The sequence below is a fragment of the Exiguobacterium sp. s39 genome (assembly GCF_018618925.1).
Lineage (GTDB): Bacteria > Bacillota > Bacilli > Exiguobacteriales > Exiguobacteriaceae > Exiguobacterium_A > Exiguobacterium_A abrahamii.
In genome coordinates this window covers 1-113911 of record NZ_JACSNA010000003.1, presented here as the reverse complement: position 1 = coordinate 113911, position 113911 = coordinate 1, and the positions used below count along the sequence as shown (strand labels likewise).

116 protein-coding genes, 8 tRNA genes, 1 riboswitch and 1 other annotated feature (1 of these 126 cut by a window edge) are annotated in these 113911 nt (G+C 47.6%); of the genes, 60 read left to right on the top strand and 64 right to left on the bottom strand.

Annotation, left to right across the window (positions count from 1 at the left end; genetic code table 11):
- Positions 1-1193: the 5' portion of a purine/pyrimidine permease gene (locus KNQ11_RS13770; protein ID WP_023469734.1), read on the bottom strand. Its footprint begins 79 nt before the window's first position; only the first 1193 of its 1272 coding nucleotides appear in the window; the start codon lies at positions 1191-1193; the stop codon falls past the left edge of the window.
- A 158-nt stretch (positions 1194-1351) separates the two neighbouring features.
- Between KNQ11_RS13770 and KNQ11_RS13765 the strand changes: the two genes are divergently transcribed.
- Positions 1352-2047, top strand: coding sequence for an alpha/beta hydrolase (locus KNQ11_RS13765; RefSeq protein ID WP_214772266.1), 696 nt, complete (start codon positions 1352-1354; stop codon positions 2045-2047).
- A gap of 106 nt (positions 2048-2153) precedes the next feature.
- Here KNQ11_RS13765 and KNQ11_RS13760 read toward each other — a convergent pair whose 3' ends face one another.
- From KNQ11_RS13760 to KNQ11_RS13740, 5 genes are all read right to left on the bottom strand, one after another.
- Positions 2154-3089 (bottom strand): carbohydrate kinase family protein, encoded by a 936-nt coding sequence (locus KNQ11_RS13760; RefSeq protein ID WP_214772264.1) that lies wholly within the window; start codon positions 3087-3089, stop codon positions 2154-2156.
- Complete coding sequence (locus tag KNQ11_RS13755; protein WP_231681717.1) at positions 3076-3918, bottom strand: PRD domain-containing protein; 843 nt, start codon at positions 3916-3918, stop codon at positions 3076-3078. The genes KNQ11_RS13760 and KNQ11_RS13755 overlap by 14 nt, the downstream gene beginning before the upstream one ends.
- Positions 3919-4045: 127 nt before the next feature.
- The gene (locus tag KNQ11_RS13750; protein WP_023469730.1) at positions 4046-5458 is read right to left on the bottom strand and encodes a sucrose-specific PTS transporter subunit IIBC; all 1413 of its coding nucleotides are present in this window, start codon (positions 5456-5458) and stop codon (positions 4046-4048) included.
- Positions 5459-5627: 169 nt separating this feature from the next.
- Positions 5628-6431 carry an endonuclease/exonuclease/phosphatase family protein gene (locus KNQ11_RS13745; RefSeq protein WP_023469729.1) on the bottom strand — a complete coding sequence of 268 codons (804 nt, stop codon included), beginning with the start codon at positions 6429-6431 and terminating at the stop codon, positions 5628-5630.
- A gap of 86 nt (positions 6432-6517) precedes the next feature.
- A complete protein-coding gene (locus KNQ11_RS13740) occupies positions 6518-8185 on the bottom strand; it encodes a PTS transporter subunit IIBC (protein WP_023469728.1) in 1668 nt (555 codons plus the stop codon).
- Positions 8186-8442: 257 nt separating this feature from the next.
- Between KNQ11_RS13740 and KNQ11_RS13735 the strand changes: the two genes are divergently transcribed.
- Positions 8443-8724, top strand: coding sequence for a helix-turn-helix domain-containing protein (locus KNQ11_RS13735; RefSeq protein WP_023469727.1), 282 nt, complete (start codon positions 8443-8445; stop codon positions 8722-8724).
- A 435-nt stretch (positions 8725-9159) separates the two neighbouring features.
- Here KNQ11_RS13735 and queF read toward each other — a convergent pair whose 3' ends face one another.
- The 9 genes from queF to KNQ11_RS13690 form a co-directional block, all read right to left on the bottom strand.
- The gene (gene queF, locus KNQ11_RS13730; protein ID WP_023469726.1) at positions 9160-9648 is read right to left on the bottom strand and encodes a preQ(1) synthase; all 489 of its coding nucleotides are present in this window, start codon (positions 9646-9648) and stop codon (positions 9160-9162) included.
- Between the two features lie 13 nt (positions 9649-9661).
- Positions 9662-10378 (bottom strand): 7-carboxy-7-deazaguanine synthase QueE, encoded by a 717-nt coding sequence (gene queE / locus KNQ11_RS13725; protein WP_023469725.1) that lies wholly within the window; start codon positions 10376-10378, stop codon positions 9662-9664.
- Positions 10375-10830, bottom strand: coding sequence for a 6-carboxytetrahydropterin synthase QueD (queD, locus tag KNQ11_RS13720; RefSeq protein WP_023469724.1), 456 nt, complete (start codon positions 10828-10830; stop codon positions 10375-10377). Before queD ends, queE begins: the two co-directional genes overlap by 4 nt.
- Positions 10827-11483, bottom strand: coding sequence for a 7-cyano-7-deazaguanine synthase QueC (gene queC / locus KNQ11_RS13715; protein ID WP_023469723.1), 657 nt, complete (start codon positions 11481-11483; stop codon positions 10827-10829). Before queC ends, queD begins: the two co-directional genes overlap by 4 nt.
- Before the next feature lie 171 nt (positions 11484-11654).
- The gene (gene bshB2, locus KNQ11_RS13710) at positions 11655-12305 is read right to left on the bottom strand and encodes a bacillithiol biosynthesis deacetylase BshB2 (RefSeq protein ID WP_149428016.1); all 651 of its coding nucleotides are present in this window, start codon (positions 12303-12305) and stop codon (positions 11655-11657) included.
- Entirely contained in the window at positions 12302-12670 is a 369-nt protein-coding gene (locus KNQ11_RS13705) for a YojF family protein (RefSeq protein ID WP_029342921.1), read from the bottom strand. The genes bshB2 and KNQ11_RS13705 overlap by 4 nt, the downstream gene beginning before the upstream one ends.
- 61 nt (positions 12671-12731) lie before the next feature.
- Positions 12732-13547, bottom strand: a complete 816-nt coding sequence (pdxK, locus tag KNQ11_RS13700) for a pyridoxine/pyridoxal/pyridoxamine kinase (protein ID WP_023469720.1) — start codon at positions 13545-13547, stop codon at positions 12732-12734.
- 131 nt (positions 13548-13678) lie between these two features.
- Positions 13679-14683 (bottom strand): inorganic phosphate transporter, encoded by a 1005-nt coding sequence (locus KNQ11_RS13695; RefSeq protein ID WP_023469719.1) that lies wholly within the window; start codon positions 14681-14683, stop codon positions 13679-13681.
- Positions 14684-14699: 16 nt separating this feature from the next.
- Positions 14700-15317 carry a DUF47 domain-containing protein gene (locus KNQ11_RS13690; protein WP_023469718.1) on the bottom strand — a complete coding sequence of 206 codons (618 nt, stop codon included), beginning with the start codon at positions 15315-15317 and terminating at the stop codon, positions 14700-14702.
- Positions 15318-15658: 341 nt separating this feature from the next.
- Here KNQ11_RS13690 and cbpA point away from each other — a divergent pair, with 341 nt between their 5' ends.
- The 5 genes from cbpA to KNQ11_RS13665 all read left to right on the top strand — a co-directional run bounded on the left by cbpA (position 15659) and on the right by KNQ11_RS13665 (position 21979).
- Complete coding sequence (gene cbpA, locus KNQ11_RS13685) at positions 15659-16297, top strand: cyclic di-AMP binding protein CbpA (protein ID WP_149428015.1); 639 nt, start codon at positions 15659-15661, stop codon at positions 16295-16297.
- 60 nt (positions 16298-16357) lie between these two features.
- Positions 16358-17128, top strand: coding sequence for a pyrroline-5-carboxylate reductase family protein (locus KNQ11_RS13680; protein WP_214772262.1), 771 nt, complete (start codon positions 16358-16360; stop codon positions 17126-17128).
- Between the two features lie 208 nt (positions 17129-17336).
- The gene (locus tag KNQ11_RS13675) at positions 17337-17894 is read left to right on the top strand and encodes a TetR/AcrR family transcriptional regulator (protein WP_087681646.1); all 558 of its coding nucleotides are present in this window, start codon (positions 17337-17339) and stop codon (positions 17892-17894) included.
- A gap of 14 nt (positions 17895-17908) precedes the next feature.
- Positions 17909-21106 carry an efflux RND transporter permease subunit gene (locus KNQ11_RS13670; RefSeq protein WP_214772260.1) on the top strand — a complete coding sequence of 1066 codons (3198 nt, stop codon included), beginning with the start codon at positions 17909-17911 and terminating at the stop codon, positions 21104-21106.
- Positions 21107-21325: 219 nt separating this feature from the next.
- Positions 21326-21979 (top strand): C40 family peptidase, encoded by a 654-nt coding sequence (locus KNQ11_RS13665; RefSeq protein ID WP_050678422.1) that lies wholly within the window; start codon positions 21326-21328, stop codon positions 21977-21979.
- Between the two features lie 54 nt (positions 21980-22033).
- Here KNQ11_RS13665 and KNQ11_RS13660 read toward each other — a convergent pair whose 3' ends face one another.
- Both KNQ11_RS13660 and KNQ11_RS13655 read right to left on the bottom strand, forming a co-directional pair.
- Positions 22034-22987: a LacI family DNA-binding transcriptional regulator gene (locus tag KNQ11_RS13660; RefSeq protein ID WP_149428013.1), complete on the bottom strand. Its 954-nt coding sequence runs from the start codon at positions 22985-22987 to the stop codon at positions 22034-22036.
- Positions 22988-23004: 17 nt separating this feature from the next.
- Complete coding sequence (locus KNQ11_RS13655; protein WP_023469711.1) at positions 23005-23265, bottom strand: hypothetical protein; 261 nt, start codon at positions 23263-23265, stop codon at positions 23005-23007.
- A 171-nt stretch (positions 23266-23436) separates the two neighbouring features.
- On the opposite strand from KNQ11_RS13655, the gene KNQ11_RS13650 reads away from it, so the two are divergent.
- Together KNQ11_RS13650 and KNQ11_RS13645 are read left to right on the top strand one after the other, a co-directional pair.
- Positions 23437-23895, top strand: coding sequence for a MarR family winged helix-turn-helix transcriptional regulator (locus tag KNQ11_RS13650; protein WP_029342913.1), 459 nt, complete (start codon positions 23437-23439; stop codon positions 23893-23895).
- Positions 23896-24040: 145 nt separating this feature from the next.
- Positions 24041-24673, top strand: a complete 633-nt coding sequence (locus KNQ11_RS13645; RefSeq protein ID WP_023469709.1) for an NAD(P)H-dependent oxidoreductase — start codon at positions 24041-24043, stop codon at positions 24671-24673.
- Between the two features lie 50 nt (positions 24674-24723).
- Here KNQ11_RS13645 and KNQ11_RS13640 read toward each other — a convergent pair whose 3' ends face one another.
- On the bottom strand, positions 24724-25449 hold the full coding sequence (locus KNQ11_RS13640) for a WecB/TagA/CpsF family glycosyltransferase (RefSeq protein WP_149428012.1): 726 nt from the start codon (positions 25447-25449) through the stop codon (positions 24724-24726).
- Between the two features lie 80 nt (positions 25450-25529).
- Here KNQ11_RS13640 and KNQ11_RS13635 point away from each other — a divergent pair, with 80 nt between their 5' ends.
- Complete coding sequence (locus KNQ11_RS13635) at positions 25530-26189, top strand: uracil-DNA glycosylase (RefSeq protein ID WP_208796370.1); 660 nt, start codon at positions 25530-25532, stop codon at positions 26187-26189.
- 378 nt (positions 26190-26567) lie between these two features.
- Here KNQ11_RS13635 and KNQ11_RS13630 read toward each other — a convergent pair whose 3' ends face one another.
- Entirely contained in the window at positions 26568-27398 is an 831-nt protein-coding gene (locus KNQ11_RS13630) for a Cof-type HAD-IIB family hydrolase (protein WP_149428011.1), read from the bottom strand.
- A gap of 139 nt (positions 27399-27537) precedes the next feature.
- On the opposite strand from KNQ11_RS13630, the gene KNQ11_RS13625 reads away from it, so the two are divergent.
- The 6 genes from KNQ11_RS13625 to KNQ11_RS13600 all read left to right on the top strand — a co-directional run bounded on the left by KNQ11_RS13625 (position 27538) and on the right by KNQ11_RS13600 (position 33309).
- Positions 27538-28782, top strand: a complete 1245-nt coding sequence (locus KNQ11_RS13625; protein WP_244290073.1) for a hypothetical protein — start codon at positions 27538-27540, stop codon at positions 28780-28782.
- A gap of 20 nt (positions 28783-28802) precedes the next feature.
- Complete coding sequence (locus KNQ11_RS13620; RefSeq protein WP_023469704.1) at positions 28803-29495, top strand: response regulator transcription factor; 693 nt, start codon at positions 28803-28805, stop codon at positions 29493-29495.
- A gap of 23 nt (positions 29496-29518) precedes the next feature.
- Positions 29519-30877 carry a sensor histidine kinase gene (locus KNQ11_RS13615; protein ID WP_251139705.1) on the top strand — a complete coding sequence of 453 codons (1359 nt, stop codon included), beginning with the start codon at positions 29519-29521 and terminating at the stop codon, positions 30875-30877.
- Positions 30878-30970: 93 nt separating this feature from the next.
- Positions 30971-31348 (top strand): DUF1499 domain-containing protein, encoded by a 378-nt coding sequence (locus KNQ11_RS13610; protein ID WP_149428008.1) that lies wholly within the window; start codon positions 30971-30973, stop codon positions 31346-31348.
- Positions 31345-32772 (top strand): dihydrolipoyl dehydrogenase family protein, encoded by a 1428-nt coding sequence (locus KNQ11_RS13605; RefSeq protein ID WP_029342906.1) that lies wholly within the window; start codon positions 31345-31347, stop codon positions 32770-32772. The genes KNQ11_RS13610 and KNQ11_RS13605 overlap by 4 nt, the downstream gene beginning before the upstream one ends.
- 3 nt (positions 32773-32775) lie before the next feature.
- Positions 32776-33309, top strand: coding sequence for a DUF420 domain-containing protein (locus KNQ11_RS13600; protein WP_029342905.1), 534 nt, complete (start codon positions 32776-32778; stop codon positions 33307-33309).
- Positions 33310-33351: 42 nt separating this feature from the next.
- Here KNQ11_RS13600 and motB read toward each other — a convergent pair whose 3' ends face one another.
- The 3 genes from motB to KNQ11_RS13585 form a co-directional block, all read right to left on the bottom strand.
- Positions 33352-34119, bottom strand: coding sequence for a flagellar motor protein MotB (motB, locus tag KNQ11_RS13595; RefSeq protein ID WP_029342904.1), 768 nt, complete (start codon positions 34117-34119; stop codon positions 33352-33354).
- Positions 34094-34879: a flagellar motor stator protein MotA gene (gene motA, locus KNQ11_RS13590; RefSeq protein ID WP_023469698.1), complete on the bottom strand. Its 786-nt coding sequence runs from the start codon at positions 34877-34879 to the stop codon at positions 34094-34096. Before motA ends, motB begins: the two co-directional genes overlap by 26 nt.
- Before the next feature lie 98 nt (positions 34880-34977).
- The gene (locus KNQ11_RS13585; protein ID WP_023469697.1) at positions 34978-35217 is read right to left on the bottom strand and encodes a hypothetical protein; all 240 of its coding nucleotides are present in this window, start codon (positions 35215-35217) and stop codon (positions 34978-34980) included.
- A gap of 160 nt (positions 35218-35377) precedes the next feature.
- Between KNQ11_RS13585 and KNQ11_RS13580 the strand changes: the two genes are divergently transcribed.
- Positions 35378-36769 carry a TrkH family potassium uptake protein gene (locus KNQ11_RS13580; RefSeq protein ID WP_035395598.1) on the top strand — a complete coding sequence of 464 codons (1392 nt, stop codon included), beginning with the start codon at positions 35378-35380 and terminating at the stop codon, positions 36767-36769.
- A gap of 51 nt (positions 36770-36820) precedes the next feature.
- Here KNQ11_RS13580 and KNQ11_RS13575 read toward each other — a convergent pair whose 3' ends face one another.
- Together KNQ11_RS13575 and KNQ11_RS13570 are read right to left on the bottom strand one after the other, a co-directional pair.
- Positions 36821-37870, bottom strand: coding sequence for an SDR family oxidoreductase (locus KNQ11_RS13575; RefSeq protein WP_244290071.1), 1050 nt, complete (start codon positions 37868-37870; stop codon positions 36821-36823).
- A 14-nt stretch (positions 37871-37884) separates the two neighbouring features.
- Positions 37885-40020 (bottom strand): ATP-binding protein, encoded by a 2136-nt coding sequence (locus KNQ11_RS13570; RefSeq protein ID WP_214772256.1) that lies wholly within the window; start codon positions 40018-40020, stop codon positions 37885-37887.
- 303 nt (positions 40021-40323) lie between these two features.
- Here KNQ11_RS13570 and KNQ11_RS13565 point away from each other — a divergent pair, with 303 nt between their 5' ends.
- Together KNQ11_RS13565 and KNQ11_RS13560 are read left to right on the top strand one after the other, a co-directional pair.
- Positions 40324-40710: a restriction endonuclease gene (locus KNQ11_RS13565; RefSeq protein WP_230088865.1), complete on the top strand. Its 387-nt coding sequence runs from the start codon at positions 40324-40326 to the stop codon at positions 40708-40710.
- A 171-nt stretch (positions 40711-40881) separates the two neighbouring features.
- Positions 40882-41358 carry an LURP-one-related family protein gene (locus tag KNQ11_RS13560; RefSeq protein ID WP_023469691.1) on the top strand — a complete coding sequence of 159 codons (477 nt, stop codon included), beginning with the start codon at positions 40882-40884 and terminating at the stop codon, positions 41356-41358.
- 45 nt (positions 41359-41403) lie between these two features.
- On the opposite strand, the gene KNQ11_RS13555 is transcribed toward KNQ11_RS13560, so the two are convergent.
- On the bottom strand, positions 41404-42027 hold the full coding sequence (locus KNQ11_RS13555; protein WP_149428005.1) for a DUF1836 domain-containing protein: 624 nt from the start codon (positions 42025-42027) through the stop codon (positions 41404-41406).
- 115 nt (positions 42028-42142) lie between these two features.
- On the opposite strand from KNQ11_RS13555, the gene KNQ11_RS13550 reads away from it, so the two are divergent.
- Positions 42143-42790, top strand: coding sequence for a diacylglycerol/polyprenol kinase family protein (locus KNQ11_RS13550; protein WP_064300682.1), 648 nt, complete (start codon positions 42143-42145; stop codon positions 42788-42790).
- Positions 42791-42793: 3 nt separating this feature from the next.
- Here KNQ11_RS13550 and KNQ11_RS13545 read toward each other — a convergent pair whose 3' ends face one another.
- The 3 genes from KNQ11_RS13545 to KNQ11_RS13535 form a co-directional block, all read right to left on the bottom strand.
- On the bottom strand, positions 42794-43654 hold the full coding sequence (locus KNQ11_RS13545) for a tetratricopeptide repeat protein (protein ID WP_149428003.1): 861 nt from the start codon (positions 43652-43654) through the stop codon (positions 42794-42796).
- Positions 43655-43795: 141 nt separating this feature from the next.
- The gene (gene ald, locus KNQ11_RS13540; RefSeq protein ID WP_029342897.1) at positions 43796-44920 is read right to left on the bottom strand and encodes an alanine dehydrogenase; all 1125 of its coding nucleotides are present in this window, start codon (positions 44918-44920) and stop codon (positions 43796-43798) included.
- 121 nt (positions 44921-45041) lie between these two features.
- Positions 45042-46259 (bottom strand): PucR family transcriptional regulator, encoded by a 1218-nt coding sequence (locus KNQ11_RS13535; RefSeq protein WP_035395605.1) that lies wholly within the window; start codon positions 46257-46259, stop codon positions 45042-45044.
- 144 nt (positions 46260-46403) lie between these two features.
- Here KNQ11_RS13535 and KNQ11_RS13530 point away from each other — a divergent pair, with 144 nt between their 5' ends.
- A complete protein-coding gene (locus tag KNQ11_RS13530) occupies positions 46404-47780 on the top strand; it encodes an alanine/glycine:cation symporter family protein (RefSeq protein WP_214729074.1) in 1377 nt (458 codons plus the stop codon).
- A 55-nt stretch (positions 47781-47835) separates the two neighbouring features.
- Here the strand turns inward: KNQ11_RS13530 and KNQ11_RS13525 are convergent, their stop codons facing one another.
- The 4 genes from KNQ11_RS13525 to KNQ11_RS13510 all read right to left on the bottom strand — a co-directional run bounded on the left by KNQ11_RS13525 (position 47836) and on the right by KNQ11_RS13510 (position 51598).
- Positions 47836-48693 carry a sulfite exporter TauE/SafE family protein gene (locus tag KNQ11_RS13525; RefSeq protein WP_214772254.1) on the bottom strand — a complete coding sequence of 286 codons (858 nt, stop codon included), beginning with the start codon at positions 48691-48693 and terminating at the stop codon, positions 47836-47838.
- A gap of 114 nt (positions 48694-48807) precedes the next feature.
- Complete coding sequence (locus KNQ11_RS13520) at positions 48808-50364, bottom strand: solute symporter family protein (protein WP_149428001.1); 1557 nt, start codon at positions 50362-50364, stop codon at positions 48808-48810.
- Positions 50361-50687: a DUF485 domain-containing protein gene (locus KNQ11_RS13515; RefSeq protein ID WP_023469682.1), complete on the bottom strand. Its 327-nt coding sequence runs from the start codon at positions 50685-50687 to the stop codon at positions 50361-50363. The genes KNQ11_RS13520 and KNQ11_RS13515 overlap by 4 nt, the downstream gene beginning before the upstream one ends.
- Positions 50688-50950: 263 nt before the next feature.
- Positions 50951-51598, bottom strand: a complete 648-nt coding sequence (locus KNQ11_RS13510; RefSeq protein ID WP_023469681.1) for a TVP38/TMEM64 family protein — start codon at positions 51596-51598, stop codon at positions 50951-50953.
- A 238-nt stretch (positions 51599-51836) separates the two neighbouring features.
- Between KNQ11_RS13510 and trhO the strand changes: the two genes are divergently transcribed.
- Positions 51837-52751 carry an oxygen-dependent tRNA uridine(34) hydroxylase TrhO gene (gene trhO, locus KNQ11_RS13505; RefSeq protein WP_082627445.1) on the top strand — a complete coding sequence of 305 codons (915 nt, stop codon included), beginning with the start codon at positions 51837-51839 and terminating at the stop codon, positions 52749-52751.
- A 61-nt stretch (positions 52752-52812) separates the two neighbouring features.
- Here trhO and KNQ11_RS13500 read toward each other — a convergent pair whose 3' ends face one another.
- Positions 52813-53595 (bottom strand): alpha/beta hydrolase, encoded by a 783-nt coding sequence (locus tag KNQ11_RS13500; protein ID WP_058265678.1) that lies wholly within the window; start codon positions 53593-53595, stop codon positions 52813-52815.
- A gap of 15 nt (positions 53596-53610) precedes the next feature.
- The gene (locus KNQ11_RS13495) at positions 53611-55287 is read right to left on the bottom strand and encodes a GGDEF domain-containing protein (RefSeq protein WP_214725105.1); all 1677 of its coding nucleotides are present in this window, start codon (positions 55285-55287) and stop codon (positions 53611-53613) included.
- 129 nt (positions 55288-55416) lie between these two features.
- Positions 55417-55635: a binding site (T-box leader), on the top strand.
- Between the two features lie 60 nt (positions 55636-55695).
- Here KNQ11_RS13495 and argS point away from each other — a divergent pair.
- Together argS and KNQ11_RS13485 are read left to right on the top strand one after the other, a co-directional pair.
- Positions 55696-57378, top strand: coding sequence for an arginine--tRNA ligase (gene argS, locus KNQ11_RS13490; protein ID WP_214725102.1), 1683 nt, complete (start codon positions 55696-55698; stop codon positions 57376-57378).
- Between the two features lie 30 nt (positions 57379-57408).
- Positions 57409-58014 carry a hypothetical protein gene (locus KNQ11_RS13485; RefSeq protein WP_214725101.1) on the top strand — a complete coding sequence of 202 codons (606 nt, stop codon included), beginning with the start codon at positions 57409-57411 and terminating at the stop codon, positions 58012-58014.
- 62 nt (positions 58015-58076) lie between these two features.
- Here KNQ11_RS13485 and KNQ11_RS13480 read toward each other — a convergent pair whose 3' ends face one another.
- The 3 genes from KNQ11_RS13480 to KNQ11_RS13470 form a co-directional block, all read right to left on the bottom strand.
- On the bottom strand, positions 58077-58670 hold the full coding sequence (locus KNQ11_RS13480) for a metallophosphoesterase family protein (protein WP_214725099.1): 594 nt from the start codon (positions 58668-58670) through the stop codon (positions 58077-58079).
- Positions 58671-58746: 76 nt separating this feature from the next.
- Positions 58747-59160 (bottom strand): carboxymuconolactone decarboxylase family protein, encoded by a 414-nt coding sequence (locus KNQ11_RS13475; RefSeq protein ID WP_023469674.1) that lies wholly within the window; start codon positions 59158-59160, stop codon positions 58747-58749.
- 91 nt (positions 59161-59251) lie between these two features.
- Entirely contained in the window at positions 59252-60130 is an 879-nt protein-coding gene (locus tag KNQ11_RS13470) for a LysR family transcriptional regulator (protein ID WP_050678448.1), read from the bottom strand.
- Positions 60131-60251: 121 nt separating this feature from the next.
- Here KNQ11_RS13470 and KNQ11_RS13465 point away from each other — a divergent pair, with 121 nt between their 5' ends.
- Positions 60252-61037 carry a 3-hydroxybutyrate dehydrogenase gene (locus KNQ11_RS13465; RefSeq protein WP_023469672.1) on the top strand — a complete coding sequence of 262 codons (786 nt, stop codon included), beginning with the start codon at positions 60252-60254 and terminating at the stop codon, positions 61035-61037.
- Between the two features lie 109 nt (positions 61038-61146).
- Here the strand turns inward: KNQ11_RS13465 and KNQ11_RS13460 are convergent, their stop codons facing one another.
- A complete protein-coding gene (locus tag KNQ11_RS13460; RefSeq protein ID WP_023469671.1) occupies positions 61147-61641 on the bottom strand; it encodes a YajQ family cyclic di-GMP-binding protein in 495 nt (164 codons plus the stop codon).
- A gap of 111 nt (positions 61642-61752) precedes the next feature.
- Between KNQ11_RS13460 and pulA the strand changes: the two genes are divergently transcribed.
- Positions 61753-63759, top strand: a complete 2007-nt coding sequence (gene pulA / locus KNQ11_RS13455; RefSeq protein ID WP_251133430.1) for a type I pullulanase — start codon at positions 61753-61755, stop codon at positions 63757-63759.
- A gap of 180 nt (positions 63760-63939) precedes the next feature.
- On the top strand, positions 63940-64422 hold the full coding sequence (locus tag KNQ11_RS13450) for a site-2 protease family protein (protein ID WP_058265683.1): 483 nt from the start codon (positions 63940-63942) through the stop codon (positions 64420-64422).
- 46 nt (positions 64423-64468) lie between these two features.
- Here KNQ11_RS13450 and KNQ11_RS13445 read toward each other — a convergent pair whose 3' ends face one another.
- Complete coding sequence (locus KNQ11_RS13445; protein WP_023469668.1) at positions 64469-64642, bottom strand: YycC family protein; 174 nt, start codon at positions 64640-64642, stop codon at positions 64469-64471.
- Positions 64643-64757: 115 nt separating this feature from the next.
- Here KNQ11_RS13445 and KNQ11_RS13440 point away from each other — a divergent pair, with 115 nt between their 5' ends.
- The 3 genes from KNQ11_RS13440 to KNQ11_RS13430 all read left to right on the top strand — a co-directional run bounded on the left by KNQ11_RS13440 (position 64758) and on the right by KNQ11_RS13430 (position 68920).
- Entirely contained in the window at positions 64758-65552 is a 795-nt protein-coding gene (locus KNQ11_RS13440) for a hypothetical protein (RefSeq protein ID WP_082663182.1), read from the top strand.
- Between the two features lie 69 nt (positions 65553-65621).
- Positions 65622-67712: an MMPL family transporter gene (locus tag KNQ11_RS13435; RefSeq protein ID WP_214725094.1), complete on the top strand. Its 2091-nt coding sequence runs from the start codon at positions 65622-65624 to the stop codon at positions 67710-67712.
- A 92-nt stretch (positions 67713-67804) separates the two neighbouring features.
- Positions 67805-68920, top strand: a complete 1116-nt coding sequence (locus KNQ11_RS13430) for an NADH-dependent flavin oxidoreductase (protein ID WP_058265686.1) — start codon at positions 67805-67807, stop codon at positions 68918-68920.
- 415 nt (positions 68921-69335) lie between these two features.
- Here KNQ11_RS13430 and KNQ11_RS13425 read toward each other — a convergent pair whose 3' ends face one another.
- The 8 genes from KNQ11_RS13425 to KNQ11_RS13390 all read right to left on the bottom strand — a co-directional run bounded on the left by KNQ11_RS13425 (position 69336) and on the right by KNQ11_RS13390 (position 77421).
- Positions 69336-69902 (bottom strand): 3'-5' exonuclease, encoded by a 567-nt coding sequence (locus tag KNQ11_RS13425; protein ID WP_053452136.1) that lies wholly within the window; start codon positions 69900-69902, stop codon positions 69336-69338.
- A gap of 108 nt (positions 69903-70010) precedes the next feature.
- Positions 70011-71399: an MATE family efflux transporter gene (locus KNQ11_RS13420; protein WP_149427994.1), complete on the bottom strand. Its 1389-nt coding sequence runs from the start codon at positions 71397-71399 to the stop codon at positions 70011-70013.
- Between the two features lie 150 nt (positions 71400-71549).
- Entirely contained in the window at positions 71550-72623 is a 1074-nt protein-coding gene (locus KNQ11_RS13415) for a site-2 protease family protein (RefSeq protein ID WP_149427993.1), read from the bottom strand.
- A 67-nt stretch (positions 72624-72690) separates the two neighbouring features.
- Positions 72691-73962, bottom strand: coding sequence for a HAMP domain-containing sensor histidine kinase (locus KNQ11_RS13410; RefSeq protein WP_149427992.1), 1272 nt, complete (start codon positions 73960-73962; stop codon positions 72691-72693).
- Positions 73959-74642, bottom strand: coding sequence for a response regulator transcription factor (locus KNQ11_RS13405; RefSeq protein ID WP_214772252.1), 684 nt, complete (start codon positions 74640-74642; stop codon positions 73959-73961). The genes KNQ11_RS13410 and KNQ11_RS13405 overlap by 4 nt, the downstream gene beginning before the upstream one ends.
- A gap of 19 nt (positions 74643-74661) precedes the next feature.
- A complete protein-coding gene (locus tag KNQ11_RS13400) occupies positions 74662-75546 on the bottom strand; it encodes a hypothetical protein (protein ID WP_251133431.1) in 885 nt (294 codons plus the stop codon).
- Between the two features lie 97 nt (positions 75547-75643).
- Positions 75644-76195, bottom strand: coding sequence for a maltose acetyltransferase domain-containing protein (locus KNQ11_RS13395; RefSeq protein ID WP_035395634.1), 552 nt, complete (start codon positions 76193-76195; stop codon positions 75644-75646).
- A gap of 341 nt (positions 76196-76536) precedes the next feature.
- Positions 76537-77421 (bottom strand): SDR family oxidoreductase, encoded by an 885-nt coding sequence (locus KNQ11_RS13390; protein ID WP_214772250.1) that lies wholly within the window; start codon positions 77419-77421, stop codon positions 76537-76539.
- 131 nt (positions 77422-77552) lie between these two features.
- On the opposite strand from KNQ11_RS13390, the gene KNQ11_RS13385 reads away from it, so the two are divergent.
- On the top strand, positions 77553-78035 hold the full coding sequence (locus tag KNQ11_RS13385) for a VOC family protein (protein WP_214772248.1): 483 nt from the start codon (positions 77553-77555) through the stop codon (positions 78033-78035).
- 287 nt (positions 78036-78322) lie between these two features.
- Here the strand turns inward: KNQ11_RS13385 and KNQ11_RS13380 are convergent, their stop codons facing one another.
- Positions 78323-79672 carry an FAD-dependent oxidoreductase gene (locus tag KNQ11_RS13380; protein ID WP_058713917.1) on the bottom strand — a complete coding sequence of 450 codons (1350 nt, stop codon included), beginning with the start codon at positions 79670-79672 and terminating at the stop codon, positions 78323-78325.
- A gap of 410 nt (positions 79673-80082) precedes the next feature.
- On the opposite strand from KNQ11_RS13380, the gene KNQ11_RS13375 reads away from it, so the two are divergent.
- On the top strand, positions 80083-80700 hold the full coding sequence (locus KNQ11_RS13375) for a YitT family protein (RefSeq protein WP_064300662.1): 618 nt from the start codon (positions 80083-80085) through the stop codon (positions 80698-80700).
- A gap of 98 nt (positions 80701-80798) precedes the next feature.
- The gene (locus KNQ11_RS13370; RefSeq protein ID WP_064300661.1) at positions 80799-81365 is read left to right on the top strand and encodes a GNAT family N-acetyltransferase; all 567 of its coding nucleotides are present in this window, start codon (positions 80799-80801) and stop codon (positions 81363-81365) included.
- Between the two features lie 72 nt (positions 81366-81437).
- On the opposite strand, the gene KNQ11_RS13365 is transcribed toward KNQ11_RS13370, so the two are convergent.
- The 9 genes from KNQ11_RS13365 to KNQ11_RS13325 all read right to left on the bottom strand — a co-directional run bounded on the left by KNQ11_RS13365 (position 81438) and on the right by KNQ11_RS13325 (position 90272).
- On the bottom strand, positions 81438-82874 hold the full coding sequence (locus KNQ11_RS13365; protein WP_251139704.1) for a DUF2079 domain-containing protein: 1437 nt from the start codon (positions 82872-82874) through the stop codon (positions 81438-81440).
- Positions 82811-83728: an FTR1 family iron permease gene (locus tag KNQ11_RS13360; protein ID WP_029342865.1), complete on the bottom strand. Its 918-nt coding sequence runs from the start codon at positions 83726-83728 to the stop codon at positions 82811-82813. The genes KNQ11_RS13365 and KNQ11_RS13360 overlap by 64 nt, the downstream gene beginning before the upstream one ends.
- A gap of 12 nt (positions 83729-83740) precedes the next feature.
- Positions 83741-84475 (bottom strand): hypothetical protein, encoded by a 735-nt coding sequence (locus tag KNQ11_RS13355; protein WP_023469650.1) that lies wholly within the window; start codon positions 84473-84475, stop codon positions 83741-83743.
- Positions 84472-85200 (bottom strand): glycosyltransferase family 2 protein, encoded by a 729-nt coding sequence (locus KNQ11_RS13350; protein WP_050678465.1) that lies wholly within the window; start codon positions 85198-85200, stop codon positions 84472-84474. Before KNQ11_RS13350 ends, KNQ11_RS13355 begins: the two co-directional genes overlap by 4 nt.
- Positions 85197-86633 carry an alkaline phosphatase family protein gene (locus KNQ11_RS13345; protein WP_214725086.1) on the bottom strand — a complete coding sequence of 479 codons (1437 nt, stop codon included), beginning with the start codon at positions 86631-86633 and terminating at the stop codon, positions 85197-85199. Before KNQ11_RS13345 ends, KNQ11_RS13350 begins: the two co-directional genes overlap by 4 nt.
- Positions 86630-87484, bottom strand: a complete 855-nt coding sequence (locus tag KNQ11_RS13340; protein WP_133208393.1) for a lysylphosphatidylglycerol synthase transmembrane domain-containing protein — start codon at positions 87482-87484, stop codon at positions 86630-86632. Before KNQ11_RS13340 ends, KNQ11_RS13345 begins: the two co-directional genes overlap by 4 nt.
- Positions 87466-88377, bottom strand: coding sequence for an NAD-dependent epimerase/dehydratase family protein (locus tag KNQ11_RS13335; RefSeq protein WP_214772246.1), 912 nt, complete (start codon positions 88375-88377; stop codon positions 87466-87468). Before KNQ11_RS13335 ends, KNQ11_RS13340 begins: the two co-directional genes overlap by 19 nt.
- Positions 88378-88403: 26 nt before the next feature.
- On the bottom strand, positions 88404-89588 hold the full coding sequence (locus tag KNQ11_RS13330) for a hypothetical protein (RefSeq protein WP_214772244.1): 1185 nt from the start codon (positions 89586-89588) through the stop codon (positions 88404-88406).
- Between the two features lie 156 nt (positions 89589-89744).
- A complete protein-coding gene (locus KNQ11_RS13325) occupies positions 89745-90272 on the bottom strand; it encodes a type III secretion system chaperone family protein (RefSeq protein ID WP_023469644.1) in 528 nt (175 codons plus the stop codon).
- A gap of 200 nt (positions 90273-90472) precedes the next feature.
- On the opposite strand from KNQ11_RS13325, the gene KNQ11_RS13320 reads away from it, so the two are divergent.
- From KNQ11_RS13320 to KNQ11_RS13310, 3 genes are all read left to right on the top strand, one after another.
- Positions 90473-92926 (top strand): CoA-disulfide reductase, encoded by a 2454-nt coding sequence (locus tag KNQ11_RS13320; RefSeq protein WP_214772242.1) that lies wholly within the window; start codon positions 90473-90475, stop codon positions 92924-92926.
- Positions 92927-93108: 182 nt separating this feature from the next.
- Positions 93109-94554, top strand: a complete 1446-nt coding sequence (locus tag KNQ11_RS13315) for an alanine/glycine:cation symporter family protein (RefSeq protein ID WP_214725078.1) — start codon at positions 93109-93111, stop codon at positions 94552-94554.
- Positions 94555-94640: 86 nt separating this feature from the next.
- Positions 94641-95102, top strand: coding sequence for a hypothetical protein (locus tag KNQ11_RS13310; RefSeq protein WP_029342856.1), 462 nt, complete (start codon positions 94641-94643; stop codon positions 95100-95102).
- Positions 95103-95441: 339 nt separating this feature from the next.
- Here the strand turns inward: KNQ11_RS13310 and KNQ11_RS13305 are convergent, their stop codons facing one another.
- Complete coding sequence (locus tag KNQ11_RS13305; protein WP_029342855.1) at positions 95442-96254, bottom strand: aldo/keto reductase; 813 nt, start codon at positions 96252-96254, stop codon at positions 95442-95444.
- A gap of 157 nt (positions 96255-96411) precedes the next feature.
- On the opposite strand from KNQ11_RS13305, the gene KNQ11_RS13300 reads away from it, so the two are divergent.
- Positions 96412-96615 carry a hypothetical protein gene (locus tag KNQ11_RS13300; RefSeq protein WP_149427980.1) on the top strand — a complete coding sequence of 68 codons (204 nt, stop codon included), beginning with the start codon at positions 96412-96414 and terminating at the stop codon, positions 96613-96615.
- 43 nt (positions 96616-96658) lie between these two features.
- Here the strand turns inward: KNQ11_RS13300 and KNQ11_RS13295 are convergent, their stop codons facing one another.
- The gene (locus tag KNQ11_RS13295; protein ID WP_075642934.1) at positions 96659-97969 is read right to left on the bottom strand and encodes a Na+/H+ antiporter NhaC family protein; all 1311 of its coding nucleotides are present in this window, start codon (positions 97967-97969) and stop codon (positions 96659-96661) included.
- Positions 97970-98050: 81 nt separating this feature from the next.
- Positions 98051-98155, bottom strand: a riboswitch (SAM riboswitch).
- A gap of 69 nt (positions 98156-98224) precedes the next feature.
- On the bottom strand, positions 98225-99238 hold the full coding sequence (locus tag KNQ11_RS13290; protein WP_214772240.1) for a metal ABC transporter solute-binding protein, Zn/Mn family: 1014 nt from the start codon (positions 99236-99238) through the stop codon (positions 98225-98227).
- Positions 99239-99407: 169 nt separating this feature from the next.
- Here KNQ11_RS13290 and KNQ11_RS13285 point away from each other — a divergent pair, with 169 nt between their 5' ends.
- Both KNQ11_RS13285 and KNQ11_RS13280 read left to right on the top strand, forming a co-directional pair.
- Complete coding sequence (locus KNQ11_RS13285) at positions 99408-100397, top strand: alpha/beta hydrolase (RefSeq protein ID WP_214772232.1); 990 nt, start codon at positions 99408-99410, stop codon at positions 100395-100397.
- 17 nt (positions 100398-100414) lie between these two features.
- Positions 100415-101005, top strand: a complete 591-nt coding sequence (locus KNQ11_RS13280) for a histidine phosphatase family protein (protein ID WP_214772230.1) — start codon at positions 100415-100417, stop codon at positions 101003-101005.
- On the opposite strand, the gene KNQ11_RS13275 is transcribed toward KNQ11_RS13280, so the two are convergent.
- Positions 101002-101493 (bottom strand): YwpF family protein, encoded by a 492-nt coding sequence (locus tag KNQ11_RS13275; protein ID WP_023469634.1) that lies wholly within the window; start codon positions 101491-101493, stop codon positions 101002-101004. The genes KNQ11_RS13280 and KNQ11_RS13275 overlap by 4 nt on opposite strands.
- A 142-nt stretch (positions 101494-101635) precedes the next feature.
- Between KNQ11_RS13275 and KNQ11_RS13270 the strand changes: the two genes are divergently transcribed.
- Complete coding sequence (locus KNQ11_RS13270; protein WP_029342848.1) at positions 101636-101962, top strand: hypothetical protein; 327 nt, start codon at positions 101636-101638, stop codon at positions 101960-101962.
- A 50-nt stretch (positions 101963-102012) separates the two neighbouring features.
- Here the strand turns inward: KNQ11_RS13270 and KNQ11_RS13265 are convergent, their stop codons facing one another.
- Together KNQ11_RS13265 and KNQ11_RS13260 are read right to left on the bottom strand one after the other, a co-directional pair.
- Positions 102013-103464 (bottom strand): nicotinate phosphoribosyltransferase, encoded by a 1452-nt coding sequence (locus KNQ11_RS13265; protein WP_029342847.1) that lies wholly within the window; start codon positions 103462-103464, stop codon positions 102013-102015.
- Between the two features lie 17 nt (positions 103465-103481).
- Positions 103482-104015 (bottom strand): cysteine hydrolase family protein, encoded by a 534-nt coding sequence (locus tag KNQ11_RS13260; protein ID WP_050678478.1) that lies wholly within the window; start codon positions 104013-104015, stop codon positions 103482-103484.
- A gap of 163 nt (positions 104016-104178) precedes the next feature.
- On the opposite strand from KNQ11_RS13260, the gene KNQ11_RS13255 reads away from it, so the two are divergent.
- The 3 genes from KNQ11_RS13255 to KNQ11_RS13245 are packed head-to-tail and all read left to right on the top strand — an operon-like array spanning position 104179 to position 105227.
- Positions 104179-104454, top strand: coding sequence for a 4a-hydroxytetrahydrobiopterin dehydratase (locus KNQ11_RS13255; RefSeq protein WP_023469630.1), 276 nt, complete (start codon positions 104179-104181; stop codon positions 104452-104454).
- On the top strand, positions 104444-104944 hold the full coding sequence (locus KNQ11_RS13250; RefSeq protein WP_023469629.1) for a hypothetical protein: 501 nt from the start codon (positions 104444-104446) through the stop codon (positions 104942-104944). Before KNQ11_RS13255 ends, KNQ11_RS13250 begins: the two co-directional genes overlap by 11 nt.
- Positions 104945-104963: 19 nt before the next feature.
- Complete coding sequence (locus KNQ11_RS13245) at positions 104964-105227, top strand: hypothetical protein (RefSeq protein WP_023469628.1); 264 nt, start codon at positions 104964-104966, stop codon at positions 105225-105227.
- Positions 105228-105666: 439 nt separating this feature from the next.
- On the opposite strand, the gene KNQ11_RS13240 is transcribed toward KNQ11_RS13245, so the two are convergent.
- Positions 105667-106407, bottom strand: coding sequence for a rhomboid family intramembrane serine protease (locus tag KNQ11_RS13240; RefSeq protein ID WP_064300646.1), 741 nt, complete (start codon positions 106405-106407; stop codon positions 105667-105669).
- A gap of 68 nt (positions 106408-106475) precedes the next feature.
- Here KNQ11_RS13240 and acpS point away from each other — a divergent pair, with 68 nt between their 5' ends.
- From acpS to KNQ11_RS13155, 17 genes are all read left to right on the top strand, one after another.
- Positions 106476-106856, top strand: coding sequence for a holo-ACP synthase (acpS, locus tag KNQ11_RS13235; RefSeq protein ID WP_050679019.1), 381 nt, complete (start codon positions 106476-106478; stop codon positions 106854-106856).
- The gene (gene alr / locus KNQ11_RS13230; protein WP_214725070.1) at positions 106834-107907 is read left to right on the top strand and encodes an alanine racemase; all 1074 of its coding nucleotides are present in this window, start codon (positions 106834-106836) and stop codon (positions 107905-107907) included. Before acpS ends, alr begins: the two co-directional genes overlap by 23 nt.
- 139 nt (positions 107908-108046) lie before the next feature.
- The gene (locus KNQ11_RS13225) at positions 108047-108271 is read left to right on the top strand and encodes a hypothetical protein (RefSeq protein ID WP_023469624.1); all 225 of its coding nucleotides are present in this window, start codon (positions 108047-108049) and stop codon (positions 108269-108271) included.
- Between the two features lie 3 nt (positions 108272-108274).
- A complete protein-coding gene (locus KNQ11_RS13220; RefSeq protein ID WP_023469623.1) occupies positions 108275-108625 on the top strand; it encodes a type II toxin-antitoxin system PemK/MazF family toxin in 351 nt (116 codons plus the stop codon).
- Positions 108626-108819: 194 nt separating this feature from the next.
- Positions 108820-109146 carry an STAS domain-containing protein gene (locus KNQ11_RS13215; RefSeq protein ID WP_023469622.1) on the top strand — a complete coding sequence of 109 codons (327 nt, stop codon included), beginning with the start codon at positions 108820-108822 and terminating at the stop codon, positions 109144-109146.
- On the top strand, positions 109143-109625 hold the full coding sequence (gene rsbW / locus KNQ11_RS13210) for an anti-sigma B factor RsbW (protein ID WP_023469621.1): 483 nt from the start codon (positions 109143-109145) through the stop codon (positions 109623-109625). The genes KNQ11_RS13215 and rsbW overlap by 4 nt, the downstream gene beginning before the upstream one ends.
- On the top strand, positions 109591-110388 hold the full coding sequence (gene sigB / locus KNQ11_RS13205; RefSeq protein ID WP_023469620.1) for an RNA polymerase sigma factor SigB: 798 nt from the start codon (positions 109591-109593) through the stop codon (positions 110386-110388). Before rsbW ends, sigB begins: the two co-directional genes overlap by 35 nt.
- Positions 110389-110451: 63 nt before the next feature.
- Positions 110452-112572 carry a Tex family protein gene (locus KNQ11_RS13200; protein ID WP_214772228.1) on the top strand — a complete coding sequence of 707 codons (2121 nt, stop codon included), beginning with the start codon at positions 110452-110454 and terminating at the stop codon, positions 112570-112572.
- Positions 112569-113009: a SprT family protein gene (locus KNQ11_RS13195; protein ID WP_195865960.1), complete on the top strand. Its 441-nt coding sequence runs from the start codon at positions 112569-112571 to the stop codon at positions 113007-113009. Before KNQ11_RS13200 ends, KNQ11_RS13195 begins: the two co-directional genes overlap by 4 nt.
- A 149-nt stretch (positions 113010-113158) precedes the next feature.
- Positions 113159-113233 (top strand) — tRNA-Asn (locus tag KNQ11_RS13190).
- Between the two features lie 7 nt (positions 113234-113240).
- A tRNA-Ser gene (locus KNQ11_RS13185) sits at positions 113241-113332 on the top strand.
- 49 nt (positions 113333-113381) lie between these two features.
- A tRNA-Glu gene (locus KNQ11_RS13180) sits at positions 113382-113456 on the top strand.
- A 3-nt stretch (positions 113457-113459) separates the two neighbouring features.
- Positions 113460-113535: transfer RNA gene (locus tag KNQ11_RS13175), tRNA-Val, on the top strand.
- Between the two features lie 36 nt (positions 113536-113571).
- A tRNA-Asp gene (locus tag KNQ11_RS13170) sits at positions 113572-113647 on the top strand.
- A gap of 4 nt (positions 113648-113651) precedes the next feature.
- Positions 113652-113723 (top strand) — tRNA-Gln (locus tag KNQ11_RS13165).
- Positions 113724-113730: 7 nt separating this feature from the next.
- Positions 113731-113806, top strand: a tRNA-Lys gene (locus KNQ11_RS13160).
- Between the two features lie 17 nt (positions 113807-113823).
- Positions 113824-113910 (top strand) — tRNA-Leu (locus tag KNQ11_RS13155).
- Position 113911: the final 1 nt, after the last annotated feature.

The window sequence follows — 113911 nt, the reverse complement described above, 5'->3', positions numbered from 1 at the left end:
AGGGTCGTCACGAGTGGCGGTAAATCGGCCGTTGCTCCTTTTGGTAGTAACAACGCACCGATGCCGACAAGGACCGGGAGACCGACCGTGATCATCGCCGTTTGACGATTCAAGTCGCGGGCTGCTTCCGTGACGCCGATGATTGCCATTCCGGCAACGATCGGTGCGACCATCGCATAACCGACAGCGACGGGGATTTTAGCGATCAATCCGACGAATGGTGTCACGATACTGAGGAAGAGACACGTGATATTCGCATAGACGAACGCTTTGCGGTCCGTGTTATCTGTTGAAGCAATGAACCCAGCCGTTCCGGAAATGGCGACAGGACCCACCGTACCGAACAGACCAGCGAAGAGTTGTCCGATACCAGCCGTGATACCAGCTGTTCCGACTTGTCCTTTGACGGTTTCACCACGCTTGGCACTGATGATCCGTTCGATGACCTTGATGTTCGCTAAGACGTTCGTCATTAACAACAACGAGATGATGAGAGCTGTCGGTAATAAGCTCCAGTCGACATGAATACCGCCGAACGGCAATAAACTCGGTAAAGTGAACAGTGGACCATCGAAACTTGGCATCTCGGCACGACCGATCAATGCAAACATGCTCCAACCGACGAGTAGCGTGATTAATAAAGCGTACTGGCGTAAGCGATCACTTCGTTCTAAATAAAGCGAGATCAAGACCGTCAGAATCGAGATGACGGCAGGTAATACTTGAATTCGTCCATCCTCGATATTGAGCAATCCTTTCATAACGGATCCGGACAGTTGTGCCGACAGCAGTAGCATGTAGACACCGATGACTTGCGGTGTAAAAAGAGGGACTAAGCGCCGTAATACACCCGTCATCGTCAAGACGATACAGATGATACCGCTGAGTAGGAGTAAGAATCCAAGCGACTGTAAAGTGTTTGAATAACTGCCGTACAATGTGACACCAATCGACGAATAGAGGGCAAATACACCCCACCAAATTCCAGCAGGACCTTCCATGATCGGTAGACGGTGTCCGAGCAGGACTTGAAAGAGACTTAAGATGGCAAATACGAATAGACAACGAGATAAGAAGGAAAGCGTCTCGGCACCCGAGAGTTCAAACGATGCTGCGATGGCAAGGGGCGGGGCAATGTTAGTACAGATGATGAATAAAAACCATTGAATCGTAGACACAAGGGTACGCGGCAAAACGTGAATCTCCTTTCGAAAAAACAATATTGGTTTCATCTTAAACCAATTCATGAAAAAGCGATAGGGATGCTTACAATGACTGAAAATTCTAATATTTGTTTTCATATGTGATTTAACACATAATGTGGGGTATAACGGTAACGGGAGGGAATGAAATGAAAAAATGGAGTATAAGAATCATTGGAACGATTGCTGCGCTGTTGGCACTGCTCGTATTTGCATTCATGATCTGGGCGCAGTTCGATTATGATGCATCTCCCCAAGCGATATCTTACGTGGAGACAGCTACACCACGTGAAGTGACATTTGGAAAAAAGACGAGTGACGTCGGATTCATCTTTTATCAAGGGGCAAAAGTCGATGCAGCGGCCTACAGTTATTACGGCAAGCAACTAGCGAAAGACGGGCACTTCGTCGTCATCCCGAAGCTACCGTTTCGGATTGCGTTGCTTGACTCAAGCGAAGGACTCGATGTCATCGAGGAGTATCCGCAGGTCAAAAAGTGGTATCTGATCGGGCATTCGCTCGGTGGAAGCGCAGCTTCGACGATCGTCGAACAACATCCGAAAATTAAAGGAATCGTTTTCCTAGCGTCCTATCCGATTGATTCGATTGATGTACCCTCGTTGACGATTTATGGTGGACGAGATGGTGTCTTACCAGTCGCTGATATCGAAAAAAGTAAACAGGACGTTCGAAAAGATGCCATATTCCATGAAATCAAGCAAGGGAACCATGCGAACTTTGGTATGTACGGTCGACAAAAAGGGGATAACAGCAGCTCATTAACGCCAAAAGAACAACAGGACGAGTCGTTAGATGAAATCAAACGATTTATCGATACACCTTAATCAATTCTCTAGTGAATAAACGACTCATCAATCAAATGAAAAGGATGGAGAGATTCTGGCACTGGGTCCGGAATCTCTCCATCCTTATTTCTACTGAGTCATCGATTCAATTCAAGCGATGAGCGACTTCGTCGAGCGTTGGCAAAGCAGCCATCGCTCCTTTGACGGAAGCAGCAAGTCCGCCTGAAATCGCTGCGAATCGACCGATGTCGCGAAGTTCATCTTCAGACCAATCAAACGAAAAATCGCGTAACGCGCACTGGTAGAGTAAACCGGACATGAAGGCATCTCCAGCTCCTGTCGTATCGATTGCGTCGACCGTAATCGCATCGATGACAGCCATCGCACGATCCGTATAGAGAATCGATCCTTCACTTCCTCGCGTGATGGCAAGAAGACGAATCGGATATTCAGCTAACAATTCAGCAGTCCCGTCATCAAGATTCGTTTGTCCAGTTAGAAACGTCAATTCTTCCTCAGCAAGTTTGACGATTTGTGCATCCGGTAGGACAGACCGGATCGTCGTCCGCGCTTCGTCAAGATTCGGCCATAGCGACTCTCGTAAGTTCGGATCGTAAGAGACTGGTACTTGGTGCGCTTTTGCACGTGCGATGGCTTTTCGTGTCGCGTTGACGGATTCTCCAGTGATCAAAGAGATCGAACCGATGTGTAATAAATCGACGGACGTGAAATCCTCCGGTACATGTGTTTCGTGGAATTGCATATCAGCGCGCTCCGCGTTGATGAACTCGAACGACCGCTCTCCATCCTGACCGTTCGTAACGAGCACAAGTCCTGTTTTTTGCGTCGAATCGTGGACGAGATGATCGGTACGAACACCATAATGATGTAACGTATCTTTCAAGAAGTGTCCCATCGAATCATCACCGACAGCTCCAAGAAAATAACTATCAGCGCCTAATCGAGCGAGTCCGACAGAGACATTGGCAGGAGCACCTCCAGGATTTTTTTGAAACGTCATGTTTTCAGCATCAAGAGGAATCAAATCAATCAATGCTTCCCCTAAACTAAAGATTTTCATACGTAGAACTCCTTTCAAGATCCGGACGAATCCGTTCGATGTGTAAAGCCATATAGCCGATTTCTGATTCAGGTACACGTGTATCGAGTTCGACAGTCAACCAATTGCCCATTTGACTCGCACAGGCATAAGCCTCAGCATAACGTGTTTTGACGGCAGATAAAATCACATCATCCATGTCGTGTAAGGTTTCTCCTTGTTCAATCCGGGCGAGGACCAATTTCATGTGCGTAAAGAAACGATAATACGTCATCGATGAGGTCTCGATCGTTTGTCCAAAAAAGACTTCGATCTGTTCACGTAGTTCATTGAGTAACGTAACCGTCTGCAACGCAGTGGCCATATTCGGATGCGTTTGGCGTGCATTGTATAAGTGAAGCGCGATGTTCGCAGCTTCTTCTTTCGGTAGCGTGACCTGTAAGGCACGCTCGATCTCAAGAACTGCCCATTCTCCAATCGCATACTCCGGTCCATACAAAAGGCGAATCTCTTCTGCCAATCGATTATGCACGACGAGTTGTTCACGTGCTAATCGTACGGCATGAGCAAGGTGGTCCGTCAGACTGACGTGAATATAGTCATGAAACGGCGTTTGGAGCTCACCTTCTGCATGTGAGATGATGCGTTCCGATAAATCAATGATCTCAAGTGGTGTCGTTGTCAGAATCTCTTTGAACTGTTCTGCATTTTCAAATGAAGGGATGAACATTTTTTCGATCTTCGTCGCTTGAATCGGATCTTTTTTCTTTTTTCCAAAAGCAATGCCTGGTCCCATGACGATGCGTTCCTGTCCATTTTCTTTGACGACAACAGCGTTGTTATTGAGGATCTTATGAATAATCAGCCTGACGTCCTCCTTTCCGATCTTTTCTTTTATTATAAAGCGAACTTCAGCGCTTTGCGAACCGACAAATGCGACCACCGAGCCCGAGGACTCGGTTTGGTCGCATGAAGGATTAAGCAGCAACGTCCGTTTCTTTTTGTTTCCGTGCATCGAGACGCATCAAGACGACAGTCGAGATGAAAGCAGTGACGACTGCAATGGCGAACCCGACGAGATAGTTGATCAAGTTTGACGCACCGAGTGGCGCGACGATCGCAATCATCGGAATTCCAGTTAATCCATAAGCGTTCGCAGCGACTTGTGTCAAGACGACATAACCGCCACCGATCGCACCACCAATGGCACCACCGATGAATGGTTTTCCAAGACGTAAGTTGACACCGTAGATGACGGGTTCTGTGATTCCGAGAAATGCTGAGAACGCAGACGGTAGGGCGAGTGCTTTGAGTTTAACGTTCTTCGTCAAGAAGTAAACGGCAAGTCCGGCACCACCTTGAGCGACATTCGCCATCGACCAAATCGGTAAGAGGAAGTTCTTTCCGATACTCTTATCTGCAAGTAATCCTGCTTCAATCGCATGGAAACTATGGTGCATCCCTGTGATGACGATTGTCGAATAAAGTCCACCGAAGAGAAGACCGGCGACGACTGAGAACTGTTCATAGAAGAAGACGAGTACGAATGAAATGCCTTTTCCGAGTAACGTTCCGATCGGACCAATGACGATCAATGCCAGGAATCCAGTGACGAGAACCGTAACGAACGGTGTCACGAGTAAGTCAAGCGTTTCGGGTGTCCGTTTCCGGACTTGTTGTTCAATCTTTGCCATGACCCAAACGGTTAAGAGAACCGGGAAGACCGTTCCTTGATAACCAATCAACTCGATGTTCATTCCGAGGAACTTCATGACTTCCGGATCACTATTACCGAGCGTCCAAGGGTTTAAGAGGGACGGGTGTGTCATGATCCCCCCGATGACGGCACCGAGGTACGGGTTCGCACCGAATTCACGGGCTGCCGAGAAACCGATCAGGATCGGTAGGATGATGAAGGCAGAAGACGAGAACATATCCAGTAGTTGGACGATCGGTGAATCACCGTCAACCCAACCGAAGGCCTTGATCATACCGAGTAATCCCATCAAGAGACCGGCTGCGACGATTGCCGGAATGAGTGGAACGAAGACGTTCGAGAGCGAGCGGGCAAGACGGGCGAACGGATTTAATTTTTGCGATGCAGCCTTTTTAACGTCGAGTGGTTCTTCTCCATCGACCTTTACACCGGCAAGTGGTGCAAACGCAGCAAATACCTTGTTGACGGTACCGGTTCCAAAGATGATTTGGTATTGACCAGAACTTGAGAAGGCGCCGCTGACACCATCTAAGTCTTCAAGTGCTGCTTGATCGACCTTTGATTCATCATGCAAGACAAGACGTAAACGCGTCGCGCAATGAGCAGCAGTGATGATGTTCTCGCGTCCGCCGACGAGTTCGAGCACACGTTTAGCAGTTTGTTGATAATCCATCGGAAAAGTCCTCCTTTTTCATGAAACGTGCTGAATGAGACAAAAAAAGGCAAGACCGAACAACACCTCTCCTAACGAGGTGTCATTTCGGTCTTGCCAGCCGTACTGTCACAATCCGCACTATTGATTTGATTTCATCTTAAAGGAGGAAAGAAAGCGTTGTCAATACTTAATGTTCATTTTTTTGAATCTGAATATCGACCTCAACACCGTAGTGGTCTGAAACGACGGGACCGTGAATCCCATCGAATACGACCCCGACGCGTTCGACGTCAATTTTCCGATTCGATAAGACGAGATCGATCCGCAATCCTTGTTGATTGTCTTCCCATCCATCGATGTTGCCATTGATCGTCTCAATTCCGACCGTTTCCTTAGCTAGCAGGAAGACGTCGTGTAATCCCCGTTGCATCATATAGTCATAACCTGTATTTCGTTCTAAAGCATCGTTGTTGAAATCACCGAGGAAGAATGTCCATTCGAGTGGATCCATCCGGGCCATCAAATGATTGAATTGTTCTTGGAACGGTTCGACTTCATCTGCCCACCAGCCAAGATGGCATGTATTGAACGTAATCGGTGTACCGTCGACTTGGATCGTCGCACGGACGATTTTTCGCGATTTCCAATCGAATGTATCTTGACTGCGGCTGACATAATAACTGTCCGATTTTAAGATTGGGTGTTTCGTCAAAAGAGCGAGTCCTTCTTCATACTTATCATAGCCGATATGAGCAAAATCCCAGACTAGGGAGTAGGTTTGACCTTGTTCTTTTAACGCTTGCTGGATCAAATAGGCAAAGTTATCGTTGCGCACATCGTCATAGACGATGGGTGTATCCATCAATTGACTCACTTCTTGCAGTGCGACGACATCATAATCTTGAGCGAGAATTTGTTGAACGATCTGGTTTAATTTTTCGAGTGGCTGTTCTTCCTGCCACGAATGACAGTTTAGTGTGAGTAGACGCATGAGTGGTCCTCCTGATTTTTCAAATAAGAAAGGTGAAACTCTTATAAAAGAGCTTCACCTTTAGGTAGTTCCCTAATCTCGCAGGTTTATGCGCCGATCCGGTCTTGGATATCTGATTTTAAGATATCGGCTTTTGGACCGTAGATGGCTTGCACGCCATTGTTCTTAAGGATCAGACCAAGTGCACCGTTTGCTTTCCAGTCTGCTTCTTTTGCAACAAGCGCTGGATCTTTGACAGTGACACGAAGACGCGTCATGCAGGCATCGACGTCCTCGATGTTTTGCTGTCCACCAAGCAAATCGATGATTTGTGAAGCTTGCGAACCGTCGGCAGGAGCTGATGTCGCAGCAGCCTCACCTGAAGCTTCAGTTGTAGATACGTTGATATCGTCAAGATAGTTCCCGTTACGACCTGGTGTCGCATAGTTGAACTTCTTGATGACGAAACGGAACGTGAAGAAGTTCAAGAAGAAGAAGAACACACAGACACCGATGAAACGAATTAAATCACCAATTAATCCAGCTTTTGCAATCAATGGAATCCGCGTCAAGAGTTCGATCGCACCGAATGCGTGAATCCGAAGATGCATGACATCTGCTAGTGCGAAAGCAACACCCGTGAGCACAGCATAGATGACGTAAAGAACAGGAGCGATGAACATGAACATGAATTCGATTGGCTCCGTGACACCTGTCAAGAAAACTGCAAGTCCAGCAGATAAGAAGACAGGTTTGTATGCTTTCTTCTTATCTTCATCAACTGACATGTACATTGCGACAGCGATACCGATCAATGAAGCAAGTGATGTGACGACTTGTCCTTCTTTAAAACGAGCAGGAACGACACTGTTGATTAAGTCATTGTATCCTTGTGTGTTACCGGCTTGTTTTAAGTTAACAAGGTCAGTGATCCAAGCTAACCAAAGCGGATCTTGACCAGCAACTGTCGATCCTTGAGCGGCGCCTGTCAGGATTTTGTACGTTCCACCGAGTTCCGTGTAGTTCATCGGGACAGTCAACATGTGATGAAGACCGAACGGAAGTAATAGACGCTCGAGTGTACCGTATACGAACGGTGCAATGATCGGTGCAGAATCACGTGAAGAGGCAATCCAGCGACCGAAGTCATTCAATAAGCCTTGAACGAACGGCCAAACGAGTGATAAGGCGAATGCTGCAACGACTGATCCACCAATGACGACGAATGGTACAAAACGTTTTCCGTTGAAGAATGCAAGCGCATCTGGCAATTTACTGAAGTTATAAAATTTATTAAAGAGAACGGCACCAAGGAAACCAGAGATGATTCCGACGAATACTCCCATGTTGAGAGCAGGTGCCCCTAAAACTGAAGTGAAATAATCTTTTACGATGAGCTCAGAACCAAGCAATGAATCGACCGTTGCTTTTGGGTCCGCGATCATGTCAGCGTTGACACCGAAGATAGCTCCTGTGACACGGTTGATCAAAATGAAGGCGAGTAACGCTGCGAACGCACCACCAGCACGTTCTTTTGCCCATGACCCACCAATCGCGACGGCGAATAAGACATGAAGGTTCGTAATGATAGCCCAACCTAAATCTTCAACGATTCGAGCAATCGTTTGCATTAACGCGATATCGCCTCCATACATGCCGATCAGTTTCCCGACCGAGATCATGATTCCTGCAGCAGGCATAACCGCGATGACGACCATCAAGGCTTTACCGAGTTTTTGCCAAAAATCGAACGAAATAGCATTTTTCAAGATCATTCACTCCTTTTGTATCTCTTTTTCTCTAATATGTGTGTAAGAACAGTGCAATAATGTAAGCGATTAATGCAACCGTTTGCATATAGAATTGTAAGCGATAACTTTTTAAAAAGCTAGTGTTTTACAAGAAAAATATTTGAAATTTTATTTTGATTAGAAATTGATAGTTCGGAAAGGTATTCAGATTTTAAAAAAGTGGGAATAAGACTACAGTGAACGTTGTTTAGTTTTAAAAGAAGAAAGGATGTTTGAAGCGGATGAAAGAAGGGATTCAACCGATCGGACAGTACGGACAGCGGATTCGTACATTACGAGAACGTCATCAGTTAGATCAAAATACATTAGCAGAGTTAACTGAGACGACACCTGAGATGATCCAGCGTATTGAAAGTAGCATTGCCCATCCCTCATTTTCAATGATTGAGCGACTGGCCCGTGTCTTACATGTCCCTTCGGATCACTTAATTCGGCATATCTGGCCACCTGAGGTCATCCGTCAGCATGATAGCCCGTCCTTGATCGACCTTCCATCTAGTTGATGGGCATCAAAAAGGAGGAATAAAGGGATTTCTTCTTGTAGATTGTAGACAAATGGGCTGACTCAAAAAATGACGCGTCTTTTCACGCCCTTTCCTCAGGCGAGACACAAGCCAGTTTTCCCACTCTATTCGAGCAGAAAAACGGGTCTTGTTTGTCTCTGACAGCGCAAAATCGCGCTTTTTCCTGTAGGAGTGGCGTGTAACGCGTCATTTTTTTATATCGAAAGAACAATCAGAGAAGCGCTTTGTTCACTCGGCATCGATTCCTTGGGAAAAACAAGCAAGAGCGACCCTGCAGCGAAGTGAAGCGGCGCGATGCTTGTCCTAGGAAAACGATTCGAGACGAACAAAAAAGCGCAATCCTTCTCGTTAGAGAAAAATTGCACTTTGTCTTCAGTCTCAAAGGGATTTCCCCTTGTCCCTCTTTTAGTCGTCTTAACGATTATCGATTGTTTCAGGATAGAGATCGTGATTGAATAAACGGTGCTCTGCCATTTGTTCGTATTTTGTACCAGGCTTCCCATAATTGTAGTACGGATCAATTGAAATTCCACCGCGTGGCGTGAATTTGCCCCATACTTCAAGATAGCGAGGTTCCATCAATTTCACGAGATCCTTTCCGATAACGTTGATGCAGTTCTCATGAAAATCACCGTGGTTACGGAAGCTGAACAAGTACAACTTCAGTGATTTTGATTCGACGAGTTTTTCGTCCGGGATGTACGAGATGTAAATCGTCGCGAAGTCCGGTTGATTCGTGATCGGGCAAAGACTCGTAAATTCTGGTGCATTGAATTTCACGAAGTAATCATTTTCCGGGTGACGGTTCGGGAATGCTTCGAGTACTTCGGGTTGGTATTCAAAAATGTATGGAACGGCTTTTTGGCCGAGTAACGATAAGTCGTTTAAATCTTCAGGGCGCATAAATCATTTCTCCTTAGACGCCACGATCGTTCGCGAAAACGAGGGCGTGTAGTTGTGGTAGGACGCGCGCATGATTGAAGCGCTCATCACGGGCGACGCGTTCCCAAAGTGTTTTTAAATCGTGTAGCATGCGTGGAGCGATCGTTCCTTCTTCGTGCGGATCAGGATTACCGAGCGATAGATAAAGCGTCTTTAGCGCATATCGTTCTGAAATCATCGCCGCGAAGTCGAGGTCTTCCTCATTAAAGATGACGATTTTAACGGCACGCTGTTGTTCCGGTAAACGTTTAAAAAAGACATCCAAGCGATCGAAATCAATCTTCATCCCACTTGAAGGTGGTTTAGGGCTAAGTGTGACGTCATCGATATCAAGCAACCAATTTTGCCAGTAGGAGCCTTGTGTCTCGACGGACATCGTGATGTTTCGTTCTTTTAGTGCCGCAACCAGTGTGCCGATCGAAGCATGAAGTAACGGGTTCCCACCAGAAATCGTGACATGTCCGTAAGAGCCGAGTGCATCAAGACGTTCTATAATCGTCTCTGCCGTCAAGAGTTCAGGTTTTTCAGAACCATCCCATGTGAAGGCGGAGTCACACCACGAACAGGAGTAGTCGCAACCGCCGGTCCGGACAAACATCGTCTTTTGACCAATCGATCGTCCTTCTCCTTGAAATGTTGGTCCGAAAATCTCGAGAACCGGAATTTTTGGTGTTTTCGTTAAGGCACTCATGCTTCGTTCATCCACTCACGACGGACTTCAGCAAAAGCAGTCGGTGTCTCATAGAGCTTGACGAATTCGACACGAAGTCCACGCTCATCCGGAAGGTGTTGTCCGAGCGTCTCGAAAATCCAAGCCGCCATGTTTTCAGCTGTCGTATTCATGTATGGTAACGATTCATTCAGGTAGCGGTGATCCAATAGTGGTTCGAGATGTGTTTTGAAGATTTTTTTGAGATCACCAAAATCGAGTGTCATACCGCGGTGATCCAGAAAACCACTGATCCCCATATCGACATGGTACGTATGACCGTGAAGGGCACGGCATTTTCCATCATAATCATATAGGTGGTGTGCTGCGTCGAACGTTAATTTTTTTACGATCATAACGCGGGATTTCGTATAGATAAGCGAGTCGCCAGTCGGGCGCTCGACCGTTTCAGGTGCTTCGTAATTGAATGTCATGTGTGTTGAACCTCCTTGATGTATGCATCTAAGCCATTTTTCCGTAATTCACAGGCCGGGCATTCGCCACAACCATCTCCAATGACGCCGTTGTAACACGTCAACGTGCGATTTCGAACGAAATCAAACGCACCGAGCGAATCGGCAAGCGCCCACGTCTCTTTTTTGTCGAGCCACATGAGTGGCGTGTGAAGTACGAATGGATAGTCCATCGCAAGGTTCAATGTCACGTTGAGTGACTTGATGAAGGCATCACGGCAGTCAGGGTAACCGGAAAAGTCCGTTTCACATACGCCAGTGACGATATGACGGATTCCGCGTCCTTTCGCAAGGACGGCTGCGAACGAAAGAAACAGGTGATTTCGTCCATCTACGAAAGTAGAAGGAAGACCATCTTCATTCGTCGTGATGGTTTGGCTGTGGTCAGTCAAGGCGTTACTCGTCAGTTGACTGAGAAGAGAGAGATCAAGCTCATGGTGTTTGACACCGAGCTCAGAGGCGATGTCGCGTGCGACTTCGAGTTCTTGTGCATGACGTTGTCCGTAATTAAACGTCACGACTTCGACTTCTTCGTATTGTTTCAATGCCTGAAACAAACAAGTCGTTGAGTCTTGGCCGCCACTAAAGACGACAAGAGCACGTTCGTTTTTCATAATGTACACTTCCATTCCTAGTTTTTGTAACGGAGGAGGTTACGAACTCCGGAGACATAGTCTCAACTATTCACACTAGCAGAAGCCATTGAAAAAGTCGACGTTTTCTGATGAAGACAAAAAAAGAGATGCGTATCGTCAATCGGACGGTACGCATCTCTTGTAAGAAGATTAAAGCGGATAGTGATAGTAGCGTTCTTTGACGAGTAGATCTCGAATGTTCGAATCTTCCGAGATGACTTTCATCAGACCACCTGTTTGTGAAGCATGCGCTTCTAGTGCCTTGATCTTTTGATCCGTATAGGCACTGACATCATGAATGAACGTTCCTTCCCCGAGCTCTTCTTTCGTATTGTTCGCGAAAGCGACCGCAAGGAACTCTGGACGATCAGTAGGATCCATCATCCGAAGGGCACGAACGACGGCACGAGCTGTCGCTTCATGATCGGGATGGACCGCGTAACCCGGGTAGAACGAAATCAAACGAGTTGGTCGTGTCTGTTGAATCAAGGCAAGAATACGGTCAGCAAGTGCTGCTTCATCCTCGAATTCAACGGTCTTATCACGAAGTCCCCACATTTGGAGATCCGAAATCTTCATTTTTGCAGCAGCATCAATCAACTCGCGTTTACGAATCGTTGCGAGCTGTTCCCGGTTCGTAAAGACAGGACGTCCCATGTTACGTCCCATCTCACCAAGTGTCAGACAAGCGTAAGTGACAGGACCACGGTTTTCAGCGTGTTCGATGATCGTACCGGCAGAACTGAAAGCTTCGTCATCCGGGTGAGGGAAGACGACGAGTAAATGATCTTCGTGTGTCATGCGTCTACCTCCTCTGCACCTTGAGCGAATGGTGTCGGGCTAAGTTCAAAAGCAATCGCAAGACGTCCTTCGATATCGTGACCGGCAATCAACAATTGATCCCCAGCAAATTCGAAGTCAGTCAATCCTTCACCGTATAACCAGCCGTGCGCAAGTTTCAAACCGATCCGGTAAGGTCCGTTTCCTGTGATCAGACCACGTTCGTAAGTGATTTCCGCATTACGGAAAAACATCCCTGCGCTATGGAAAGTTGGATCTTGGTGCGTCGCGTAGGCACCGTTCGTCGTCTCGACGTGTACATATAACGGTGTATTCGCATGTTCGTCGATATAACGCTGTATTTCTTGTAAATCAATGGCTTGCATAAACTTTTCTCCTCTCCTATACAGAAAGAAGTCCGCGGATATCGCGGACTTCTTAAGCGGATCAAGACTGGACTGTACGATGTGCAGCGTGGTCAGTTGGTCCGACGTATTCATTCAAACGGAATGAATGACGAATCGCGGAAGTGATGAAAGATTTTGCTGTACGGACAGCAGCTTCTACCGATGCACCTTTTGCGAGTTCGGCCGTGATTGCTGCAGAGTACGTGCAGCCAGCACCGTGCGTGTACGGTGTCTCGATTCGTTCGTCCTCAATCAGGATAAACTCTTTTCCGTCATAAAGCACGTCAACTGCTTGTGGATGGTCAATCTTGCTGCCACCTTTGACAAGAACGTATTGCGCACCTTTTTCATGAATCCGCGCTGCTGCAAGTTTCATCTCGTCGATCGTTGCTGGTGTTTTACCAAGACCCGACAGTTGTCCGGCTTCGAAGACGTTCGGTGTGACGACCGTCGCAAGTGGTGTCAAGACATCACGAAGTGCGTTTGCCGTATCAGGGTTCAGTACTTCGTCTTCGCCTTTACAGACCATGACAGGATCGATCACGACGTTTTGAACGCCGGATGATTTGATTTTCTCAGCTACGGCTTCAATGATCTCGACAGTCGGGAGCATACCCGTCTTCATCGCATCAACACCAATACCTCCAAGGACCGTGTGGATTTGTGTCCGGACGAGTTCTGTGTCGATTGGGTAAACCGCATGGTGCCAAGAGTGATCAGGGTCTTGGGCGACGATGACCGTCAAAGCATTCATTCCATAGACACCAAGTTCTTGGAATGTTTTCAAATCAGCTTGAATACCAGCTCCACCGCTCGTGTCGGAACCAGCAATCGTTAAGGCTTTACGTTTTGTCATGGGGCATTCCTCCTAAAGAAATAGACAATCCTTCTTGTTCTTCATCATAGCGAATTATGGGAAAAACAACAACTATCGACGCTTCTGACGTACACAAAACCCCACCTCTTTTGAGTAGGCGGGGCAAGTACTTATTTAATGAATAAGAAGTCAAGAATATAGTAGATCAAGGCAGCGAAAGCCATTGAAATCGGCAATGTGATGACCCATGTAATGAGCATGCGTTGTGCTGTTCCCCACTTTACACCTTTCTTACGGTGTGATGTACCTACACCCAAGATGGCAGAAGAGATGACGTGTGTCGTCGAAACCGGAAGATGAATCGCTGTCGCTCCAAAGATGATTGCTGCTGATGTTAAGTCAGCTGCAACCCCGTTGACCGGACGGATTTTCATGATTTGACCACCAACGGTCTTGATGATCCGCCATCCACCGACAGATGTTCCGAGACCCATTGCGATCGCACATGAGAGTTTAACCCAAGTCGCAACTTCGTGATCCGTTTGATAACCAGATGAGATCAAAGCAAGCGTGATGATCCCCATCGCTTTTTGTGCGTCGTTCGTACCGTGTGTATACGACTGCAAAGCAGCGGTTGCAATTTGAACATGACGGAAGCGACGATTCGTCTTCGCCAAGTTTCCTTTTTTGAAGATGACTTTAAAGATTGCATAAACGATGAAACCGAGTGTGAATGCGAGTACTGGTGAAATGAGCAAGGCTTGAACGATTTTCAAGAAGCCTTTTGCTTCGATTCCTCCGAATCCAACAGAGGCAACAGCAGCACCAGCAATCGAACCGATCAGTGTATGCGAAGAACTTGACGGAATACCGAAGTACCAAGTCAAAAGGTTCCAGGCAATGGCTGAAATCAAGGCAGCGATGACGACGTAGCTACCATGTTCAAGTGTTGACGGGTCAACGATGTCACCAGAGATCGTTTTTGCGACTCCAGTGAACGTGATTGCACCTAGGAAGTTCATCGATGCAGCCAAGATGATGGCATGACGTGGTTTCAAAGCACGAGTCGACACCGAAGTCGCGATCGAGTTCGCTGTATCGTGGAAACCGTTGATGAAGTCGAAGCTAAGTGCGAGAATCACGATTATGGCGGTGATGATAAACAGGCTATCCATCTCGTTAGCTCCTCACTTAAGCGTTTTTCATGATGATCGTTTCAATGACGTTAGCTGCATCTTGGCAGTAGTCCGCGATTGATTCGAGCGATTCATAGATTTCTTTATATTGGATGATTTTAATTGGATCTGTTTCTGTTGCGAACAATGCTTTGATCGATTTACGGCGTAGGTTGTCACAAATCGTCTCTTGTTCTTTGATTTTGATGACGTGTTCACGCATCGGTTGCAATTTACGTGCAACAAGAAGATCCATTGACATCGCGAGTTCTGTGACAGCGATGTTGATTTCATCGACGAACTTGATCATGTGCTCGTCTGCTTGAACGATATTGTAGATTTCGAAGATCGCTGAACATTCTTCAAAGCCGTCTAAGACGTCATCAAGTGCGTTAGCAAGTGCGAGTAAGTCTTCACGGTCGATCGGCGTGATGAACGCATTGTTCAAGTCGATGATCAACTGGTGCATCAAATCGTCCCCAGCTGTTTCGAAGTCTTTTACTTTATGTGCAAATTCTTTTACATCCGCGATGCCGTTGATTTTAAAGTCAACGAAGAATTGCGAAGTCGTTTTTAAGTGTCCTGCGATTTCGGATAATTTCACTGCGAATGGATCTTGTTTTTTACTAAACATTTCTTCTGCCTCCATATTAAGAACAAGAATAGAATAGTGAAGTAACTTCACGAGTTCGATTGTAGCAGACGGTATTGTAAAAGAATACATTTATGAAGCGTCTTTACGAAATCTTAATAAATCTTAATATGAAGGTGATTGTAGATTTAATAAATTGTCTGACAATGGTAAAAGCGAAGTGTACTTGATTGAAATGAGTTGGATTATGTTGTAATTGCAAGAGATTGTCTTGTGATTGTAAGAATAAAAGCGCATCAGAAGTGGGAAAAGAGGATATGGCGCATGAAAATCGAATGATATGATTAAGTCTGCGTAATCAGGTAAAAGAGGAGGATTTTATTATGCTCGTACAAAGTTTATGTATTCCGAAGCATCAATGTGTCACGATTTCCGAGACAGCGACGATTCGTGAAGCACTCGACACACTTGAAAAAACCGGATACCGCTGTGTCCCGGTCCTTGACCAATCAGGACAGGACTTCAAGGGCAACATCTATAAGATGCACATCTATCGGCATGGGATGAATGGTGGCAGCTTAGACGACAACGTCATGTCGCTGATTAAGAATACATCCAAATACATCTATACAGGAAGTAATTTCTTTGAAGTCTTCTTCTCGATCAAGGAATTACCGTATATCGCGGTCTTAAATGACGATGGTCATTTCTTCGGTATTCTACCTCACGGAAAAATGCTTGAAATGCTTGAAGAAGCGTGGAACCGTGATTCTGGAAGTTACGTCCTGACTGTAGCCCTTAGTGAACAAAAAGGGGCACTTGAGAAGATCTCGAAGATCGTCAACAAATATTCAACGGTCGCGAGTCTGATGACACTCGATGCGAAGAGTAGCGTCATGCGTCGTGTATTGATTACATTACCGACGGATTGTGACGAGAAGACGAAGAAAAAAATCGTCAAGAAACTTGACGATAAGGGACTTCGAGTCGTTGCTGTCGAAGATTTAGCCGTTCGTGTATAATGGACCCGCACAAGACCAGTTCATGACTGGTCTTTTTTTGAGGGAAAGGAAGGATAGATGATGAAACTATTAATAGTAGGAGCTGGTGCGATGAGTGAGGCACTCGTTCAAGGATGGGTCGCTTCTGGATTTGCACGAGAAGATATCACGATGACAAATCGGAGTGGTGGGGCACGCTTGACAGAAGTCGCAGCACGACACGGTGTTCAGACGGTCGAGCAGGAAGATGTCTCCTTATACGATATCGTCATGCTGGGCATGCAACCCGATGGTGTACTCAACTATGTAGCGAATCAACAATGGACGAATCAGACGATCGTTTCGATTGCTGCACATATTACACCATATGAAATCGAACAGTTGGCAAAACGTCCGACAGTTGCTGCCATGCCAAATACCCCAGTCTCACACCGTTTAGGAATGACTGGACTATGGTTCGGCTCACGCGTGAATGAAGAGATCCGAAGTGTAGTCGAGGCATTATTTGGACGTGTCGGAGAAATTGCGGAAGCAAATGAATCGACGATGCCTGCATTCATGGCGGCAGCTGGATGTAGTCCTGCTTTCTTCTATGAAATCGTAGCTGGCATGGTGCCGGTTTTGACGGATGCTGGTTTTGAAGAAGAAAATGCACGCCGAATCGTTGCTCAAGCGATGAAAGGTTCGGCTGAAATTCTCATGCGCTCCGACGCAAGTACGGATCGTCTGATTGCTGATGTTGCGGCACCTGGTGGACCAACGGATCGTGGCGTCCAAGTGCTACGGGAGCATCACTTATTCGATACGATGCAAGCGGCACTACGAGAGAGTGCACGCGAAGCAGACGAATAATGGATTCAAAAGAGGCTGACTCAAAAAGAATGACGCGTCTTTTCATGTCCTTATCGTAGAGACTGACATTTGAGTCAGTCTTTTTTTTCGTTCACGAAAGTTTCACGTGAAACATAAACAAAGCGATTGCATCTTGAAATAAGAATTCGTACACTGTAAAAAGAAACCGTCCAGACGGTACAGTAAATATGAGGGAAGGGGGAGACTATTGGCCAGTGCAAAAGCGCAAGAGACACGGCGTCGGATTCTTGAAGCAACGACGACGATCATTTTGCAACAAGGATTCACCCAATTGACGCTTGAAGAAGTAGCGAAACAAGCGAATGTCTCAAAAGGTGGACTATTGTATCATTTCGCTTCGAAAGAAGCTTTATTAATGGGGGTCATCGAGGCGCAAGAAGCACGACAATTTGAACTATATGAACAGCATCAGTTGACGATGGGACCGATGGAAGCGTTCGTGACGTTGCAAATCCAGCAACAAGAGGAGTTCCATCTCGACATGGATGCGCTTCTTTACTTGTTGTCCTTGTTAAAGGATCATGCGACGTTCGTCGAGGAACGAAAGCGACAAGCGGAGCAGTTCTTTCGCCAACTGACAGAACAGATGGATCCGGTTGAAGTATTGTCGATTCGCTTTACATTAGACGGTTTGAAATTGTCGGAGCATTTTCAGTTCGGCGCACCGTCTCCAGATGTGCGACAACGATTAATTCAGCAATTAATAGAACGTGCACGACGACTAGATAAACAAATTGAAGAGTGAGGGAGAACCATACGATGAAAAAGATCATCCAGTTTTCGGTGAACAATAAGTTTGCCCTCTGGCTCATGACGATCATCATCACGGTTGCCGGTATTTATGCGGGAACATCGATGAAGCTCGAGACATTGCCAGACATCACGACACCGACCGTGTCGGTGACGACGATTTATCCAGGCGCTACACCAGAACAAGTTCTAGATGAAGTCAGTCGAGAACTTGAAAGTAAGGTCGAAAATTTATCAGGAGTCGATACTGTACGTTCGACGTCATTCCAAAATGCATCGAACCTACAAATCGACTATAACTTCAGTACGGATATGGAAGAAGCCGAGCAAAAAGTAAAAGAAGCTCTTTCAAACGTCGAATTACCGGAAGGTGTTCAGGAACCACAAGTATCACGGATTTCCTTTGATGCATTCCCGGTCATCGGTTTTGCCGTTTCGGATAAGGAACGTTCCCTATCTGAATTAACGAAACTCGTTGAAAACGAACTTCAACCGAAGCTTGAAGGAATCGAAGGGGCGCAGACGGTTCAAGTCGCGGGTCAAGAGATTCGCCGGATCGAAATTCGCTTCGATGAGAAAAAACTCGAACGTTACGGTTTAACCGAAGAGAATGCGAAACAATTGATCCAAGCTAATGATTCACGTTTAGCGCTTGGCTTGTACGAGTTAGGAGATAAAGAACAAGCGGTCGTATTAGATGGAAAAGCAACGACGGTCAAGGAATTAAAAGATCTTCGTCTTCCCTATACACCACCAGCATCGGATACTCCTGAAGCAGGACAAGCAGGACAAGCAGGACAAGCAGGACAAGCAGGACAAGCAGGACAAGCTCCATCGTCAGCCCCTGCGGCATCTCAAACGACACCATCGACAGGTGCGGCGTCAGGTCAGGCAACACAGACGGCGCCAACGCAAGTACCAACTGTCACGTTGTCGCAAGTCGCGACGATTGAAGATAAAGGAATCGAGGAATCGATCTCGCGTTCGAATGGTGAACGATCGATCGGTGTTCAAGTGACGAAGTCGCAAGATGCGAATACGGTCGATGTCGTCAATGCAGTGAAGCAGACGATCAAAGACTTTGAAAAAGAAAACGGTTCGGTCAAGGCATCTGTGACACTTGATCAAGGAAAACCAATTGAGGAATCCGTTTCGACGATGATCAGTAAAGCATTGATTGGTGCGTTATTTGCAATCGTCATCATCTTGCTGTTCTTGCGGAACATTAAATCAACGATCATCGCTGTTATTTCGATTCCGTTATCGCTTCTAATGGCAATTCTTGTGCTGAAGCAGATGGATATTTCCTTGAATATCATGACACTCGGAGCCATGACGGTCGCAATTGGTCGAGTCGTTGATGATTCCATCGTCGTCATCGAAAATATTTATCGCCGTTTAACGGATCCGACGGAAAAATTAAAAGGAAAAGAACTGATCATCAGTGCAACACGAGAGGTCTTCATTCCAATCGCTTCGTCGACAGTCGTTACGATCGCGGTCTTCTTGCCACTCGGATTCGTTACGGGATTCGTTGGTGAGCTCTTCTTACCATTCGCTTTGACAGTCGTCTTTGCACTGTTCGCGTCCTTGATCGTTGCGGTTACGGTCGTTCCGATGTTCGCCGATTCGCTCTTTAAGCGTGGTAAAGCACCAAAACCGGAAAAAGAAGAGGGCGGAAAGTTGGCGAACGGATATCGCCGTATGCTGAATTGGTCTCTCAACCATAAACTCATCGTCTTTGGTCTATCAGTCTTGCTGTTGATTGGTAGTTTTGCTCTCGTACCAACGATTGGTGTCAACTTCTTGAATCAAGAAGGAGAAAAGACACTCTACGTCACGTACAATCCAAAACCAGGTCAAACGTTGGATGATTCGTTAAAAGCAGCTGATCAAGCAGAAGATTATTTCAACAAACAAAAAAATATCGATAATCTTCAGTTTACCGTCGGTGGAGAAAATCCATTGAATCCAGGGAATACGAAACAAGGGGTCTTCATCGTCCAATACGATCCAGACACGGAAGATTTCGCAGATGTTAAACAGACAGCCATCAAACAGCTGAATGCTGACATTCCGACAGGAGAATGGAAAGAGCAAGACTTTAGTGGTGGCGCAGCTTCGTCAGGCGTCTCGTACTCGATCTTTGCGAATAATATTGAAGATTTAGAAGCAGTAACACCGAAATTCGTTGATGCGATCGAAGGTGAATCGAAGTATGTTCGAAAAGTAACGACAGATTTAAAAGAAGCGTATACGCAATATACGTTCGAAGTCGATCAGCAAAAAGCGGCTGAATTCGGCGTTTCAACAGCACAACTTGCGCAAGGCATTGCTAATGTCCAAGGAGAAGAAAAACCACTTTCTACTATTAAGATAGATGGGAAGGAACTCGATGTCATCGTTCCAAACGAACAAACGACATACGATTCCGTTCAAGATTTGGAAGAGACGGATGTCGTGACACCGCTTGGCGTTCGCAAATTGTCCGATTTCGTTGAAGTGAAGAAAGGAACGACTCCTGATTCGCTCAACGAACGTGATGGAAAACTCGTCGCTACCGTTACAGCAGAACTAAAAACGGATAAAGCAACAGAGGCTTCTCAAGCGATTGAAAAGTCCGTTAAAAACATTGATCGTCCGACAGGCGTCTCGTATGAGCAAGGTGGAGTCACAGAGCAGATCCAAGAGTCGTTCACACAACTTGGTCTAGCAATGGCAGCAGCTGTAGCGATCGTATATCTTGTCCTCGTCATTACGTTTGGAGGAGCATTGACACCACTCGTCATCTTGTTCTCACTTCCATTCGCAATCATCGGTGGACTGGTTGCCCTGTTGATTACAGGAGAGACGATTTCTGTATCATCCTTGATTGGTGCTTTGATGTTGATCGGAATCGTCGTGACGAATGCGATCGTCTTGATCGACCGTGTCATTCATAAAGAAGCGGAAGGGTTACCGACGCGTGAAGCACTACTCGATGCAGCAGGTACACGTTTACGTCCAATCTTGATGACGGCGCTTGCGACGATTGGCGCACTTGCACCACTTGCGCTTGGACTCGAAGGTGGCGCATTGATTTCAAAAGGGTTAGGTGTGACGGTCATCGGTGGACTCACAAGTTCGACGTTGTTGACACTCCTCATCGTGCCGATCGTCTATGAATTCTTAGCACGTTTCCGTAAAAAGAAGTCAATTGATTCTTAAAAAAACGATTAAATGACTCAAACTGACAGGTATGTAGAAATGGCTATCCTAAGCCGTTCTACATCCTGTTTTTTTATTTTATTACAAAAATATTACGAAAGATAGTCCGCGTTAAAGAACTGTAATATGATGAAAATCTGGAACGTGATAGGATAAAAACAGAAATTATCTGACAATTCAGACGTACAATACATTCATACATAAGAGGAGAATGAATCGATGAAAGCTGTCACTCGTGTTTTGTTAACCTTAACGTTACTAATCAGTAGTTGGACACTCGTCCCAGCATCAACGCAAGCTGCAACAAGTAAAAAAGTAGTGGTGTCAGTGGATGTGCTGAATATTCGTGCAAAAGCTGCTGTATCCAGTAAACGAGTCGGGCAATTGAAACTTGGACAAGCTGTAACCGTCGTAGGTCAGGTCAAAGAATGGTATCAAATCCGTCATCAAGGAAAATCAGCATACATCGCATCTACATACACGAAAGCATATAACGCTAAAGCGACGAAAGGTCTTAGTAAAACAGGATCAACGATCGTCTCGGTAGCAGAAGGTCTCAAAGGACGTCCTTATGTTTTTGGTGCGACGGGTCCAGTTAGCTTTGATTGCTCTGGATTTACACGTTACGTCTATCAAGCACTAGGAAAATCACTCCCACGTACGGCAGCGGCTCAATACTCAGCAACAAAACGTACGGCACCTGGCGCTGGGGATCTCGTCTTCTTTACACATGGAAGTGGAATTCAACACGTTGGAATCGCTGTCGATGGCGGTACGATGATCAATGCGAACTCGTATTATGGAAGAGTCGTCAAAGAATCGTTCCGTGGCGGCTACTGGGGATCACGTTATGTAGCGGCAGGAACTCTGTAAACGAAATGAAGCGACGAATTCAAATCGATGAACTCGTCGCTTTTTTATGTGGATTCAGGTATGAGGAAGAACGGTCGTTCCAGCAATGAACGCCGAAGGTACTTCGATTTGTGGACGAGCACCGAGATCTTCGCGAACGGTTAATTGAAAAGCATGTCGCCCGATCGTAGCATAAGGGATCGCAATCGTCGTCATCGCTAAGACTTCAGCAAGTTCACTTCCATCAAAACCAATGACAGACAGGTCTCCAGGAACCTGATAGCCTTGTTTTCGGAGTTCCAAGATCAGACCTGCTGCCACGTGATCACTTGCGGTCAAGATAGCGGTCGGTCGTTGTTTTTGTTGCATCCAGCGTCTTGCGACGGTCGCACCGTCTTCAATCGTCAAGGTCTGTTCATAGACGAATTCGTCACGTACGACCTCTTGATACGCATGTTTACGCGCCAAGCTATTCGTACTGTCCGGTCGTCCGAGACAGATGCCGATGCTCGTATGTCCTTGTTGTCGCAGATGTGAAAGTCCTTGTTGGAAGGCCGTATAGTGATCGATATAGACGGCAGCGACATCTTCATGATGTTCACAAAAGACGATCGGTCCATAACGTTCATACGATAAAATCGCTGATAAGGGAAGACTGTGCGACACGACGATGAGTGCGTCGATTTCCTGTTGCGCCAGCGCATCCAGTGCCAGTTGTTCATGCGTTTCCACATAATTCGTTTGCCACGTCAAGAACCGATAGCTCGCGTCAAAGGCGGCTTGCGCGATGCCTTGAAGAATGGCAGCGTGATATGGATGATCAACGAACGGAAGCATGACTCCGACCGTTTTTGTCATACCCGTCGATAGATGGACGGCAGTCTGATTACGGATATATCCGAGTTTTTCGATAGCTTCTCGAACAGCTTGTCGCTTCTCGTTCGCAACGTAAGGATGATCATTTAGTACACGGGAGACTGTCGTAACGGACACGTTGGCTTCACGTGCCAAGTCTCGGATGTTCGTCATCGCGCATCCCTCCTGGATTACATCTTACGAGATAATCGTCGTTCAAGTCGGCGCCAATCCTGTCGAGAGACGGGAGCCGAAAATGGAGCTGTCTGCTCAGCCAATTCATTGATCTTTGAAAGCAGTCGTATTTTTTCTTGAGGAGACAAATCAGGGTATTGATCGACCAACGTGTGCTGACACAAATAATAGCCTGCTGGTGTATGCAATTGTTCGATGGCCCACTCAAAAGCAACATTTCGTTTAAACAGTTGTGTTAACCGTGTATGAATCGACATGATGATTACCTCCTTTTTAGTGTATATCAAGACGATAGGCTATGAAACGCGTTTCACGGCAAGAACTATTTTTACGCAGTGGATCGATTGGAAAAATTCAGCAAGAATTGACCAGTTAGACAAAGAAGTCTATGATTGTGACGATACAACACAAAGAGGGGCGAACGTAAAATGGAATCGACAGACTCGAAGCTGGCATTAAAAATGCTCGTTGTTCTATCTCGGACGATGCATGCGGTGACGGAGCAAGTGAAGGCAGACATCAAAACACATCAGTTGAATTTATCGGAATTCGGAGTTCTGGAATTGCTGTACCACAAAGGGGACACGCCTCTACAACAAATTGGCGATAAGATTCTATTAACGAGCGGAAGTGTGACGTATGTCGTGGATAAACTTGAAAAGCGTGGGTTGATTGCACGAAAATCATGTGCGACGGATCGTCGTGTCACGTTTGGGACATTAACGGAAGCTGGACGCGAACTAATGGAAGAGACATTCCCGAAACATGAAGCCTTTTTAGCAGACTTATTTAAGGATTTGTCGGTTTCTGAAAAGGAACAGTTGATTGATCAGTTGAAACGAATCGGTTTACGAGCCGAACATTATACGCCGCTCGAAAATGTGTAAGAATTAGCACTCATAAGATCAAGAAAGCTCAGGTCACGGACTTGAGCTTTTTTTATTCGTTTGGAAGTCAAACTGATTGACAAACGAAAAGGTGGTTGGTATGTTTAGTTACAGAATTTACTTTAAATAAAAGGGAGAAATAATAATGACTAAATTACTTTATGTAACTGTTAACCCAAAAGCTACAGAACACTCTTTCAGCCTTCAAGTCGGTGAAGCATTCCTCGAAAGCTACAAAGCAGCGAATCCTTCAGCTGAGGTAGAAGTTCTTGATCTATATAACGAAACAGTCCAAGAAATCGATACAGATGTTCTTAGCGCATGGGGCAAATTCGCAACAGGCGAAGAGTTAACAGAAGTGGAGATCGCAAAAGTCGGTACGATGACAAAACATCTCGAGCAATACATGGAAGCAGATGAGTATGTCTTCGTCACACCAATGTGGAACTTCTCTTTCCCAGCACGTCTCAAAATGTACATCGACAGCGTTCTTCTTGCAGGTAAAACATTCGCTTATACTGCAGAAGGTCCAAAAGGCTTGATGGAAGGCAAAAAAGCACTCCACATCCAAGCAACAGGTGGCGTCTACACAGGATCTGGTCTCAACTTCGGTGATGACTACCTCCGTCAAGCGCTTGCTTTCACTGGTGTAACAGATTATGATGCACTCTTCATCGAAGGTATGGCAATGAACCCAGAAAAAGCAGAAGAGATCAAAGAAGCAGCAATCGCTAAAGCAAAAGAACTCGGTCGTTCATTCTCGACTGTCAACGCATAAGATAAGCGTAAAAAAGGCTCCCGCCGTGTCGGGAGCCTTTTTGTGTGCGCTTAAGAGAGCGTTGATTTTTTACGAAGCACAAGCGTCAGGAAAAGTAACAAGTCCTTGAGTTTCTCGAATCCACGAGGATGCGTCGAGATACGATAGAGCCACTCTAGCTTGAAGCGGCGGAATAATTTGGGCGCGCGCTTACTGTGTCCGGACCAGACGTCGAACGCACCACCAACACCGATGAAGATGCCGTGATCGACTTGATCATAGATGGAAGCAATCCATTCTTCCTGTTTTGGTGCACCGAGTGCGACGAGAACAAGATCAGCGTCTGCTTCTGTAATGGCTTGCGTTGCTTCTTCTGTCTTTCCAAAACCATGAAACGTTCCAACGAAGTGGATGTTCGGAAAACGAATCGATAACTGACGAATCAACGATTTCATGACTTCCGGACGTCCACCGAGTAAAAAGACGCGCTTCTCGAGTGCGTCTGCCGTCCGCAATAGTTCACGTGCGGTCTCGATTCCCGGCAATGTCGCAGTGAGCGGTGCTCCCATCCGTTTACTGGCAGCCGTCACACCGATCCCGTCTGGTGTAATGAACGTCGCCCGTCGTAAGATGGCATCGTAAGAAGGTTCGCGCAATGCACGCAACACGAGCTCGGGATTCGCCGTGACAAGAAAGGCTTTTCCGCGGTCGTGTAAGATTGTTTTAATATGGGTATACCATTGCGAAGGTGTCGCATCGACGAATGGTAGTCCGAATAATTGTTTTGTCTGAATCATAGTTTTCCACCTCATCATTCATCATAGCAGAATCAAGACGGACGAACAGCGACTTGAGACTGAAAAAGGAGCGGATTCACGTGCATCCATCTTGGCAAACCGTGTTAAAAGAAGAAAAGGAAAAACCCTATTTTCAAGAACTGTGGGCTTTTTTGAAGGAAGCCTATCAAACGACGACTGTCTATCCTCCGAAAGAGCGGATCTTTCATGCGTTTGATGCAGTAGCGCCAGAAGACGTCCGGTGCGTCATCTTAGGGCAAGACCCCTACCATGGTCCGCGTCAGGCGAATGGACTCAGCTTTTCCGTCCACGACGGAGTTCCGATTCCTCCGTCCCTTCGAAACATGTATAAGGAACTCGTCGCGGACATCGGTTGTCCGGCACCGACATCCGGCAATCTCGAAGCATGGTCCCAGCAAGGAGTATTCTTGCTCAATACGTCGCTAACGGTTGAGGAGGGGAAAGCGGGATCCCATGCTAAAAAAGGCTGGGCATCGTTCACGGATCGGGTCATCGAAGTATTAGGAACACAGACACAACCGATCGTGTTCATTCTCTGGGGAAATCATGCGAAAAGTAAAAAAGCGCTGATCGATACGGATCGTCATCTTGTTCTTGAAGCCGTCCATCCGAGTCCCTTATCCGCGAGTCGTGGATTTTTCGGTAGTAAACCGTATTCTCAAACGAATGCTTGGCTGAAAGAGCAGGGAAGAGAGCCGATTGACTGGTGTTTGTCGTAAATCAAAAAAGGCTGACTAAAAAGTCAGCCTGAGACTGAAGACAAAGCGCAGTTTTTCTCTTAACGAGAAGGATTGCGCCTTTTTGTTCGTCTCGAATCGTTTTCCAGGGACAAGCATCGCGCCGCTTCGCTTCGCTGCAGGGTCGCTCTTGCTTGTTTTTCCCCAGGAAGCGATGTCGAGTGAACAAAATGCTTCTCTGATCCTTCTTCCAGGTATAAAAAAAGACGCGTCACACGCAACTCCTACAGGAAAAAGCGCAATTTTGCGCTGTCAGAGACTAACAAGACCCGTTTTCCTGCTTGAATGAAGCAGGAAAATTGGCTTGTGTCTCGCCTGAGGAAAGGGCGTGAAAAGACGCGTCATTCTTTTTTGAGTTACTTAGCGGCTTGAGATAGCCGGCTCCTCATCCATCATGAACTTTTCGACGACGAGAGCAACACCATCTTCATCATTCGAAGCGGTCATATACTGTGCTTTTTCTTTGACGGTATCGGCTGCATTCGCCATCGCGACACCAAGACCTGCCCATTCGATCATCGATAGATCGTTGTTGCCGTCTCCACAAGCAATGACTTCTTCTTGAGCGATTCCTAGTTTTTCAGACAGTAAGGCAAGGCTTGTGCCTTTTGTGACACCATCTTCTGTGAATTCAAGGAAAAATGGCTTCGAGCGAGCCACCGCGAGTTCACCCGCAAGTTCCTGTTGAAGCGTCTGTTCGACGCGCGCGAGGTGCGTCTCTTCTGCCATCATTAAACACTTGACGACAGGTGTTTGAATCGCAGCTTTAAAATCAGTGACAGGAATGACCTCCATGCCTGTCAGTTGTCCTTCGAGCGTCGTATATTCATTCAGTTCCTCTGTCAGGATCTCATGGCCGACATACGTGTGGATGTAGACACCCTCCCGTTTACTCAAATCGTCGAGGCGGTGGACCGTCTCCGGGGAAAGCGTGCTGAGGAAGAGCGATTCGTTCGTTTTACAATCAATGATTGAAGCGCCATTGAAGCTTAGGATGTAACTTCCGTAGCGTGCGAGTTCCAGCTCTTTTGCGAGGTCGAGCATGGCAAATGTCGGACGACCGCTAGCGAGGACGACTTTCTTCCCACGACGCTGCGCAGCGAGTAAAGCTTCTTTCGTACGTGGTGAAATCGTATGGTCACTTGTCAACAAGGTATCATCTAAATCGAGAACAATCATTTTATACGTCATACATTCAAACCCCTTTCAATTATCTGTATATCGTAACAACTTGTCCCCCGTTCGACAATATACTCTCCTCGAAGAGAGTATGATAAAGTGGAAACAGAGCCCGTATGGAAAGGATTCCAACTTTATGAAATATCTCTTCATGATCATATCAAGTCTATTATTAGCGGGATGCAGTACGATGTTTCCGCATCCCGCCTCTCTACTCGAACATCCGTCCCTTCCGGCATGGGAGCAGTCGTTGAAAGAACGGATTGACCGCGATTTGCCGAAACAGGCAGAGATCGTGGCGCCACGAAATCAAGCGGTATCACGCCTATACGAACTCGTCGACTTAGATCGAAACGGTAAAGATGAGGCGATCACCTTCTACCGCAGCGAGCAGGACGGGCGCTTCACGATTCATCTGCTCGTCCATGAGCGACAAGGCGAAAAATGGCGACTCGTGGCGCGACAGACGGTAGCTGACGGTCGAGCCATCGATCGACTCGAAGTCATAACTGACGCACGACATAAACAAAACCACCTGGTCATCGGTATTACCAGTTATGGTGAAAATACGTTATACATCATTGAGCAGTTACTATCGAAGCAACGAGACGTCACGAAAGTCGATCGGTATGATCGTCTGTCGGTAGCTGATTTGAATCAAGATCGAGAGCGGGATATGGTGCTTTTGCAAAAGGGAAGTCCGTCTCGTTTGATCTATTATAAAGACATCCTGTCGAAAGAGCACCAAGAGACGACGCTTTCGACGCAGGATGGCGATTTATTCGCAGAACATGATTTATTTGAAGTCGATACGATCAATGCCGCTCGGAATAAAGGCTTGATCGTATCGTATACACGAGATGCAAAAATGCACATCGCATTATTCCGCTTAGCGAACGATACGTTGGAACAGGTCCGTTTCGGTCAGGTCGATGAGATCGTCGAACCGATGTATACTTTCCCAAAAGACGTCGATCAAGACGGAATCGTCGAGTTTGGTCATCAATACACGCCAGAAGGCAGTAAAGGGCGTGAGGGTGAATCAAAACCACGCATCACGGCATACTACACATGGAATGGATCAGATAATCCACCATTTCTCGAGAGTGGGTTCGAACTGCGAGAAGAGCAGTACATCGATCAAGAATACAATTTCGTCATGCGGTTCCCTGCCAACTGGGCGACGCGTGAAACGATCGAAAAACGCGAAAATCGTGTTCGGTTCATCAATCGAGAAACGAAGCAGATTGATTTCGAATTAGAGGTCATTCCGAAGAATCAATACATTGCGAGTGATCAAAAACGAAAAATCAAAGAAGGTATCGATTATGTCTATGTGATTGATGCGACGAAAGATTATGAAGTGTTCGTCAATCGTGTCACACTCGTGGAATAAAGAATCAGGGGGAGAAAAGAATGACCAAAATACTAGTAGCCGAAGATGAACATGCGATTCGCAGTTTCATCGTCATTAACTTGAAACGGGCAGGCTATGATGTCATCGAGGCGGAAAATGGGAAAGAAGCGCTTGCGCAATTTGATCAACAAACCTTCGATATTCTGTTACTCGATATCATGATGCCGGAAGTCGACGGTTTTGCCGTCTGTGAACAGGCGCGAGCAAAGGATGAAGTCGTCGGGATCATCATGCTGACGGCACGGACACGAGAAGAGGATAAAGTCATGGGACTAAGCGTAGGCGCGGACGATTACATCGCGAAGCCGTTCAGTCCAGCAGAGCTTCTTGCGCGCATCCAGTCACTGTTACGACGGGTAGAGACGTTACGCCGCAGAAAACAGCCACGTGAACTCGTCTCTGGACCGTTCCGGATTGATTTAGGGGCGAAGCGCGTCCAAAAAGAAGGTGTCGACGTCGAAGTGACACCAACTGAATACGATTTACTTTGCCACTTCATCAAAAACGAAGATCAAGTCATGTCGCGAGATGAATTACTCGATGCGGTATGGGGTGAGAATTACTTTGGTGATCGGAAGACGGTCGATGTCAACATTCGCCGTCTTCGTCAAAAAATCGAAGAGAATCCAGCGGAACCGAAGTTCATCGAGACATTGTGGGGACATGGATACAAGTGGCGTAACGAAGAATGAAGCGCCAGATATTGATGCGGTTCATGACGATCATCACGGTGACAGTCTTACTCGTCATCGGGATCCTTTCGTTCGTGACCTATAACTATTACTACGTGACGGCGACAGATGTCTTGAAACGTCATGCGAATGCGAGTGCTGTCTTATTTGCGAATAGCGGCCTTGCTTATGATTACGCCGATTCAGAAGCGACGATTCATGATGTACTCGATTCTTACGCTTATCCGGACGCCGAGATCGAAGTGTTGGATGCGACAGGGATTCCGCGTTACTCTTCGACCGGATTCATCTCGGAACGTAAGTTGACGCGAGCAGCGGTCAATCAAGTAAGGGCGGGACAGACCGTCACGAAACGATATGACGATGAAGCGACGGGAGAACATTTACTGGAAGTAACAGAACCTGTCGTATCGTTCGGTCAGACGAAGGGAGCGCTTCGTTATACAACGTCGCTTGAGCGAATCGATCGACGTGTGATCGAAATTTGTTTAGCGATCATCCTCCTGGGTACAGTTATTTGGGGACTTGCCTTCATCTATTCCTCGCGTCTCGTCTCGTCGATCGTCCGACCGATTCAAGAAGTCATCGGTGCATCGGACCAAATCGCGAAACAGCATTACGACGTCAAGGTGAACGAGGAATACTCGTTCGAGCTTGGAGAACTAGCGCGGACGATCAATTATATGGGGCAACAGATCAAACAGCAGGAAACATTGAAAGATGAATTCATTTCTGGTATTTCCCATGAATTACGGACACCGCTGACATCGATCAAAGGCTGGAGTGAAACGTTACTCGTCGAACAGGATCAGTTGCCGGAAGAGGCGTCGCTTGGGATGGGCATCATTCATTCGGAGACGGAGCGTTTGATTTCGCTCGTTGAGCAGTTACTCGATTTCTCGAAACTCGAGACGAGCCGCCTCGTCTTATACCGTCAGGAAGTCAACTTGACGGAAATCATCGAGACCGTAACGGCGCAACTTCGTCAAAAGCTGGAAGAAAAAAATGTCCAGATCGTACAGAAGTTACCGGCGCAAGTCGTCGGTCTATACGACGAAAACCGATTGAAACAAGTCTTTTTGAACCTGCTTGATAATGCGATCCGCTTTTCTCCAGTCGGTGGCACGATCACCATTCGACTCGTTCGTTCAGAGCGTGTGTTGTTCCTCTCCTTCAGTGATGAAGGACCTGGCATTCCGAAAGAGCACTTACGTCACGTCACAGAAAAGTTCTATCAAGTGCAAAAAGGAAAGGGCGGAACAGGGCTCGGACTATCGATTTGCCGAGAACTCGTCGAAGCACATGAAGGCAAGCTATTCATTGATAATCAGCCGGAAGGCGGCGTCATCGCGACGATTCTGCTACCTGTCACGAAAGCGTAAACACTGAGACGGGCAGAGTGAAACAGAAACTGGTAAAGTTAAGTGGATTATAGTACGAAATGGATCAGATGATAGGAAACGGAGGAATCAGTCATGGCACTTGGTGTTTCAAATGGTACGCTTCAACCGCTCTCTGGAAAACCGAACGCGGTATCTACTCAAACCGATCTACAGGATATGAAAATGCGTCCGCTCCCGTTCAAAGGAACGCTTGCAGATTCAAAGTTTCAATTACTACGTATCCTACAAAGCCTCGACCGCGTCAAAGTCGTCAAGGAGGAAGGGACATACATCCACGCCATCTTCACAAGTAAAGTCTTTCGCTTCAAGGATGACGTCGAATTTTACTTCGATGAAGTTGCACAGGTGATTCATTTCCGTTCGGCATCACGTGTCGGGTACTCCGACTGGGGCGTCAACCGTAAACGAATGGAAGACATTACGCGTCGCTACGAGGAGGGCTTGCGATGAAGACCTATCAATTAGTTGTCATTGGTGGTGGGGCAGCAGGGATGACGATTGCTGCCGGTGCAGCAAGTCTTGGCGCGCACGTCGCCCTGATCGAACGGCATACGCACCTAGGCGGAGATTGTCTCCATTATGGTTGCGTTCCTTCAAAGGCTTTGATCGAAGCGGCGCACGATGTCCATGTCATGAAGCGAACGGCTGAAAAGTACAACGTGACGCTGAACGGGGACGCGGTCTATTCGAAAACGAAAGCAAGCGTCGATCGGGCACGTAACATCATTCAATCACACGATGGCACGAAACGATTCGAAGACCTTGGTGTCGATGTCTATATCGGAGAAGCGACATTCCTCAGTGCTCATGAAGTGGAAGTGGCGGGACAGCTTGTCGTAGGTGAGAAGTTTGCGATCTCGACGGGATCTCAACCCATCATTCCACCGATTGACGGACTCGATACGATTGATTATTTAACGAACGAGACGATTTTCGAATTGACGGAGCGTCCGGAGCGACTGCTCGTCATCGGTGGTGGTGCGATTGGTCTTGAGTTATCGCAAGCGTATGCGCATCTTGGAACAGAAGTCACGGTCATCGAGGGTATGAAGACGTTACTCGGAAAAGAAGATCGCGACATGGTCGAAGTCATTCAACGTCAGCTCGAACAAGAATTGACATTACATCTCGATACGAAGGTCACGCACGTCCGCAAGTCGGCGGGGGGCATCGAAGTGACGGTCGAAGCAAACGGCGAATCACGTGTCATCGAAACGGATGCCGTGCTTGTAGCGGTCGGTCGTAAGCCACGCATCGAAGCACTACGTCTCGATCGAGCCGGTGTACACGTCGAAAAAGGATTCGTCCAGGTCGATGGTTCACTTCGCACAAGTCAACGACACATCTTTGCGGTCGGAGATACGATCAACTCGCTCCCATTTACGCATGTCGCAGGGCTTGAAGGAAAAACGGTCGTCACGAATGCTTTATTCGGTCTACGGACGAAGCCGGATTATCGGGCGGTTCCATGGGTCACATTTACGACGCCTGAATTATTCCATCTCGGATTGACGGAAGACGAGGCACGCAAGAAACATGGGGAGATCAAGGTCTATCAGACCGGTCTCGATGAAGTCGATCGTTTCGTCATCAATGGTCAGACAGAAGGGCGCGTCAAGCTCATCGCCGATAAGCGTGGAAAACTGATTGGAGCACATGCAATCGGAGAACAAGCGGGTGAGTGGATGCAAGAAGTCGTCTATGCGATGGCACGTAAAGATAAGGTCGGTCAATTGTCGCGTGTCGTCCACCCATATCCGATCCGTGGTGCTGCTGTTCAGCGTGCTGCTGATGTCTACTGGCGTGAACGTCTATTCGCTGGTCCGATCCCAAAATGGTTGAAACGTTATTTCGACTGGAAACAAGGAGAATGATTCATGCAACAACCTGCTACTAAACGGAATTTCGTTCCGCTCGTCATCCTGCTGACGCTTGTCATCAATTTGCTCGTGGCCCTTTTATTCTTTGCGCCACCAGTACAAGTTGATTCAGGATTCGATTGGACGTTGCTTCCTTTTTTGAATGCCATCTTTAATAGTTTTACCTTCATGCTGTTGCTCGGCGCTTGGATTTCCATTCGTCGTGGCAATCGGGTGAATCATCGTCGCTTCATTGGTGGTGCGATGATGACGACGACTTTATTCTTAATTTCGTACGTCACGTATCACGCCGTCAGTGAATCGACGAAATTCGGGGGCGAAGGTTTCGTTCGCCCTGTCTATTTCTTTATCCTGATTACGCACATCATCCTAGCTGCAGTCATCGTTCCACTTGTCTTGATGTCACTCGCGCACGCTGTGAATCAAAACTTCGAGAAGCATAAAAAGTGGACACGCTTTACGATGCCGCTTTGGTTATACGTCAGTTTGACCGGTGTCATCGTCTATATCATGATTCGTCCGTATTATTAAAAAAAGCTCCTTCGTGGCAACCACGAAGGAGTTTTTTTACGTTCAGGATTCGACTTTTGTTTCGTCGAGTACATTCGCTTTTAAGTCGATCAATGGTCGAATCAACACTTCGACGCGTCGATTCTGACTGCGACCTGCTTCCGTTTGATTGGACGCGATTGGTTGGAATTCACCGTAACCGCTGACGGTGAAGCGTTTTGGTTCAAGCTTTGGATTCCGTTGTAAGGCACGCATGAAACTGATCGCCCGGTCCGCACTCAGTTCCCAGTTCGACGGATACTGTGCTGTGTTGATTGGAATATTATCTGTATGTCCAGACACTTGAATCTGACGTTGCCCTGCTTTGACGAGTAGTGCACTCATCCCCTCTGCGATTTGAAGCGAGCGTCCTCTTACTTCTGCTTGAGCTGGTGAGAACAACGCGCGGTCGCGAATCGTAAAGACAAGTCCTTCATTCGTGATTTCGACCTTGATGTCTTTTTCAAGTTTTTCATTCTTAATGTATTGATTGGCTTCTTCTTTGATTTTTTCGAGTTCTGCGATTTCATAGCTTTGTGCCTTCGTCCGGGCATCGAGTTTTTTTGAATCCTCTTCTTCTTGAGTAGAGAGTGAGCTATTTGTAATCATCCCTGAACCACCATTGAAGACGGAGCTAAACGACTGGGACATTGCTTTTAGTTTCACAGCATCGACATTACTCGAAGCAAACAGAACGATGAAGAGCGCGAGAAGCAAGGTCAATAAGTCGGCGTAGGGAATTAACCAGCCTTCGGAGATATGTTCGTCATGCGGCTTCTTTTTCCGCTTCATAGTTCGCACGCTCCTTCGGTGTCAGGTACACGAGTAGCTTATCTTCTAAGTTCTTCGGGGATTCACCGTTTTGAATCGAGAGAATCCCTTCAATCATCATTTCATATAACTGAATCTCGCTTGCTGATTTTTGCTTCAGCTTTGTTGCGAACGGGAACCACAGGACATATCCGGTGAAAATCCCGAATAACGTCGCGATGAAGGCACCTGAAATCGCGTGACCTAATTTTTCGATATCCGATAAATCGGATAGGGCGGCAACAAGACCGACAACGGCACCGAGAACCCCAAGGGTCGGAGCATAGGTTCCAGCTTGCGTGAAAATGTTCGCATTGGCATGATGGCGTTCCGTCATGTTTTCGAGGTCACGTGTCATGACGTCCTCGACATATTCGGAGGGCTGCCCATCGATGACCATCATGACGCCACGCTTCATGAAGGCATTATCGACTTCTTCAAGTGCTGACTCGAGAGATAACAGACCTTCTTTACGTGCTTGCGTCGAGAGTGTCAAAAATTGTCCGAGCAACACCTGCTTCGTCATCAGCTTTTGTTCGAATAAGATGACTTTAAACAAGGCAGGTAAGACTTTCAATCGTTCCTTCGGGAAGGAGATCATGATGGCAGCTGCCGTTCCGACGAAGATGATGACAAGGGCTGCAGGGTTGAGTAGAGCGACTGGAGGCGCACCTTTTAAGATCATACCTCCGACTAGTGTGATGAGACCAAGAATGATCCCGATGATCGACACGATATCCATGATTGATGTGTGCCACCTTTCTGTATGTAATCCGTATAGGAACGAAAAATAAAAGAGCAGAAGACACTTCTTCTGCTCGGAAATCCAAAAACCGAGAATCAAGCGCCGTTTTCGTCGATTAGCATTTGAATGCTTTCGTTTCGTTCGTCACGCTCTATATCGGTCAGTACGTCGTATTTTTTTAACACTTGATACAATTCATTTAGAATCGGTTGCTCCAAATGTAATGATAAGAGTTCCTCGAATTGATAATACAATTGCGCAGGCATCCATTGTGATTGTCGTTCCAGCCTTCGCCAGACATCCTCAATCGAATGATCAGCCGTCTTAGGGTCCACTGTTTCCCTCAACCTCCTTTAATGATTACACGTCCACTTTTATCTAGTTTACCAAAAAAATACGAAAACGTTTAGTCGATTGCATATTTCGATAGAACTTCTTAATTCGAGGGAGTATGATAAAGACAATTCTGTCTGAAAACAATCTAGGGGGAGTAAGATGTTCTCGCATAAAAGACGTTCACGACTCGCACGCTTCGGGCGTTTAGGTGAATTGATGTACCATCAGCTATTCGATAAACCGGCACGCTTCATTGCGACTGGCTTTACATTGACGATTTTACTAGGTGGTTTTTTATTGTGGCTTCCGATTTCACAACAAGAGGGGCAAGATGTATCATTCATCGATTGCCTATTCGTTGCGACATCGGCAGGAACCGTCACAGGACTGTCACCGATTAATATTGCCGAATCCTATAATTTACTCGGTCAAATCATCATGATGCTCTTAATTCAGGTCGGTGGACTTGGATTCATGACGATCGCGCTCGTCTTGCTCAGCGTCACGGGACGAAAAATCGGGATTCGTCAGCGGATCATTATCCAAGAGATGTTTAATCTCGATAGTCCGGGCGGAACGATTCGTCTCGTTCGTAATATCATCGTCACGACGGTCCTCGTTGAAATCGTCGGCATGTTTTTGATTGCGCTTGATTTGTTCATTCAATACAAATACAGCTTCGGAAAAGCACTCTATTACGGTTTGTTCCACGCCGTATCTGCCTTCAACAATGCAGGATTCGCACTATGGGGTGATAATCTAATCGGTTTCCAACAAGATACGACATTCATTCTGACGATTGCAGCGCTCTTGATGATTGGTGGTCTTGGTTTTACGGTCATCGCGGATATCGCTGGTAAACGAAACTTCAAGAAAATTTCGCTCCATTCTAAATTGATGGTGCTATCACTACTCGTCATCAATGGACTAGGTGTTTTAGCAATGATGCTCTACGAGTGGGTTTCGAACTTGGGTTCATTAAAAGATGAATCGTTCTTCAGTGCGCTCCATATCGTGTTCTTTCAAGTCGTCACGACACGAACGGCTGGTTTCCAGACGATCGATTTAACGACGATGGTGCCGCTCTCGATCGGTTTGATGATGGTTTTGATGTACATCGGGGCAGGTTCCGCATCAACAGGTTCCGGGATCAAGGTCACGACGGCAGCGGTCATCTTGAAGAATGTCTGGACGTATATACGCGGACAGCGTGAAACGGTTCTGATGCGTCGGACTGTTCAGACGCAAGCGATTCAAAAGGCATATGCGATTGCTGTCTTCAGTTTATTGTTCATCGCTTTGATCACGACGTTCCTGGCGTTGACCCAGCCGAATATTTCCTTTATCGGTCTATTCTTTGAGACGGTCTCGGCATTTGGAACAGTTGGTCTTTCTTTGAACGTAACAGCTGAGCTCAATAGCTTTGGTAAGTTTTTAATCATGTTCATGATGTTACTCGGACGTGTCGGCTCCTTAACGATTCTGTTCACGTTCGCGACGCAACGTGATCGAACGATTCGTTATCCAAAAGAGAATATGTTGATCGGGTAACCGATGAAAAAGTCCAATCGACTTCCCTTGAGGAAGAACGATTGGACTTTTTTAGTGTGTCGCATGTATTTGGTAATACTGGACGAGCCGAGGCATCGTTTCTGCAAGGTCTGGACAAATAATACCAGTGTCCCGTAAGTCACGTAAGGCATGTGTCGTGTCGTATTGAACGGGATGAATGAAATAATCGAGTGTCTGACGTTGCACCTGAAGTCGTTTCGCGACAGCTGGAGTCAATGCCGTGCTAACGAGTCGAAACGGAACGATTCCGCGCGGATAACGTCCATAATAGGCGACGTGTAACATCTCAAAAATCGCGCGTGCGCCATGTGGGAATGGATCCGTCAGATGATAGGTCTTATTTCTTCCGACCGGTGCATGACTGAGATAAGCGGTCGCTTCAATGACGTAATCATAGGGCACGAGATTGACGAGTGCGTTTGCTCGACCGGGATACGGAAGAGGAGCAAAGGATTGCAGGAGACGCATCGCGTTCAAAACGAAATAAACACCATCCCATTTCGGTGTTTCGCCCGTTTCGGAATGGCCGACGACGATCCCAGGACGGATGATCGTATAGGGGATCGTTCCAATTTCTTTACGGAAACGTACTTCAGCGAGGTATTTCGTTTCTTCATAAGCATTTTTAAAGGCACTAGCTTGTAACTCATCTTCTAGAACCATTCCGGAACGAAGACCCGAGACATACGCTGTACTGAAGTAGATGTAACGCTCTAAGGTCCGACACGTATGAGCAAACTGTGTCACGTTCGCGGTACCGATCACATTGATCCGAAAGGCGGGTTCATATGCTGTTGCTAAATCATATAGCGCTGCGAGATGAAAGATGTGTGTGACATCTTGTTGCAAAATCATCCGCGTCTCTGATGATAAAGCAAGCTGTTCGACCGTGATATCCCCCTCATGTAACACGAGTTGATCTGGTCGTAAGGATGTACGTTCTAGAAGGTCCTGGCGTCGCTCAGCGGCCGTATTCCGCTCTGATGATAAATGAAGCAAATGAAAACAAGCGATTTGATCCGGTACACGTGCCAGTTGTTCGATCAGTTTGGTCGCTAAAAAACCGGGGAAACCCGTCATGAAGTAGGTCCGCATCAATTCCATTCCTTTCTTGGATCACATTCGAGTACAACGGTGAACGTCGAACCATCATTGATTTCTGATTCAACGGAAATCGCACCTCCGTGTGATTCGATGATTTCCTTACAGATGGCAAGTCCGAGTCCGGTTCCGCCGATTTTCCGGATGTCTGAGTTATCGACCCGGTAAAATTTCGTAAAGAGCTTTTCAAAAGCATTTTGTGGAATGCCGAGTCCATGATCAGTCACAGAGAACGTTGCTTGTTCCGGGTTTGCTGAAAGAAGGACTCGAATATGATCCGCCTGTGGAGAGTACTTAATGGCGTTCGAAAGCAAGTTCAAGATCACCTGCTTGATTTTGTGCTCGTCCGCAAAAATCAGAACAGGATCCTCTGGTAGTTCTAGATCAATTCGATGCGTCTCGACGGTCTCGCCATAGGCATCGACGGTTGATGCGAGAAGATCGCGCAACGAGAACGACGTGAAGGTATACTCCTGTTTTCCACCTTCTAGACGCTGAATGTCTAAAAACTCATTTAATAGCGTCGTCAATCGTTTCGTCTCTTCGTGGACGATCTCAACATACCGTTCGATTCGATCAGCCGATTGTTTTTTATATCGTAGTAATTCCATATAGCCAAGAATGGAGGACAGTGGCGTGCGCAACTCATGCGATACTGTACTGACGAGTTCGTCCTTTACTTGATCCATCTTCGCTTCCTCTGTCCGATCACGGAAAACAAATAGGAAGCCATGACGAGAAATGCGGCTCTTCTCCTTTTTGATCGCAGTCGCATAAAATTCGAAATAAAGTGGGCTGGACTCATTTGGTCGCTGTAACGTGAAACGAAACGATAGTTCAGAATGTTTTCCGGCGAGTAATTCTTCTACTTGTCGGAGCATCTCGAATCGAGTGTTCAAATCGAGATTCGGAATCAGACTGATTCGTTCTTGAATCTTACTTGGTGCAATGCCTGGGACATCGAGTAATTTGCGTGCTTTGACGTTCATGAAGATGAAACTTCCATCCTCTTCTGTCAGTAGGAACCCTTCATTGGATGCCTGAAGAATCGATTGTGTGATATCACGCTGACGCATGATGGCATTTTTTTCGCGTTCAAGCATTTTCTCAATCTTTTTTCGTTCTGTAATATCACGAACGACGGCGACACGCATCCGGATGTTGTTGTAGATGATTTCACGCGGAAACACTTCGATTTCGACAGAAGTTCCATCGGCACGTTGACCGAGGACTTCGTATGGTTCTTCTCGATGCTCCTCGATGCGTTGTAAGACACGCGCGTGATGATCCGGATGAATCAATTCAAGCGTCGTCTTGCCTTTCATTTTCTCGAGTTTCGTCCGGAAAATGACTTCTGCTGCGCGATTGGCATCGATGATGATGCCGTGGTCATGAAAGATAACGGCTTCAACGACGGATTCCGAGAAGAGTCGGAAGCGGCGTTCGCTTTTCGTCAGATGCCATTCGATTTGTTTTTGCGGTGTGATGTCCTGAATGAGAAGGAAGTACGTATCGTTTGGCAACCGTGTCATATAAAGGCGTCCATGGAACGTTGAGCCATCCAAACGATGATAGGTCCATTCATTTTCGGCTTCCCGTCCATGCAGTAAAAACAGTTGCGCGTCCGATAAGTCTTTTAAGTTCAATTGTTCGAGATGTTGACGGCGGGTAGCGATTTCCTTCGCATCATGTAGAATCGTCGCTTGGAGACCAATGATGTCTTCGGCATGCTCGAAACGGAATAAGGTGCTTGCCACTTCGTTACAAGTTTGAATCCGAAACTCCGAGTCGGTGATGAATAGAGCAGTATCTAGTGTTGAATTGAATAAGTCCTCGATTTTCAGGGGAGCGACATGGACAAGAAAATAGTCCGTCGCTTCAATCGCTGTGACTGTTAATTGATGTGTCGTTGAAATGACGGCTTCCTTCTGTAATGGAAAGAAATCATCCGTGATGGGAAACAGCTCCTGAACGGTTTCGATATTCGGAGTGTTCATGAACTGGTGTTGAAACGCGTCATTATGAAATTGAATCCTTCCATTTGCATCGACAAGAATAACGGGGTCTTTCATAGCACGTAACGTCGCGTGAATGATTCGTAGCGATGAAGGGGATGAATGTTCTGCCATGAGCTACCTCCTGACTGGTCTTCGACCATGGATTTTAAGACAGTCTTTCCTCGTTAGTTTACTTCTGCAAGACGAGTCGTGTTTCCTGTTGAAGGAAGCAACCGACGAAGAATTTTAGTATAGTGAAAAAAAGGTCACGACGAAGTAGAGGGGAAAAGCACGATGAAACGATTAAAACGAAAACGATTGTTACTAGCAGCTTTGTTTGCAATGATAGGAATTTTCGGAACTTATTTTTTTTCGAGTTCTTGGGAACCTTTAATCTTAATCATCAGTATAGTAGGGTGTATCCTTTTTCTTCTTTTGTCCATTTTAACGCCGTCGCTTGAAAAACGACTCGATCGAATGGAAGGACGAGAATTTGAAGAATGGCTTGCCGATTTATTTGAAACAGCAGGATATCGGGTCGAGTTAACACCTGCTTCACGCGACTTCGGAGCAGATTTGTTGATAGAGGATGAACGAGGGTATAAGATTGCCATCCAGGCAAAGCGATATAGTGCGGCTGTAGGGCTCGAAGCGGTTCAACAGGTCGCTGCCTCGGTTCCATTCTACGGGATGGACGAGGGGTGGGTCGTTACGAATTCGACCTTTACGGAAGCTGCGTATCAGCTAGCGGAACCAAATCAGGTTCGCCTCATTGATCGGGAAGAATTGCTCGCATTTGCAAAGGAGATGAACCTGCATTGAACATGTCGAATGATTGTCGACAAAAGGGGGTTGTCAATTTGGAGAAACGGTGCAATAATCATTTTCGTTAACGAAATATCATACAGATAAAGAAAGTTAAACTATACAGGATGTCTAAATAAACTGGGGACGAAAAACCAGCACGTTTTAGCAGTGAGAGGAGAATTTCTGTTGCGCAAAGTTGTCTATGTGCAGGGTTGCGTTTTTTCGCAAGGTCATGCCGCGATTTATGATGAAGCGCACCAAATGATCGGTGCGGTTCAACACGACGAGAATGGTCGTGTTCAAGTAATGAATGGTGAAGGTAGAGGGGTAGCGTTTGGTAAGTTCATTCCGACGTGTAAGAAGTGGGTCGTGATGAACCATGATGGACAAGAGGTAGGTCAAATGCGTGAGAAGTTTTCGCTCTTCTCGAAGAAATGTGAGTACAACGTGTATGAGCGTGGTACATTCACGATTTCCTTCGACCTGACAAAAGGAAAATTCTCCGTACGGAGTGCAGCTGGAGAAGTCGTTGCTGAATTGTTGCAAGACGGTGATGAGTACCGTCTCGTCAAGGATGCGGACAAACTCTCGATGTACGAACTACTCTCTGTCTTGAAAAGTCTGACGAACAACGTCCACTATAAATCACTGACAGCCGTCTAAATAAAAAAAGATGCCTTCCATGACATGGATGGCATCTTTTTTTCATCATGTCGTTTGCAGAACATGATGGAGGCGTTGTTTCGCTTCGTGTGTTAAATGCGATACACGACGGGCATAGAGACACAGTTGGAGAACGTGGACAGTTTCAGGGCGGTAAGCGTTAATGCGCTCGAGCGAGCGTCTGAGACGCTTCTCCGTCAATTCGATCGGACCACTTGTCTCCGCGTGTTGCGTATAGACGAGATAAAAATTAAGCGGACTGATTAAATCATCCTCATCAATATTCGGATTCTTGAAGACGATCGTCAGCAGTTCTCGTGTTTCTTCTAACGAGAAGAGGTGTTTTAAATCATCCAGTAAATAGATGATCGAAGCCTGATTGATCGAGTACTTCTTTCCGCGATGCGGTACGCCGATGATGTCCCGGACTTCACGTTTTGTCCAGTTCTGGATCGTCGTCGCTGACATATGTTCGCCGATCAGGGCATTTGCCAAATGAACGATTTCATTGATGGATAGACCATTTTTTAATGGATCGAATTGCTTCAAGCGATTGATGACCTTCGGCAATTCTATGCCTTCCGTTGCGACGAGGGGTTCGATTCCTTTTCCTTCGTTCAAGCGTTGCAGACAACTTGATAATGTTTGGACTGCTTGAGCATCATACATTTCCAAAACTTCCTCTCTAGGACGTCATTTGACCTTATGTTATCAAATGAAGGTTCAATAGGGCAAATGGCAACTGAAACAACGTACAATAATAGGAAAGAAAGGGGGAATGACGATGGAATGGATAGCTGCTCTTGGCACGATTGGAATCGTCGGGCTAGTTCTCGTCATCCTGGAAGTCATTGGACGCCGTTTCGGCTTTTCTCCCGAGACGGTTCGAAAATGGATTCATATTGCTGTCGGTCACTGGGTATTTCTTGCGCTGCTCTGGCTGGATCACTGGTACGTTGCGATCGTACCGTTGTTATTCTTTGCTGTCGTGAATCTAGTGACACTACGAAAAGGAATCGGTCAGATGCACGACGTCGATCGTCCTTCTTACGGAACGGTCTATTATCCACTCGCTCTAGCGGGACTCGTCCTGTTCTTCTTCGAGCGACAGCCGATGGCGCTCATTGCGGGAAGCATGGTGCTTGCTTGGGGTGACGGTCTCGCGGCTCTCGTCGGAAAACGCTACGGAAAGACGTTTTACGTCCGTGGTGAGACGAAACGATCCTTTGAAGGAAGTATCGCCCTATTTTTGGCGTCATTCCTCGTGTTGACCGTGACGTTCTTGTTTTATGGACAACCGGTTTGGCTCGCTGTCAGTTATGGCTTCTTGCTTGCGAATATCGCAGCCTTGATCGAAGCGATTTCATATCGCGATCTCGACAACTTGATCTTGCCATGGACGATCGCGGCACTCGTCGCGTTTGCTTTTTAACGTTCAGTCGCGTAACAACAATTGTTTGAAATAGAGAAAGCGTAATCGAATATAGTCCGGATACGCACGCCAACCTGCATGACGGATGGTCATATCCCGACACATATCCTGAAAGACATGGCGATAGATCTTTTCTTCGGAATCGTCATAAACAGCTGCGAACAAGCCATGCTCGAGCATGTTGGAAAGGCATTCGTCGAGCTTAGCGTAGAGGGTCTCGTCGCTGTCTTCGCGCAATGTAGCATGCAGCTTCTCATATTGAATACTTTGATTGACAGAAGCTGTCGCATGAAAGACGGTGGTTTTGTCGAGATGAGATACGCCAAGGATTAAGGCATAGAGTGCTTCCAACATGTCGATCGAATGACCGTCTAATTGTTGGATGGAATCAATGGCCATCAGCGTATCGATTCCAGATGCGCCAACCTTCTTTAAATATGTAAACGCATGAACAGCTGACTCCCCATAAAATTGACGATGATTGTAATGGACGGCAAGGAAACGATGTCCTGCTGGCTCTTCAGGGAACCGTGTGATGGCTGAAAGGAAAAACTGTTCTGCTTCGTGCATATATCCTTCATCTTCACTGATGATACCGAGGAGTATGTATCCGTGCACATGCTCACCGAGTTGCTGATGTGTCTCTTCGATCAGCCGGCGCGCTTGAGTGTGTTCGTTCTTGAAGTAAAGGGAATGAGCTGTAGCGATGTTGAGCAATGGATGAGATGGGACGAGAACACGTAAGCGCTCGGTTGCGGCAATACGTACGCTCTCTTCTGTATCGGATGTCAGTGCTTCGAGTAACGCGACTTCAGCGACGTGGCTCTGAAGTTCAAGAGAATGGGCGGTTATGGTTTGTGTCATGTAATGAGATCCCCTCTACTAGTTCAAAATCATAAGTCTTCGTTTCTCATCATATGACAAGCCGAGTGCTGCCTCAAGAAGCAATAAAAAATAGTCGATGGTTCCTCAAAAAGGAATCATCGACTATTTCTACTTTCAAGATCATGCGTGTAGGTGAAGCACATCTTCAACGGATTTGTACGTGTATCCGAGATCGCGTGCGACTGCTTCGTACGTGACGAATCCTTGCGCGACGTTCAATCCTTTTTCAAGAGCATCGTTTTCAGCAAGCGCACGGTGTGTGCCTTTGTTCGCGAGCTCAAGGACATACGGAAGCGTTGCGTTCGTCAATGCTAGTGTAGACGTACGTGGAACGGCACCTGGCATGTTCGCGACAGCGTAATGAACGACACCGAATTTTTCATATGTTGGGTCATCATGCGTCGAGATACGGTCGACCGTCTCGAAGATACCACCTTGGTCGATGGCAACGTCAACGATGACAGCGCCCGGCTTCATGCGTTTGACCATGTCGGCAGTGACGAGTTTCGGTGCTTTTGCACCTGGAATCAAGACAGCACCGATGACGAGATCACTCTCAGCGACCGCTTCAGCAATCGTGTACGGGTTGGAGATCAACGTGTTGATCGAGTTACCGAAGATATCATCGAGCTGACGAAGGCGCTCTGGGCTGACATCGATGATTGTGACATCCGCACCAAGACCAACCGCGAGTTTCGCAGCATTCGTTCCGACGACACCGCCGCCGATGACTGTGACTTTTCCACGACGAACCCCAGGAACACCTGCAAGCAGGATGCCCATACCACCGTGTGGTTTTTCCAAGAACTGTGCACCGATTTGCGATGCCATACGTCCTGCGACTTCACTCATTGGTGTTAACAATGGAAGGGTGCGGTTCTTTTCAACCGTCTCATAAGCGATTGCTGTGATGTTCGAATCAACGAGTGCACGTGTCAGTTCTGGCTCAGCCGCTAAGTGAAGATACGTGAACAATGTCAGATCCGGACGGAAGTATTGGTACTCTGAAGCGATCGGCTCTTTAACTTTTAAAGCGAGTTCGGCTGTTGCCCAGACTTCAGCAGCAGTCGCGATGATTTCAGCACCTGCTTTGACGTACTCTTCGTTCGTGAAGCCACTCCCCATACCTGCCATTGATTCAATGATGACGCGATGTCCTTGTGCATGTAACGCTGCTACCCCGGCAGGTGTTAATGCAACACGGTTTTCGTTGTTTTTGATTTCCTTTAATACTCCAATGATCATGTGAACGCGATCCCCTTTCGCAAATAAACAAATCAATTTCTCTTCATCTTCAGTATACGAGAAATGAAAGCGTTCTACTTTATCGGTGTTTTCAAAAATAACCGATATCCTTTGTGAAAAATCACAAAGGATATCGGTCTGCTTTTAGATACAAATAAAGTAAGGAGCGTTCAGGTAAAGATTCCATTCGAATGCCCGCTTCCTCCTCGATCCGTCGCATCCGATAGAGGATCGTATTCGGATGGACATGGAGATGGGAAGCGACTTGTTTGACGTTTCCATCATAATGAAGGAACCATTCTAGCGTCTCACATAAGGAGGAGGCATGTTTCACATCGTAAGCACGCAGCCGTTCGATTTCTTCCAAGCGAACCGTCCGCCGTCGCAGACGCTCCGAGAAAATCGGTAAGAGCTGGAATAAGCCGAGGCGTTCGTAACGGGTCACGTTCTTCAGCTCAAATGGGAAGGCGTCTTTTAGACGCAAGACAATGCCCGCTTCTTCATAGCGCTCGGGAATCGCTTGGACGCCGGTGAAGACTTCACTACTTGCTGCGACGAAGTCCGTATAATCGAACCGCTCCGCGAGTAATTGTCGAAACGACTGGATGAAGGCGTCAAACTGCAGACGTTCTTGTTCTGCGTCGCGGTCGTTTGTGCTGATCCACAAGATGAAATCCGTCTCATCATACGCATAAAGTAACGGACGAACCGTCTGCTGAATCGTCAATAAATAGCGCAGGCGATCGGCGAGACGCGGTGTGATTGCCTCTGAAAACCGAATGACCGTCAAACGACTGATGCCAGGTGGTGCGACATGGAGTTTAGAGAACATCTTCAGGATTTCCGACTCGGATAATTCTTCATGTAATAACTCGAAGAAAAACTGTTCCGTCTGCTCTTCCTTCCGTTTTTTCTGCATGTCGATCGCCAGTAACTGACGTTGAGCAAGTAGAGCTCCTTTCTTTAAGTCCGCTAGTTCCGAAGGAGTAAACGGCGTGCTTCGGGCAATCGACCAGATATAGCCGAGAATTTCTGAATCTTGCTTGATCGCAATGGCGACACGGTCATTCAGTCCGACATCCGTGCGTGCAGAAATAATGAGTGGATCATCTTGTGTAGCAAGGCTCTGGATGACTTCATCTTTCCAGAGTTGGTCGATGACCGATTCCGGTACCCGGCGACCAATGATCGTTGCGACACGGGCAGGGTCTGTATCGGCCGTATGCGTACTATACGCAAGAAGGCGGTGATTGCGATCTTCAATCGTAATCGGGGCATTCAAGGCAATACCGATCGCTTCCGCTAAGTCGTCTAAGGAATGATATGAAGCTTCTAACATGGGATTTCCCTTCTTTCTCTTTCACTCGATAGTTTTAGTATATCTTCTATTGTGTAAAATCACAAAAAGTATTCTTTTGTATTGTAAGAAAACACAACTACATGCTACGGTAAGCCTCGGAAAAGAGAGAGAGGATGAAATGGCATGGAAGTGTTACGTCTGATATCGGCTTGGGTCTGGGGGATTCCGAGTATGATGTTGTTGGTAGGAACAGGAGTGTACTTTACGATCCGCTTACGTGGTCTTCAGTTTCGGCGTTTAAAACAAGCGTTTCAATTATCTGTTCAAAAATCAGGGCAAGGTGAAGGTGAAATCAGTAGCTTTCAGATGTTGATGACGTCCCTCGCGGCGACGATCGGAAACGGAAACATCGCAGGGATCGCAGTCGCCTTGACGATGGGCGGACCGGGCGCAGTCTTTTGGATGTGGGTCATCGGTTTAATTGGAATGGCGACGAAATATGCAGAAAGCCTCCTTGCCATTCTCTTTAGAAGTCGAAACGAACGCGGCGAAGCCGTCAGTGGACCGATGTATTATATCGAGAAGGGACTAGGACCTAAATTTAAACTACTCGCCATCCTGTTTGCGGTATTTGGTTTGATCGCATCATTTGGTGTTGGGAATACGGTGCAAGCGAATGCGATGGCAACGGTGCTTGAGCAATCGTTCCGTGTGCCGCTGCTAGTGTTCGGCATTCTGCTCGCGATTGCGGTCTACGTATCAATTCGTGGTGGGCTCGAACGCGTCAGTGCGATCTCGACGATCTTCGTTCCGATCATGAGCTTACTCTATATCGGTGCCGCTTGTGTCCTTTTAGTATTGAAGGCAGATCAGATTCTACCAGCCTTTGGTTTAATCTTTGAGTACGCCTTCCAGCCGCTTGCGCCAGCGGGAGCCTTCACCGGTGTATCAATCATGATGGCGATGCAAGTCGGTGTAGCACGTGGTATTTTCACGAACGAAGCAGGACTTGGGACAGCAGCATTGATTGCCGGATCTGCGAAAAGTGAGCGTCCGGTCGAACAAGGATTGATTTCGATGACGAGTACCTTCATCGTGACCTTGATCGTTTGTACGATGACGGCACTCGTCCTTCTGACGACAGGTTTTTGGGATCCGTCAGGTGGGCTGCATTCAGGTATGATGCATGATGCGAATCTTTCCGGGGCAGCACTGACAGCAACCGCCTTTGCGAGTGTTCTTGGATCATTTGGAGAATGGACGGTCGCTTTCTCCGTCTTCTTCTTCGGTTATTCAACGATCATTGGTTGGTATGTCTATGGAGAGAAGTGCTTGGAGTACTTGAGCGGTACGACACGCTTCAACGAAGGATACCGCGTGTTCTTTGCGCTCGCAGCCTGTTATGGTGCGGTCGCGCAATTAGAACCGTTGTGGCTGGTCGCGGATATTGCAAATGGATTAATGATGATTCCGAACTTGATTGGAATGTTGTTCTTGTCGCACTTAGTCATTGAACAAACGAGAGACTATGAACGAGCCGGTCACAAACGAGTGGCTTAACGGAAAAAAGCGGTGATGCCTGATAGGGGCATCACCGCTTTTCTGATGAGACGATTCATCCATTCGTTCGATGACGGCTGTAGATGAGGAGTGTCAGTAAGAAAATCAAACTAAGCGCAACGAGAACGGAGAGTGAAGCGACGTTCCAGCCGATGACCTCGAGTAACACACTGACCGCAACCGTCAAATAGAAGATACCGAGGTACTTTTTGACGAACGGACTTTCGAAATGCGTCAACTGCTTCGCGCCAATCGGTGCTCCGAGCAAGGCGCCGACGATTAGCATGATCCCGACGAGGATATCGATATTCGTGCTCGCGACCGTATAGTTGACGAGTCCCGATAGGACGATCAGTAACGCGGAAGCAATACTCGTTCCGACTGCACGTTTCAACTCATAGCCAACGATCCCGACGAGTAACGGTGTGATGATGAATCCACCGCTGACACCGAGAAGCGAAGAGATGAATCCAGCGAACAGACCAGTGAAGGCAAGAGCGAGATATCGATTTTTCCAACCCGTCTGTTCACCGATCGTTGTTTTCGGACGTAAGAACTTATTCGCGAAGTAGAGTAAGAGTCCGATATAAACGATCGAGATGACGAGATGAGCACCGTTGACTTCTTCTAAACGAAGAACAAGTGGTGTCGCGATCGTCGAACCGATGATTCCAACACCCCCGACGACAAGGCTATCGCGCCAGACGACATTTTTAAGACGTAAGTGAGAGATCGTACCTGAAACCGTTGATCCGAGAGTCAACATGAGACTAGTCGCGATCGCAACGCTTGGAGCATATCCTAAAATGAGTAGTAGGGGCGTCAAGATGATACCGCCACCGATTCCGAAAAAGCCGGAGATGATTCCAATGAAAAATCCGAGGATTAAGAAATAATAAAAAGCGAGATCCATGTACAGTCTTCCTTTCCTTTTCTTCTCTATTATCCACTTAGTATGGCAATGAATGAGAAGAATGTAAAAGGGGACGGCTCCTTCAAGGGGGTTGAAGGAGCCGTTAAGGGGAACTTATTCTTTTGATGCGGCGACTTCCGTGGCTGCATCGATACCGGTATTGGCCTTGACTAAGATACGCTCGAAGTTACCGGCAACTTCGTTCGATTTCGTCAACAATGTCCCGACGATGGCTCCGAGGAAGCCAAGTGGGATGGAGACGATTCCTGGATTCGTCAGCGGGAAGAGGGCTTCCCCGACGAACAAGGCTGAACCGTCGACTGCCCAAATATTTGGACTGAGTGCGACGAGAATCAGTGAAGAGAATAACCCGACGACCATACCTGTGACAGCTCCGCCAGTATTGAAACGGCGCCAGAAGATCGTCAAGAGAATGACTGGCAAGTTGGCACTTGCCGCGACAGCAAAGGCAAGCGAAACGAGGAACGCGACGTTCATCGTTTGTGCGAACAATGCCAGTACCATCGAAATCAAGGCGACGGCGATGGAAGCGAGTCGTGCTGCCGTCATCTGTTCTTTTTCCGTTGCTTGTCCTTTGCGAAGAATATGACTGTAGAAGTCATGGGCAAAGGCGGATGCTGCGGATAAGACGAGTCCCGCAACAACGGCGAGGATCGTCGCAAAGGCGACCGCGGCAACGAACGCAAAGAGTAAATCGCCACCGAGTGCTTGAGCGAGAAGTGGTGCCGCCATGTTACCGGCAGCATTGGCAGCAATGATATCTTCAGAACCGACGAAAGCAGCGGCACCAAAGCCGAGGAAGATCGTCAAGATATAAAAGGCACCGATGATCCACGTCGCATATACGACGGATTTACGAGCAGTCGGAGCATCCTTAACAGTAAAGAAACGAATCAAGATATGTGGTAATCCAGCCGTTCCGAGAACGAGTGCGAGATTCAATGAAATCGTATCGAGCGGTAATTTGAACTTGTTTCCGGGATTCAAGAATGAATCACCGAGCGGTGTCGCTTGTTTGACTTCTGAAAACATCTTGAAGATCGAAAAATCGAACTTGGCGAATACCATGAACGAAATGACAGCTGTTCCTGCCATCAAGAGAATCGCTTTGATGATTTGGACCCATGAGGTCGCTGTCATACCACCGAAGACAACGTAGACTGTCATCAAGATACCGACGATGATGACACTTGTCGTGTAAGGAATTCCTAATAACAGTTCAATCAAGGCACCCGCACCAACGAGTTGCGCAATCATATAGAAAATCGAGATCGCGATGGAGTTCATGGCGGCGACTCCTCGAACTTTTGAAGCATTGAAACGAGCGGCAATCATATCCGCCATCGTGTACTTCCCAAGGTTCCGAAGTGGTTCGGCAACGAGGTACAAGACAACCAGATAGGCAACGAGGAAGCCAATCGAGTAGAAGAATCCGTCAAATCCGGCTAAAGCGATCATCCCAGCAATTCCGAGGAACGAGGCAGCGGACATATAGTCGCCGGCAATCGCCATCCCGTTTTGTGCACCAGTGAGTCCGCCATCCGCTGTATAAAAGTCGTTAGCAGTTTTTGTTTTACGAGCAGCAAAGTATGTAATGACGAGCGTCAAACCGACGATCGCCGCAAATAAGGCAACGGCAGTATAATTCATTTCGACTCCTCCTTGATCTGTTCGACGAGTCGATCAAAGGCACGTGCTTTTTTGCTGTACATCATGCAGAACGTCCACGTCATGATGAACTGAGCAAAAGCGAAGATCCAAGCACCTGTAATATCACCGAACACCGGCTGATTTAAAATCGTGAAGTAGCTTGTTAAAATCGGAAGCGTAAAATAAAAAATAAGACAGAAACTGATGGCTGGAAGAATGAAGCCATTCTTTTGACGCATCAATTGTTGAAAAGTAGCGCTCTCGACGATTGCTGGAGCGGATTGAGTCGCTTCATTTTTTTGAACTTCGGACACTTGATGCATGAGGACGCCTCCTTTAAGGAATGAATGTAAATTCATTATAAGGATGTCGTTTCTGGAAAAGCTATCCTAATTTTTAAGAAGAAAAGCTCATTATTATATTAATATTGGTCATACCAATTTAATGTAAGCGTTTTCAATATTGAACATTGTTTGAACGTTATTTTTATATATTAATTATGTCGGAAAATGATTCAAAAGACCTATTACCCGGAAAATGAGAACAACTTAAAAAGCCTGCCTATGGAATCATAGACAGGCTTGAGTCATTTTTCAGATGGACGTTCGATCTTATCTTCGATTTCCCGTAAATGATCCGCACGTTTTGAGAGCGCACGACGCTTCAGCCATTCTTCCGTACCGCGACTGACTCCCCAGATGGCGAGTAAAATTAAAAATAGAAGGACAAGACGCATCGGACGTTCAAGGAACGTGGACCATTCCTTTCCGATTAGCGAGAAGATGATGACGACGATCAGACGACCGGCACCAGCAGCGATCAAATACGTCCGCAGCGATAGTTGAATCATGGCGGAAATGGACGTGATGATGAACGCAGGCATGAACGGAAGCGAGAAAAAGAATCCGAGTGAGATGGGACTCATGTGACGAACACGTTCGATCCACTGTTGTGCGGCATGGTGTTTTTCAAGCCAACGCGTAACCGGACGACGAAATAGATATCGAATACAAGCGAAGACGACGAGTGATCCAAGCATGCTCCCGACCCATGATACGAGAACACCCATACCAAAACCATAGGTTGCCGCATTCGCGGAAATGATCAGGACGAGTGGCAGGAAAGGAAATAGAGACTCAAGAAACGGGGCAATCAAACCGGTGGCAGCTCCTCCAGGTAAGTCTTGGAGAAAGAAAATCATCTGCTCGATCCAGTCACGAAGTGTATGGAGCATTCGGAATCCTCCTTGCGAGATGTACTACTGTGTTTTATTTTACCTCTTTCTGATTCAGAAAGGGAATGAAATTCCTTGAAAGGGATTCAGGAATTGTAGATTGTACATTCGAAAGGGAGTTGGTATTATACTTAAATGGGTGCGTTTTGCAGGCGTTCCCAGCTAGTCAATAGCTAGACGCTTCGTTTGCCAACGTTCGTTTTACTGCAAAAAACTGACATGGGGGCTAATGAGGAATATGAAACCTTATCGCGTACTATTATTTTATAAGTATGTTCCGATCGAAAATGCGGAACAGCTAACGAAAGAGCATCTTGCTTACTGTAAAGAGCTCGGTATTAAAGGTCGGATTTTGATCGCACCAGAAGGAATCAACGGCACACTCTCTGGAACGGTCGAACAAACGGAACAATACATGAAGGACTTGACGGCGGATCCACGATTCGCTGACATCGAATTCAAAATCGATGAAGTCGAAGGGCACGCCTTCAAAAAGACGTTCGTCCGTTACAAAAAAGAACTCGTCACATGGCGTTTTGAGGATGAATTCAACGTACCAGAAGAACACGCTGCGTATCTTGAACCAGCAGAGTGGAAAGAAATGATGAAACAAGATGATGTCGTCATTCTCGATGTACGCAACAACTATGAATACGACCTCGGACACTTCAAGAATGCTGTAAAAGTGGATGTCGATGCTTCACGGGAATTCCCGGAGTGGCTTGACGAGAACGAGCATTTGTTTGAAGGGAAAAAGGTTCTCACATACTGTACGGGTGGCGTTCGTTGTGAAAAATTCACGGCGTACTTCCGTAAACGGCAACAGAGTGATGATATCTTCCATCTTAAAGGTGGAGTCGTCATGTACGGAAAAGATGAACAGACGCAAGGAGAAGACTGGGAAGGCGAACTGTACGTCTTTGATGAGCGTGTACAAGTTCCTGTTAATGCCGTTAATCCTTCTGTCGTCTCAGAATGTTACTACTGTGGAAAACCGGAGACGCGCTACGTTAATTGTGCAAACCCGGAATGTAATCGACAGCACTTCTGCTGTGAAGAATGCGAACCAAAAGTCATGCGTTCGTGTTCCGATGAATGCCGGGAGCATCCGCGCAACCGTTATGAAAAAGAGCAACAAGAAGAATTAGTATAAGGCACGCGTAAAAAGCCGGAAGATTTCTTTATTAGTAGAAATCGCCCGGCTTTTTGTGTATTCACGAGGAAGGAAACAAGTAACGTAAAATATCCGGTAAACGCTCGGCCCAGGCCGTTTCATGATGAATCGCTTCCGGAATGATCGTATAGCGACTTTGAGTAAGTTTCTGTTCGACCGCTCGCGCTAAGACATCATTTGTGTGTAAATAATCCGTTTCGGTCATCGGACCACTCACTTCTTTTGTCCCAACATCCATATAACAGCGATGGGTAGCAGACAGCGACGGACTGCGCTCGATGAATTCAAGGAGTGAGGAGAAGTTTGCCCATCCGGCCGTCGACAGGGCAGCGACGCGCGTGATGACTTCCGGATATGCGAACAATCCATAGAGCGAAATGACGCCACCCATCGAGCTGCCGATCATCGTCGTATCGTCAGGGCGTGTCGCGTAGTTGGCATCAATGTACGGTTTTAACTCGCGGATGATCCAGTCCATGTAGACCTTACCGTTTCCCCCGATCGACTTCCGGTGCGAAGGATAAGCAGTCCGCATCAATAAAGCTTCATCACTCCAAGGAGCGTAGTCATCGTAACGATCCATTCCGTCTTCTGGACTGTCGATCGCGACGACCATTGCCGGAATCTGTGTCTGTTGTAGCGCAAGATGAATCTCCCAGCCTTTTCCGAACGAGGCGGTCTCTCCACTGAAGACGTTTTGTCCATCGTGCATATAAATCACAGGTAACGCTTCAGAAGGATCTAAATGGGGTGGCCGATGAATCCGAATCGTCCGATGAGTTTGTGATGTCGGTAGCGTCATTTCAATTTCAGTAATCGACAATAGAGTCACGACCTTTCAAAGGTTTGCATAATGCGCGGTACAATTGCGCCCATTGTGTTTTCCGCCGACATAGAGTGCATGATCGGCTTGACGTAACGATTCTTCGAACGTCCGTTGATATCTTTCCTCCACTGTATCAATTCCGAGGCTGACCGTTAAGGACAGTCGGTGACCATCGACGAGGAAGGGACGATCCATGACCGCATGGCGGACCGTCTCGGCAATCTGGATAGCAGCCTCTTGACTACCATTTCGCAACAGAAGTACGAATTCCTCCCCACCATAACGAGCAGCAAAGACATCATCATATTGTAATTGGATCGCCTGGATACGTCGACCGAGTTCACGAAGGACGAGATCGCCTACTTTATGACCGTACGTATCATTGACACGTTTGAAATGATCGATATCGAACAGGATCACGGAGAGCGGATAGCAGTCAGCGGCAAATTCCTGCCGACCGTGTTCATAAAAAGCCCGACTATTCGGTAATTCGGTCAAGGCATCGGTCCGACTTTCCGTATAGAGTTGGACCGTTTCACGTGAGCGTTCTAAGACGCGACAAAAGATACGGAGCAAACGAGATAATTCGTCGGCATTTGTCACATCATAGGCGTCTGCGACTTGATGGAATAGGATGATCGAAACATCGACCTCTCCGCTCGTAATCGAAGGAATCGCTAGCATCGAGTGACGATCGACAGGCAATCCGATTTGAATATCGTTTCCCCAGTCGCAACGCAGCCCATAGATGATCGGGGTATGCAAATCGTCGGCTGACAAGGAATGAAACAGTGGTAACACGTCGATTGGTTGTTTCGTCCGGATGTTATAGATGACTTGTTTCCGCTGTTGTTGAATCGAGATCCAACCTTCAGAAAACGGCAATAGATGCGGTAAATCGAGGAGCAACGAATCGATCGTCTCGCGCTCGAAGCGGGAAATCAACAAGTGTTCCTTCGCATCATCAAATCGCTTGGCATTATCGTTTGCTTCAAGGGAGTCACCACGCTCTTGCAACAGACGTTTGAACAAAAAGAGAATCAATGCGGAAACTGTAGCCGCGACGAGCGGACTTTCATCGTAGAACCAGATTCCAAGTAGAGCACTTAACATGCTAATCCCGTAGACGAGGGACTGAAGTTTTACGAGACGTTGCCAATCGTATTTCAAGTAGAGGAAGCGATTGACGAACAGACATTGGAAATAAGAGACAAGGAAGACGGTGATCAAAAAGCCGATGAAAGGGAGTAAGGCTTTCGTATACGTAAAGTTTGAGCCGATTGGTCCGCCGAGCGCATAATACGCAAAGGCTGGAAGCGAGATGTAGACTAAATCGAACAAGGCGTTGATCGGGTAGAGATAAACGAAACGTTTCCAACGAATCGCTTTTCGGTGAGACATGAATTGAAAGACGAGAATACCGACTTGGCTTAAAATCAAGGCGTACGTTAAACCGTAATTGAGGAATAAAAATAAGATGATGCCTTCTTGGAATGTATAGTAAATGCCACCACGACGGACATTATCGAACTGAAACAGGAGAACGAGTCCGAATAAATAAAGAGTGTTGATGATGGAGACAGAAGGATGGAAGGTTGGTGGATGAACGATGCCGATCACTAATAATGTCAAGGCGACGAGACCGAAGACGATCCAGCTCGTCCGGGCTACATGTTGGTAGTAGCGCATGAAACATCCCTCCCCCTGAGAAGTATCTTTTATTCCTATACCCGAATTGTGGAAATTTTGATGAGCCATTTACCAAAAAAATAAGGTTGAGAGAAAAGAAAGAATTGCGTATAATGTGAAAGATATCGAATACAGTCAATGATGAAGAGAGTAACGGTTGATATTCGTCAACTAGCGAATCAGGGAATGGTGGAAGCCTGAGGACGAACCGGTCGTGAAGCGCACTTCTGAGACGCTGCCCGATTCCAGAAGGAAAAGGCGTAGCCGGGGGAACCCCGTTATCCCCAAACAAGGTGGGTGTCGAAATGACACCAAGAAGAGTGGTACCGCGGTCATTCCGTCTCTTTGCGCGTGGCGCAAGGGGCGTTTTTTATTGCCAAAAAATCAGTGAAGCAGGAGGAAATAAAGATGAGTTATAAAGCGCAGTATGCAGAAGTATTACATCAAGTCATGGAAGGTGCCTTATCAGTTGAACAAATCGAACAACTGATTGAGCAACCGAAACATGAAGATCATGGAGATCTAGCATTCCCATGTTTCATGCTCGCTAAAGCATTCCGTAAAGCACCGAACATGATTGCTTCGGAGCTCGCAGAAAAAATTGACGCGCCGTTGTTCTCGAACGTTCAAGCTGTTGGTCCTTACATCAACGTCTTCTTGAACCGGGATGTCGTCTCGCAAGAAATCGTCAACCAAGTTTTGACGGAAAAAGAGGCGTTCGGATCAAGTGAAGCCAACGGGAAAACGATCGTCACTGATTTTTCATCACCAAACATCGCGAAACCCTTCTCGATGGGTCACTTGCGTTCGACAGTCATCGGGAACGCGCTCAACCAGATTTCGCGTAAAAAAGGGTACGACGTCGTCGGTGTCAACCACTTAGGGGACTGGGGAACTCAGTTCGGGAAATTGATGGTCGCTTACACGATGTGGGGTGAGGAAGAAGCGGTCCGTGCAGAACCAATCAAGGAATTGTTGAAATTATACGTCCGGTTCCACGAAGAAGCGGAAACAAATCCGGCACTTGAGGACGAAGGACGTCTCTGGTTCAAAAAACTCGAACAAGGTGATGAGCAGGCGACAACTCTTTGGACGTGGTTCCGTGAAGTCTCACTCGTTGAGTTCAACCGTGTCTATGAGATGCTTGGTGTTAAATTCGATAGTTTGAACGGAGAAGCCTTCTACAACGATAAGATGCAACACGTCATCGATTTGCTCGAAGAAAAAGATCTCCTCGTCGAATCAGAAGGGGCAATGGTCGTCGACCTCGAAGCAGAAGGTATGCCACCTGCCTTGATTAAAAAGAAAGATGGCGCAACGCTTTATGCGACACGTGACTTAGCAGCTGCCGTCTATCGTCTTGAAACGTACCGCTTTGAGCAAGCGTTCTACGTCGTCGGTGGGGAACAAGCGCTTCACTTCAAGCAATTGTTCGCAGTCTTGAAGAAACTTGGATTCGAAAACGTCGACGGAATGCACCATGTCCCATTCGGTTTGATCATGAAGGACGGAAAGAAAATGTCGACGCGTAAAGGTCGGATCGTCTTGCTTGAAGAAGTACTACAAGAAGCAATCGATGTTGCGAAGCAAAACATCGCGGAAAAAAATCCGAACTTAGCGAATGCCGAAGCCACGGCTCGCCAAGTTGGTGTTGGCGCGGTCATCTTCCATGACTTGAAGAACGAACGGATGAACAACATCGAGTTCGATCTTGAGCAGATGTTGAAATTCGAAGGCGAAACAGGACCGTATGTCCAGTACACGAATGCCCGTGCGCACTCATTGCTCCGTAAAGGTGGCTATGATGGAACACCATTCGCTGGTAGTGCAGATGATCATGCATGGGGTGTCGTCTCGATGCTAAACCAATTCTCGACGGTCATCGATCGCGCGTTCACACGTCGTGAGCCATCAATCATCAGCCGTTACGTCTTAGATCTTGCACAAAGCTTCAATAAATACTACGGACACGTCCGTGTTCTCGAAGATGACGCAGCAAAACAATCGCGTCTTGCACTCGTCAAGTCTGTCACGATCGTCTTGACAGAGGGTCTTCGTTTGCTTGGTGTCGGCGCTCCAGAAGAAATGTAAGACCAATCCACGAATAAGAAGAGGTAGATTATGAAGACTGAGACGAAAGAACGATTACAGCAAGCTGCTTCACAGATGAAGCAGGAGCCTTTGGCAGAAACGGTCGCCTTCATGGCTGAGTTTCACGGGAAAGTCGCTGCTTGGTTACCGGGAGAGTCTGTCGATTTCGTTCACGATTTCGTGACGGCGCCGGAAGCCGATTTGATTGCTCCGATTGAAGGAGACGCATTACGGACGAAAGACAATTTTGAATTCTTCATGCGTAAGAAACAGACACGGAAAAAACTGGGTGAACTGTTGACGCTTTGGAAGTCAGCACGTACGACAGAGACGTTGAGTCAAATCGATGCGATCGGATTGAAAAAATGGCTCGCTCGTAATGAATTCCGTTCGGAAGACAAACCATGGGATTATTTGAACCGTCTGCATGTTCTCCTGTTCCTTGATTTGATGACGACGATCATCGATGATCATCGATTGACGAGTCTGCATGAGCAACTTGTCGGTACGACACCAGTCCCGACGAGCTTCGTACGTCGTCAAGGGGATGTCCGTCAAGTCATCGAAACATTCGCGGAAGAGACGAACTTCACACAAGTGGATGTCGTCAAGGCATCGCTTGTCCGTTATCTCTGATCAATAAGATACACGAACAAAAGCCGTCGAGCCCTGTGCCCGACGGCTTTTGTCGTATCTTCTTACTTCGCCTGATAGAACACGATCGTTTGTTGCTCTGAATCGTAAAGACACCATTCTCGTTCGAACACGACGGGACCTAGATTGACGGCATACCGTCCTCCTTTGATGGATAAAGTTTGACCTAGTGGGCTCGGTTTGGCGATGCCATTTCGAAACAAACCTCTGATATGACTATGACCAAAAAAGAGTAACGGTTCGCGTTGTTGTGACAGGTCGGGTAGAAAATCCCGCGACCAACTGAGTTGGTCTCCATGAATCAACAATGCCCCCTCGATGCGTTGTTTTCGAGGGCAATCGCGTAATACATCGATGACAGGAGATAGATGCGGTGGAACGAGCGACAGGATGCGCTCTTCTTGATTACCAAGTAACGTCTTAAAATCAATCAGCTTTAAAAAATCATCATCGAGCGTCACGACGAGGGAGAGCGATTCGAAAGAATAGCGCTTTGCTCGCTTTTTACCGACATGGCATTCATGAACATCACCGAGACAAAACAAATGCGCATCGGGAGCGAGCCGCCGTATGTCAGCTAGGACAGCCGCTGTGTCGGCTACTGAGCTGTGAAGATCCGCAAAAAGGGCATAACGCATGATCGACCACTCCTTTGTTAAGGAGATACCCGAAAATGCGTCATGCCCATCTTTTTTCAATTAAGTCGTACGGATCTTATTCTGTTTCGACTGTGACGCCACGTTCTGCGAAGACGACTTTTGCGACTTCAAGTGCGTTCAAGACACGTGGGAATCCAGTGTAAGGAACAAGATGCATGATAGCTTCGACGATTTCGTTTCCTGTTAAACCAGCTGTCAATCCAGTATTGATGTGGAGAGCAAGCTGTGGTTCTGTACCTTGTGTGACGAGAGAAGCAATCGTCACGATTGCGCGGTCACGGTTGACGAGACCATCGCGGCTGTAAACTTCACCGTATGCGAAATCCGTGATCCACTCACCGACTGCTGGAGCGATATCTTTCAGGGATTCAGAGATTTTGTCATGCGTCGATTGTGCAGCGTTTGCGTCTGTGAATTCGCTGAGTTTTTTAACGCCTGTTTCGTGACGTGATTCAAAATGAGTTGCCATGGTAAAGGACTTCCTTTCTTTTTTAACGATGTTCTCATCGTAAAGGAAGAATTTCCATTCTACAAATACATGGTTTTTATGAAAAGTATGCTTATTTGGAATACATATCGCTGACGAATTGAATCCATTTCCGCGTCACGTACGATTGGTAGCGACCGGTTGGAACAGCGATTCCTAAGTGCCACGGGACTCGTGTTTCAAGTGGGATCGTTTTGACGCCACGAATCGAAAAGCGATCCGCGATCGAACGCGGCAGGACAGTCACGGCATTTCCTTCTGCGACTAGTAAACATAAGAAGTCCCACTGCGAGCTCACCCGAGACACGTTAGGCGTAAATCCGGCATCTTGGCAGGCGTTCAAGACAACATCGTGTAGCGAGAACGTTTCGTTGAACAAGACGAACGGCATGTCGGAAACTTCTTCTAACGCAATCATCGACCGATCAGCGAGTGGATGATCACTCGGTAAGAATAAATGAAGTTCTTCTTCAATGAAGGGGTGTGTCGTTAAATGCTCATCCGAAGGCAGCACCGTTGCGATCAAATCGACTTCACCGGCGACGACCGCTTTTTCTAACGCATGTCCACCGGCTTCGATTAATTCGATTTGAATCATCGGATACATCTCTTCGAAGCGACGCAGTAGACCCGGGAAAAACAGCGAACCAATTAGTGGGGGTACGCCGAGCCGAATCGTTCCCTTCGTCAGATGCATGACATCATAGAGATGAGAAGGCAGATCAGATAACTGTCGCAGAATCTTTTCACCTTCAATCAATAAGGTCTCGCCGGCATCCGTCAGGACGATTTGTCGTTTGCTCCGGTCGAACAATTCCATCTCAAGTTCTTCTTCTAAGTGACGGACCATTTTACTGAGTGTCGGTTGCGTGACGTGGAGATGTTCAGCGGCACGAGTGAAGCTTTTGAAGCGTGCCACTTCCGTAAAGTATTCCAGTTGGCGGAAATCCATCAGTATTCTCCTATTCTTTTGAGTTATAGATGTCATAACAAGTATTCATTTTTATTATTCTTTCAATCAGCGTACAGTAAAGAGACCGAACACGTAAAGATAAAGAAAGAAGGAATCCATCATGATGAAACAACTCGAAGGAAAAGTCGCGTTAATTACAGGAGCAGCAAGCGGAATCGGTCTTGAGATCGCTGAAGAATTCGCTCAAGAAGGTGCGAAGGTCGTCATCGTCGATCTTCAGGAAGAAGCTGCAAAACGCTCTGCTGAAACGCTTCGTGAAAAAGGCTTCGATGCGTTTGCTGTCGCAGGTGATGTGACAAGTGAAGAGGCAATCAAATCAAGTATCGATCAGACTGTCGCACATTACGGAACGATTGATATCGTCATCAATAACGCGGGAATGCAACACGTCTCACCAATCGAAGAGTTCTCGACTGAGAAATTCGACTTGCTTCAAAGCATCATGCTTCGTGCACCATTCCTTTATACGAAATATGTCTTCCCGATCATGAAAAAACAAGGCTCTGGACGGATCTTGAACATGTCATCGATCAACGGATTGATTGGTTTTGCAGGGAAAGCTGCTTATAACAGTGCGAAACACGGTGTCATCGGTTTAACGAAAGTCGCAGCATTAGAAGGGGCAACTTCGGGTATCACGGTCAACGCGATTTGCCCAGGATATGTCGATACACCACTCGTCCAAAACCAATTGTCTTCGCTCGCTGAAACACGGAATGTACCACTCGAACGTGTATTAGAAGAAGTCATCTATCCACTTGTCCCGCAACAACGGTTACTCCAAGTCAAAGAAATCGCGGATTACGCTATTTTCCTTGCAAGTGACAAAGCAGCAGGTGTCACGGGTCAAGCTGTCGTTCTCGATGGTGGTTACACAGCGCAATAAGCAACAATATAAATGAAGGGAGGTGCTTCTTGGATACGATCCAGAAAGCACCTCCCTTTTTTGTTTGATGGACTGAACAAGAACGTTCAGCCGATTTAACGCGAGTAGATTAACGGAAGTTAATGAATTGAACGTCGACCGATAACGGAAGCTCACGAACGATTTGCATGACTTGTTGCAAGTCGTCACGTGATTTACCTGTGACGCGGATTTGATCATCTTGGATCTGTGTCTTCACTTTTAATTTCGATTCCTTGACGGCATTGTTGATCTTTTTCGCATCGTCACGATCAATCCCGCTCTTAAGGATGACGCGTTGGCGAACCGTATTGCCAGCAGCCTGTTCGACTTTTTCGTACTGCAGGTTTTTGGTCGGGACTTCGCGCTTGATCAATTTTGCTGTTAAGACATCTTTGACTTGATCGAGTTTGAAATCGTCATCTGAGATTAGAATCAAATCCTCTTTTTCGAGCTTCATGTCGCTCTTTGAACCTTTGAAGTCGAAGCGGTTCGTGATTTCTTTTAGTGCGATCTGAACTGCATTCTTGACTTCCTCGATGTTGATTTGTGACACGATATCAAATGAATTATCTTTTGCTGCCATGTTAATCTCCCCTTTCATTCCACTCTCTATTTTAGAGAGGAATACCGGAAGCGTCCACTGCTTTGAAATTTTGTTATAATAAAAACCATGAAATGAAAGGGGTGCTTAGCTTTGAAACAAACAGCAGACATGTTGACGCTCACACCGCAAGAACTGGATGAGCGATTTGCCTATAGTGGAAATGATTTAGGAGCGACCTTCTCAGAGACAGCGATTCGCGTGCGCTTATGGGCGCCGACGGCAGAACGTGTCGTGATTCGTCTCTACAAGACACTACGCGCACGAAAAGTCGAAGAGGTCGAGATGGTGGCAGGCGAACGGGGAACGTACGTCGTTGAACTCGATCGAGCGGCATATGAAGGTTATTTCTATACGTTTCAAGCGAGCATCAACGGACAAAAGGTCGAGGCGGTCGATCCGTATGCGAAAGCCGTCGGAACGAATGGAAAACGCGGTGCGTTGATCGACCCGACAAGTGTGACACCAGAACGATGGATCGAAGAACGCCCACTGTTCCATTCTTCGCAAGACGCAGTTGTGTATGAATTACATGTACGCGATGCAACGAGTCATCCGGCTAGTGGTGTCGTCGCACGTGGTACGTTCGCTGGGCTGACGGAAGCAGGGACACGGACACCAAATGGCGGATTGACAGGACTTGATTATTTAGCGGATCTCGGTGTGACACATGTCCAGTTACTGCCGATCTATGATTTTGGCTCAGTCAATGAGACAGCGCCGAACGACCCGGATAACTATAACTGGGGGTATGACCCGGTGAACTACTTTGCGCCGGAAGGTTCATACTCGTCGAATCCAGATGATCCACGAACGCGGATTCTTGAATTAAAACAATTGGTACAAGCGTTACACGATCGCGGGATCCGTGTCATCATGGACGTCGTCTTCAATCATACGTATGATGTAGCAACGGTTCCGCTCGGTCAGTTCGTTCCTGGATACTTCTATCGTCAAGAGGCGGATGGTAGTCTCTCAAATGGTAGTTTCTGTGGAAATGATACGGCATCTGAACGTCTGATGATGCGAAAGTTCATTCTTGATTGTGTGACGTACTGGGCGAAAGAATACCATCTGGATGGTTTCCGATTCGATTTGATGGGACTGCATGATGTCGAGACAATGAATCAGGTGCGCCATGCACTTGACCGGATTGATCCGTCGATTCTGATCATCGGTGAAGGTTGGGATCTCGATACGCCACTTGATCCAGAAGAAAAAGCGAACTACTTCAATGCACCGAAAATGCCAGGAATCGCTCACTTCAATAACGGTTTACGAGACGGGGTCAAAGGAGATGTTCAAACGCCGGAAGACCGTGGTTTCATCAGCGGGGCATTCGACCGGACGAGTGAAGTCAAACGGGGAATCGCTGGTAACGTCTCTTCACAAGGATTTGCTGATGAGCCGAATCAGGTCGTCTCGTATGTCGAAGCTCACGATGATTTGACGATTTGGGATAAATTAACGGTGTCTCGCCCAGAGGATACGGAAGAGACTCGTCGGAAACGGCAAATGCTCGCGAATGCGATCATCTTGACGGGACAAGGGATTCCGTTCCTTCATGCCGGACAAGAGTTTTTCCGGACGAAGGACGGTATTCGTGACAGCTTCAATGCCGGAGAGGTCGTCAATCGTCTCGATTATGAACGTGCAGAAACAGAGCGCCCGGCCGTCGAGTACGTCAAAGGATTGATTGCCCTTCGTCGTCAGTATCCGATGTTCCGTCTCGCAAACGCATCGATGATCAAAAAGCATCTTCGTTTCCTCGAAGAAGGGGAAGGTGTCATTGCCTTTGAACTGAAGCGAACATATGAAGGATACGTCGAACGGCAGCGTGTCTATCATAATGCGACGGAAGAGGATATCACGATTGAATTGCCAAACGGTGAATTCGAGGTGTTAGTGGAGTCGGGTGCCGTTAAGTTGCACGCACCACGACTGCATGAAGAGAAACAGTTGGTCGTTCCAGCATTGACGACGACGGTCATCGCCGAACGAAAAGCGGACTACAAGAAGTATGCGGTGGCAGGTGGTGCAGCACTGACAATTATCGGATTGTTGTACGCAGCGAACAAACGTCGTAAGAAAACCGATTAAATCAAGAAGGACGAAGCGCTATAAGACTTCGTCCTTTTTTTACGTGGATGACAGTCCGATGTCAGTCTGTCATGCAATTGACTTGCGAAAATCATCGAAACATTGTTTGAAGATACATCTTTCGGGAAAATTATATGTAGTATTTAAGATGTTGTTTTGAAGTGAGAGGGTGTACGTTGTATGTTCGGTTTCGGTGATTTATGGAAATTCTTTTTATCGTTCTTTTTACTGCTACCTATCGTGACATTGATTCATGAGATGGGTCATTACTTTTTTGCCCGATTGTTCGGTGGAAACATGGAAATCAATATTGGTTCAGGCAAATCATTGCTTCGTGTTGGTCCAATTCGACTGAATCGTGTTTATTTTTGGGATGGATGGTGTCAATATGAGGCGCTACGTCACGAAACGAAGTTTGCTAATATCATGGTCTATGCTGGTGGATCGATCGCGAACTTGGTGAGTATCTTAGTCGTAAATGGTCTTATTTATGCCGGCGTGTTCGAGGCGTCGATTTTTACGTACCAATTTGCGTATTTCTCGTTTTATTTCGTCTTTTTCTCCCTCTTCCCGATCGATCATCCGAATGGTTATCCGAGTGACGGAAAAGCAATCATCAATGTCTTCCGTTACGGTAAATCAGACTATCATCCACAATCTTAAACGAAGATTAAAGCCTCCTTCCGTCATTGGAAAAGAGGCTTTTTACTCAGGATTCCGATTCGCTAGACGAATCCGATTCTGTTTTCGCTTGTTCCTGCTCGAGTTCGACGAGCTTTTGAATCAAGATATGGCGCGGCATATGCATCAGTTGTTCAAGTGGTACGTTCAGACGTTTTGCGAGTTCGACAGCCGTCTCTGCTGATAATTGTAAAGGTTTCATCGTGTTCGTCCTCCTTTTTCCATGAAGTTAGTATAACAGGAGGTGCAAGCCGAGCGCATCAATAGTAGCGAGAAACTGAGAAGGTTGATACCGTATGAAGTAGGAAGTGATGCATATGTATAAACCTGCTGCAGAGCTGTTACTCCATGAATCCGTCTCACTGTTTGATCGAATCGGGGAGGATTTGCTTCTTTTTCGAGATCGCCACGGATTTATGAAATGTGATGCGGATTTAAGACCACTATGGGAAACAGCATGTGCGTATGTTCCATTCTCCTGGTACATTGAGCCAGGCGGTGGACGATTGTTCATCGTATTTGAAGAGTCAGCTTATTTTGGTTTACTAGATTTAGAGCAAGGGCATTTAGATTATATCAAGCGACCCGCTGCTTTTTCCGAGGCATGGTTCAGTAATTTATTCTTGTGGCAAGATGATGAGATCTTCCTGTACACGGCAGAAACAGACGTCGTCTGTGTGAACGTTCAAACAGGGGACTGGCGGTACTCAAATTATGAAGAGGCGCCACTGTTCGGGCGCTTAGTGGAGCGAGGATATGATACACGTTTGACGTTCGAACGATTCATCGCACCTACGACGATCATTTCTTATGATGATCTAAAAGAACGGTATGTGATTTGGGACGCTGCGACGAATCAGGAATCGATCATTCCTTTTTCAGATTACGCGGAGTACTCGCTCGTTGATCACCGGCACCAATTGTTTTCGATCACCGATTCATCTCGTTTTTACTTGTATGAGAAGAGTCAGCTGAAATATAAGTTCGAGGGATGTCATTCCTCCGTTTTACTCAAAAGTGTGTTACTCGATGAAGAGGCGCGACGTCTTGCGATCGTATCGACATCGGCGACATTCGGCAACACATGGGTTCAAATTTTTCAAAAGACGTAATGAAACATCCTTTTCGCTTTTCAGCAAGAAGGATGTTTTTTGTACGTTTATACAGAAAGGGGACGCATCATGCAACGGCTTGGTCATCTGATGAGTACGTATTTTCGAGGAGTGTTGATTGTTTGGGCAATCCTGCTCGTCGTGCTTGGATATTTCGCTTATCAACTACCCGATCGGCTAGAAGGAAACGGATTTACGCGTGACGGTGATTTTCAACGCGTCGAGACAGTACTCGATCAAGACTTCGGTCAGGATCCGCATACGATCATCGTTCTATTTGAAAATCAAGAGAATCTACAACAAACGATGGTGGAACATGTCGAGCGCTTCCGTGATATCAAAGGTGTCGGGAACGTCACTGGTCCTGTTGAAAATCCGCGAGCGATTCGGAACGATAAGGGATACGTGACGGTCGGGGTACCGACACTTGATGCGAAATGGGCAGCTGCGGTCACACGTCAACTGGATGATACCGGAACGATTCGACTAACGGGTGAACCAGTCGTCGTCGATGATTTGAATACAGCGTCGAAAAATGATCTCATCCGGGCTGAGTTGATTGGAATTCCAGCAGCGTTGATCGTCTTGCTACTCGTTTTCGGTACTCCGGTTGCCGCCATCCTACCGTTGATCATGGGACTCGTTACTTTTGTCTTTGGTGCCGGTGTTCTTTATTTCGTCGCCGGGCAACAAGAGTTATCAATCTTCGTCTTGAATGCGGTCGCGATGATTTCGCTGGCGCTCGGAATTGATTTTTCGCTGTTATACGTCAATCGATTTCGCGAAGAACGGCAGGACGGACAAGATATTCGGAAGGCGGCGATCCGTTCGGTCGAGACGGCAGGGCGTTCAATTTTATTTTCCGGAATCTGTGTATTCGTCGGACTTGCCGGGCTATTGCTGATTGATGTGGATGTCTTCCGCGCTGTTGCGATCGGGACGCTCGTTTCGGTCCTCGGGGCAGTCGTCAGTGCATTAACGTTACTACCGGCACTATTGATCGTTTTCGGGAAGGTGTTAGAGAAAGGACGACTCTTCCGGCAGCGAGCAGGTCGTAGTGAAGATCGTTGGCGTCGCCTCGCTCGTTTCGTCATGAAGCGCCCGGTCGCAGTCACGATTTTGTCCTTATTGCTGTTGTTACCTTGTTTATTGCCGTTACGTGATTTGACGTTGAACATTCCGCAAGCGACCGCTTTACCGGAATCGTATCCATCGCGTCTCGCCTTTGAGTCGTGGGAAAAAACATTCGGAAACGATGGAACGGACGCCGTCCTCATTTTATCTGCTGATGCTTCCTCAGAGGTGGGACGAGAAAAAATCGAAGACGTGACGATTCGACTCGAGTCGGATCCCGATGTACGTTCCGTCGTATCCGCCGCAACGATTGCCGAACAGCAACAAGTGACGCTCGAGCAGTTAGTCGCTGTTCCGGCCGGGCGCGAAGCTTTGACGGCATTTCTATCAGAGAACGACCAAGCACGAATTGATGTTAACTTAAAAGGAGATCCCGGCGATGCTGCTTCGCAAGACTGGGTGCGAAAGATGCAAGCGGACGGTTATCTTGTCGGGGGACCGGCAGCCTTCAATCAGGAAATTTATGATGCCATTGAATCGAAACTCCCACTAGCAGTCGGTGTCGTCGTTTTGGCGACATTCATCATCCTGCTGATTGCGTTCCGGTCCATCTTGATCCCAATCAAGGCGATTCTGATGAATTTGCTTAGTCTAGGAGCGACATTCGGATTACTCGTCATCTTGTTCGAGTCCGGCGCAGTTCTTCCGCAGGAGACGATCGGCATTCTGACACCGGTCTTCATCTTCTCACTCGTCTTTGGTTTATCGATGGATTATGAAGTGTTCCTCGTCTCGCGAATGGAAGAGTATTATGACGAGACAGGCGATAACGATTACGCGACCGAGATGGGGCTTGCGAAGACGAGTAAAATCATTACGTCTGCTGCCTTGATCATGATCGTCGTCACAGGGGCGTTTGCCTTCACGGGCGTCAGTCCAATTAAACAACTTGGCGTCGGTATCGCGCTTGCGATATTTATTGATGCTACGATCGTCCGGATGCTACTCGTCCCCGCACTGATGAAACTATTTGGTCACTGGAACTGGTGGTGGCCGGGTGGTCGTCGTAAAGCGATCCGCAAGTGACACATCACGTAAGCACATCAGTAGCTATTCAGAGGAAGACGAGCGTATACTGTCGATATTCAATTCAAGAAATTAGAGGAGGCACTTCACTCATGGCAACTCAAGCAATGTTTGAACCATTTACATTACCAAACGGTGTGACGCTGAAAAACCGCGTCTTGATGGCACCGATGACGAACTATGCGGCACAAGAGAACGGCGAAGTATCGGATGCGGAACTCGCGTACTATGCGGAACGTTCAGGCGGCGTCAGTGCGGTCATTACAGCATGTGCGAACGTCACGGCAGACGGTCAAGGATTCCCGAATGAGTTCGGTGCGCATCGTGACGATCTCGTTCCAAGTCTGAAGCGACTTGCAAAAACGATTCAAGATAAAGGCGCAAAAGCGATCTTACAAATCTTCCACGCTGGTCGCATGGCACCACCAGAACTCGTCGGTGGGCAAACAGTCAGTGCAAGTGCTGTCGCACCCGTACGTGAAGGGGCAATGACACCTCGTGCATTAGAGGCAGAAGAAGTTGAAGCAATCGTTGAAGCATTCGGTCAAGCGACACGTCGTGCGATGGAAGCTGGATTTGATGGTGTTGAGATTCACGGTGCGAACACGTACTTGATTCAACAATTCTTCTCACCACACTCAAACCGTCGCGAAGACAAATGGGGCGGTAGCTTAGAAAAACGTCTCGCCTTCCCATTAGCGGTCGTGGATGCAGTCGAAGCTGTCGCGAAACAGGATCCTTCGTTCATCGTCGGATACCGTTTCTCTCCAGAAGAGATCGAAAATCCAGGAATCACACTCGATGATACGATGCGCCTCGTCGATGAGCTGGCGAAAAAAGACCTCGATTACTTGCACGTTTCCGTGATGGACTTCTTCGCAGGTTCGATTCGTGACGAAAATGCAACGACATCACCAATCACGCTCGTCCAAGAACGTGTTGGCGAACAAGTACCTGTCATCGGTGTCGGATCGTTGCACACAGCGGACGAAGTCGAACAAGGTTTGGCTGTCGTTCCAATGATCGCCCTCGGTCGTGAACTGATCATGGAACCGAAATGGGTTGAGAAAGTCGAAGCGGGTGACCTTGCGTCAATCCGGACCGAACTTGATCCAGAAGCACAAGCAGAACTCGTCGTTCCAGATGCGTTATGGGCAGGTATCACAAGTCGTCCAGGCTGGTTCCCGATCAAACAAACAAGCAAATAATAGAACAGCATCAAAAAGCACTCTAGATCTCGTGTCTAGAGTGCTTTGAGACTGAAGGTAAAGTGCAATTTTTCTCTAACGAGAAGGATTGCGCTTTTTTGTTCGTCTCGCATCATTTTCCTGGGACAAGCATCGCGCCGCTTCGCTTCGCTGCAGGGTCGCTCTTGCTTGTTTTTCCCTAGGAAGCGATGTCGAGTGAACAAAACGCTTCTCTGATCCTTCGGTATAAAAAGAATGACGCGCCACACGCCACTCCTACAGGGAAAAGCGCATTTATGCGATGTCAGAGACAAACGAGACCCGTTTCCTGCTCGAATAGAGCGGGAAAACTGGCTTGTGTCTCGCCTGAGGAAAGGGCGTGAAAAGATGCATCATTTTTTGGAGTCAGCCCTGTTGTCTACAATTTTTTTGTTTATTAATAGGCAACCTGTCCCATCCGAACGCCACAAAACGTATGCAAGGTGACCGGATCCTGTAGATTCGTTCGTTCCAACATATCGTTTAAGAGCAAGGCACAGACGTAGGCATCCTCTTTCGCATCATGGTGCTGGAAAGAGACGTTGAGGAATTCTGCCATCGTATTCAATCGATGGTTCGGCAACCACGGATACAGTTTGCGGGATAACTTGACCGTGCAACCGTACGTGAAAGCAGGCATCTGGTACATATCGTATTTTTGAATCGCTTTTTGGAGCGCCCCCATATCAAATGATGCATTGTGGGCGACGACCAGTTGAGCACCTGCAATTAAATCGTATAAGCCATGTGCTTCCATCGCTTCAGGTAACGTCGGTGCATCGAAGACATCACTCGGACGAATTCCATGAACCCGGATGTTTCCGGCATCGAAGTTTTCTTCTGGATTGATTAAGACCTGTTTACTCTCCGTGACGCGACCGTTAGAGAGAACGGACCAACCAAACGCACAAATACTTCGGCTATTCCGATTTGCCGTTTCAAAGTCAATCGCTAATGTATACATGTAGCAGGCTCCTTTCTGTCATTCACTAGTAACAGAATACATGTTCGTATTATAGAAGTCCATCAAAAAAGACCATCTGCAAGGCAGATGATCTGATATCTCTTCCATTCACTTCGCGGTGGCGACTTTTTGTTCCTCTGCGACGTATTCCTCCGGCTTAAATAACAGAACGCGATCTTTATAGGCGAAGACAAGGGCCGTCAAGACAGCCATCGCATCAGCGATCGGGAAAGCGAACCAGACACCATTGACACCGAAGAACAGGGGTAAGATTAGGACGAGTGGAATCGTGTATAACGTTTGGCGTGACAAGGACAAGAATAAAGCGACTTTTGCTTTGGCGAGCGATTGATACATCCCGTTGACAATCATTTGAATCCCATAGACGAACGATAGAGCGAATAAGATGCGCATCGCACTCGAGCCTTCCTGCAGCAGTGTTGCTTCTTCCGTGAACAAGCCGACCCAAAAACGGGGGAACAGTTGAATCAGTAACCACAAGCTGATTGATAACGATAAGCCGTAACGGATTGCGAGTTTGATGGCAAGCGACATCCGGCTAAATTGCCGAGAACCGAAATTATACCCGACGATCGGTTGCATCCCTTGTACGATCCCCATGATCGGCATACCGACAAGCGCCATGAACTTATTGATGACCGCAAACGTCGCTAGTTCTGTCGTACCCCCGTACCGGACGAGCATGTGGTTGACGGTGATGAACAAAATCGATTGGGAGACTTGCATGATGAACGACGATGATCCGATTTGCATCATCCGAAACGTTAAACGGAAATCGGGTTTGAAAGCATTCCGATCGAGTGTTAACCCCGTTTGCCGACGTTTCGTAAAGAAGAATCGGAAAACAAGTGCAGCACCGACGATTTGCGCAACGACTGTCCCGAGTGCAGCACCTTGGATGCCCCAATCAAGACCAAAGATGAACAGAGGTGTCAGGACGATGTTGATGGCAACCGTCGTCAACATGACGCGCATCTGATAGTTCGCGCGTCCTTCTGCGCGTAACATTGCACTCGACGCCATCGTCAACATGAAGAAAGGAGATCCGATCAAGAGGACGCGTAAGAAATCGATGCTATACGGCATGATTTCATCTGTCGCTCCAAAGAGACGAAGTAACGGTTCGACGAAGATGAAAGCACTGATGATGGCGAGCATACTGATGAAGAAAACCGCTATCAAGACGTTCGCATAAGCACGACTGGCACCGTCCGTCTGTTTTTGACCAAGCCGTTGTGACGCAATCGCAGCCCCCCCGATCCCAATCGAGTTGGCGATTGCCATCAACACGAGCTGGACGGGGAAAGCGATTCCGACAGCGGCAACGGCAGCCGTACCGATGCCTTGAGCGACGAAAATCGTATCGACGATATTATAGAGTGCCGTGACGAGCATCCCGACCATTGCCGGCAAGGAGAGACTAAGTAAGAGCTGGTTGACAGGTGCTTCACCCAAACGGGCAGTGTTTTTATTCATGGAAGGAGAGCCTCCTTTTTTAGACAAGTGGTAAGTAGGGTTTTACTCAGAGTAGTCGCTTCTATGAAGAGATGCAAGAAATCACTCTAGTCAATGTGTTCGTTCCATGAAAAAAGGATGCGCCATGAAGCGCATCCGATGGAACTCGTTTTAAGATGGTGTAGGCAAGTACCCTTTCGAGTACTCGAAAGCAATGAATAAAATGGCACCGAGCGCCAAGTAAGCGAGTAAGGTGATCGTTTGTTGTTTTTTCGGCATCTGGTGATACTGGACCGACTCTTCAGCGAGTCGGAGCGGTTCGATCCGCTGATCGATTCGTCGCAACAACGCATCGTAGTCGTTCGCAGCATCATATTGATACCGTAACAGATCGTCCGCTTCCTGACGTGCCTCTTCTGGACTCGCTTGTCGCAAATCTTGTAAATCGAGACGAAGCGACCAAGCAATCGGATCGTACGTACTTTCGACCGTTTGTTCTTCCTCCACTTCCGGTGCAAGAACGACTTCAGCGTTTGCACGTTCCTGCTCCGCCTTTGCGCGTAAGACGCGTTCGCGTGCAGCACGGTATAACATCAAGGTCGATCGGTTCGCCTCATATTGTTTTGCGAACTTATACCGTTTCCAGACAGCACTGCCGCCGAAGAAAGCAATCAAGAGCAGAATCAGGCTGAAGTTCGTGATGCCGTAAGCAATCAAGGCAGCAAGACCAGCGACCCAAACGATGATCGGAAGTCCCGCAAGAATCCGTCCGCCGTCAAGCGGACTGACGGGAAGTAGGTTGAAGAGATTCAATAGAGCTCCGAGATGGAAGATGACGAGCCAAAAGTCATTTCCCGTCACAGCGTATCCAATCGCAAGCGGAATCAGGGACACAAGACCCGCGAGTGGTCCACCGTACGCAAGAATCGCTTCTTGTTTTGGTGTCCGGAACGTATCTTTGATTCCGATGACGGCTCCCATGAACGGTACGAAAATCGCGGGACCCGTTTTAAAACCGAGTCGTTTCGCAGCGAGTAGATGTCCCATCTCATGAATGAATAGGAGATAGAGCAATCCGACTCCGAACCAGACACCGAATACTTGAGCGTAAAAGAGAAGCGAAACTCCGAACGAAATCAGAGTGCCTCCAAACTTCGAAAGTTTCAATAAGGCAAGGATGACCTTTCCTTTCGTTAAGAGAAAGGCGCCGGCAACAGCAAGTCCACCCCAACGTTTTTTAGCCATCGTGAAATTCCTTCTTTCATCATGTGACGTTCTTCCTTAAGTGTACGACACAAATGTAGAAAAAGTTTCATTTAGACTGCTCGGGAATCAGATAGAAACAACTGCCATCTGGCTGACGCGCTTCACTACCGACCTGAAAATGGTGTGTCGTCGCAAGTGCAGCAGCAATCGACAATCCGAGTCCACTTCCTGAACGATCGCGTGCTGCATCAAGTCGGTAAAACCGGTCAAATAACCGGGTACGTTCTTCGTTCGTTAGAGATGTTCCTCGATCAAGAACAGCGAGTCGCTCCTTGCGCAGATGCAATTCAGGAGAAGTGGCATATTTCAGGGCGTTATCGATATAAATCGTCAAGATGCGTAGCACCGCTTCGCGATTCGCCAGGATTGTTCCAGAGGCATCAACAGGGATGATCGTCCCTGTCGCGTGATACATCCGATCAGCGAGTTCGCTCCCAAGCTCGGCTAAGTCAATCTCTTCGACAGACGTTTCTTCATAACCGAGACGAGACAGTTCGAGCATGGGCTCGATCAAGGTCGTCCGCATCGCATGCGTCTCCTGTAAGATATTTTCAATCGATTCATCAAGGACGTCCGGCTTCGTTTTGCCCCATCGCTTCAATAATTGCGCATACCCTTCGATGACGGTCAGCGGTGTCTTCATCTCATGCGAGACATCGGCGACGAACTGCCGTTGTTGTTCCATCGTCTGATCGACACGCCCAATCATCTGATTGAAGACATGACCGAGGCGACCGATCTCATCATCGCGTTCGGTCTGCACAGTCTCAAGCGTTCCAGAAGACGAGATCCGTTGCATCGTATCATTCAGTTGCCTGAGCGGGCGAAGCGTCTGATATGCAATCCAGAAGCTACTGATGAACGCGATGACGATTCCGACGACCAACACGATGGTGAAGGTCAAGATGAGTGTCGAGACCGTATCATCGACGCTTTCATCTTCGAATAAATAGGCTTGATCCTGATAGACGATACCGAACCAATCGCCAGACTTGAAAGGTTCGTTCGAGCGCGGGATACCAGGGAGGTCACTTGCTCGTACGTCTCCGTTAACGGTAGAAGAGTTGTCATCCTCTTTATCGTTTGAAATGACCCATCGTCCATCTTCGTTCGATAAGACGACGGAATCTTCATGAAGCGTCAGTAATGCCCGGACCGATGAATCATCCTCCATCAATTCCTCTGCCTGTTCAAGCTGCGTATAACGGGATTCAATCAAATGATTGCGGACGACGAAGGTCACGACGATGAACGAAAGTAACAATAAGAGTGTCGTGAAGGCGGTGACGGATAAAGCAAGTTTCGTTCGAAGCTTCATGACGTCGCCTCCCGTAGCACATACCCCACTCCACGAACGGTCTGAATCAAAGCAGGAGGGTGGGCATCGACTTTTTTCCGAAGATAACGAATGTAGACGTCGACGATATTCGTCTCGCCGAAGTAATCGTACCCCCAGACGCGATTTAGGATTTGTTCGCGTGTCAGGACATGTTCCTTGTTTTCGAGTAAATACGTCAGGAGTTCGAACTCACGTGGTGTCAAATCGAGTCGCAATTCATCGCGAAATGCTTCGTGTCGATCAAGGTCGAGTACAAGATCAGCGAACTGTAACGTGCGCGATGCGTTATTCGTTGAAGCCGGAGTGCGGAGTAACGCCCGGATCCGGGCAAGGAGTTCCTCCATCTCGAACGGTTTCGTCACATAATCATTCGCACCAAGATCGAGTCCTGCGACTTTATCGTAAACTTCTCCACGTGCTGTTAGCATAATGACGGGGACATGAATGCCTTTTCCGCGGAGCCTGCGCAACACCTCGAAGCCGCTCAGCTCCGGCATCATCACGTCGAGTAAGACGAGATCAACCGAATGCTCAGCGGCAGCGAGACCATCTTTTCCGTTAGAGGCGACACGTGTCGCGTACCCGGCATATTGGAGTTCGAGTTCAAGGAGGCGTGCGATTTTCGCATCGTCCTCAACGATTAAGATGGTGGTTGGCATAAACATCCTCCTTTAATGATCATTCATCGATTTCTGTTACTTCGTCTGACGCGTTCAACTCAAGTTTGACGGAACCACCGACGCGGACGTCATCATCTTGTTCCATGTTTGATGCACGAGAGTATGACTTTTGTGCACCGTTTTGTTCGATGATGATCTCTTGATTCGTTATTTTAGCGAGCGTGCCGCGGACTTCTTGCTCCCGTGCATCGTCACGGTCTTCGTCGCGTGTAGCATTACGATCCTCGTCGTCATCGTCACGGTCGATTTCACGGACTTGACCGTCCGCATTCAATTCGATTTTTACGATATCCCCAGATTTCGCAGCGTCGCGTTCCGCACGATCCGCAATCGCGTAGACCGTCTCTTGTCCATCTTGTTCGAGTGTCAATTCACTTTGTGATAGGGCACGAAGGATGCCGTATCGTTCATTCGCATCATCCGATGAATCATCTGAGCGATTGCCATCGTCCTCTCGGTCATTCCGATCATCTTGATCTTCTCGCTCAAGTTCCGTGATTTGCTGATTCGCATTCAGATCGATTTTGACCCAATCGCCTTCTTGCACGGCTTCGCGTTCGACTGACGAAGCAAAGTCATACGTCTGAGTGTCACCGTTGACGTCAATCGTCATCGAACGATCCGATACTTTTTGCAATGTGCCTTCGATTTCTTGATCGTCACGCATCGAAGCAGGAAGCTTTTGTTCGACTTGGCGCGAAGCAGCTTCGACTTTTTGCTCTGCCTGCTGTGAAGTGGTGACCGTCGAGTTGACGAGAGAGTGTCCTGGACCTGTGAAGAGAAGAAACGCTCCGGCTCCTGTTAAGACTGTACCCGTTACGGCAAGTGTAGCGATTCCTTTTTTGAAACGTTTATTCCCTTTATCTGTTCGTTTTTCAGTCATGATGATGTCCTCCTTTAGTAGTGGCTGTTGTTCTTATACATAGAATAACCAGACCATGTGAAAGGAAGCTGAGGAACAGATTAGAATTTGATGAGAATTAGATTGTTTTGATGACTCGGGCTGGATTTCCACCGACGACGCTGTTTGCCGGTACATCCTTGACGACGACACTACCTGAGGCGATGACAGCATTATCTCCGATCGTCACACCGGGATTGATGACCGCACGTCCACCGATCCAGACATTATTTCCGATGACGACCGGTTTTCCGAATTCATAACCGCTGTTGCGCTCGACAGGATCGAGTGGATGGGTCGCAGTATAGATATGTACTCCTGGAGCAAGCATGCAGTTGTCACCAATCGTAATCGGGCAAATATCGAGCAAGACACAGTCATAATTGGCATAAAAGCGAGCCCCTAATGTGATGTTATAGCCATAATCACATTTAAAGGTCGGTTCAATGTAAAAGTCGGCTTGCTCCGTCTGGAATAATTGTTGAAGAAGTGCTTTCCGTTTAGTCCCATCATGAACACTCAATTGATTGAACTCATAACAGAGCGATTGTGCTCGGATACGGTCAGCTACGAGTTCCGGATCTTGTGCTAAGTAGAGTTCCCCTTGAATCATCTTTTCTTTTTCAGTCATCTGATTCACTCCTTCATCGTTAATACTTTCATTAGACTAAATGGTACCCGGTGATGCAACTGATATCCCGTTAAGATATACGTAAAGGGGGCTGACTCAAAAAAGAGTGACTCGTCTTTTCACGCCCTTTCCTCAGGCGAGACACAAGCCAGCTTTCCTGCTTTCTTCAGCAGGAAAGCGGGTCTTGTTTGTCTCTGACAGCGCAAAAATGCGCTTTTTCCTGTAGGAGTCGCGTGTAACGAGCACTTCTTTTTTTACGAGAAAAGGGTGGCAGATTATCATTCTGCCACCCTGGTCTTTGTAGAAACTGACTTTTGAGTCATTCCCGTCAAATGCAATTCTTATGCTAATTCGATTCCGCCTGTGACACCATAGATTTGCGCTGTAACATAGCTCGCAGCGTCTGAAGCGAGGAAAACATACACATCCGACAGTTCGACCGGTTGACCACTGCGCTTCAGTGGTGTTTCCTGTCCGAACTCTGGAATGTTCTCGCTTGGCTGACCGCCCGAGATTTGAAGTGGTGTCCAAATCGGACCAGGTGCGACGGAGTTGACACGGATTCCTTTTGGCGCGACTTGTTTAGCGAGTCCGCGCGTGAACCCGTTGATGGCAAACTTCGTCGATGCATAATCCAAGAGGTTCGCGCTTGGGTTGTATCCTTGAACGGATGTCGTCGTGATGATCGAAGCCCCTTCTTTTAAGAGTGGCAAGGCTGCTTTGACGACCCAGAAAAGGGAGAAGACATTGATTTCGTATGTCTTACGTAATTGCTCCGTTGACAGGTCGAGAATATCTTCGACAGCTTGTTGTTTACCAGCGACAAGTGCCAAAATGTCGAGCCCGCCGAGCGATTTGTGTGCTTCTTTGACGAGTTGTCCACAGAACGATTCATCACTTAAATCACCAGGTAAGAGATATGCTTTTTGTCCCGCTGCTTCAACGAGTGCTTTGACCTCTTCAGCATCCTGTTGTTCTTCTGGTAAGTAGTTGAGCACGATGTCAGCCCCTTCACGAGCGTAGGCGATTGCTGCTGCTCGGCCGATGCCGGAGTCGCCACCCGTAATCAGTGCTTTTTTGCCGATCAATTTGCCAGAGCCTTTATAACTCTCTTCGCCACAATCGGGAACAGGTTCCATTTTTGCTTGAACCGCTGGTGCGTCCTGATATTGTTTTGGGAAATCGTCATTGAAGTATTGGGTTAACGGATTTTTCGATGCAGCCATGTAAACATTCCTCCTGAAAGTTGGTTTTGGTATAGGGTGTATGTTCCCTCAACAGGTCGGATTAAACGTTTCTGATGATAGTAAATTTGGAAATTGATGGTTTACACTAGAAAAAAAGGAGTGTGAAGAAGATGATTACTGGACTGTATGAAGCTCATTTACCGGTCAAAGAACTTGAACGATCGATTGTCTTTTACGAAAAATTAGGTCTAGCATGTGCGTTCCGAAATGAACGCGTCGCTTTCTTTTGGATCGAGCATGGCAAGAGTTGGTTAGGTTTATGGAGAGCTGGTCAAGCCGAGTTACCGTATCATCCATCGATTCGACATGTGGCGTTTCGGATGGAGCAAGAAAATATCGATAAAGCACAGGACTGGTTAAAGGAGAGAGGGATTGAAGTCCGATCCGCCTTTGGTGTAGCGGCAGCCGATCAACCGCTTGTTCTCGATAACCATCCACATGCGCACGCGGCGATCTACTTCGAGGATCCAGATGGCAATTCGCTCGAATTGATTGCACCGTTACGCTTTGATATGGAAACAGTGAATGGCACGATGCCGTATCAAGACTGGCAACATCTATTTGAGACTGAATCGGAGAAAAAGACGATATAACTGGTGTCTTCAGTCTAAAACGGGGCTGACTCAAAAGTCAGTCTCTACAAAGATAAGTGTGGCAGAATGATGATCTGCCATCCTTATCTCGTAACAAAAAGAATGACGCGTCACACGCCACTCCTACAGGAACAAGCGCATTTATGCGCTGTCAGAGACGAACAAGACCCGCTTTCCTGCTTCAACGAAGCAGGAAAACTGGCTTGTGTCTCGCCTGAGGAAAGGGCGTGAAAAGACGCGTCATTCTTTTTTTAAGTCAGCCTCATTTGATTGATCGTGTAATGCGCTTAGACACGAGCGGATTGACGCTCATTCATCGCTTGCAGAGCTGCTTGATTCAGCAAGTTCCACGGTTTGTTGTAGTGCGGTTGGAAGAAGAAGTCGACGAAAGCGAGCTCTTCAAGTGTCATATCATTTTGAATCGCGACTGACAGTGTGTTCATCGCTTGTGTCAAATCCACTTTTGAGATGATTTGTGCACCGACGACACGATGGGTTGCTGTCTCGAAGACGAGCTTCAATTGGACGTCTTCTGCTGTTGGCATGAACTCTGGGCGATACGCATCTGTGACTGTCGTGCTACTCACTTCGAGTCCGAACAAGGGTGCCGCTTCTTCTGTCAAACCAGTCGACGCGATGTTCAAATCATATAGGCGAAGACCAGATGTGCCTTGTGTTCCTTGGTAACGAATCTTTGGTGCGCGTAAGTTTTTACCGATTAATGTTCCCATCCGGACAGCATTCGTTGCGAGTGGAATATAGGCATGTGTCCGAGCTGGATTGTAATAGACGGCACAGCTGTCACCAGCAGCAAAGATGTTCGGGTTGCTTGTCCGCATATAATCGTCAACGATGATGGCACCGTTCGGTAGCATGTCGACCTGTCCTTTTAAGAGTTCCGTACTTGGGCGGAAACCGACACAGAGAATGACGAGGTCCGTTTCAAACGTTCCTTTGTCTGTGACGACGTGTGTCACGGCGCCGTTTTCCCCTTTGAAGCTTTGGACGGTTTGTCCGAGTTCGAGGCGAATACCACGGTCTGTCAATTCACGTTCGATGACGTCAGTGAACGAGCGGTCGAGGTATTTGTTGAGAATGCGATCCGCACTATCGATGAACGTGACGTCTTTTCCGTATGCTTCAAACGCTTCGACGAGTTCAGCACCGATATACCCTGCACCAACGACTGTGATCCGCTCTGCATCTGTCGCTTTTTCAATGATTGTTTGAGCGTGGTGATAGTTTTTACAGAGCTCGATCTGATTCAATTCGATGCCGGGAAGCATCGGAATGATTGGCCATGATCCAGTCGTCATGATGAGTTTATCGTACGTATCGTGAACGACTTCACCAGTCATGAGGTTTTTCGCAACGATCGTTTGGCGTTCACTATCGATTTCAAGTACATCATGTTTCAGACGCATCTCAGCGCCGAGTTCAGCGAGTTCACTTGGTGATGAGTAGAAAAGCGATTCCGCATGTTTGACGACACCACCGACGTGAAGCGCGATTCCACAAGAGAGAAACGATACATTGTCATTCCGCTCATAAACGGTGATCTCGACGTCTTGTTGTGAAGCGAGTTCTTTGACTGCTGCTGTTCCTGCGTGTGTACATCCGATGACTGCTACTTTCATGGGTAAAGTCTCCTTTGTGTTTTGTTTGTGATAAATATCACATTCATTTGATATACTTAGTGTAATCATTCACAAGGTCGTTTTCAAGTAGTTTGTTCAACATTGAGCATAATCTTGTCTAAATTGTGAATGAGTGAGCAAAAGTGTTTGGATTATGTGAAGAATGCGTAAAACTGTTTTAGTTACTGAAATTCGGGTTATAATGAAAATAGATTTTTAATGAAGGGGTGGAAACCGATGGATACCGAGAGGACCAATCATCTATTCAGCTTACCTGATTTTTAGCAGTACCGGTCATAACGAACAGACGGTAATGGCTTATAAAAATCAGGGAGAGCGAAAATAGATGAATACCCAAACGGGACGTATAAAACCTCTCCCACGATGTAAACGGGAGAGGACAATAAAACATGAAACGAATCGCAACCATCTTAACCGGGACGCTGATCATGGCGTTCGGTTACTACACATTGAATGAACAGTTCGGATTAGCAGAAGGCGGCTTTATCGGATTATCGTTGCTCGGTCGATACTTTTTTGATATCAATCCTTCGATCTCAATGATCGTGCTCGATATTCCATTTTTCATCGGTGCCTTGTACTTCAAAGGGAAACGTTTCGTCAGCGAAGCGTTACTCTCAGCAGGTGCGTTATCAGTCTTTTATGAGATGTGGCACCGACTCGATTTGTTCCACTTTCCAGAACAGGCTTGGCCAGCGACGCTCATCGCAGCGATCGCTAGCGGAATCGTGACCGGATATGGTCTCGGACTTGTTTTGAAAAGTGGAGCGGCAACAGGTGGAGACGATTTGCTATCGATGGGACTCAGCAAACTGACAGGTCTATCGATCGGAACGATCTTGTTCGGACTCGATGCCATCGTGTTAGTGATCTCACTCGTCTATCTGCCGCTCAGCTTAACGTTATATACGTTACTGGCTGTAGCGATCGCTGGACGTGTCGTGGCTGTCATGACACGGGAGCCTGTCATCGTACCGGCACCTGTCGTACAAAAAGTCACGCAGTGAGACAGATGAATGTCTAACAAAATCATGTATCGGATTCGACACCGTCGAGTCCGATTTTTCAGGTTCATGGATTAGAAAAACGAAAGGAGAAGGATGAGATGATTCGACAAGCACATGCTTCTGAAGCGCAACAGATTGCCCCGTTGATTGAGCAGGCGATTCATGAGATTGCTGAGACACTGACGGGAACGACAAAGCGGGAGGAAGTTTTAGAGAGACTCGCGTACTTCGTCGCTGAAACAGGAAATCGACTGAGCCATGAGAACATCCTCGTGAAAATCATCGAGGGTGAAGTAGCAGGTATCGTCATTGCATATGCCGGGACGGATGCGAAACGACTCGACGAACCGATCAAAGCACAACTGAAACGTTGGACGGGTCAAGATATCCAGATCGATGTCGAGACGGAAGGACCGGTCTATTACTTGGATACTTTATCGGTTGACGCGCGTCATGGTGGAAAAGGAATTGGAACAGAACTATTGCAGGCAGCAGCGGAAGAAGGGGAAAAACGAGGACTACAAGCGTTCACCTTAAACGCTGATCAAACGAACGCCGGGGCACAGCGACTGTATCGTCGTCTCGGCTTCGAACCAGTCCGGACGATTGAAATCAGCGGCGGTACCTTTGATTATATGGAACGTCGTTACGATACGCAGCAATGAAAAAAACCATGTCGATTTCCACGGTGTCATTCGGGAATCGACATGGTTTTTCGTATACATGTAGTCGTGCCGTCAAGGCGTTAGTTGATACAGCATCGCTTGCGCGTCTTCCGGTTCGTATCGGGTATCACTCGTGAAGCGAACGATTTGTTTGACGTTTGGTCGCACGCCTTGAGCGTGGAGGCGCTCGAGCAATCGACCAGTCACGTAACTCTGGTCGGATTTTGGTTCTGCGTTCCATTTACTGATCGATCCGATCGGAACGATCGCGGCATCCGGTCGTTCGGACTGGAATTGGCGAGCTTCCTCGTCGGTAAAGACTGTCGCGCCGATTGGAAGAGTCGCTACGTAACGCGCTAGTTCAATCGTCGCCGGAGGACGCGTGGCTTGCTCGTTTAACGCGAGGCTACCGATCGTCAACTGAATGACTAAAAACGGCAGATACATCCGCAACGGAAGCTGACGGATCAACCAGATGAGTAGCAATAGGACAAGCGGTAAGACATGACGGGGTTTATCGATGTTTTGTCCGAGCCAGACCCAGACGAAATAGAGTCCAGCCGTCGCTCCCCAAGCGACATTGACCGCCCAACGTTTTCGTAAAAACAGCATCAGTCCTGACACTAGTCCGATCCACGTGCCATAGCCGATCCCATGCCAGAAGAGTTGCTGAAGCGTCTGAACAAATCGTTGAACGATAGAAGCATCATCGGTCTGAGCAGAACCACCCCAATCGGAAAAATGACCGCTGACGAAGCGGAGTGATAATTGAAGAAACGAATAGGGTCCACCGACAGAAAAAGCGACCGGGAGCAACCAAGCAAGCTGTGCCAGAACAAGAAGGGCGCACTCGGATATGAGTTGCCAGTAATCCTTTCGTACCTGCCACAGCAGGACAAGCAACATGAAACCAAACGGCGCGTAGGATAGGCGAGTCGCCATCAGTAAACCGAACAGAAGATACGGAAGCCAGCGACGAATCTGATGCCGTGCGCGTTCGATGCTCCAGCCGTACCAGACGAGTAGTCCGAGGGCGAGCCCATCCGACATCCCTGTCGCAGCGAACGTCACGAGTGAGGCAGTGGAGAGAACGGTAAAGGCAGCGATCAGCCGAGCCGTATCATAGGCATGACGGCGAAAGAGCGAGTAAAGTGGCAAGAGCGCACTTGCCAGTCCTAGTGTAGAGACGAGTCCGAGCGCTTTGACAGGTATCATCAGCGGCAGAAACAGGTTGGCAAATAAGATGAAAAAGGGATAACCCGGAAAGTGCGGACGTAAATCAGCCAGATCATAATCGGTCACAGCTAACGTGAAGTTCGCAATATCGTAGCTCGCGATGAAGGGACTGACGTAACTGATCCGTAAACCAATCCAGCCACCGATGAATAGCAACGTGATCCAAAAAAGCGATCGTCCACGCGGACGTGAACGATCGCTTCGGACGGTCAAGAAACCTCCTGTAAGGACTTTGATGACTTCGATGGTTTGTTTTGACGGAGCAACATCCAACCGGCAAAGGCGAAGTAGCCCCACCAAGCGACGACTTGTTCGAGCGAGGGGTTATGGCTGTATCCGAACATCGCACCCATGAACGTTCCGATCTGTCCACTGATCAATGTTGAGTTTCCTGTATCACGCAAGTATTGCACCTGATCGATGTAGTGCTCCGGCATGAAGCCGACGATGTTATATACAGCAGCTGGTGTGCCGTCAGCATTCATCAAGAGACTACCGAGCAAACCAAGATCTTGGAAGCGTCCAATCGTTTGGACGAGCATGCCGGCTGCGATAAATAGAATGAGTACGCCCGTTACTTGGAAGAAGCGTTTGACGGGAATCTTCATTGAACCGGAAACGAATAAGTATCCGAAAATCAAGGCGAGTAACAGACCGGAAACCGCACCGTAACTCGTCAGTACTTTTTCGATTTCCCCACCTGAGATGGCAGCGAAGAAGAAGACGGTCTCAATTCCTTCTCGAACGATGACGAGGAAGGAGTGGATGATCATCGTGATGGCACTACCCGTCGAGACGGCAGCGGCGACCTTCGCTTGGGAGGCTTTTTGATTCTCTTTCGCTTCCTTCCCCATCCAGAGGACCATGTGTGTCAAGAGCAGGACGGAGACCATCATGATGCCGAGACGGAGATACGTATCGCTTCCGAAGCTCGCAAAACTCGTAAAGACGACTTGGAACAGGAACGCGACACCAAGGCTAGCGAGAAGTGCCAACCCCACACCTGCGTAGACCCACTTTTTATATTGTGGAGCGTTCAATCGATCGAGATAACCCAAGATCAACCCAACGATGAGAACAGCCTCGAGACACTCCCGAAGCGTAATCAAAAACGCTTGAAAATCCATCTGTCTTCCTCCTTATGAGCGGCGTTTCTTCTTCCATTGACCAATGACGACGATGACGATGAGTACGATGACGAGTCCGAGCGCAATCAATTTCCAAATCGCGTCCGTTCCGAACGTTTGACCGAGGAAGGAGTCTTCTTCCGTGAAGACGCCTGTTTTTTCTTCACCCGGCAGGACGAAGAGGGGAGTCAACGTATCTTCGATCATCGTAATGTTTTCTTTGAAGGATTCTTCATCACTCGCTTTTTTCCCGACCCCAAACAGACCAGGGTTTCCGAGTGCCTTTAATGATTCATCAAATGCAGTATACACGTCATCGGATGTTTGTGCATCCTTGCTTTCCTTGACGTAAGGTGCGAGCACATCGTATGTCCCGCGGGCTTTCGCGAGTAAGAGTTTCGCTTGACCGAAGTCCTCGAACTGCTCTTCAGCAAAGTGCAGGCGACGTTCGATATTTTGACGGAGAGCGACGCGGTACGCTTGTTTGGCAGCCTCTGCATCTTCTTGTTCGAGAGCCGTGTCGATCTTCGCTTTCGCTTCAGGGAAATACAGTTTGAATTCTTTATCATAGGCGGCAAGCGTCTCTTTCGCAAGCGCGTAATCCTTAGCATCGAGTTGTTCTTCAAATTGTTTATAGGCTTCCGCAAAAGCTTCCTTTCCTGGGTCTCCGTAACTATAAGCGGAAACCGTGGAAGTGCTCACGAACAGTGAGAGCAGGAGGAGCGGTAGCAAAAGAAGGCGTTTCATCCGAGGTGCTCCTTTCGTTCCATGCGTTCTTCAACGCTAAGCTGTGTGATTGGTCGTCGCCACTCCCGGTAAATCGCTGGGAGGACACGTTGGACATAATTCAGACGGATAAAAGACTTTCCTGCTTCCCGGACCCGATAACGGATCGGGACTTCGTGAAGGCGGAAGCCTTTTCGGACGAGATTGAGGGTCAATACTTGGGCATAGTTATAATCGTGAATGATCTCAGCATGGTGACACGCTGCGCGTGAAAAAGCACGCATCCCGCTTTGACCATCATGGATTTTACGTTTCAATAAAAGGCATTGCAACCACGTGAAGACATGATTGCCGATATAGCGATAGAGCCGCATCCCGTCGACGGTACCGAGGAAGCGGGAACCGAATACGTAGTCGGCCTGATCGTGTAAGATCGGTCGGACGATATCTGGAATTTGATCGGCAGGATATTCGTTATCCGCATCAATCATGACAGCAACATCAGCGCCGAGTTCGTAGGACTGGCGGAGTCCTTCCCGGACTGCAGCGCCGAGTCCTTGATTTTGTTCGAACCGATAGACATGTGCGCCGTGTTGACGCGCAATCGTACTCGTCGCATCCACTGAGCCGTCGTCGATGACGAGGGTCTCGACTGGAATGCCGTCAATCATGTCCGGAATTCGTTTTAAGACGAGCGGGAGCGACACTTCCTCATTGTGGGCCGGTAAAAAGACGATGATCTTCATTTAGACTTCGCCTCCTTGAACGCTTCTGTCAACAGCACACCACGGCTATCGTGCGGGATGTCTGCCCCTAGGACTTTTGTGATCGTCGGTCCGAGTGACAAGATATGGCGGTGCGTATCCACTTTCAGACCGGCATGAACGTTCTTACCATACATCCAGAACGGAACGAACCGTTCGCCTTCATCCAAGTGACCGTGTCCACCGATTCCGTCCGCTTGACCGTGATCTGCCATGACGATGAGTGTCGCATCCTCGAGTTTACCGAGACGATCGAGCTCCTCACAAAATTCAGCGAGTAATGCATCCGCTTCTTCGATTTTTTGAACATACTCGGAATAGAGGGTGCCCCGACTGTGTCCTGTTTGATCCGTTCCAATCAACTGAATCGCGAGCAGATCCGGATCCTCTTCATGGACGATTTGTTTGGCACGTTCTATGATATTTCGATCCGCGACATCGTTATGCATGACCGCCGTGACGGTCCGTACATCGGTTGAACCGAACGCATCGACAAGGTGCGCGATGCCAAGAATTTTTCCTGATTTATTGACGGCACGGAGACGATCGAAGACAGTATCCGTTTTAACACCGGTCGTATTCCAGACCATGTTCGAATGAATGCCGTGATCTTCTGGGCGAGCACCCGTGAACATCGAACTGAAGCAGACGACGGTCCGGGCAGGGTAGACAGTCTCCATATTCGTATATTCCGTTCCTTCCTGACGCAATCGTTCGAGGAACGGCGTGTTTGCTGCCATGTAGCGATCTTTACGCATCCCGTCGACAATCAGAACATAGACTTTTTCTGAAGTCGGAAGATCGGCATCTGCCGTCATTGCCTCGGGCAACTTCGGTTTCCAGTCGAACAGGTAGTGATGTAGGATCCATGCAAAGACGAATAGACCAATTGGGAACCAGACGAACGTCATGTCGAGTGTCGATGCGTCACTTGCCGTCCACCAGTACATGAGCAACAGAGCAACCTTAGGCAGTTGCTCCTGCGCGTTACCACTTGTCGAATCACTATTCTTCAGAACGAGTTTCCAAAAACGCGTGAAGTTCGTCCAGCGCGTTCCGATCCGGAGATGATAATAGATCGTTCCCCAGAAAAAAATCGTAAAGAAGAAATAGAGACCTGCGCCATAGGCGAACAAAGGTAAGTAATCTGCATTCGTACCCCGAAGGAACAGCCAAACGATGACCGGGATCCAAAGGTAATTTCGTAAAAATAACGGAAAGTCATAACGCCAAAGCAAGATAAATAAAGGAAGCGTCACGATGAAACCAAGACCAGCTTCTGCGAGTGGCATCTGCGTCCATAAGGCGTACGTCAAGAAGACGCCGATCGTAAAAATGGGTGTGAAGGGTTTTCCTTCATTGAGTAAGTTCCAGGCGCGTGCTGCGACTTTTTCAAAGCGAGAAGCACTTTTCATCGTCTTCCTCCTTTCCAATCAGTGTATTTGAGCTGACGAACCAACAACCGAAGCGTAGCCGGATGCCGAATGAGAACGTACAGCGGAATGAGAAAAGCAAAGGCATATTTAAAGAAGTGCGTCATCAAGGCAACGTCGTACGCATGGGCAACACCGGCTTGCCGTAACACTGTACCCATCGCAAGTTCATACGTACCGAGGCCACCCGGCGTGAACTGAATCACACCGGACAGGACACCGGCACTCATCGCAATCAATGTCGTCGGGAAGGACACATCGATACCTGCTCCGTGCAAGAGGAGGAAGACGGCGAGTGCCTCGACTGCCCAAGCGAGCGTTCCGAACAGAACGAGCGATGGGAGATGCGGGACATGTCGGCGTAACACGAGCAATAACGCGGTCGCAAGGAGCGCGACGAGCAAGACGATTGGGTGAAACAACCAACCGATCAGAATGAAGGTACACAGAACGATCAAGTCAATACTTCGTTGTAAGACGAAGATCGCGCTCGTCTGTTTCCATGGACTTCCGACCGCTCTCGCCGTCACGAGTCGGATCATCTCTCCCAGTTTGACCGGTGAGAGATGATTGATCGTCAGTCCGAGATACAGGCTCGACAGGTATACAGCAGTCGGTGCACGTTTGGCATCGGCGCGGCGCCAGGCGACCGCGCGTAAATAAAAGGCGATCGCATACGTCAAGGTCGCAAGGATCGTCCAGGGACTCTTGAATAAAGCTTCAATGTACCGATACGAGACCGGTAACTCCAAGAAAAAACGGAGCAGTAAAAAGATGACAAGCCCGGTAAGCGTCAGATACAGGAACGTTCGAATCAGCGGTTTTGATGCCACGCGATCACCTGCTCCAGTCCAACATCGATCTCGATTGACGGTTGGTAACCGAATGCTTCTTTTGCAGCCGTCGTATCACTCCATGTCATCGTCACGTCCCCACGTCGTGCAGTTTGAGTTTGCACGGGCACATCAAACCGTTGACCGATCCGTTCAGCTAGAGTGCGGACGGAGACCGGCTGATTCGCGCCGAGGTTATACGTCCCGACTGCACGAGCCAGCAATGCCTGTTCCATTCCACAGGTGATGTCATCGATATACGTGAAGTCACGGATCGGATCACCGAAGACGGTGAGTGCCTCTCCGCGTAATGCCTGTTCGATGAATCGAAACAGCGCCATATCAGGACGACCCGAAGGACCATAGACCGTAAAGAAGCGAAACAGCGTCACGTTTACATCATATAAATGAGCATAAGCATGACAAAAGCTTTCAGCGCTATACTTAGCTGCCGCGTAAGGACTGGCGACATGTCCCGTTGCCTGTTCCTCTTTGAGCGGACCCGTCTGCTCCCCGTAAACGGAAGACGAAGACGCGAAAAAGACATGCGGCATGCCATGTCTTTTTGCGGCTTCTAACAAGGTCACCGTCATATCGATGTCCTCACGAATATAGTGATGCGGTTCTTCGAGCGAATGCGGAACACCTGGAAGAGCTGCGAGATGGAAGACGGCGTCGAACGATGTCTTCATCCAGGCGTCGAGATCGTGATGAACGTCACCCGTCGTAACGGTAACGCCGGCACGTCTTAGTTCATCTGCTCGTTCTTCTTTTAACTGGACATCATAGTAGTCCGTGAAAGCATCAAGGACATGGACGGTATGGTGTTGCTGGAGCCGGAGGGCGAGGGCGGCGCCAATGAAGCCGGCACCTCCTGTGATTCCGATATTCATCTTATCCCTCCATTTCCATTTCCTTCTTAGTTAAGTGGTTCGAGTGCGTCTGTGATCCGTTCACCTGTCGTTTCAGCCTTGACGTCGCCTTTTTCGACGAGTGCGAACCATTCGTTTGCGTCTTGTGCGACTTGTGCTGCTTTGTCCTTGCCGAGACGATTCTCAAGCGTCGGTTTCATCGCAACGACGAACATGTTCGCTTCCATTGCTTCTGCACGTGCTGTATCGACGTCTTTCTTCTCGATCGCTTCTTGTGCCTCTTCATGATAACCGTCGACTTTTTCCGTCAACGCTTTTGCGAACAATCCTTCGATTTCTTTGTAAGAGACGTCAGCTGGTTTTGTTTTTGAGAAATCATAGCGCTCTTTCAGTGTTTTAACAGCCTCTTCGTCTCCACCCGCTAATGATTCCTCGATCGCAAGGAGGAAACCGTATCCTTCCGCTTGCTCCATTTGTAATTCTTTTTCGTCCGTACCGGCTTTGACACCATCCTCGATTTTTTGTGCGTAGCCGAGGGCAGCTAAATAGAAGGAACGATAAATCGATTTATCCGTTACTTGTTTTGCAACATTGAAGTCACCGAGTTCTTTCGCGTCGATGGCTTCTTGCTGCGCTGAAAGACCTGATGTGATCGCTTGAGCGATGGCGTCTTCGTTTTTAAAGCCGTAGCTCGCGTCCCGTTTTTCAGCTGTCGGAATGAAGACGGTCTTCGCCATCGCTTCCACGTCCTTGAGTGCTTCCGTTGCAGCTTCCGGTTTACCAGCTACGAGTGCTTCTTCAGCTTTTGCTTGTGTTGCTTTTTGTAATTTATAGAAATACGATTGTAGACCTTTATCCACGAGTTGACGAGCGATGTTCTCATCGAGATCCTTCGCTTCCACACCTGCTAAAGCAGACTGGATGACTTGTTCGATTTCTGGTGCTGTCGTCTCGACACCACCTTTGAGTTTCGATTCATAACTTGTCGTGACCATCTTCCAATCGATCGCTTGTCCTTCTTTTGCTTTGTCGAGTTCTGTTTTGATTGAGCTGAAGATTGTCAATTCATCTGTCAGTGTCGTTGCAGCGATCCCCGCATCTGCTGATTTAGTTTCGGTCGACTGTTCCGTTTTCTCTTTTTTCGGTGCAGTCGTATCCGTTTCATTCGAACCGCAGGCAGCCAAGATACCGGCTACCATGAAGATCGAAGCTACTTTTAAACGTTTTTTCATAATCGTGATTCCCCCAGAAGAATTAATAAGACGTTTTCCGTCATGTAGTCGTTTTCACAAATCTAACTATATCGAGAATAATTCTCATTGTCAATTGAACTTTAAAGAAAAAAACGGCTTTGGAGCAGGGCTCCAAAGCCGTTTTAAAATGAGAAATTAGAACTGTTCGTACAGTTTTGTCAAATACGTGTAGACTTCGTCTGATGCTTGGAACATCATGACAGAATGTCCGAAGATGGCAGCTGGGTTAAAGCCGTGATCAAGATCAATCGTTGATGCGATCGTGACATCACGGTCGCTGTCGAGAACGACGCGGAAGTATTTGAACTCTTGGTTAAAGTCGTTGATGGCGTTAAGAATCGGGAGATCCTCGACACCGTCTGGTACGTGTGTCACCGTACGAGCGAACAATTCGACATCTGTCGTCGTCTTACTGAAGACGATCATCATCATCGGTTCTGCTCCAGCAGGTGTTTTTTCTTGTGTCATGAAGAAGACGTGTGTCTCATTCTCACGTGCTTCCATTGGAATCCCTTTTTCAACGAGGAAAGCTTGAAAAGCTTCCAAGTGTTGTTGCTGTTGCGGCGCGATTCCTTGCTCGTTTGTTTCGGGTTGACGATCTTGGTGAATCGGTGTCACTTTATTGTTCTCGTTTGATTCGTTCGAGTTACGTTCCTGGTCCATTGCAAAATCCCCCTTTATATACTATAAATTCAGTTTCAAGCATTTCAGAAGGAATTGCAACTAATGTCCGTTAAGATAGGAAGAAAATACAAAAGAGTAGAGATATGTCATGTTTGTGAATCTGAGAGCAACTGACTTGAAAATACATACCTGACAGGGTATATTAAGTGGCAGATAGAAAATCGAGGAGGAATCATCAGATGAAAACGATCATCGTAGGCGGCGTCGCTGGTGGCGCTACGGCTGCAGCACGACTGCGTCGGATTGACGAAACGGCAGAAATCATTTTGCTTGAACGAGGAAAAGAGATTTCGTTCGCGAACTGTGGACTGCCTTACTATATCGGAGATGTCATCAAAGATCGCAATAAATTACTCGTCCAAACGCCAGAAGGCATGCATGCACGGTTTAATTTAGATGTCCGCAATTTGTCGGAAGCGATTCGGATCAACCGTGAAGCGAAGACAGTCACGATCCGCAACGTCGAAACGGGTGAAGAATACGATGAATCGTACGATCATCTGATTCTTTCTCCAGGTGCAAAACCGATCCGTCCGAACATTCCAGGACTCGATGACGCAACGAACGTCTTTACGTTACGGAACATCCCAGATACGGACCGGATGCGGGAATACGTTGATACAAATCGTCCTGATAAAGCACTTGTCATCGGCGGTGGATTCATCGGTCTTGAAATGGCAGAAAATCTCGCAGAACGTGGGGCGCACGTCACCCTCGTTGAGATGGCGGATCAAGTCATGGCTCCGATCGACCCGGAAATGGCAGCGATCGTTCATGAACATCTGCGTACGAAAGGCGTCGAGTTGATTCTAGAAGATGGCGTCGCTCGTTTTGAAGAGGCAGGTCGCCGCGTCGTCCTGACAAGTGGACGCGTAATCGAAACAGAGATGAACATCCTATCGATTGGTGTTGCACCGGAGAGCACGCTCGCAGCAGATGCTGGTTTAACACTTGGCATTAAACAGACGATTCAAGTCGACGACCAACTACGGACATCCGATCCATCCATCTTTGCGATTGGTGACGCAATCGAAGTCAAAGACTATATCACGAAGGAAGCGACACATGTTCCACTCGCGTGGCCGGCAAACCGTCAAGGACGCCTCGTTGCAGATATCATCTCCGGACGCGACGTCCGGTACAGCGGCACGCTCGGAACAGCGGTCGCAAAAGTCTTCGACTTGACGGTCGCTTCGACCGGTAACAATGAAAAACGGTTACATCAGCTCGGTCTTCGTTACGAAGCGGTGCATCTCCACCCGGGATCGCATGCGGGGTACTACCCAGGGGCGAGTCCGATTTCGATGAAGCTACTGTTTGATCCAATCGAAGGAACGATCTACGGAGCGCAGGCAATCGGCATGACAGGTGTCGAGAAACGAATCGATGTCCTCGCGACAGCGATTAAAGGTGGATTGACAGTGCTTGATCTACCAGATCTTGAACTATCATATGCACCGCCATATAGTTCAGCGAAGGATCCGGTCAACATGGCAGGATATATTGCGTCGAACATCGTGCTTGGTGACAGTGCGAACGTTCATTGGCACGAAATCGATGCGATCGTCGCCAATGGCGGCTTATTACTCGATGTCCGTGAACCATCGGAAAACGAGTTAGGCGCGATTCCGGGATCAGTCAATATCTCGTTACCGACGTTACGTGAGAAGTTGGATGATCTGCCGAAGGATCAAACGATCTATGTGACATGCCAAGTCGGATTACGTGGATATGTTGCAAGTCAACTGTTGCAACAACACGGTTATGATGTGAAAAACTTAAGCGGTGGCTACAAAACATGGTCGGTCGTGCATCGTGATCAAGAAGCGCGAAGCCAAGCGAAGGAGGAGACTGCTGTGACGGTAACGAAACGTGAGCCAAAAACGAAGGCTGCACCAGAACAAGTGGCACTGCTCGATACGTGCGGTTTACAGTGCCCAGGTCCAATCTTAGAGCTGAAAACAAAAATCGATCAGATGACGGACGGCGAGCAAATTTTCGTCAAGGCGTCAGATCCAGGATTCTTGCCAGACGTTCAAGCATGGGCGAAAAAACTAGGTCACACGGTCCATTCAGCGGAAATGAATCAAGGGGTCGTCGAGGTCTTGCTTGAAAAAGGGCAAGGGGAGACACCAGCTGCAGCGCCGGTTCAAGTCAATCCGGCAGATGATGCGACGATGGTCGTCTTCAGTGGTGATCTTGATAAAGCACTTGCTTCTTTCGTCATTGCGCAAGGTGCACAAGCGATGGGAAAACAAGTGACGATGTTCTTTACGTTCTGGGGCTTGAACATCATTCGAAAACCAGACGCACCGGCAGTTGAGAAAGCAGGAATCGAACGGATGATGGGCATGATGATGCCGAAACATGCCGGGGAGCTGCCGCTCTCGAACATGAACATGGCAGGCGCCGGTCAAAAAATGATGAAAAAAGTCATGAAGGACAAACAAGTCGATGCACTCGAGACGATGATGGCAAAAGCACAAGCTGCTGGTGTCCGAATGATCGCCTGCACGATGTCGATGGATATCATGGGCATCAAGAAAGAGGAATTACTGGATGATATCGATTATGGTGGCGTCGCCAGTTACCTTGGTGCAACGGATGGTGCCAATCTGAATCTGTTCATCTAATCTAAAAACCTGTTTAAATGAACGTGTCAAACCTGACATCTGATGTGAGGTTTGACACGTTTTTTGTCGTCTGAGGTATAGATGAGTTTGATTTTTCAAAAAAAATTGCGTATGATAATTCACATGTGAAAAAAGTTTACATCTAAAAAGAGAAACTATGTGGTGGAAGTGGAGGGAATCGGATGGAGAAGCAGGTAATGGATGTAGTCAGTAGAATCAGTGATATGTTATGGACAAACGTACTGATCATCTTACTCATCGGATTAGGCATTTATTTTACATTCCGGATGCGGTTCGTTCAATTCCGGATGATACCGGAGATGTTACGCTTACTGTTCCAAGGAACGGATAAAGGGAAAGACGGCGTGTCGCCATTCCAAGCATTTGCGATCAGTACGGCAGCACGTGTCGGTACTGGTAATATCGCGGGTGTCGCGACAGCGATCGCACTCGGTGGACCAGGAGCGGTCTTCTGGATGTGGTTGATCGCCTTGATCGGTTCGGCATCGGCATTCGTCGAGAGTACACTCGCGCAGATCTACAAGGTACGGGACGATAAGGCATGGCGTGGGGGCCCTGCCTATTACATGGAAAAAGCACTCGGTCAACGTTGGTTAGGGATTTTATTTAGTATCTTGATTACGATCTCATTCGGATTTGTCTTCAATTCCGTTCAATCGAATACGATCTCGCTTTCACTTCAAAATCAATACGGCTTTGATAAGACATGGATTACGGTCGGACTAGTCGTGCTGACGGCACTTGTCATCTTTGGTGGCGTCCGTAGTATCGCAACCGTCGCGTCGTTCCTCGTACCGATCATGGCCGGTGGTTATATTCTGATCGCACTCTACATCATGGCTACGAATCTTGAAGTACTGCCAAGTATTTTTAAATTGATCTTCCAAGAAGGTCTATTCGAATTCAAGACACTCGCAGGTGGTGCAGTAGGTGCAGCACTTTTGAACGGGATTCGTCGTGGTTTGTTCTCGAACGAAGCCGGTATGGGTTCAGCGCCGAACGCGGCGGCAACAGCGGAAGTCTCTCACCCGGTCAAACAAGGGTTGATTCAATCGTTTGCGGTCTTCGTTGATACGTTGATGGTCTGTTCGGCGACAGCGATGATCGTTCTCGTCAGTGGAGTGGCAACAAAGGATGCTAGTGGTCAACCGGTAGCTGGGATCGACTTAGCGCAAGGTGCGCTCGCATCACAAGTGGGATCACTCGCGACAGGATTCATGGTCGTCGCGATTTTCCTCTTTGCTTTTAGTTCTGTCGTCGGAAACTACTACTACGGTGAATCGAATATCAACTTCATCCGTGAAAATAAACAAGTCTTGATGGCGTATCGTGTACTCGTTCTCGTCATGATCGTCTTCGGTTCACTCGTTGAATCGGCGAACCTCGTGTGGGCATTAGCAGATATCTTTATGGGACTGATGGCGATCGTTAACTTGTATGCGATCTTCCGTCTCTCGAAAATCGCGAAACTAGCGCTCGAAGATTATGTCGGGCAACGAAAAGCTGGAAAAGAGCCACGATTCTATACGGACTCGATTCCGAACTTGCCAGGGAAAGATACGCTTGAAGCATGGCAAGAATCAGAAAAAGACGAAAAAGCAATTTAAGGAAAAGGGAGTCAGAGAAATCTGGCTCTTTTTTTGTATAGAACGAATTTAAAAAGGGAATACAGAGTACAGAAGGGAGGGGGAGAATGGAAAACGTACATTTCGTCCGCGTCACGGATGCGGTCTGGGAGTCGTTCGGAAACGATCCCCACATCATCATGGATTGGATTTTATTCATTCATGAGACACAACCCGATCATGAACAATTGTTCGCCCTCGAACAGACGAACGCCATCTATCATTTGATGAATCAAATCGATATCTATATTGATCAAGACACACATTACAACCTGGGACGAGCGATCGTTGGCGAAGAGTTGATCGTCAATGAGGAGAAAGCGGCGATTGTCGGTATTCTGCCCTTGCCACTCCTCATCATCTCGGCTGAGGTGATGCGGAATTTTGATCAACGGGCACTCGCTTCGATTCATGATGAAGCCGGAACACCGGGCGAATTCGAGGATATCTGGGAACAGTTCGCCGATTTACGTGCCTATTTTCAAAAGGCAGAAGAAGCGGAAGATACGATTTTAATTTATTATGTCTGAACAGCTTAAAGCATAAAAAAGAGACCCGCTTCCGAGTCGTAGACTGGAAACGGGTCTCTCGTCGTTCAGATGAATCAAGAGGCTGACTCAAAAAAGAATGCCGCGTCTTTTCACGCCCTTTACTCAGACGAGACACAAGCCAATTTTCCTGCTTTATTCAAGCAGGAAAACGGGTCTTGTTTGTCTTACAGCGCAAAGATGCGCTTTTTCCTGTAGGAGTTGCGTGAAACGCGTCATTCTTTTTGTTACGAGATAGGGTGGCAGATCATCGTTCTGCCACCCTTCTCTTTGTGGAAACGGACTTTTGAGTCAGCCTCATCTTTTATGTGAATCGCCAGATTAAAAATCGATTTCGTCCGGATCCGGTCCGAGGCGGACATCCGTTGCGATACGATCAATTTTCTCAAGATCATCAGCATCGAGTTGGAAATCAAAGACGTCGAAGTTTTCCGCAATGCGTGCTGGTGTAACGGATTTTGGAAGAGCGACGATGCCGTTGTCGAGATGCCAACGTAAGACGACTTGTGAAGGTGTCTTGCCGTGTTTCTCTGCGATTTCCTTGAAATCGTTGATTTCGAGGAATTTCCCTTGCATGAGTGGGCTCCATGCTTCGACTTGAATGTTGTGATCTTGCAAGTATTCGTGCAGTTCGTGTTGCGGTAATTGTGGATGCAACTCGACTTGGTTGATCATTGGTGCCATCAAGCCCTCTTCTGCCAATGTATCGAGGTGATGTTCTTTGAAGTTCGAGACACCGATCGCTTTGATCTTGCCTGCTTCATACAGTTCAACCATTGCTTTCCACGCTTCGATATAGCCTTCGACCGGCCAGTGGATGAGATAGAGGTCAAGATAATCTGTTTCGAGACGTTCGAGCGATTCTGCGAATGCTTCCTTCGTCCGACCGGCACGAATATCATCGTTCCAGACTTTTGACGTTAAGAAGAGATCCTCACGTTTCACGCCGCTTTCCTTGATTCCTTTTGCGACACCGCGCTCGTTTTTGTAGACAGCAGCCGTATCGATATGACGATAGCCGACACGTAATGCTTCAGCGACAGCAGCAGGTGCTTCTGTCTCTTCATCTACTTGCCAGACACCGAATCCGATTTGGGGAATCGTAATACCGTTTGAAAGTTTTGCGTATTGCATGTGTTACTCCTCCTCATAAAACGTAGTTTAGATTTGCTCGTTTAGTTTAGCATGAACGAACGAAGACGTCCGTTTCCATGCTCATGGAGGAATGAAATAAGGTAAAATAGAAAAGAATCGTGAGATTTAATCGTGTGTTAAAAGAGGGGGAGAAAAGATGGCTCAAAAGAATAAAAAGCTATCCAAATGTACTTGGCTTAGCATTGGCGCCTTGTTAGTAACGCAGGCAGTGGGTCTGTTTCTTAGTGCGCGAAAGTCAGGACGTAATCCATGGGTGTGGGGAGGCGCTGGACTCGTTCAGTTCCCGCTTCCGGCAATCGCTTACTTAATCTTAGAACGACAAGCGAAGCAGAATAAATAATAAAACAGGTCCAATCGTCGACGCGATTGGACCTGTTTTATGGTTACGAAGAAATTTTTTCTTGCTTCGTCGCTGTCTTCTTCATGCGTGGTAAGCCGAAGAAGATGGCAATTGATCCACAGACGAAGAGGAGGAACGGATAGAACAGATACGGAATCAGTTCCGGTGAAGCCGTTTTCGTCAATTCTGCTGCGATCAATAGTTGTGCTCCATACGGAATGATGCCTTGAATACCACAAGAGAAGATATCAAGGATACTCGCCGATTTTTTTCGATCGACTTCATACGTATCGGCGATTTCAGCTGCCAGTGGTCCAGCGACGAGAATCGAGATCGTATTGTTTGCAGTCGCGAGATTCGTTGCACTAACGAGTGCCGCCATACTGAATTCGGCACCACGACGCTGTGAAATCTTGCGTGTCAGCGTCTCTTTTAAGAAGGCGATTCCACCGTTGAACGTAATCAAGCTGACGAGACCACCCATGAGGAGCGTCAAAATGGAGATCTCCGCCATGCCCATCATTCCTTCAGACATCGAGAGGACGAAGCCACTCAAGCCGAAACTACCATCAATCATACCGATGATGCCGGTGAGTAACGTACCACCAATTAAGACAAGAATGACATTGACGCCAAATAGTGCAAGGACGATGACAGCGAGATATGGAATCAACTTGTAGAATTCAAATGCTTTTGCTTCGACGACGTCACCAGAACCAGAAACGAATGCGAGTAGGATGACCGTCAAAATAGCAGCCGGTAGGACGATCATGAAGTTCGTCCGGAATTTATCGCGCATGTTCGTTTTTTGGGTCCGGACGGCGGCAATCGTCGTATCCGAGATGAACGACAAGTTATCGCCGAACATCGATCCACCAACGACAGCAGCCGCTGCGATCGCAACGTTGATGCCTGTCGCTTCATGAATACCGAAGGCGATTGGCGCGAGTGCAGCAATCGTTCCAGTCGATGTCCCCATTGCCATTGAGATGAAGGCAGCGATGATGAACAGACCACTCATGAGGAGCGACGGAGGTAGGAACGTCAAAGCAGCATTAACGGTCGCATCGATGGCGCCGATTGCTTCTGCTGTTCCAGAAAACGTACCGGCTAGTAAGAAGATGAAGACCATGATCATGATATCAGGATTTCCGGCACCCGTTGCGATTCGTTCGACCGTTTGATTGATGGATCCTTTCGTCGTGATTGCAGCAAAAATCAAAGCGATCAGTGCGGCGATAAGGATCGGAAATTTGTAAAAGTCGTCATAGAAGATCCCGGCTCCGATGAAGAGAACTAGGAATACGACGAGGGGAAGCAGTGCCCATTTGTTAGGCGTGATCGTTTCATTCATTGTTGACACCTCGTTTCTCAAAGATACAAAAAAAGACCCCTTCGCAAGAAAGAAGGAGGTCTTTATGAAATAAAGACGCTCTTCTTATCTCTCAAGCTTTCGCTTGCTGGATTTGGCACAGTACGAATCAAATCGTCCGCTGCCGAAACATCATTGGGCCAGTCCCTCCGTTTCTCGCGATAAAAAGAAGTCATTCAATTGTTGTAAAACACGTTTCTTACCGTACCGCATTGAGTAACGCGTGTCAACTGTACTTTACTGAAGTGCCTTTTTCAATGTTTGGACGTTTTCTTCCATCAACTTGAAATACGAGCTGTTTTGTTGCGCTTTCGTGACCGACTCTAGATTATGAATCGTCACGGATTCAGCTCCGATTTCTTTTTGGATGACACGTGCGACCTTCGGTGAGACCGTCTCTTCGAACGCGACGTATTTCAAATCATGCATCCGTGCTTCTTTCACTAAAGCGGCCAGTTGCTTTTGTGACGGTTCATCGGAAGGAGAAATTCCCGCAATCGGCAGTTGTGTGAAACCATATCGTTCTGCGAGGTAACCATAAGCGGCATGCGTAACGAGAAGTTCTTTTTTCGATCCATCAGCGACGGCTTGTTTAAATTGTTCGTCCAATTCATCAGCTTGCTGATCGAACGTTTTCAAGTTTTTTTCGAACGTTGCTTTGTCTTTTGGAGCTTCTTTTGATAAAGCGCTTGTGATCGAACGTGCCATTGCTTTTGCGTTGACAGGGTCGAGCCAGACGTGTGGATCGTATTTTCCGTGGTCATGCCCCTCTTCTTCATGCGCATGTTCGTCCGTTGTATGATCATCATGCCCTTCTTCTTCGTGAGCGTGTTCGTCTTCTGTATGCCCTTCTTCTTCATGTGCATGAAGTGTAGCATCCGATTCTAGCAAGTTGACGTCCTTACTCGTCTCGACGAAGCGGACATCCGTGCCTTTTAGACTCTCCTGGATTTTTTTCGAATACGGCTCGAGCGTCGTACCGGTTAAGAGGAACAAGTCGCCCTTAGCAATCTCGGTGAGTTGTTTTGACGTCGGCTCGTAAGAGTGGGGGTCTGCTCCAGGTGGGACGATCATCTTGACGTTGACTTGATCCCCTCCGATTTCGCGGGCAATAGCAGCCGTCGCGAACGTTGATGCATAGACTTCTGTCTGGGTTTTATCTGAAGTCGATGAATCGGTATTCGAACCGCAAGCAGCGAGAACACTTGCACTTGCGAAAGCGACTGTTAAAGCAGGAATGATTTTTTTCATTATATGATACCTCCATTATTAAAACGTAATTATTCCGATTTGGACTTTCTCACTATAGCGGAACGCTGGTGAAGCGTCAAGTACGAATACCGAGACGTTCGACTTCTTTTAAAACGGGGTAGAAGGATAATAAAGTGAAGAAACTGGCACGTCTTTTGGAGGTGATCAAGTGAAACGTGAAACTGCATGGCTAATGGGGGGAGCTGCGTTATTGACGACGGCAGCAGCGGGAGCGAGTATCTGGAACAATTATGGTGCATTGCTTCGATGGACCGAACCCGCCTTGCCACTCACAGAAAAACAACTTGCACCGCGGACGCTCACCTACAAACAGGTGGGAGACCGCATCTTACAGCTCGATCTCTATTATCCACCGGGAGAAGGACCGTTTCCAGTTGCCATCTATGCACACGGTGGTGCATTCGTTCGTGGAGAGCGCGATGACATGTTTTGCTTTAGTCCAATCGTCGACCGTCTGCTTGAACTCGGAGTTGCCGTCTGTAGTATTGAGTATCGTTTGTTCGAAGAGGGCAGTTATTTTCCGGATAACCTCGAAGATGTACGGGATGCGTTATGTTTTTTGAATAAGGAAGCAGAGGGTCTTCGCATTCTAAGAGGACGGATGATGGTATGGGGAGACTCAGCTGGAGCCGCACTCATGCTGACGACGGCACTTGCCCCATCTGCTTTCGTTGGTGAGCGCGATGAGCGGCACATGCCATTGATCAGTGGTGTGATCGCTTTATATCCACCGACGAACTTTTTGTTGTTTAATTTCATTCAAACTTGGATTGCCCACATTAAGTTCTATAAGGGGGGACGAGAAGAATGGCGTAAGCTGATGACGCACGTCTCACCCGTCACGCACCTAACATCGGATGCCCCGCCCATCATGCTCTTGCACGGTAAAAAAGATCCAATCGTCCCATTTTCTCAAGCCTTGCATTTCGTTGAGAAGGGAGCAGATGTCGGAGCAGATGTTCGTTTGTTTTCCTTTCCGAATGGCACCCACTCACTTGCCAGTTTCGCTCAGACGGAAAATCCGTTAAAGATCGAGCGATTGCTTGAACGAATTGAACGTTTCACCTGCCAGGTACTACTGTTGCCACCGCGACAACTTGCGAATGGAAAACATGATACAATCAGTCATATTTCTTAAATGAGGGAGACAGAGACATGACTGAAATTTGTTTAGTACGGCATGGTCAGACGGATTGGAACTTAAACGAACGGATTCAGGGAAGAGAAGATATCCCGTTGAATGCAACAGGAAGAAGACAAGCGGAACTCAGTGCCGCTTATCTATCGAATGAAAAGTGGGATGTCTTGTTAGCAAGTCCCTTGTCGCGTGCCGTTGAGACAGCAGAAATCATCGGTCGTGCTGTTGGTTTAGCGATTACAGCTACAGACGAGCGACTTGTCGAACGCGAATTCGGAGCCGCTTCCGGTGAACCAGTCGCAGCGATTTACGAGGCCGTTCAAGCGAACGATACGACGCTTGTGCCGGGTCTTGAAACGGAACAAGCCATCCAGGATCGCGTGTTCGAGGCGCTACAGGAAGTGACACGCATGTATGAAGGGAAACGAATTCTAATCGTCTGTCACTCGCATACGATCAAGGCAGCATTATCATCGATTGACGCGACATTTAGTTACCGGACACCTTTGAAAAACGCGTGTGCGAATTATATCCATCATACGGATCGCTATACGATTGATCGAATCAACGTAGCGGACCACATCACGGACGAGGTCGAAAAACCTTAAGAGACGGGCGTGTTCGGATGCTCTGTCAAATATTGTTTGAACGTTTCTTTAGCGATACTTGTGATATGGGCACCACGTTTTGAACGACGATCCTTATACTCCTGAACGAGTTCTTCGCCAGCGAATCCATCTTCGACGACTTCGCGTAAGATCGATTCAGATAAATCATTTTTCATCATGACCATCTTACCTGTGAAGACATACGAGACGTTTTCGCTTAAGACAGTCCGTTCAAGAGGCGTGACGATCATCGCGGCAGGGTCATTATCAGGTCGTGAGATCGTGATTTCAATCAAAGCACGTAAATGTTTTGTGAACAATTCATCGACGATCGGCTGATCCGTCGGAGGAACGACGATTTCTGCAACCCACTGTGCCGTCTGTTCGGTACTGACCGTCAATCCGTCCTGAATGGCGACGGGAATCGTCGTATCACGTCCTGACTCATCCATTAAAATGCGTAATGTGCATAACTTAAAGGTTTTCATGAAAAAATGCCCTCCTTTGATCGCTTACGATTTTCCTACAGTATACCGTGAGGAATGTAAGACGGGAAACTTTTCCTGACGAAATTCGTATGAACTATGTTTAAATAAGACTAGATACTACTAAACAGGAGGATCGTTCATTATGCCGCAAGTACTCATTGGAATATTAGGAATCCTGGGTATCGTTCTACTTGCCCACCATATCATCATGTATTGGCATGCTGAACCGACAGACCGCCCGACGCTTGCATATCGCATTGCGCTCCTGATTGCCTGTTTGCTACTCATTAGTGGAAGTGATCATTTAATCAGTATTTTCTACGCGGATTCCTTAGCTGAATTCGGTCAACGCATCACGTATATCGTCTTCATCGGAGGTGCACTTGGCTTCGCATGGTACTTTCGTAAGAAGATGGAACAAGCGCCAACAGAAATGACACCTGTCGGAAACGAAGCAGGATTAACATGAGAAAAAGCGCCGTTCATCCCGATGGAGGAAGAACGGCGCTTTTTTGTGTCTTATTTTAACCCACTTGCCAGTCGAGTGTCCCGAATCATGTCGAGTTTGAGCTTCCAGAGACGATCGCTGAATGTGACAGCATAAATCTCTGGCAACCGCAGCCGTTTGTACTCTTCCCACAGACGACCGATCTGTGTTTCGTGGAAGTGGCGACTTTCTTCAATCGTTGGGACCGTATAGACCAGTTCTCCATCTTTGAAGATTGGTTCAAGTAACCGCTCGACCTTGAACTGTTCGATGCGATTTCGGAACGATGGGTCTCGGACGTCGATGAGATCGACAGCTTCAAGTGTCGACGGATCTTCGTCCATCAACGTCACGTAATCGCCTTTGAACTTATCCGTCACCGGATCAATGATGCGATAGACTTCTTTGATGTGAGGTGTCGTCGTCTTGGCTTTTGACGAGGATACTTTGATGACGGGTGCGAGCTCGCCATCTACTTCACGCGCGACCAGTTTATAAACCATCCCAAGAGCCGGTTGTTCGTAAGCTGTAATACCACGTGTTCCGACGAGGAATGTATTGGCTTGGGCACCTTGGATGCGTAAGTCCTGAATGACGTACTCATCGAGGTCCCCTGACAAGACGATGTCGACTTCCGGGAAGCCAGCTTCGTCAAGCATGTTACGGGCACGTTTTGACAAGTAAGATAAGTCGCCAGAATCGATCCGGATGCCACGCAGTTTATGCCCTTTGGCTTGGAGCTCCTTTGCAACCGTGATTGCATTCGGAAGACCACTCTTGAGCGTATCGTACGTATCGACGAGTAATGTCGCCTGATCCGGATAATGAGAAGCGAATGTCCGGAATGCCGTCAATTCGTCATCGTGGAATTGAATGTCAGCATGTTCCATCGTTCCACCACACGGAATGCCGAAGTCGCGTCCTGCTGAAGCAAGGCTTGTGACGTCAAAACCAGCCAGGTACGAAGCACGCGTTCCGAAGTAAGCGGCATCGATGCCTTGCGCGCGACGGGCACCAGCTTCGAGGAACTTCGCACGGGGAGCCGATTGACGAATACGTGCGTACTTCGTCGCGATGAGCGATTCGTGGTTCGCGATGTTCAGAATCGCGGTCTGTAAGAGCTTCGCTTCAAAGATGCGTGCCTCGATCCGAATCAGTGGTTCGTTCGGGAAGACGATTTCGCCTTCTTTGACACTTGAGATCGAGCCATTGAACTTGAACTGACGCAGTTCATCCTTGAACTCATCCGGGAAGCCAATCATCTCTTGCAAGTACGTGATATCTTCTTCCGTGAAACGGAGTGTTTGAATATACTCGATGATATTTTCGAGACCTGCAAAGACGACATAGCCTCCTGCGAACGGATTCGAACGGTAGTAAACATCAAAGACGGCACGTTCATTATGACGTCCTTCTTTCCAATAGATATACATCCACCGTGGTAAGTACAGATCGGTATGGAGTGCAAGATTACGTTGTAACATGACGGACAGATCCCTTCTTATTCGCCGACGACTTCTGCGCCGATCGATTGTTTAAAATGTGTAAGCGCCCACTCGTGACCAGTCGCGTTAAAGCTTGCGACCGCATCGGCATGGACGACGATACGATACCCGAGATTGTAGGCATCGACAGCTGTATGAAGGACACAAATATCCGTACAGACACCGACGAGGTGGACTTCGCGGATACCGCGTTCACGCAAGCGTAAATCAAGGTCCGTCCCGGCGAACGCACTGTAACGCGTCTTGTCGATAACGTGATCGGCGACCCGTGCCATGGCTGCGACTTTCCCGAATAGATCACGTCCATGTGTTCCGCGGATATTATGTGGCGGGAAGAGGACGGTTTCCGGGTGGAATGTATCGCCTTCTTCGTGAATATCGTTAGCGATGACTACGTAATCTTCCGTTGAAAACTCCTCCATCAACGTAGCGATCCGTTCTTCAATCGCTTGTCCTGGTTTTCCGCAAGTCAGCTTTCCTTCGTCAGCAACGAAATCGATCGTGTAATCAATGACAATCAGAGCGCGCATATGCGTAAGCCCCTTTCCGATTTTGAATTAGTGTTCTCTTTCACATTGTACTCTATCTCACACAGAAGGCAAAAGGAAGAAATCGGATACAAACAGGTATAGAGAAGTAAAAGAATGGGGTATAAGGTATAGGACGAAAATGATAGTAGAGGAGGAGAAAGGGATGGCTAGGTTGAATGAGTATGAAGTGGAAGAGCGTCTTGAGCGGTTGCAGGATTGGAGTGTCGTGGATGATGAAATCGTCCGGACTTATACACTTGCATCGTTTCCTGCGGCACTGGATTTCGTACAAGAAGTCGGAAGTATCGCTGAAAACTTGAATCATCATCCAAGGATCGTGATCGACTATAAAAACGTCACACTTGCAGCGACGACTCATGATGAAAACGGATTGACGGAAAAAGACTTTCAACTTGCGGAGGCCTGTGATGCCATCTAAACTTTCGATTACATTCGGTAGCGGTTCGTTCGTTGAACAAATTCGTTCCCGTGATGCTCATATTCGTGTCGCTAGCGGAAGCGGCGATGCCATCCTCTGGATGGAGACGGACTCGAAATCACCTTTTCAAAGTGGCAATACCTATACGTTGCTCGAATCACGTGGCAATTTTTCGGACGAAGGCAGTCTCTTCTACTGGTCGATTCCGGCAGATCAAAATAGCGGGGATCTATTCGTACATCAAGTGATGTCGAATCCGAAAGTCATCGGAGCAGAATATGGTGGCTTCCAGGCATTTCGGATTGGACGTGTCGAGAAGGGAACGGATCTTGCCTTATTGATTCAGTTCCAAGAGACAGGGGACGGAGCTCGTTATGCAAAATCAGTTGAACGTCTTACGGTAGACCAGTATGCTGAAGAGGCAGGGAAGTCGTTCGCGCCTTCTCCCGTCATGAAACGGTATCAAATCGTACCACCAACAAATGAGTGAGATGCAGGGGGACTAACAGATGAAGAAGAACTATTTTGTCGTAGCAACACTTGGTGGCGCACTTGTCGGCGCTACTTTATCACTACTGCATAAAGATACGCGCCAAGCGCAGTTTGCAGCAGTGAAACGGACATTCAGCGGCGCAGGAACACAATTGTCTGCTGTCAAACAAGATCCAAAAGGGCGCTTTGAAGAACTAAAAGCACTCTATACGGACAATCAGGAAACAATCCATAACCTGATTGACGACGTGAAGGACTTAGCAGAAGTACTTCGCAAATAAGCAAAAAAAGGACTCACGCGTGTAGCGGAGTCCTTTGAGACTGAAGACAAAGTGTAATTTTTCTCTAACGAGAAGGATTACGCTTTTTTTGTTCGTCTCGCATCGTTTTCCTGGGACAAGCATCGCGCCGCTTCGCTGCAGGGTCGCTCTTGCTTGTTTTTCCCTAGGAAGCGATGTCGAGGGAACAAAATACTTCTCTACTACTTCTTCCGAGTATCAAAAGAATGACGCGTCATACGCCACTCCTACAGGAAAAAACGCGATTTTGCGCTGTCAGAGACAAACAAGACCCGTTTTCCTGCTCGAATGGAGCGGGAAAACTGGCTTGTGTCTCGCCTGAGGAAAGGGCGTGAAAAGATGCGTCATTTTTTGAGTCAGCCCTTTTATCTACAATCTGCAAGAACTCGAGTGTGTAGCGGAGTCCTTTTTGCATGCTGGTTTACAAGTAACGGAAGAATAATCCGAGTACGGCAAACGCGATGATGATATAGAAGAAGATCCGACCAAGTTGACCAGAACCGCTTACGAAGACAGGTCCACCGCTCGAACGACGACCGGTTTGGAACGGACGTGTGAATGGGACGGCACGATTACCAAAGACGAATCCAAAGAGGAATCCGAGGACGAAACCGTACAAGTGACCAAAGACAGCAACGTTCGATCCGAGCAAGGTAAAGACTGCCGTGACCGCAGTAAAGATATACACAAGACGTGTATCGTCTGCTAGGATGACCGTCCGCTTGAATCGACTCAAGTAGACATAAAAACCAAGCAAACCAAGAATGGCACCCGATGCTCCAGCTTGACCATAAAACGGTTCGTTGATTTTCGTGAAGTACGTCAAGATGTTCGCGAGCGTACCAACGAGCAAGTAAAAGGCTGCAAATCGACCATGACCAATCATCCGCTCAAGCGGTGGAGCGAAGATGACGAGAGCAAACGTATTGAACGCAATGTGCCAAAAATCGTAATGCAAGAACGTTGCTGTGACGACACGCCACCATTCACCTTGTTCGATTAAGAGATTGATGGATGCCCCTGCATTTAGAGGAGAGAATGTCAGATTAAGGAGTGGGCCCAACTGTTCGATGACAAACAGGGCAACTTGGATTAAAATGAACAACGAAACGACCGGATAAGAACGTGTGAACGTTTGTAGGTTTTCCGTTCGACTAAACATGACAACACCTCGCTTCATCTTCATTCTATATGAAGATGGCGAAGAATAGAACTGTGGAGGCGTCTCAGATGATTTATGGAATTGGAATCGATTTGGTCGAACTGAATCGAATCGAGCAAACGCTCGAGCGACAGCCACGTTTTGCTGGGAGAATCTTAACCCAGGCAGAGCAGGAACGATTTCAATCGCTCTCGGGACATCGTCGCATCGAGTATCTCGCTGGACGTTTCGCCGCAAAGGAAGCGTTCGTCAAAGCATTCGGAACTGGCGTCGGAAAAGAAGTCTCTTGGCAAGACGTTGAAGTCTTAAACGATGAGACGGGGCGACCGATCATGAGTGGACCATTCGATGGCGTCATCCACGTCTCGATCACACATTCTGAGCATTATGCATCTGCGCAAGTCTTATTAGAGAAGAGGGAATGGGATGTACCGACCAACTTGGATTGAAATCGATCGGGAAGCGATCGCACATAATATACGCGAAATCAAAACACGGATGGGCGAGCAACAGGTGATGGCAGTCGTCAAAGCGGACGGCTATGGTCACGGGGCAGTGACAGTCGCTGAAATCGCTCTTGAGAACGGAGCCGACTTACTCGCTGTCGCACTCCTTGAAGAAGCGATTGAGTTACGAGAAGCGGGCATCCAAGCACCGATTCTGATGCTTGAAGCCTTACTACCAGAACATGCACCAGTCGCTTCGAATTATGATGTCGCCGTTCCTGTCTTTTCAGCCGATTGGCTTCAGGAAGCGAAACGTCATTTGACGGAAATCGATCATCTCCGCTTGCATATCAAGATCGATACGGGAATGGGACGACTCGGACTACAACATGTCGATGAGTTGAAGCGAATTCTTGCTGAGTGCGATGATGATCTCGTCGAACTCGAAGGCATCTATACGCATTTCGCGACTGCTGACGAGCTGAACAGTCAGTTATTCGAGCGCCAGCTCAAGACGTTTTTATCGTATGTCGCACTAGTACCGGATATCCGTTACGTCCACTGTGCCAATTCGGCGGCAGCGATTCGCTTAGCAGGTCAAGCGCCGTTTAACGTCGTACGAGTCGGTATCGCGTTATACGGGGTGATGCCGTCGGATGAGATGGCAGGACATTACGAGTTCTTAAAACCAGCGTTTTCACTGAAAAGTCGTTTGATGCAGGTCAAACAAGTCGAGCCGGGTCAAACGATCAGTTACGGAGCGACTTATACAGCGCCGACGGATGAATGGATCGGTACCGTTCCGATTGGTTACGCGGATGGCTGGTCACGCAAGTTCCAAGGCTATTCGTTGATCGTAGACGGTCTGCCGTGCGAAATCGTCGGTCGTGTCTGCATGGATCGGCTCATGATTCGTTTACCGCGGGAATATCCGATTGGGACGGAAGTCATCTTGATTGGAGAAGGGGCACCAATCGAGGAAGCAGCCCATTGGCTCGGGACGATCAACTATGAAGTTCTGTGTCAATTCTCGAAGCGTGTTCCGCGTCAATGATTCGTACAAGACATCAATAAGATGGCAAAAATATGTTATTTGTTTGAATTTTGATTGTATTTTCTGAATTCGACTGATATATTGAAGTAGAAAGTGAGTCGTTCGTTAAGGTTTCAGTGAATCTGGAGGTGCCATTATCTTGGTCCAACAACGGGAAATGCAGTTTGTTGAGCGAAATGTAGCGAAGGAGACGATTGGGATGAAGTCGAACCATACGACCGAAGAACGCAAGCGTCAGCTACGTGAGGAATTGAAGCGTGGTTACGAAGAAATGGCAGCAATCAATTTATCGATCGTTGGCGAAATGTTCCAGATTGAAACGGAGGCGGAGTTCTCACTCCTACGTCAAGTAAGCGGGGTGTAAGCTTTGATAGTCAAACGTGGCGACGTGTTTTATGCAAATTTGTCACCTGTGGTCGGATCGGAACAAGGGGGAGTTCGTCCCGTGCTTGTTCTACAAAATGATATTGGTAACCGATTCAGCCCGACAGTCATCGTGGCTGCGATCACGGCACAGATCGACAAAGCCAAACTACCGACCCATGTGGAAGTATATCGAGAGCGACACGGATTAGAACGTGATTCGGTCATCTTACTTGAGCAAATCCGGACAATTGATAAACGCCGTCTAACGGATAAAGTCACACATCTAGATCCAGACACGATGATGAAGGTAAATAGTGCCGTCGCAATCAGCTTAGGCTTGGTTGATTTTTAGGCACTTACATAGAAGCGCAACACAAGAAGAGTCGATACTAGCGTATGCGACTTTTTTTGACCTCTTTTTTTATAAAATAGGTTTTAAAGTTTTCACTTCGGGGAAACATACCCAAGTGACCTTTTTATAAAGGGATGAGGTAGGATGAATAGCAAGACCACATAGACAGATTTTCCTTGAGGAGGAACTTGAAGATGGATTTAACAATTAAAACAGAGCAGCTTGACGGTCAGACGCATCTTTATATCGCAGGTGAGATTGATACGTATACAGCACCAAAGCTTCGCCAAGAACTAGTCCCGGCAGTTGAAACAAACGATGTCGTCGTCCATTTGGACGAAGTACACTACATGGATTCGACAGGTCTCGGCGTGTTCGTCGGAGCGCTCAAAGCAGCGAAAAAGAACGGTACATCGTTCACGCTAGTCGGCGTTTCTGAACGCATCCGTCGTCTATTCGAAATCACAGGTCTTTCAAGCATCATTACAATCGATAGTGGTGTAAGAGGTGGAACGCAATGAAGAACGAACAACTAAACATGACATTACCGGCAAAACCGGAATATGTAGCCATTGCTCGTTTGACGGTTTCAGGCGTCGCGAACCGGATGGGATATACGTATGATGACATCGAAGATATCAAGATCGCTGTCTCGGAAGCATGCGCGAACGCTGTTCAACATGCGTACGAAGGAAAAGAAGATGGTAGCATCGCCTTGACATGTAACGTCTATCCAGATGATCGTCTCGAGATTGTCGTCAAGGATAACGGCATTACGTTCGATAAAGATGAGGTCAAACGCCAAAGTGAACCGATTACGGATGCACACGATCTCGATTCCTTGCATGAAGGAGGACTCGGCATCTTGATGATCGAAGCATTGATGGATCAAGTAACGATCGAGAAAGCGAACGGCGTCACTGTCCATATGACAAAATATATGAATAGAGATGAGGTGGGTCAAAGTGCCAGCAAAGTCTCAACAACGCCATCACAGTGATGATGAAGTACTTCGACTGATTGATTTGTATCAGCAGGACGACCAAGATGAGGAAGTGCATGCGGCATTACTCGAGCGTTATTCAGACTTGGTAGAAGCTTTGGCCCGGAAGTTCTCGCGTGGTCGACCGATTCATGACGATCTCGTTCAGGTCGGTATGATTGGGTTGCTCGCAGCGCTTCGCCGCTTCGATAAAGAATTCGGTCGCAGTTTTGAGTCGTTTGCTGTTCCGACGATCATCGGTGAAATCAAACGTTTCATCCGCGATAAGACATGGAGCGTCCACGTTCCACGTCGCATTAAGGAACTCGGACCGAAAATCAAGAAAGCAGTGGAAGAATTGACGACGGAGTTGCAACGCTCTCCGCGCATTGATGAAATTGCTGCGCGTCTTGAAGTATCGGAAGAGGAAGTCCTCGAAACACTTGAGATGGGTAAAAGCTATCAAGCATTATCCGTCGATAGTTCGATTGAGGCAGATCAGGAAGGTAGTACCGTTACGTTACTCGACCTCGTCGGGAATCAAGAAAACGGCTACGACTCCGTCGATCAGCGTCTGATTCTTGAAAAGGCATTTGCTGTCTTAACGGACCGCGAACGTTCGATTCTCGAATGTGCCTACTACCGCAATATGAGTCAAAAAGAAACGGGCGAATTACTCGGCATTTCACAAATGCACGTTTCCCGTCTCCAACGACGTGCTTTGCAGAAGTTACGTGAAGCGATCAAAGTCGAACCAAATGAAGTATTCTCAAAAGACTGACCTTGTGTCAGTCTTTTTTCTTTTCCATGCGTTCTTCGGTATAATGAATGAGAGGTGAAGCAGATGGAAAAGAGAATCGCAAGTGAATTGAATGTACGTCCTGCGCAAGTGAAGGCAGTCTTACAATTGACGGAAGAAGGCGGTACGATTCCGTTCATCGCCCGCTACCGAAAAGAACAGACAGGTGAACTCGATGAGGTCGCGATCAAAGCGATTCTTGATCGACATAAACAATTAACACAACTTGAAAGTAGACGGAGTGACGTCCTTGAAAAAATCGAGGAGCAAGGTGCATTGACGCCGGAACTCCGTCGAACGCTCGAGGAAGCGACGACGTTACAACAAGTCGAAGATATCTATTTACCGTTTCGACCAAAACGTCGGACAAAGGCGGAAATTGCACGGGAAGCAGGGCTTGCACCACTTGCTGACTGGTTCCGCGACAAGTCTGCTTATGATGAAGCGACATTCCATCGCTTGAGCAATGGGCTGGATCCGGAAGAAGCTCTTACCGGGGCACAATCGATCATTGCCGAGGAGTGGGGCGAACAAGCGACGGTGCGTGAGTTCATTCGTAAGCAAATGCGCCGTTCAGCAGAAATCGTTACGAAACAGAAAAAGGATGCAGTCGATGAAAAAGGTGTATTTGCACAGTATTATGCCTACAGTGAACGGATTCAACAGATCGTTCCGCACCGGATTCTTGCGATTAACCGTGCGGAAGCATTGAAAATCGTCTCTGTGAAAGTCGTGTTAGAGGAACAGCAGGTTTTACCAACATTGCTTCGTTCATACGCACAACTGGCGCCAAAGAAACGCGATATCGTCGAAGCGGCGATCACGACGGGCTATAAAAAATCCGTCTTCCCTGCCATCGAACGAGAAATTCGCAATGAACTGACGGAAAAGGCAGAGCTCCAAGCAATCGACGTCTTTGGTAAGAACCTCCGCCAACTCTACATGCAGCCACCGATGAAAGGGAAAGTCATGTTGGGACTGGATCCGGCTTACCGGACAGGATGTAAGTGGGCAGTCATCGATCCGACAGGTGAAATGAAGGAAGTCGGCGTCATCTACGTGACGATGTCAGAACAAAAAGCAAAAGAAGCACGCCAAACTCTTTCGCAGCTCGTCGATACATACGGGATCGAATTGATTGCAATCGGCAATGGTACAGCTTCGCGGGAAACAGAAGCATTCGTTGCGGACTGGATGCAGGGGCAAAAAGATATCGCCTTTACGATCGTCGACGAGGCAGGGGCAAGTATTTATTCTGCTTCAGAGATTGCCCGGACGGAGTTTCCGGAGCTTCAAGTCGAACAACGATCCGCGATTTCGATTGCGCGTCGCCTGCAAGATCCACTGGCTGAACTCGTCAAAGTCGACCCGCAGTCTGTCGGAGTCGGTCAATATCAACATGATGTCTCGCAAACGAAACTGAAGGAGACACTTGATTTCGTCGTCGAGACGGTCGTCAACCAAGTCGGAGTTGATGTTAATACAGCGTCAGAACCGCTTTTGAGTTATGTCGCAGGAATCACGAAAGCGACGGCGAAAAAAATCGTCGAACGTCGCTCGGAACTTGGAACGTTCAAGACGCGTCAGGAATTATTGAAAGTTCCTCGTCTTGGTGCAAAGGCATATGAACAGGCTGCAGGATTCCTGCGAATTCTAGAAGGTACGCATCCGCTCGACCGGACGCCGATTCATCCAGAGCAGTACAAAACAGTCGAGAAGTTGTTCAAGACATTAGGCTTAACACTTGATCAAGTTGGAACGGATACGGTGCGGGAACAATTGTCTACATTGTCATTACCGGAGATGGCACAGACGCTCGAGATCGGAGAACCGACATTACGTGATATCATCGAAGCGTTACAACGTCCGGGTCGTGATCCACGGGAAGCGCTCGATAAACCGTTGCTTCGCCAAGATGTTCTATCGATGGATATGATCCAAGTCGGGATGGAGTTCCAAGGGACGGTCCGGAATGTTCTTGATTTTGGTGCGTTCGTTGATATCGGAGTGAAAGAGAATGGCTTGATTCATATCTCGAAGCTTAGTCGTAAGCGTGTCAAACATCCACTTGATGTCGTCGCTGTCGGGGATATCGTGACGGTATGGGTGACGAATGTTGAACCAGAGCGGGGACGCATTGGTTTGACACTGGTTCCGCCGAAATGACGAATGAACAATTACAACGATACGTCGAGCAACTTTCGCTCGACGTATTTTCCTTACCGTTTCGACATGAAGCTTATTTTAATCCACGACTGAAGACGACAGGTGGTCGCTACTTCTTAGGCGATCACCATTTAGACTTCAATAAACGATATATCGATGACATGAAAGTCTTCCGCGGAATCGTGATTCATGAACTATGTCACTATCATTTACATCTAGCAGGAATGGGACACCGTCATCAAGATCAAGACTTCAAGGAATGGTTAGAGCGCTATGGTGGGCTTCGATACAGTCCCAGAAGACAAGAAGACGAAAAAAAATCCTATCTTTATGAATGTGAGAAATGCAGCACATTATATAGAAGGAAAAGACGCATGAATACGGAAAGATATCGATGTGGTCGGTGTCGTGGAAAGATTTTTTACAAAAGTAGTTGACGTTCATTTCGGAGCATGATAAATTATAGAAGTCGTCAAAACGACAGCAACTAAACAACTTATCGTCGCTAAAAACTTTTTTAAAAAAGCATTGACGGAAAGAAAAAAAGTTGCTACTATATAAAAGTGTTCCGAACAGAACGTAACGTTCCGCAATAGCTCAGCGGTAGAGCAACCGGCTGTTAACCGGTAGGTCGTAGGTTCAAATCCTACTTGCGGAGCCATTCTTTTGGAGATGTACCCAAGTGGCTATAAGGGGCGCCCCTGCTAAGGGTGTAGGCCGGGAAACTGGTGCGAGGGTTCGAATCCCTCCATCTCCGCCAGACCTCTTATGTGAAAATGTTTCTTGAGAATAATTATTAATTACGATATGGCCCGTTGGTCAAGCGGTTAAGACACCGCCCTTTCACGGCGGTAACACGGGTTCGAATCCCGTACGGGTCACCATATGGAGGATTAGCTCAGCTGGGAGAGCACCTGCCTTACAAGCAGGGGGTCGGCGGTTCGATCCCGTCATCCTCCACCATTTCTTTTTAAAGAGTTGTTTACAACTTCAAATTGCGGTCCTGTGGTGTAGCGGTTAACATGCCTGCCTGTCACGCAGGAGATCGCGGGTTCGAATCCCGTCAGGACCGCCATTTTTGGGCTGTAGCCAAGTGGTAAGGCACTGGATTTTGATTCCAGCACGCGAAGGTTCGATCCCTTCCAGCCCAGTTTTTATGTGTCATTAGCTCAGTTGGTAGAGCATCTGACTTTTAATCAGAGGGTCGCAGGTTCGAATCCTGCATGACACACCATTTTTAATTTCATATTTGCGGTCGTGGCGGAATCGGTAGACGCGCTAGGTTGAGGGCCTAGTGGTGGCAACATCGTGGAGGTTCAAGTCCTCTCGACCGCACCAT

Bases quoted from the DNA above. Each gene is read 5' to 3' on its own strand.
- acpS (WP_050679019.1), top strand. From the start codon at position 106,476: ATGATTTATGGAATTGGAATCGATTTGGTCGAACTGAATCGAATCGAG.
- ald (WP_029342897.1), bottom strand. From the start codon at position 44,920: ATGATCATTGGAGTATTAAAGGAAATCAAAAACAACGAAAACCGTGTT.
- KNQ11_RS13760 (WP_214772264.1), bottom strand. From the start codon at position 3,089: ATGAAAATCTTTAGTTTAGGGGAAGCATTGATTGATTTGATTCCTCTT.
- KNQ11_RS13695 (WP_023469719.1), bottom strand. From the start codon at position 14,683: ATGGATAGCCTGTTTATCATCACCGCCATAATCGTGATTCTCGCACTT.
- KNQ11_RS13290 (WP_214772240.1), bottom strand. From the start codon at position 99,238: ATGAAAAAAATCATTCCTGCTTTAACAGTCGCTTTCGCAAGTGCAAGT.
- KNQ11_RS13630 (WP_149428011.1), bottom strand. From the start codon at position 27,398: ATGACGTATAAAATGATTGTTCTCGATTTAGATGATACCTTGTTGACA.
- alr (WP_214725070.1), top strand. From the start codon at position 106,834: ATGTACCGACCAACTTGGATTGAAATCGATCGGGAAGCGATCGCACAT.
- KNQ11_RS13640 (WP_149428012.1), bottom strand. From the start codon at position 25,449: ATGATTCAGACAAAACAATTATTCGGACTACCATTCGTCGATGCGACA.
- KNQ11_RS13405 (WP_214772252.1), bottom strand. From the start codon at position 74,642: ATGCCAACCACCATCTTAATCGTTGAGGACGATGCGAAAATCGCACGC.
- KNQ11_RS13305 (WP_029342855.1), bottom strand. From the start codon at position 96,254: ATGCAATACGCAAAACTTTCAAACGGTATTACGATTCCCCAAATCGGA.
- KNQ11_RS13740 (WP_023469728.1), bottom strand. From the start codon at position 8,185: ATGATCTTGAAAAATGCTATTTCGTTCGATTTTTGGCAAAAACTCGGT.
- KNQ11_RS13550 (WP_064300682.1), top strand. From the start codon at position 42,143: ATGGAATGGATAGCTGCTCTTGGCACGATTGGAATCGTCGGGCTAGTT.
- KNQ11_RS13440 (WP_082663182.1), top strand. From the start codon at position 64,758: ATGTATAAACCTGCTGCAGAGCTGTTACTCCATGAATCCGTCTCACTG.
- KNQ11_RS13545 (WP_149428003.1), bottom strand. From the start codon at position 43,654: ATGACACAAACCATAACCGCCCATTCTCTTGAACTTCAGAGCCACGTC.
- KNQ11_RS13310 (WP_029342856.1), top strand. From the start codon at position 94,641: ATGGAAAACGTACATTTCGTCCGCGTCACGGATGCGGTCTGGGAGTCG.
- queF (WP_023469726.1), bottom strand. From the start codon at position 9,648: ATGCGCCCTGAAGATTTAAACGACTTATCGTTACTCGGCCAAAAAGCC.
- KNQ11_RS13670 (WP_214772260.1), top strand. From the start codon at position 17,909: ATGAAAAAGATCATCCAGTTTTCGGTGAACAATAAGTTTGCCCTCTGG.
- KNQ11_RS13370 (WP_064300661.1), top strand. From the start codon at position 80,799: ATGATTCGACAAGCACATGCTTCTGAAGCGCAACAGATTGCCCCGTTG.
- bshB2 (WP_149428016.1), bottom strand. From the start codon at position 12,305: ATGACACACGAAGATCATTTACTCGTCGTCTTCCCTCACCCGGATGAC.
- KNQ11_RS13445 (WP_023469668.1), bottom strand. From the start codon at position 64,642: ATGAAACCTTTACAATTATCAGCAGAGACGGCTGTCGAACTCGCAAAA.
- KNQ11_RS13690 (WP_023469718.1), bottom strand. From the start codon at position 15,317: ATGTTTAGTAAAAAACAAGATCCATTCGCAGTGAAATTATCCGAAATC.
- KNQ11_RS13520 (WP_149428001.1), bottom strand. From the start codon at position 50,364: ATGAATTATACTGCCGTTGCCTTATTTGCGGCGATCGTCGGTTTGACG.
- KNQ11_RS13265 (WP_029342847.1), bottom strand. From the start codon at position 103,464: ATGTTACAACGTAATCTTGCACTCCATACCGATCTGTACTTACCACGG.
- KNQ11_RS13320 (WP_214772242.1), top strand. From the start codon at position 90,473: ATGAAAACGATCATCGTAGGCGGCGTCGCTGGTGGCGCTACGGCTGCA.
- KNQ11_RS13470 (WP_050678448.1), bottom strand. From the start codon at position 60,130: ATGGATTTCCGCCAACTGGAATACTTTACGGAAGTGGCACGCTTCAAA.
- KNQ11_RS13375 (WP_064300662.1), top strand. From the start codon at position 80,083: ATGAAACGAATCGCAACCATCTTAACCGGGACGCTGATCATGGCGTTC.
- KNQ11_RS13580 (WP_035395598.1), top strand. From the start codon at position 35,378: ATGTTCTCGCATAAAAGACGTTCACGACTCGCACGCTTCGGGCGTTTA.
- KNQ11_RS13360 (WP_029342865.1), bottom strand. From the start codon at position 83,728: ATGGATTTTCAAGCGTTTTTGATTACGCTTCGGGAGTGTCTCGAGGCT.
- KNQ11_RS13600 (WP_029342905.1), top strand. From the start codon at position 32,776: ATGCAACAACCTGCTACTAAACGGAATTTCGTTCCGCTCGTCATCCTG.
- KNQ11_RS13410 (WP_149427992.1), bottom strand. From the start codon at position 73,962: ATGAAGCTTCGAACGAAACTTGCTTTATCCGTCACCGCCTTCACGACA.
- KNQ11_RS13330 (WP_214772244.1), bottom strand. From the start codon at position 89,588: ATGAAAAAACGTTTAAAAGTAGCTTCGATCTTCATGGTAGCCGGTATC.
- KNQ11_RS13300 (WP_149427980.1), top strand. From the start codon at position 96,412: ATGGCTCAAAAGAATAAAAAGCTATCCAAATGTACTTGGCTTAGCATT.
- KNQ11_RS13655 (WP_023469711.1), bottom strand. From the start codon at position 23,265: ATGTCGATTCATACACGGTTAACACAACTGTTTAAACGAAATGTTGCT.
- KNQ11_RS13530 (WP_214729074.1), top strand. From the start codon at position 46,404: ATGGAAGTGTTACGTCTGATATCGGCTTGGGTCTGGGGGATTCCGAGT.
- KNQ11_RS13425 (WP_053452136.1), bottom strand. From the start codon at position 69,902: ATGTATACATTAGCGATTGACTTTGAAACGGCAAATCGGAATAGCCGA.
- queD (WP_023469724.1), bottom strand. From the start codon at position 10,830: ATGACATTCAATTACGAAGCACCTGAAACGGTCGAGCGCCCGACTGGC.
- KNQ11_RS13395 (WP_035395634.1), bottom strand. From the start codon at position 76,195: ATGACTGAAAAAGAAAAGATGATTCAAGGGGAACTCTACTTAGCACAA.
- KNQ11_RS13750 (WP_023469730.1), bottom strand. From the start codon at position 5,458: ATGGATTATCAACAAACTGCTAAACGTGTGCTCGAACTCGTCGGCGGA.
- KNQ11_RS13295 (WP_075642934.1), bottom strand. From the start codon at position 97,969: ATGAATGAAACGATCACGCCTAACAAATGGGCACTGCTTCCCCTCGTC.
- KNQ11_RS13275 (WP_023469634.1), bottom strand. From the start codon at position 101,493: ATGAAAACCTTTAAGTTATGCACATTACGCATTTTAATGGATGAGTCA.
- KNQ11_RS13620 (WP_023469704.1), top strand. From the start codon at position 28,803: ATGACCAAAATACTAGTAGCCGAAGATGAACATGCGATTCGCAGTTTC.
- KNQ11_RS13615 (WP_251139705.1), top strand. From the start codon at position 29,519: ATGACGATCATCACGGTGACAGTCTTACTCGTCATCGGGATCCTTTCG.
- queE (WP_023469725.1), bottom strand. From the start codon at position 10,378: ATGAGTGCCTTAACGAAAACACCAAAAATTCCGGTTCTCGAGATTTTC.
- KNQ11_RS13570 (WP_214772256.1), bottom strand. From the start codon at position 40,020: ATGGCAGAACATTCATCCCCTTCATCGCTACGAATCATTCACGCGACG.
- KNQ11_RS13625 (WP_244290073.1), top strand. From the start codon at position 27,538: ATGATCATATCAAGTCTATTATTAGCGGGATGCAGTACGATGTTTCCG.
- KNQ11_RS13475 (WP_023469674.1), bottom strand. From the start codon at position 59,160: ATGGCAACTCATTTTGAATCACGTCACGAAACAGGCGTTAAAAAACTC.
- KNQ11_RS13400 (WP_251133431.1), bottom strand. From the start codon at position 75,546: ATGACTGAAAAACGAACAGATAAAGGGAATAAACGTTTCAAAAAAGGA.
- cbpA (WP_149428015.1), top strand. From the start codon at position 15,659: ATGCTCGTACAAAGTTTATGTATTCCGAAGCATCAATGTGTCACGATT.
- KNQ11_RS13605 (WP_029342906.1), top strand. From the start codon at position 31,345: ATGAAGACCTATCAATTAGTTGTCATTGGTGGTGGGGCAGCAGGGATG.
- pdxK (WP_023469720.1), bottom strand. From the start codon at position 13,547: ATGACAAAACGTAAAGCCTTAACGATTGCTGGTTCCGACACGAGCGGT.
- KNQ11_RS13355 (WP_023469650.1), bottom strand. From the start codon at position 84,475: ATGAAACGCCTTCTTTTGCTACCGCTCCTCCTGCTCTCACTGTTCGTG.
- KNQ11_RS13195 (WP_195865960.1), top strand. From the start codon at position 112,569: ATGACGAATGAACAATTACAACGATACGTCGAGCAACTTTCGCTCGAC.
- KNQ11_RS13610 (WP_149428008.1), top strand. From the start codon at position 30,971: ATGGCACTTGGTGTTTCAAATGGTACGCTTCAACCGCTCTCTGGAAAA.
- KNQ11_RS13460 (WP_023469671.1), bottom strand. From the start codon at position 61,641: ATGGCAGCAAAAGATAATTCATTTGATATCGTGTCACAAATCAACATC.
- KNQ11_RS13270 (WP_029342848.1), top strand. From the start codon at position 101,636: ATGCCGCAAGTACTCATTGGAATATTAGGAATCCTGGGTATCGTTCTA.
- KNQ11_RS13485 (WP_214725101.1), top strand. From the start codon at position 57,409: ATGAAGACTGAGACGAAAGAACGATTACAGCAAGCTGCTTCACAGATG.
- KNQ11_RS13200 (WP_214772228.1), top strand. From the start codon at position 110,452: ATGGAAAAGAGAATCGCAAGTGAATTGAATGTACGTCCTGCGCAAGTG.
- KNQ11_RS13390 (WP_214772250.1), bottom strand. From the start codon at position 77,421: ATGGCTGCATCGAAAAATCCGTTAACCCAATACTTCAATGACGATTTC.
- KNQ11_RS13415 (WP_149427993.1), bottom strand. From the start codon at position 72,623: ATGGCTAAAAAACGTTGGGGTGGACTTGCTGTTGCCGGCGCCTTTCTC.
- KNQ11_RS13345 (WP_214725086.1), bottom strand. From the start codon at position 86,633: ATGAAAAGTGCTTCTCGCTTTGAAAAAGTCGCAGCACGCGCCTGGAAC.
- KNQ11_RS13510 (WP_023469681.1), bottom strand. From the start codon at position 51,598: ATGCTCCATACACTTCGTGACTGGATCGAGCAGATGATTTTCTTTCTC.
- KNQ11_RS13325 (WP_023469644.1), bottom strand. From the start codon at position 90,272: ATGGACCAGGAACGTAACTCGAACGAATCAAACGAGAACAATAAAGTG.
- KNQ11_RS13495 (WP_214725105.1), bottom strand. From the start codon at position 55,287: ATGCGCTACTACCAACATGTAGCCCGGACGAGCTGGATCGTCTTCGGT.
- KNQ11_RS13280 (WP_214772230.1), top strand. From the start codon at position 100,415: ATGACTGAAATTTGTTTAGTACGGCATGGTCAGACGGATTGGAACTTA.
- KNQ11_RS13765 (WP_214772266.1), top strand. From the start codon at position 1,352: ATGAAAAAATGGAGTATAAGAATCATTGGAACGATTGCTGCGCTGTTG.
- KNQ11_RS13245 (WP_023469628.1), top strand. From the start codon at position 104,964: ATGAAGAAGAACTATTTTGTCGTAGCAACACTTGGTGGCGCACTTGTC.
- KNQ11_RS13535 (WP_035395605.1), bottom strand. From the start codon at position 46,259: ATGTTAGAAGCTTCATATCATTCCTTAGACGACTTAGCGGAAGCGATC.
- KNQ11_RS13515 (WP_023469682.1), bottom strand. From the start codon at position 50,687: ATGCATCAAGTGTCCGAAGTTCAAAAAAATGAAGCGACTCAATCCGCT.
- KNQ11_RS13315 (WP_214725078.1), top strand. From the start codon at position 93,109: ATGGAGAAGCAGGTAATGGATGTAGTCAGTAGAATCAGTGATATGTTA.
- rsbW (WP_023469621.1), top strand. From the start codon at position 109,143: ATGAAGAACGAACAACTAAACATGACATTACCGGCAAAACCGGAATAT.
- KNQ11_RS13665 (WP_050678422.1), top strand. From the start codon at position 21,326: ATGAAAGCTGTCACTCGTGTTTTGTTAACCTTAACGTTACTAATCAGT.
- trhO (WP_082627445.1), top strand. From the start codon at position 51,837: ATGAAACCTTATCGCGTACTATTATTTTATAAGTATGTTCCGATCGAA.
- motA (WP_023469698.1), bottom strand. From the start codon at position 34,879: ATGGATATCGTGTCGATCATCGGGATCATTCTTGGTCTCATCACACTA.
- motB (WP_029342904.1), bottom strand. From the start codon at position 34,119: ATGAAGCGGAAAAAGAAGCCGCATGACGAACATATCTCCGAAGGCTGG.
- KNQ11_RS13385 (WP_214772248.1), top strand. From the start codon at position 77,553: ATGATTACTGGACTGTATGAAGCTCATTTACCGGTCAAAGAACTTGAA.
- KNQ11_RS13350 (WP_050678465.1), bottom strand. From the start codon at position 85,200: ATGAAGATCATCGTCTTTTTACCGGCCCACAATGAGGAAGTGTCGCTC.
- argS (WP_214725102.1), top strand. From the start codon at position 55,696: ATGAGTTATAAAGCGCAGTATGCAGAAGTATTACATCAAGTCATGGAA.
- KNQ11_RS13465 (WP_023469672.1), top strand. From the start codon at position 60,252: ATGATGAAACAACTCGAAGGAAAAGTCGCGTTAATTACAGGAGCAGCA.
- KNQ11_RS13380 (WP_058713917.1), bottom strand. From the start codon at position 79,672: ATGAAAGTAGCAGTCATCGGATGTACACACGCAGGAACAGCAGCAGTC.
- KNQ11_RS13255 (WP_023469630.1), top strand. From the start codon at position 104,179: ATGGCTAGGTTGAATGAGTATGAAGTGGAAGAGCGTCTTGAGCGGTTG.
- KNQ11_RS13215 (WP_023469622.1), top strand. From the start codon at position 108,820: ATGGATTTAACAATTAAAACAGAGCAGCTTGACGGTCAGACGCATCTT.
- KNQ11_RS13335 (WP_214772246.1), bottom strand. From the start codon at position 88,377: ATGAATATCGGAATCACAGGAGGTGCCGGCTTCATTGGCGCCGCCCTC.
- KNQ11_RS13420 (WP_149427994.1), bottom strand. From the start codon at position 71,399: ATGAATAAAAACACTGCCCGTTTGGGTGAAGCACCTGTCAACCAGCTC.
- KNQ11_RS13250 (WP_023469629.1), top strand. From the start codon at position 104,444: ATGCCATCTAAACTTTCGATTACATTCGGTAGCGGTTCGTTCGTTGAA.
- KNQ11_RS13555 (WP_149428005.1), bottom strand. From the start codon at position 42,027: ATGTATGATGCTCAAGCAGTCCAAACATTATCAAGTTGTCTGCAACGC.
- KNQ11_RS13450 (WP_058265683.1), top strand. From the start codon at position 63,940: ATGTTCGGTTTCGGTGATTTATGGAAATTCTTTTTATCGTTCTTTTTA.
- KNQ11_RS13680 (WP_214772262.1), top strand. From the start codon at position 16,358: ATGAAACTATTAATAGTAGGAGCTGGTGCGATGAGTGAGGCACTCGTT.
- KNQ11_RS13745 (WP_023469729.1), bottom strand. From the start codon at position 6,431: ATGCGTCTACTCACACTAAACTGTCATTCGTGGCAGGAAGAACAGCCA.
- queC (WP_023469723.1), bottom strand. From the start codon at position 11,483: ATGAAAAACGAACGTGCTCTTGTCGTCTTTAGTGGCGGCCAAGACTCA.
- KNQ11_RS13480 (WP_214725099.1), bottom strand. From the start codon at position 58,670: ATGCGTTATGCCCTTTTTGCGGATCTTCACAGCTCAGTAGCCGACACA.
- KNQ11_RS13650 (WP_029342913.1), top strand. From the start codon at position 23,437: ATGGAATCGACAGACTCGAAGCTGGCATTAAAAATGCTCGTTGTTCTA.
- KNQ11_RS13525 (WP_214772254.1), bottom strand. From the start codon at position 48,693: ATGGATCTCGCTTTTTATTATTTCTTAATCCTCGGATTTTTCATTGGA.
- KNQ11_RS13430 (WP_058265686.1), top strand. From the start codon at position 67,805: ATGGCAACTCAAGCAATGTTTGAACCATTTACATTACCAAACGGTGTG.
- KNQ11_RS13735 (WP_023469727.1), top strand. From the start codon at position 8,443: ATGAAAGAAGGGATTCAACCGATCGGACAGTACGGACAGCGGATTCGT.
- KNQ11_RS13645 (WP_023469709.1), top strand. From the start codon at position 24,041: ATGACTAAATTACTTTATGTAACTGTTAACCCAAAAGCTACAGAACAC.
- KNQ11_RS13705 (WP_029342921.1), bottom strand. From the start codon at position 12,670: ATGCAAGCCATTGATTTACAAGAAATACAGCGTTATATCGACGAACAT.
- KNQ11_RS13660 (WP_149428013.1), bottom strand. From the start codon at position 22,987: ATGACGAACATCCGAGACTTGGCACGTGAAGCCAACGTGTCCGTTACG.
- KNQ11_RS13260 (WP_050678478.1), bottom strand. From the start codon at position 104,015: ATGCGCGCTCTGATTGTCATTGATTACACGATCGATTTCGTTGCTGAC.
- KNQ11_RS13435 (WP_214725094.1), top strand. From the start codon at position 65,622: ATGCAACGGCTTGGTCATCTGATGAGTACGTATTTTCGAGGAGTGTTG.
- KNQ11_RS13240 (WP_064300646.1), bottom strand. From the start codon at position 106,407: ATGTTTAGTCGAACGGAAAACCTACAAACGTTCACACGTTCTTATCCG.
- KNQ11_RS13575 (WP_244290071.1), bottom strand. From the start codon at position 37,870: ATGACGGGTTTCCCCGGTTTTTTAGCGACCAAACTGATCGAACAACTG.